Origin of the sequence: Azospirillum agricola (assembly GCF_017876095.1) — a bacterium.
Classification (GTDB): domain Bacteria; phylum Pseudomonadota; class Alphaproteobacteria; order Azospirillales; family Azospirillaceae; genus Azospirillum; species Azospirillum agricola.
Genome location: NZ_JAGINM010000002.1, coordinates 334,766 through 446,297 on the forward strand (window position 1 = coordinate 334,766; position 111,532 = coordinate 446,297).

Genomic DNA, 111,532 nt, shown 5'->3' on the forward strand with positions numbered 1-111,532 from the left:
TCCCGGCGCCCCGCGTGGAAATCGGCCGTTCGGCCAACCGTCTCCGTTCTAGCGACATCGTATAAGCCCAAATGGTGGGGCTGATGCACCGGAAGCGAACTGCCACCGGAGGGCCGGCAGGTTTAAACTTTGCAACAATTCCGAACCGAGCCCGTCGGTTGGGTGCTCCGCCGAAGGAGGACCGCCATGCTTCTGCCACTGCGAGGATCCCACCCGCTCGACCCACCCGCCAGGCCTCTGGGGGAAGACGCGCCGATGCGATTGCGCGATTGCACCGGCGCTGCCTTCCTGTTCGCCGTCGCCATGGTGACCGCGCTGCTGCTGCTCGGGCTGGACTGGGACATGATGTTGGACGGCGACCGCTCCCTGCCGGAAGCCACCCGCACGCTGATCATGGCGCCCCTGCCCCGCTGATCGTCCGGTCGCCCCCGCCACGCGCGTTCAGCGGCCCGTGACATCGCTCAACCGACGAGATCGTCGTAGATGGTCGCGTCGGGATCGCCCTCGACGGCCTGCGACGCCACCCGTTTCCATTCCCCGCACCAGTCGGTGGACAGGGTGATGGGGAAAGTGCCATCGGGGCTGCGCGGGGTCACCACCGGCGGGTAGCGCCGGCAGGTTCCCTTCGGCCCGCGCTGGCGCAGGCCCTGCCCCTCCCAGAAGCGGCAGGTGTAGCAGGTGTCCGTTCGCTTCATCGCCGACCATTCCTCTCTCGTTCATCGCGGCCGCGAAGGAAGGGAACGGATCGGAGTCCCTCACTCGTGGCGTGGCTTGCCGGGCCGCAGGGCGTCGGAACATTGGGCGTAATACGCCTTGATGTCCGCGTCCAGAACCCTGCGCCGCTCCCCCTCCTTCGACTCGTCGGGCGCGTCGCTCAGACGCTGGAATTCCTCCACGGCGCGCTCGAGGTCCTGCTCGCTGCTGATGGGCATCACATGGGTCTCCCGTATGGCTGATGCGTCTCCACGACAACACCGGCCGGCGCGGCATGTTTCACGCCGATGGCGACGGTCACGCCTTGATGCGCCGCGACTCGCACGCAATGTCATGAGGGGCGGCTCCGGGGGCGGATCCGCGTTTGCGGGAGGGCGGCAAGCATGCGGGTCGTCGTCACAGCCACCGTCATCGGAACGAATCTCATCGGAGCCCTGGCCATCGCAGCCAGGACCATCGCAGCCACCTTGGCGGCGCGCGGCGCCGGCCTCTTCCTCCTTCTCCTGGTCCTGTTCCCCTCGGCGCCCCTTCGCGCCGCCGAGGGGCTGGACGCCGACCGGCTGATGCGCGCCGTGGTCGGCGTCTCGGCGGTGGTCCCGCCGGACGCGCAAAGCTCCCAGACGCTGGGTTCGACCCGCGAGGGCAGCGGCATCGTCATCGACGGATCGGGCCTGATCCTGACCATCGGCTACACCGTCATGGAAGCCTCGGAAATCCAGGTGACCACGCTGGAGGGCAAGGGCTATCCGGCGACCCTGGTCGCCTACGATCCGGTCAGCGGCTTCGGCCTGCTGCGCGCCGGGATGGGCTTCGAGTCGCCGTGGCTGCGGCTGGGCAGCGTGGCGGCGGTGGAGGAAGGCGACGCGCTGCTGGCGCTCAGCGGCGGCCGCAACCGGTCGGCGACGGCAGTGAAGCTGGTCGGCAAGCGCGAGTTCGCCGGCTATTGGGAGTATCTGCTGGACGAGGCCCTGTTCACCTTCCCGCCGATCCGCGCCTTCAACGGGGCGGCGCTGGTCGACCGCAACGGCACGCTGGTGGGCGTCGGCTCGCTGCTGGTGGCGCAGGCGATGGAGGGGCGCGGGCTGCCGGGCAACATGTTCGTGCCGATCTCGGCCCTGGAGCCGATCCTCTCCGACCTGCTGGCCTACGGCAAGCGGCAGGAGCCGGCGCGCCCCTGGCTGGGCGTGACCCTGCGCGAGGAGCAGGGCCGGCTGCTGGTCGAGAAGGTGTCGCCGCGCGGCCCCGCCGAATCGGCCGGGGTGCGGCCGGGCGACCAGATCGTCGGGGTCGGCGGACAGCGCTTCAGCGGGCTGGCCGATTTCTACCGCAAGCTCTGGGGGCTGGGACCGGCCGGCGTGGTGGTGCCGCTGGAGGTGCTGCGCGGGGCGCGGCTGGAGCCGGTCACCGTGCCGTCGGCCGACCGCGTGCGCTTCCTGCGGCTGAATCCGACCTTGTAGCGGGGAAAGGATGCGGTAAACCCTGGAAGGACCCTTTTCATTCCGCTTCCGGGGCAGACTCGCCATGGACCATCCCGACATCGAGATCCTCGACAGGACGACGGCCTACAAGGGCTTCCTGACCATCGACGTCTACCGCCTGCGCCACAAGAAGTTCGACGGCACCTGGACCGGCGTGCTGCCGCCGCGCGAGGTCTGCGACCGCGGGCCGGCGGTCGGCGTGCTGCTCTACGATCCCGACCGCGACGCCGTGGTGATGATCGAGCAGTTCCGCGTCGGCTCCGCCGCCGTCGGCGGTCCGGCCTGGATGACCGAGATCGTCGCCGGCATGGTCGGCGAGGGTGAGACCCCCGAGGAGGTCGCCCGCCGCGAGGCCGTCGAGGAGGCCGGCTGCACCATCGGCGCGATCGAACCGATCGGCGATTACTTCGTCAGCCCCGGCGCCTTCACCGAGCAGGTCTTCGTCTTCTGCGGGCGGGTCGACAGCCGTGGACTGGCCGCGACCGGCGGGCTGGAGGAGGAGCACGAGGACATCCGCATCATGGTGATGCCGACCGACGAGGCGATCCGGCTGATGGATGAGAACCGCCTTCGCAACTCCGTCGCCATCATCGCCATCGGCTGGCTGGCCCGCCACCGCGAGGCGCTGCGCCGGCGCTGGCTCGGTGACGGCCAAGTTTCCACCTGAGAAATTTGTTCAATGCTGCATTTCACAGACCCATCTTGAATCGCGGCCGCTATCTCCCGATAGTGAAGGCCAACATTCGGCATCAGGATTCAGGAGACTCGGTCGTGGACATTCGCAACGGCTTCATCGGCGCCATCGGAAACACGCCGCTGATCCGCCTGGAAGGCCCCTCGAAGGCGACGGGGTGCGACATCCTCGGCAAGGCGGAGTTCCTGAACCCCGGCGGCTCGGTGAAGGACCGCGCGGCGCTCGCCATCGTCCAGGATGCCGAGCAGCGCGGGCTGCTGCGCCCCGGCGGCACCATCGTCGAGGGCACGGCCGGCAACACCGGCATCGGGCTGGCGCTGGTCGGCAACGCGCTGGGCTACCGCACCGTCATCGTCATGCCGGAAACCCAGAGCCAGGAAAAGAAGGACATGCTGCGGCTGGTCGGCGCCGACCTGCGGCTGGTCCCGGCGGTGCCCTACTCCAACCCCGACAATTACGTGCGCTACTCCGGCCGGCTGGCCGATGAGCTGGCGAAGACCGAGCCCAACGGCGCCATCTGGGCCAACCAGTTCGACAACGTGGCCAACCGCGAAGGCCACCGCCTGACCACCGGACCCGAGATCTGGGAGCAGACCGGGGGCCGGGTGGACGCCTTCACCTGCGCGGTCGGCAGCGGCGGCACGCTGGCCGGCATCGGTCTGGCGCTCAAGGAGCGCAACCCCAACATCCGCATCGCGCTGGCCGACCCGATGGGCGCCTCGCTTTACAATTACTACGCCTATGGCGAACTGAAGGCGGAAGGCAGCTCGATCACCGAGGGCATTGGCCAGGGCCGCATCACCGCCAATCTGGAGGGCGCGCCGATCGACCAGGCGCTCCAGATCACCGACGAGGAAGCGCTGCCGATCATCTTCGACCTGATCAGGACGCAGGGGCTGGTGCTGGGCGGCTCGTCGGGCATCAACATCGCCGCCGCGATCCGCGTCGCCCGCGACCTCGGGCCGGGCCACACCGTCGTGACCATCCTGTGCGACGGGGGGCAGCGTTACCAATCGAAGCTCTTCAATCCGGACTTCCTTCGTGAGAAGAATCTTCCCGTGCCTGATTGGCTCGCCTGATTCTTCCTCGCGGGGTTCCATGGACGCGCTGTTTCGCGACGACGCTTACGCCCAACGCTGCACCGCCACCGTCGTTTCGGTGGACGAGCGCGGCATCCGGCTCGACCGGACCGTCTTCTACCCGACCGGCGGCGGCCAGCCCGGCGACAGCGGGGTGCTGCGCTTCGACGGCGGCGAGATCCGCATCGCCGACACGGTGAAGGGGGACGGCGGCCCCGACGACGTGATCCACGTCCCGGAGGACGGCGCCGCCCCGCCCGCTCCCGGCACCGCGGTGGAGGCGGTCATCGACTGGGAGCGGCGCCACCGCCACATGCGGATGCACACGGCGCTGCATCTGCTGTGCGCCGTGGTGCCCGGCTCGGTCACCGGCGGGCAGATCGGGGCGGACAAGAGCCGCCTCGACTTCAACGTTCCGGCCGCGAGCCTGGACAAGGACGCCATCGCCGCCGCCGTCAACGCGCTGATCGCCGCCGACACGACCGTCGGCACCCGCTGGATCACCGACGAGGAGATGGCGGCCGCGCCCGAGCTGGTGCGCACCATGTCGGTGAAGCCGCCGACCGGCTCGGGCCGGGTCCGGCTGCTGGACGTCGAGGGGGTGGATCTCCAGCCCTGCGGCGGCACCCATGTCGCCCGCACCGGCGAGATCGGCGGCATCGAGGTCACCAAGATCGAGAACAAGGGCAAGCAGAACCGGCGCGTCGTCATCGCGCTGAAGGACTGAGCCCGAAGAAACGAAGGGAAGACGCCGCCATGACCGACGCCACCGCCACCGGGACCCCGGTCGAGTCCCTGCCCGGCCCAATCGTCTCCACCGACTGGCTGGCCCGCAATCTGGGCCGCCCTGGCCTGCGGGTGCTCGACTGCTCCTGGTACTTCGCCTCGCAGAACCGCGACACCCACGCCGAATTCGCCGAGCGCCGCATCCCCGGCGCCCGCTTCGCCGAGGTGGACGACATCTCGGCGCCCGACACCGGCCCCCTGCCCCACATGGTGCCGGACGCCGCGCTGTTCGCCGCCAAGGTCGGCGCGCTCGGCATCGGCGACGGCGATACGGTGGTGACCTACGACAGCGCCGGCATCGCCACGGCGGCGGCGCGGGTCTGGTGGATGTTCCGGCTGTTCGGCCACGACAAGGTGGCGGTGCTCGACGGCGGCCTGCCGCGCTGGCTGGCCGAGGAACGCCCGACCGAATCGGGCACCGCGCCGGCCCCCGCGCCAGGGAGCTTCACCGCCCGGCCGCGCCCGGAGCTGGTGCGCGGCGTCGACGACGTGCTCGCCAACATCGACCGCAAGGCCGAACAGGTGACCGACGCCCGCGCCCCGGCCCGCTTCGAGGGCAACGCCGCCGAGCCCTGGCCCGGCCGCCGCAGCGGGCGCATCCCCGGCAGCTTCAACCTGCCCCACACCGACCTGATGGATCCGGACACCAAGCTCCTGCTGCCGCCCGACGCCATCCGGGCGAAGGCCCAGGCGGCCGGGCTCGATCTCGGCCGGCCGGTGGTGGCTTCCTGCGGCAGCGGCATCACCGCCTGCGTGATCGCGCTGGGTCTGGCGACCGCCGGCAAGACGGACGTCGCCATCTATGACGGCTCCTGGGCGGAATGGGGCCTGCGTCCCGACCTGCCCATCGAGACCGGACCCCGCGCGGCATGACCGGACCGACGCTCGCCATCCGCGTCTGCGGTCCCTCCGACCGCGACGCGGTGGTGGCGCTGTGGACCGCCTGCGGGCTGGTCGTTCCCTGGAACGACCCGGCGGCGGACATCGCGCTGGCGCTCTCCCGGCCGAACTCGACCATCCTGCTCGGCACGCTGGACGGCGGCATCGTCGCCAGCGCGATGGTCGGCCATGACGGGCACCGGGGCTGGATCTATTATGTGGCCGTCGATCCCGTCCACCAGAAGCGCGGTTACGGGCACCGCATGGTCGAGGCCGCCGAACGCTGGCTGGCCGAGGCCGGGATGCCCAAGGTCCAGCTTCTGGTGCGCGAGACCAACCAGCGGGTGCTGGCCTTCTACGAGCGGTTGGGCTATGCCACCTCGCCCGTTACGATGATGCAGAAATGGCTGACGAAACCTTCTCCCTGATGCGCCCCGCCCTGCCGACCGCCGTGAAGCCGGGGAACCTCTCGGTCATCGTCACCTATCTGGAGATGACGGCGCCCCCGAGCCACGCGCCGCTGGCCCGGCCGAAGGGCGATGTGGCGCTGGTCCGCGCCAACCCGCCCAACTGGTCCTTCTACCGCTATCTCTACGACACGGTCGGCGAGCCGTGGCTGTGGCACGAGCGCCGCCGCCTGCCCCGCAAGGAGCTGGAGCGCAGCCTCAACGACCCGCGCGTCGAGGTCTGGGTTCTCTACGTGAGCGGGACTCCGGCCGGCTACGCCGAGCTCGACCGGCGGGAAGCGGCGACCGACCTCGCCTATTTCGGGATGATCCCGGACTTCATCGGGCTGAAGCTCGGTCCCTGGCTGCTCGACACCGCGATCCGGCTGGCCTGGGACGGCGGGGCGAGGAAGCTGGTGGTCAACACATGCAGCTTCGACCATCCCAAGGCGCTGCCGCTCTACCAGAGCATGGGATTCAAGCCGGTGCGGCATGTCGTGCGGGAGATCCGCGACCCCCGGATCGGTGGACCCTTGCCGAAGAGCGCGGGGCCGCACATTCCGATCATCGAGTGACGTAAAGCATCAGTCTTTATTTTTGACACAGATGAACACAGATAGACACAGATGAATGGTGATGACAGCCAGCCTGCCCGGATAGGCCCTGCCATCCATTCAAAATGAATCTGTGTTTATCTGTGTTCATCTGTGTCTGGATATTTTTATCATCGGGGCATTGGACCAAGTGGTTTTTACCCCAATATCTCCGCCAGCGCCGCAACCAGCAGCTTATTTTCCTCTTCCCGCCCGACGGTGATGCGCAGGCAGTCCGGCAGGCCGTAATCGGCAACCGGTTTCACCAGGATGCCGCGCCCCGCCAGATGGTCGATCACCGCCTGAACGCCCAGCGACGGGTCGGTCGGCACGCGGGCCAGCACGAAGTTGCAGACGCTCGGGTAGACCCGCAGCCCCACCCGCTCCAACTCGCGCGACAGCCAGGGAAGCCATTCGGCGTTGTGGGCGTAGGTCGCCTCCTCATGCTCGGCGTCGCCAAGCGCGGCCGTCGCGGCGGCCTGGGCCGGGGTCGCGACGTTGAAGGCACCGCGGATCGCGTTGACCGCCTCGACCACCGCCGCCGGGCCATAACCCCAGCCGACCCGCAGGCCGGCCAACCCGTGCATCTTCGAGAAGGTGCGGATCATCAGCACGTTGTCGGAGGTCTCGACGATCTCCGTCCCGTCGCTGTAGTCGGGCCGCCGGCAATAGTCGGCGTAGGCCGAATCGAGCACCAGCAGCGTGTGCGGCGGCAGGCCGGCGCGCAGCCTCTGGACATATTCGGCCGGGATGTAGGTGCCGGTCGGGTTGTTCGGGTTGGCGAGGAAGCAGATTCGCGTGCGCTCGTTGGCGCGGTCGATCATCGCCTGGACGTCGACCACCATGTCCCGTTCCGCCGCGACCACCGCCGTTGCGCCGGACGCGCGGATCGCCTTCAGGAAACCGCGATAGCCGCGCTCGTGGCACAGCACCTCGTCGCCCGGCCCGGCGAAGGCCTGGGTCACCAGATGGATCAGCTCCTCCGACCCGGCGGTGCAGACGACGCGCTCGACGTCGATGGCGTAGCGCCGGGCGATGGCGTGGCGCAGCGAATCCTGGCTCCAGTCGGGGTAGCGGTGGATCTGGCCGGCCGCGTTGCGGTAGGCGGCCAGCGCCGCCGGGCTCGGCCCCAGGGGATTCTGCGTCAGCGAGAGGTCGATCCAGCGCCGGCCGTCCTTGGGCGGGCGCGTCGGCCGGTAGGGCTTGATCTGTACGACGCCAGGGCGTGGGCTGAGCAGATCCATGAGGCACGGTCTCCGTTGTGCGTGGCAGCCGGCAGCGCGTAACGGAAGACGATTGAACCTGAAACCGGCGTGCGTCGCCACACTTCATTGCGCCGCACACCGGGAAAAACGGCGTTTGTTTCCGAAGGTCAGTGATTCAGGATCTGGCTGAGGAACAGCTTGGTCCGCTCCGACTTCGGGTTGGTGAAGAAGCGGTCCGGCGTGTCCTGCTCGACGATTTCGCCGCGGTCCATGAAGATGACCCGGTCGGCGACCGACTTGGCGAAGCCCATCTCATGGGTGACGCAGAGCATGGTCATGCCGTCCTCGGCCAGCCCGATCATGACGTCGAGCACCTCCTTGACCATTTCCGGGTCGAGGGCGGAGGTCGGCTCGTCGAACAGCATCACCTTCGGGCTCATGCACAGCGAGCGCGCGATGGCGACGCGCTGCTGCTGGCCGCCGGAGAGCTGGCCGGGGTACTTGTTGGCCTGCTCGGCGATGCGCACGCGCTTCAGGTAGCGCATGGCGATGTCCTCGGCCTCGGCCTTCGGCTTCTTGCGCACCCAGATGGGGGCCAGCGTGCAGTTCTCCAGCACCGTCAGGTGCGGGAACAGGTTGAAGTGCTGGAACACCATGCCGACCTCGCGGCGCACCAGCTCGATGTTCTTCAGGTTGTTGGTCAGCTCGATGCCGTCGACGACGATCGTGCCCTTCTGGTGTTCCTCCAGCCGGTTCAGGCAGCGGATCATCGTCGACTTGCCGGAACCCGAGGGGCCGCAGACGACGATGCGCTCGCCCTTCTGGACGCTGAGGTCGATGTTCTTGAGGACGTGGAACTCGCCGTACCACTTGTTGACGCCGGTGCAGCGGATGATCTCCTCGCCGCTGAGCGTGTGCTGGGCCTGTTGGGCGACCTGGGCCATGATTCTGTGTACTCCCTAGCGGCGATGGCTGCGGTTCAGGTCGCGTTCCAGCTTCTGGCTGTACTTCGACATGCTGTAGCAGAAGATCCAGTAGATGACGCCGATGAACAGGTACGCCTCGCGGTAGAAGCCGCGCCACGCCGGGTCGGACAGCGCCGCCTTGGCGGTGCCGAGCAGGTCGTAGAGGCCGATGATGATGACCAGCGAGGTGTCCTTGAAGAAGCTGATGAAGGTGTTCACCAGCGGCGGGATGGCGACGGCGAGCGCCTGCGGCAGGATGATCTTGCGCATCTTCTGCCAATAGCCGAGCCCGAGCCCGTCGGCCGCCTCGTACTGCCCCTTGGGGATCGCCTGGAGGCCGCCACGGATCGCCTCGGCCATGTAGGCGGCGGCGAACATGATGAAGGCGACCTGGGCGCGCAGCAGCTTGTCCACCGACACGCCGTTGGGCAGGAACAGCGGGAACATCACCGAGGCCATGAACAGCAGGCTGATCAGCGGCACGCCACGGATCAGCTCGATGTAGGTGACGCACAGCACCTTGACCGCCGGCATGTTGGAACGGCGGCCGAGCGCCAGCAGGATCGCCGCCGGGAAGGCCACGGCGAGCCCGATCACCGACAGGATGATGGTCAGCGGCAGGCCGCCCCACAGCGTGTTCTCGACATAGGTCAGGCCGAGCACGCCGCCCCACATCAGGATCGCCACCGCCGCCAGGCCGGCGGCCCAGACGAGGCCGAACCATGGCTTCCAGAAGCGGCGGTCGCAGCTCGCCAGCAGCAGCGCGATGAAGATCGCGATGGTCGCGAACGGACGCCACTGCTCGTCGTAGGGGAAGGTGCCGAACATGATGAAGCGCAGCTTCTCGTTGACGAAGCCCCAGCAGGCGCCGCCGCCCTGGCGGCATTCCTGCGAGGTGGCGTCGAGCCCGTGCGCCTTGATCAGCAGCCAGTCGAGGAAGGGCGGAATCGCCGAGCCCAGCAGGGCCAGCACCAGCACCGTCAGGATGGCGTTGTACCAGGTGTTGAACAGGTTGTTCCGCAGCCACGCGACGGGGCCGACGGTGTTGGCCGGCGGACGCTCGTCCGGCAGGCCGACGGGTTGTGCGTTGTCGGTCGTCGCCATTACCGCTCCACCAGCGCGATGCGCTTGTTGTACCAGTTCATGAAGATCGAGATGCTGAGGCTGATGGTCAGGTAGGTGCCCATGATCATCGTCACGCCCTCGATCGCCTGACCGGTCTGGTTGAGCGTCGTGTTGGCGATCGACACCAGATCGGGGTAGCCGATGGCCAGCGCCAGCGAGCTGTTCTTGGTCAGGTTCAGGTACTGGCTGGTCAGCGGCGGCACGATCACCCGCAGCGCCTGCGGCAGGATGACGAGGCGCAGCGTCGGGCCGCTCGGCAGGCCGAGCGCGCGGGCCGCCTCGGTCTGGCCCCAGTTGACGGCGACGATGCCGCTGCGCACCACCTCGGCGATGAAGGCGGAGGTGTAGACCGTCAGTCCGGTGAGGATGGCGAAGAACTCCGGCGACAGCGCCATGCCGCCGACGAAGTTGAAGCCGGCCAGCCGCGGCATGTCGAGCGCCGTCGGCGCCCCGCCCGCGACGTAGGCGATCAGCGGCAGCCCGATCAGCAGCCCAAGCGCCGCGCGGGCGGTGGGGAAGATCTGGCCGGTGCGCGCCTGCCGGTCCTTGGCCCAGCGGTTCAGGAAGATCGTCAGGATCACGGCCACCGCGAAGGCGATGCCCATCGTCGCCCAGACCGGGCTGGCGCTGAGCGACGGCACCCACAGGCCGCGCTGGGACAGGAAGACGCCGGGCAGCGGGTTCAGCGCGTTGCGCACCGGCGGCAGGCTGTCGGACACCAGCGCGTACCAGAAGAAGAGTTGCAGCAACGGCGGGACGTTGCGGACGATCTCGACGAAGGTCGAGGCCAGCTTGGCGATCAGCCAGTTGCTGGACAGCCGCGCCACGCCGACCAGCGTGCCGAGGATCGTCGCCAGGATGATGCCGATGATCGACACCTTCAGCGTGTTCAGCACGCCGACCAGGAAGGCCCGGCCGTAGCTGTCCTTCGGTGAATAATCAATCATCGATTCGCCGATGCCGAAGGAGGCCTCGCGCTCCAGGAAATGGTATCCGGTGGCGATGGAGCGCCGCGCCAGATTGTCGAGCGTGTTGGATATCAGGAACCAGCCGACCAGGACGACCGCGCCGACCACCAGAATCTGGTAGACGACCGCGCGGACCGTCGGGTCGCTGAGGGAAAACGATACGCCACCCGGCGCCGGCGCGCCTTGGGTGGTCCGGGTCTCGGTCGCCACGGACTACTCTCCCTCGAACCATCGCGCTCCATCCGGTGCCCACGCGGTCCCGGACGTTGTTCCGGGCTTCTTCCCACACCGTCGGATGCGACATGTCTCCCAATGCGACGTGATGCGCGGGTGCTTCACTGGCCCCCTTCGCGGTCGCTCTCTCACCCGGAAGACCGCCCGCCCCCTGTTTCCGGCGGGCGGCCCTCGTCAAACCAACCTGCCGGCCGGCTTACCGGAACGGCGCCGAATATTGCAGGCCGCCCTTGGTCCACAGCGCGTTCAGGCCGCGCTCCAGCTTCAGCGGGGTGCCCGGACCGACGTTGCGGTCGAAGATCTCGCCGTAATTGCCGACCTTCTTGATGACGTTCAGGGCGTACTTCTCGTCCAGGCCGAGCGCCTTGCCGAGGCCCGGCGAGGTGCCGAGGAAGCGCTGGATGTCCGGGTTCTTCGAGTTGACGAACTCGTCGGCGTTCTTGGAGGTGATGCCGAACTCCTCCGCCTGGATGGTCGCGTTGACCGTCCACTTGACGATGTCGAACCACTGGTCGTCGCCGTGGCGGACGGCGGGAGCCAGCGGCTCCTTGGAGATGACCTCCGGCAGGATGACGTGGTCGTCGGGAACCGGGGCGACGCCGGCGCGGGTGCCGGCGAGGCCCGACACGTCGGTGGTCAGCACGTCGCAGCGGCCGGCGAAGTAGGCGGCGTTCACCTCGTCGTTCGACTCGATGACGACCGGGTTGTAGCTCATGTTGTTGGCGCGGAAATAATCCGCGAGGTTCAGCTCGGTGGTGGTGCCGGACTGGACGCAGACGGTGGCGCCGTTCAGCTCCTTGGCGCTCTTCACGCCGAGCTTCTTGTTCACCATGAAGCCCTGGCCGTCATAGTAGGTGACGGGGGCGAAGTTCAGGCCGACCGAGGTGTCGCGGGTCAGCGTGACGGTGGTGTTGCGCGACAGCAGGTCGACCTCGCCCGACTGGATGGCGGGGAAACGCTGCTGGGCCGAGAGCGGGGTGAACTTGACCTTGTTCGGGTCGTTGAAGATCGCCACCGCGACGGCACGGCAGTAATCGACGTCCAGGCCGGTCCAGTTGCCGGCGCTGTCCGGGTTGCCGAAGCCCGGCAGGCCGGCGTTGACGCCGCACTGCACGAAGCCGCGCTGCTTGACGGTGTCCAGCGTGGCGGCGCCGGCACCGGCGGTAGCGGTAACAACCACGGCCGCAGCGGCGGCGGCCAGGATTCCGGATTTCATGATGCTTAAGCTCCACCCTGTTCTTGCGTTATCCGCGTTTGAGCGGCGTGACGACGCGTCCGGCCCCTGGCAACGCCGGACACCCGTCCGGATCGCGCGGCAGCCATGCGCGTGTGACAAGAGTGCATCAACTTTATCCGACTTGTCGAATCCTCTGTTCGGCTAGGAGGTTGGGGAAGAACCCAACGGCGTCCGGGACTTGGCGCCGAATCTGTGATGGCGGCGCGGGGAACGGGATGACAAGATGTCCGGCCAGCCCAAAACAGCTTCCACGCGAAACGGACAGCCGATGAAGAACGCCACCACGGACACCCTCCTGGTTCACGCCGGCCGCAGCCCGCGAGACAACCACGGCATCGTCAACCCGCCGGTCTATCATTGCTCGACCGTGCTGTTCCCGACGCTCGACGCGCTGGAGGCGAGCGACCGCAACCAGCTGGAAGGCGTGCATTACGGCCGCATGGGCACGCCGACCAGCTTCGCCTTCGAGGAATCGGTGGCCGCGCTGGAAGGCGGCTGGCGCGCCGTCCACACCGCGTCGGGCCTCGCCGCCATCGCCACCGCGCTCAGCGCCTTCACCAAGGCCGGCGACCATGTGCTGGTCACCGACAGCGCCTATGGCCCGACGCGGCGGTTCGCCCGCGAGACGCTGATCCCCTACGGCGTCGAGGTCGAGTTCTTCGATCCCTGCATCGGCGCCGGCATCGCGTCGCTGCTGCGCCCGAACACCAGCGTCGTCTTCCTCGAATCGCCGGGCTCGCTGACCTTCGAGATTCAGGACGTCCCGGCCATCGCCGAGGCCGCCAAGACGGTCGGCGCCACCGTGATGCTCGACAACACCTGGGCGACGCCGCTGTTCTTCCGGCCCTTCGACCATGGGGTCGACGTCTCGATCCACGCCGCGACGAAATACATGGTCGGCCACGCCGACGCGATGCTCGGCGTCATCACCTGCCGCGACGAGGCCCTGTGGACCCCGGTGAAGAAGGCGGCGACCCGCTTCGGGACCTGCGCCGGGCCGGACGACCTGTTCCTCGGCATGCGCGGCCTGCGCACCCTGTCGGTGCGCATGCGCCAGCACCAGGAGAGCGCGCTGATCCTCGCCGACTGGCTGGCATCCCGGCCGGAGGTGACGCGCGTGCTGCACCCGGCACGCCCCGACTTCCCCGGCCACGCGCTGTGGAAGCGCGATTTCACCGGCTCCAGCGGCCTGTTCTCCATCGTCATCAACCCGGTGCCGCGCGCGGCGCTGGCCGCGATGGTCGACGATCTGGAGCTGTTCGGGATGGGCTACAGCTGGGGCGGCTTCGAGAGCCTGCTGCTGCCGACCCGGCCGGCCGCCATCCGATCGGCGACGCGCTGGACCGATCCGGGTCAGGTGCTGCGCCTGCACGCCGGGCTGGAGCATCCCGACGACCTCATCCGCGACCTCGACAACGCGTTCCGGCGCCTCAACGCCGCCCTGTGAGGGCGGATTTTCCAGGAGATACGGGCATGACGGACGCAACCGCGTTCGACGAGGTGCTGGCCGCCATCCGCTTCACGGCGGACGGCCTGGTTCCGGCCATCGCGCAGGCCGAAGGCACCGGCGAGATTCTGATGATGGCCTGGATGAACCGCGACGCGGTGATCGAAACCCTGACCACCGGCCGGGTCTGCTACTGGTCGCGCTCGCGCGGCGGGCTGTGGCGCAAGGGCGAGACGTCGGGGCAGGTTCAGCGGCTGAAGGATTTCCGCGTCGACTGCGACGGCGACACCTTGCTTCTGATCGTCGAGCAGGACGGAGTCGCCTGCCACACCGGCCGGCGGAGCTGCTTCTACCGGGCATGGCGCGACGGCAAGCTGGAGATCATCCAGGCGGTCGAAACCGACCCCAGCCTGCTCTATGGCCAACCTCATCACGGACACGATCACAACCATGGATGACCGGACCGGCTTGCCGGCTCCCGGCAAGGCGGTCATTTGATCCATGTCATGTTGAGGTTTGGACGAAGGGTATAGACATCGCCTTGTCTCTAACCCTCCCTGTATACGACTGCGCCGGACATTCTCCTGGATGTCCGGCCTTTTTTTGCCCATCCGGCGGATTGAAGCGGTCCAATGGATTTTGCCTTAATTTGATGCAGATCAACGAACGGCCTAGGCGATCCGCCTAGGGTTCGTCCGTCTCTAACCCTCCCTGTATATTACTGGACCGGGGCATCCCAGGATGCCCCGGTTTTTTCTTGCGGCTTTCCGCCTGGGCGCGCAAACGACCGGCCCGTTGATGTGGATCAAGGTGCAAACCTTCCGTCGGGCCTATTGGTTGTCTTGTCTCTAACCCTCCCTGTTTAGGAGGCCCGGCAACGGCGCCTCCTATTTTTTTGCCCGCGGCCGCCCATGTCACGGCCGATGGCGCGAGCGCGACCAGCGCAGCAGGGCGCCCAGCACCGACAGGGGGACGACGATCACCGCGCCGATCAGGATGTAGGGCAAGGCCCAGCGCCCGGCGTCGAGCGCCAGTTCGGCGATGTCGCGAACCGTTTCCCAACTGTCGGTGAGGATGCTGGCCGGATCGATCCGCAACACCGAAAGGATGAAGCCGACGATGAAGCACAAGACCAGCGTTCTGACGATCCATCCCAAAACAGCACCTCGGCATCGGTCATGACGGAACCCGGCCTCCAGAATACCGGCCCCGCCGAGCCTGTGAAACGGGGAATGCCGATCCCGGTTCCGGGAACCGCCCCGCAACGCAAAAAGGCCCCCGGCGCCGAAGCGCCGGGGGCCTTTTCCCACCCGCCGGGTGGAAGCGAAACGAGGGATCAGGCGCCGCGCTCGTTCACGAACACGGCCACGGCCCCGAACAGGGCCGCCAGCAGCGAGGCGGTCGCCTGGAATTCCGGAGCGGACAGGCCGGCGGCTCCGGCCAGGCCGGACAGGCCGGCGTAGGTCGAGGGCTGGGACAGGGCACGGAGGATGACCTGGAACATGGGATTCTCCTTTCTGCGTAGTCGTTTTGCCGGGTGATCGCCGCGGCCGGCGGCCATCACCCGTTGCGGATGGCACCGATGATGCGGGCGGCGCGCCCGCCGACCTGACGGGCCCACAGGCTGTCCTCCGCCTCCAGCGCGGCGCGGGCGCAATCCCCAGTCTCCAGGGCGGCCAGCATCTTGCGGAAGCCCCGCAGGCGGTCGATGCCGAGATTGAAGCCCATGTTGGCCAAGGCGCGCCGGCGGGGCTCCGACAGCGTCCGCCACCAGGGCAGGACGCGGTCGAGATCGGCGGTGATCCGGGCGATGTCGTTGTCGAGGAAAAGCATGGCCTCCTCCCTGGCGATGCCGACATCCTCCAGGTTCCGGCCCACCCCGATGGTGAGTTTGCCGGCGGTGCAGCGGTAGGGCTTCAACCGCAGATCCTCGTCGCGGATCAAGTCCGCTTTCAGCTTGGTCATGTCGGGCATGGAAGACACCTTTGCGTTTGCGATGGGCAATCGGCGGCCGCAGATGGACGTCATTCCGGTTGCGCCGCGTCCGCCTGCGCGCCGTTGAACAGTTCCGCCTTGATCGACATCGAATACGCGCCGCTCTCCAGCTTGTGCTCGACGCTGGTCAGGCGCCATTCGGTGGGGATCCCCGGACGGAATCCGCCGAGAACGAGCCTCTGTTCCGCCTGGAACGCCGGGTCCCCCGGACAGGTGGCGGAGAACTCGGCCTTCTCGCGGTCCTTCCGGTTCTTCGTGGAGGCCGCGTCCGCCTTGGCGGCCCGTGGGCCGGAGGAGGCGAAACGGGCGTTCTGGTAAGGCGCCGAGCCCTTCGTCACCTCGACCATCCGGGCCGCGTCCTTGTCCCAATAGACCGTCCGCACCCCTCCCCCGCTGCCGGCCTTGCCGGTTCCGTCCTTGGCGGCCTCGCCGGCCTCCTTCCGGGCGGAGTAGCTGAAGTCCCAGCGGGACATCCGCTCCGGCCGCAGGGAAACGGCGGGCAGGGACCGGCCGGTGACGGATTTGGCCGTGCCCTTCGGAGCCAGCACCAGGAGTCCGTTCACCGGCTTGGCCACCCCGTCGTGCCGGGCCGCCAGACGGTTGAGGAAGGCCATCGGGCTTTCGTTGGTCTGATCCTCGTGCTCCACCGGCACGGCGTCCAACGCCGCCGCCACCTTGGCGCGGTAGCCATGGGCGTCGGCGATCTCCCGCGCGATGGCCCCCAGCGTGGTGCCGTCCCAGGACCGGGACGCCGGGGAACGGAACGGGCCCGGCATGTCGGCCGCCATGGCCCCGACCTCCAGCGTGGCGGGCGGGCCGCTGTGCTTGATGCGGTCCACGGTGAAGGAACCGATGGCGACCAGCCCGCTCTCCTCGTACCCCAGCGCCAACTCCAGCCGGGTGCCGACATCCGGCAGGGCCACATGGGCTCCGCTTCCCGGTCTGGGCCGATCGTCCAGCCGGATGGTGAGGCGATCGGATTTGGTTTCCGCCTCGTCGTGGTAGGTGATGGACAGCAGGCGGTCCCTGATGTTGGCGGTGATGTCCGCCCCGCCCGCCAACAGTCGGAAGGCTGGCCGCATCGCTCACCCCCAAATCCTGATCACCGCCCGCGCCGTCTCCGCGGGAGGATCCGGCAACGTGACGAGAAGCCCCGCCGGCAGCACGGCGCCCTGGTCTGCCAGGCCGGGGTTGGCGTCCAGCAGGGCTTCCACCGTGCCGGAACGGGCACCGTACCGCTTCCACGCGATGCCGTCGGCGGTGTCCCCGGCCTTGCTCACATACTGGAGCGTCATGGCTGATCCTCCTCTCCGCCGGCCGGGCCGGGCGTCTCGTCCGGGACGCCGCCATCCGGCGCGTCGTCCCCGTATTCCTGGAGCTTCAAGGTGAACTCCACCTTGCGGGGGCGTCCGTCGTCGGTGAGGACGGTGCCCGTTTCGCTGACCTCCGTGATGCACCAGAGACCCAGCACCGTGCCGGTGCCGGCCACCAGTTCCAGCGGCGTGCCCAGGGCCGCCATCTCCCGCATCCGCGGGATCTGCCCCAGGCCGCCACGGAAGGCGGTATGGATGACTCCGGTGAGTTCCACGGCCTGTAGGTCCGGACCGGTGAACTGGAGGGCCGGCAATCGGCCGATCCGGTCCTGTTTTCCCCACCGGAAGGCCTGGGAGCGCTTCATGGACTGGTAGGCGGCGGTCCCCACCTCGAAGCGGAAGTCTCCCAAACCCAACATGATGCGTTCGGCCATGCCGGTCTCCGTCAGTGATCATGCCCATTGGTCGAACAAGGACGCCTCGGCGTCCGCTTGCTGGCGGGATGTCCACTCGGCCAGAGCGAGTCGCACCGCGCCCTCGGTCTCCCGGCGCAAGGCATCGAGTTCCGCTATCCCGTTGACGGTGATCGACACGTTCACCGGCGCGTTCACCACGGTGCCGGACGACGGGCCGGATGACGGGCCGGATGACGGGCTTGGCGACGGAGCGATGGGTGATGGGACGATAGGGGACGGGGACGGGGACGAGGCGCCCGCTCCGCCCGGAACGGCCAAAGCGGCGCCCGGAATTTTGCCCGCATTCTCCACCGCCGGCGGAGCGGAGGACGCCGCCTTCGCCACGGTGGGGGACGCGGCCACCGGCGCGGCCGCCAGGGCCGCGGCCAGACCGGCAGCGAGCGCCGTGTTCCTGGGAGCAGCCACCCGTTCCACCGCGCTCCGGTTCTCGTTGGCCGGTGGAGCCGCCAGCGTGCCGCTGGGCGCCGTGATTCCAAGCTTGTCCTTGGCCACATCCGGTATCCAGTCGGTCAGGCTTTTTAATTTATCGGTCAGCCAGGACTCCAGTTCCGCCCATTTGGCCGTGATGCCGTCCCGCAGATCCCCAATTAGCTCCGCGCCGATGGCGCGGAAATCGATGTTGGCAATGAATTGCAGGATGTCCTCGAAGGCCTTTGCAATGGAGGCCTTCAAACCGCCGCACAGGTCGCGGACATCGCCAAAAAACCCCGCGAAAGCCGCGCCAACGCTGTCACACAAGCTCGTGAAGAAGGCGGACAGGGGCTCCCAATACTCGTAGATCATAGCCACCGCGACAGCGATGCCCATGATCGCGAGCGCGATCGGGTTGCTCGCCAAAGCGCTCGCTATGGCGGCGATGACACGAAACACCAGCGGCACCAAGACCGCGAACTGGCCGGCCAAGCCGATCAGGGACACCAGCAGGTTGGCGCTCAAGGCAGCCGCCAGCATCAGAACGGCATTCTCCCAGCCGCCGACATAGGTCACGGCACGCTGGACCCACCCCACGAAATCCGAAACGGCGGTGGTCACCGTCGTGAACGCGTTCCCCCAATCCACCCCAGTCAGTTTGGCCTCGATAAAATCGAACAGTGTCTTGAGGGTGTCGGATATCCTGTTGGCCCAGGCCTGTAGGGTGCCATCCGCCTTCCATCGGGCGATCAGTTCCAGGATGGACCGCAGCTTGCCCTTCAGCGCCTCGAAGGCCCCGGCGTCCCCGATCATGCGCAGGAAGCCGGTCAGGCTGTGCTGAAGGCTGGACCACATCCCATCCCAGGTTTGCGACAGGGCATCGAGGGTTCCGCCGAACCCCTTGGCCTTGAGGACATGCAGGATGGCCGCCTGCATGGCCTCGCTGTCCTTCTTCGCCGCTTCGATGGTCTGTTCCCGACCGTTCTTGTCGGTGTAGGTCATCGACATCATGTCGCCCTGGGTCTTCCTGAGCGTGATGCCGAGTTTCTTCAGCCCCTTCCAATCGCCGCCGACACCGTCGGCGAACGCCTCCGCCAGGTCGTTCAGCGGCTTGCCGGTGGCGGCGGCGGCGTCCCCCAGGGCCTGCAAGGTTCCATCCATCGGATCGATGCCTTTACCCTTCAACGTCATGAAGGCCTGGGTCACCCCCGCCAGTTTGAAGGGTGTCTTCCGGGTGAACTCGTCGATCCACGTCATGGAGGCCTTGGCCTTGTCCTCCCCCATGATGGTGGTCAGGACGGCCTTGTAGGTCTCGAAATCCGCCGACGCCCTGAGGGCGCTCTTCCCCGTGGAAGCCAGCGCACCCGACAAGGCCGACAGGCCCTGCCCGGTCAATCCGGCCAAACCGGACGCCTGCTCGCGGGTCGTGACGATCTGCCCTCCCACGGCCTTGAAGCGGTCCCCCATGGCGGAGAGCTTGGCGTGCTTCTCGAACCTCTCGAACCGTGCCCGTACCGCCTCGCCGCGCTGCGTCAGGTAGGTTTTCAAGGACGACAGGCCCGGTCCGACCCTAGCCGCACGCGCGCCGGCCGGACCGGGGACATACCCCCGAACCCCCGCCCGAGCCTCCAGCCCCTCCCGCGCCAGCCTCTTGATATTCCTTACCAAGTTGGAAACGCTTTGGTCCCGGTTCATGCCCGCGACGGCGTTGGACACCCATGCCGTCACGTTGCCCATCTTCTTGACGAGTTCCGAAAACTTCTTACCCGCGAGGGTGGGGTCCTGTTCAGCCATGCATCCCTCCGGTCATGGAACCGCGTTCCCGCGCCAGCCCGTGCCAGCGCAGCAGGTCCGCCGGCTCCATCTCGTCCATCGCGGACGGAGGCCAGTGGAAGACGGCGGCCACGTCCGCCATGGCCGCCCACAGAATGTCCGGGGCTACTCCCGCCCCCTCCCGGTAAAACCCGCGACCACCTCCGCGATGGCCTCCAGGTCCCCGGCGTCGATCTCGTCGACCTCCTGCGGCGACAGGCCGGCGAGTTGGCCGATCATCCACAGCGTCTTGGACAGGTCCCCGCCCTTCACGGCGTCCATGCGCCGGAGGTCGGCGACCTTGGGACGCCGCAGGGTGATGTCCGTCGTCTCCTGCCCGTCGATCGCGATGGGCACGCTCAGCGCGACGCGGCGCGGCCCGATGGTCTGCGTGTCGTTCATATCCATGCTCCCCATGTCGGGATTTGAAAACGACAGGGCCGGCGACGGCGGTGTCGCCGCGCCGGCCCTGTCCGTGGTGGCTATCGGGAAAGGAGGGTCAGAGGCCGACGGCGACGCGCTGGGCGGCCAGCAGGTCGACGCCGCCGATGGAGCGCACCATGTTGATGGCGTCGATCTCCACCAGCTCCTCCCCGTTCACGGTGAGCTTGTAGTAGTGGGCGGCGACGGCGAGGGTGAGGGTCGACTTCTCCCCCGCCTTCCAGGTTCCGACATCCATCTCCCGCCACCCGCCGCGCAGGTTGACGACCACCGACGTCACCTCCGCGTTGCCCTGCGCCTGGAAGGCGCCGCGGATGGTGACGGGAATGCCGACGAGGTCGAGAAGGCCGAAGGACGCGAACAGCGCCGGATCGAAGTCGGAAAGGACCAGCGACGCTTCCAGCTTGGCCATGCCGACGTCGACCTCGACCGGCAAATCCATGCCGCCGGCGCGGTACTCCTCGGTCTTGAGGGACAGCTTGGGCAGGACCACGCTTTCCACGCGGCCGGCATAGCCGGAGCCGTCGATGAACAGGTTCAGATTCTTCAGGACGCGGGGGAGTTGGATCGCCATCACAGGATCTCCGCAATGTAGTCGTTCACCAGATGCGACCGGAAGGTGATGTGTTCGGCCGGATAAGGCGGGGTGAAGTCGAAGTTGAAGAAGACCTTGCCCTGCGCGATGTTGGCGGCCGAGTTGAGGTCCGGATCGGGCCAGCAGCGGCCGCCGAGGATGGCGCCCTGCGCGGTGAGGCTGCGCAGGTAGGCGTTGACGCCTTCCGTGACGTCCTCCAGGTAGGTGCGGGTGATGTTGCGGTCGACCGCCCACAGATGCGCCCGCTGGAGGCTGTCGTTGATCATGTCGGCGGTGCGGCGGACCGACAGGAACGCCCATTTCGGGTCGCTGGAGCAGCTCCGGTTGCCCCACAGGCGGAAGCCGTCCTCGCGGATCACCGTCGCCACCTCGTGCTCGTTCAGGTAATTGGCCCGGCAGTTCGCATCCCCCAGCGTGAAGTCCACCGCGCGGGAGGTGCCGACGATGCCGTTGATCGCCTGGTTGGAGGGGCTCCACCAGAAGCCGCGGTCGTTGTCGGTCTTGGCGATCAGGCCGGCGACGCGGGCGGACAGCGGTTCCGCCGCCGGCTCGCCGTCCTTCATCACCAGTCCCCAGGGATCGACCGCGAACACGCGCGGCGAGCCCCAGTCGCCACGGTAGGCGACCGCCGCCTCGTCGGTGCTGCCGGGGCCGTCGGCGATGATCACGGCGCGGATGCGCTCGGCGATGCCGAGCAGTTCGGCGACCACCGCGTTGGCGACGTCGCCGAGGTTGGCGGTGGCGGCGGCCCCGGTGCCGGCCCCCGTGACGGTGACGGTGGCGCTGCTGTAGCCGCGCCCCGGCTTGGTGACGGTGATGCCGGTGACGGCGCCGTCGGTCACGGTGGCGGTGGCCTCGGCGCCGGTGCCGTCGCCGGTGATGGTCACGCTGGTGGTGCCGGCCGCGTAGCCGATGCCGCCGGCCGCCACGACGGCGCCGGTGACGCCGCCGACCGTGCGCTGGTGGGTGAAGCCCGGCGCGCACAGGATGCGCGGGGTCAGGTCCAGATCCGTGCGGGCGGCCAGCAGGGCGTGGACGCCGGTGTAGGCGCCGGTGACGCCGTCCACGCCGCCGAGGACGTTGGTGAGGGTGGCGGCGGCCTTGGCGGCATCGTCCGCCCCGGTCCCCTCCGCCACGCGGATCACCACCACCATGGCGCCGGCCTGGTCGAAGATGCCGTCGATCGCCGCCGGCAGGGTGCCGGCGGTGCCCAGCTTGGCGGCTTGGCTGCGCGAGCCGGCGACCAGGACGGGCTTGTTCAGCGGAAAGGCGATGGCGTCCGCCTCGGGAGCGGTGCCGACGAGGCCGACGATGGAGGATTTGACGGTGCGGATCGGGCGCGGGCCGTTGTCGATCTCGACAACTTCCACACCATGGAGAAACTGTTCGGGCATGGGAAACCTTTCCCTTGTGTTGGGCATGAAAAAGCCCGGCGTAGAGGCCGGGCGGACAGGAAGCAGGGCTGGAGGGCTTCGGCTCAGCCGATGTAGTCGATGACGTGGTTGGCGTTGCCAGCTTTGAGCCGCTTGAACTCCAGGGTCTGAACGCCGAGCGCACGCTTACGCTTGATGGTATAGTCCACGCCGGGCTGCATGAGCTGGTACTCGTCGAGGGCCAGCGTGATCTGGTCCAGCACCGGCGTGAATTGCTGGTTGGTGGTGGACAGGATCGCCACGACGTTGAGGCTGGCGATCGATGTCAGGTCAAGCGCCAGCAGCCCGGCCAGCAACTCGGCCCAGGTGTTGGCGACGCTGGCGAACTGCGTGGATGTGGCGCTGGTGGTCAGCGTCCCAGCGCCAGCCGACCACACCATGCTGTGAGCAGTCGCCGCCCAGGCCAAGCCTGTCCAACGCTTGAGCGGCGTCGCATAGCCGTCGGTCGAAAGCAGGAACTTCAGGCTGGTGTTGGGCGGCGTGCTGCCGGTCAGCGCCGCGCTGTCGACCGAGCTGAACGCCGACAGGTCGAGCGCCGACAGACCCGGTTTGGTCGCCACCCAGTACGGACCGGTCACGTACTGCTGCCCGTAAGCCAGGGTCGGCGGGGTGAAGTTGGACGTCCAGCGAGCGACGCTGGAAATCCGCATCTCGTCCAGCCCGCCGTCCATTGGAGCGGCACCTGTGGCGTCCGTGCCGATGAAGAGGTTGCCGGTGGTGTCTTGTCGCATTCCGAGAGTCGCCGTCACCGAGCCTTTGAGCACACCATCCACGTAAATGCTCAAGGTGGTACCGTTGCGGACAGCTGCGACATGTGACCAGTTTCCCGCCGTAATGCTGGAAGCGCCTCCAGTAATAGTTATGGTGGTTCCGCCTGTATCAACGTAATTGAACGTAACATCACCTCCAGAATTCACACGCAAAGCCCAGGTCGTGGTGCTGCCATTCCACTTATACATCATTGTGCGAGTGAAAGATGTGTAGTTATAGCCATACATCAATCCTTCAATTGTGAAGTCCACGGAGGGGCACAGACTCGCATTGTGAGGCATTATAAAGTTAGATGTACCGTTGCCGCCCTTAATGATGCAATTGGTTCCGAACTTGGGGCCGATGATGTTGTTGAGAAGGCTGAGCGTTCCGGTTCCGGGGTTGAAAGAAATATAGCGTCCGTCTTTCACCGTCCGCGCATTCGTACTCTGGATCAGCACGGTGTTCTTCGACAGTTCCTTGACCCACTTCTGTCCAACCGTGCCGTCGAACACCCACAACAGCGCGGTGTCATCGTCGGCCACAAGGTTGCCGGGTGTGAAGTTGGTGGTGTAGCGCGGTTTGCCGTGGGTGATGCGGAAGCTGTCGATGGCGCCATTGAGAAAGTTGGAAACACCAACATTGAAGGTGCCCAAATTTAACGTATAAGCCTCGTTCGGGTAGATCAGATTCAGTTGCGGAGCATATCCTCCGTAGAAAGTGCCATCTACAGCAACCCCCCAGCCGCGCGGATCACGCACAATCGCGACGTGGTGCCACCCTGTGCCTCCCCACGTTGCAGGGACGGAAAGCACGGTCCCGCCGTTGGCGCTGAGTGTAAAGCCGGCTGCGTTTGCTAGAAAACTCAAGGTGTTCCCCGACGTGGCTGTCAAGCTCACCAAAATCGGGTTTCCGGTGAACGAGGCAATGTAGAACCAACCCTCAAGGCACAGCTTGTCGCTGGCACTGAAATAGATCGGATGCCCTGCGCTCGGGGTGGCGTATGCGATGGATGCGTACTGAGTGGTGCCGTTCAGCTTAAGTGAGGTGCCGTGTCCGCCACGGGTGTAGGTGGCATCAAGCGTTGCCGACCCGGCAAAGGTCAGCGTCGGCGTGGTCGTGTCGCCGAACCCGTTGGAGCCATAGCTGCTTTCGCTGCTGTCCAGGGCCACGGTGTCACCGTTGACGCCCTCGAACTGGCACAGCAGCACCGTGGTGTCGGTGGCGGTGGGTGCCGTCGTCGGTGCCGTGAAAGATGCCGACCACAGGCCACGCCTATCGAAACGAAGAGCATCCACGTATCCGTTTGTCTTGTTCGTCCCGACGGAGTTGGAGCCAAGACGAACCTGCCCAGCACCGCGTATGGAGGCGGTGCCGATGGCGACCGTGTTGGTGAGAACGCCATCCTTGAACAAATAGAGAGAGGTTCCAACACGGCTCAAGGCGACGTGGGCCGCGACGTTCGCCGTCATCGAGCCGATGACGACCCCGCTTGCCAGATCATACGATGTGCCGTTGCTGCTGGCGTAGAGTTCGAGGTTCCCGGTCGCCCCGTTGAGGTAGATCTCCAGGCCGTAGCTGCTGGTGTCGTCGAACTTGGCCAGGATCTGGTTGGTCGCCACGCCGTCGAAGCGCGCCTGCATGTCGAGCGTGAAATCCAGCGCCCCGAGAACCAAATCACCGTGCGGCTTGGTCGGGGCGATGCGGGTCGGCGACGCGCTGGAGGACAGACGCAGGGACGTCGCCCCGAACTTCGCCCAGGCGTTCGAAAGGCTCGAGCCCACCTGGATTTCGTGACCGCTCTTGCTGTTGTCGCGGATGAACTGGCTGCCATGGCCGTCATTGAACTGTAACAGGTATACGGTATCGGGGTCGGGCGTGAACTCCGCAGTCGGCGGGGTGAAGTTGTCGGTGTAGCGCGCCACCTTGGAGACGCGGAATTGGTCCATCCAGCCAATCCACGGGTTCCACACCATGTCATTCCCAATGCCGAGGGTGAAAGCTCTGGCATCCGTGTTGAGAGACGCGGCTTGCGAAAACACCTGCACGCCGTCAAGGTAGAAGTACAGCGTACTTGCACGCCGAACAAAAGCGAAGTGGTGCCAATTCAGATCGACACCAGAGCCTGTCCAAGTGTAGGTATCGAACGCAAAATACCAATTGCCTCCGCCGACCATGACGCGGGGCGCGCGGTTGTTGCCACCATTGACCATGAAGTCAAACAGAACACCGGATACAGTGCCGCCCAGCGCCCCGCCCCAACGCCCCCAGCACTCAACCGTGTAATCCTGCGTTGTGCCGAACGCTACCTTAAAGCTGCTTGGAATTTTAAAGCCTGTTCCAGCGCTCCCATCAAAATACGCGCAATGCGTGCCGAACGGCGTGATGCCGCGCTCGTCGATGATCTCGGTCGAACCATTCACCCCGTCCGCGTGGATCAGCAGCTTCGTGTTGGCATCGACCCCCGCGCCGGCGGTGTTGTGAAGCTGGAACGCCCCGCCGACCGCGTCGGTGCCGGACACCGGATCCTGCTCGGCATAAGCGCTGCGATTGTTGAAATCGTACGCAAAGATGCTGCCAACCGTCTGCTCGTAGGCCGCCAGGACCGACTTGCCCGTCAGGTTGAAACCGGCGCCACCGGGGGCGTAGAGCGGAGCCGTCTGCTGAACCGCGGACGCCGACGCGCCGACCTGATAGCCGGTCCCGTCCGGACTCACAACCAGCGACTTCCCGGCGTCGGCGGCCGTCACATCGGGCAGCGACGAGCCGGAGGCGGCCGCCTTTGCCTTGAAGGCGGCCGCCGGGACGTTGGACAGATCGGACGCCGCCTTGCCGGCCTGCAACTCCACGACCGACGCTTCGGCGGACCCGATCCGCCCTTCCAAAGCCGTCACGTCCTGGTCGAGCCCGCCGATCGCTTCCCGAAGGCGCTGGACGTCGTCTTCCATAAGATTGTCGGGATGCGGGAGGGGATGCCCCCTCCCCGTCCGGTCGTCATGAAGAAGCATGTCGTGTCATCCTTACAGGGCGATGCCGGTCAGCTTGCGCAGGTACGGCCGGTTGGCCGGCGAGCCGTTCAGCACGATCCGCAGGCGCGTGGTCTTGTCGGTGCCGACACCGGCCAGGGAGGGAGCCTTGAACACCCGCTCCTCCCAGCCGTCGCCGACCGGCGAACCGCTGGAGAAGGGCACCGCCACCCAGTTGCCGGTCGAGGCGCTCTCCGCGTAGACCGCGACGGTGGCCGTCCCCGGCAGCAGGCATTCCAGCGCCACGGTGAGCGCGAAGCCGGTGCCGGCCGGGAAGCGCCGCGACACGTAGTCCGCCGTCACCTCCAGCTTGCCCATCGCCGTCTTGGCCGCCGGGTAGAGCACCGGGGAGACGGCGCCGCCGCCCGTCAGCCGGGCCTTGACCGTCACGTTGCCGGTGATGGCGTCCGACAGGTTCAGCGGCTGCATCTCCGTCAGCGTGTGGATGCGGCCCGAGGCGTCGACCACCACGAACTCGACGTCCGTGCTCGCCGCCGGACGCTCCACCGCGGCCAGCGCGATCATGTCCGAGACGGCGGTGACGCTGTAGGTGCCGAGCGTGATCTCCTTGGGCGTGCTCGAATACTCCGCCGCCAGCAGCCGGAAGGTCAGATCCTTCTCCTGGTGCGGAGTCCAGGTCACGGCGTTGCTGGAGGAGAGCAGCACGCCGATCTGGTAGGGCTGGCGCGTCACCCAGCCGTTGACCGGGTCGTACTTGCCAAGCTCCGCCACCGCCACCGCGTGGTCGGCGTCGTCGGTCAGGATCACCAGCGCGTAGTCCTGGCCGCCCTGGGCCACGAAGGGATCGAAGGTGACGCGGGTGTGCCCGCCGCCCATGACGATGGCCGAGGCCGCGACGCGGCCCTCGGTCAGCACGGTGCGGGTGGGGACGCCGTTCTCCGTCTCGCGGATCTGCACGATGACCGGCGACGGCCCACCCTTCGCCGTGAACCACAGATCCACGGCCTGAAGCACGCGGGTCTCGGGCAGGACGAAGGTCTGGGCCAGCGGGTCGCTGTGATCCTCGAAGATGGTGACGATGCGCCGGCGCGTCTCCGTGGTGATGACGCCGCGCCCGATGTAGCTGGTGACGCCGTAGCTGCCGTTCCGCCCGCGCAGTTCCACGCGCTTGGACCCTTCCGGGATGCCGGCCGGAATGGCGAAGGAGCCGTTCAGCACCCCCAGCGCGTTGGCGACCGGACGGACGCCCGGCGTCAGGTCGATGCCGTCGAACTTGAGGGTGTCGAGCGCCTCGGCCGGATCGAAGTTCTCCGCCGTGTACTGGACGGTCAACTGGCGCAGGAACTGCGCCGATGCGGCGCTGGTGGACACGAAGGCGTCGGACCACTCCGACCGGGTCGAGCTGACCCACGACCTGCCTGGCACGAAATGGCCACTGATGACGAAACGCTCCGTGACGTCGTCGGTGAAGACCGTGTTGGTGACGGTCCACTCGTCGACCGCCGGCGAGAGGGTGATCCTCGACGGGACCGGCTCGAACGCCTGATAGGGATTCACCCTCATCGAGCCGGTGCGCTGGATCTGCTCCAGCACCGGCACCAGCGTGTAGTCCAGCGTGGTGAAGCCCGAGGCCGAGGTGTAGATGCCGTTGACGCCGATGGGCAGGGTCAGCATCTCGCCGACGATGGCCGCCGACTGCACCACGCCCGCGTCCCGGCCGCTGCCGTCGACGAAGGGATCGACGAAGACGCCCTTCTTGGCGCCGGCCTCGCGGATGCTGGCGTCGGTGCGCAGGTTGGAGGTGGCCCACAGGCCGTACAGCTCCATGATCTGGCCGCGCATGTCCTCGATGTCGGAGACCGGGATGGCGCGCACGGCGATGTTGCCGACCACCGGCTTGTTGGCGGCCCGCCAGTCGTGGGTGACGGTCGCCAGCGCCAGCGCGTCGGACGGCGGGACCGGCGCGGCGGGCTGGCGGGTGCGGGACACGCCCTTCAGCCGCGACAGTTCGCCGTTCTGGTTCATCGTCAGCAGATCGACGCGCGGCATCTTCCAGGCGTAGTCCACGTAGACGGTGGTGCCGTTCACCACGCCCGACACCGTGAAGCCGTCGTCGTCGGCGGCGCTCCACATGGCACTGTCGATGTAGCGGTAGGTCACGGTGTAGGTGCTGCCCGGCGCCGGCTCCGCGCCGCCAGGACTCCAGTCGATCTCGTCGCCCGACACCGTGTAGCTGGTGCCCAGCGCGTAGGTGGTGCCGGCCTGGGTCACCGACACGACCTGGACCACGCTGCTGTCCGGCAGGGTGTCCACCGCGCCGGTGTAGGCGCCGTGGGTGACGGTGACGGTCTTCTCCTTCGTCACCTTCACGTCGCGCACCATCGCCAGCGGCCCACGGTTCAGCGTGATCCGCATCGACCCGCCGCCCGCGTTGGCGAAGACGTGCGGCTCCGATTCCACGCTTTGCAGATCCGGGTCCACCGGGTAGCGCAGGCGGGCGCCGTGGACGCGCTCCACCTTGTAGCCGTTGATGTTGGCGCGCCCCTCGGCCAGGGAGAACAGGTGCTCGCCGTTGCTGGTCTCCAGATAGGCGGCGCTCAGACCGGACACCACGTAGAAGCCGCCGTTGGCCTCGCGGTCGTAGCGGGCCAGCGCGCTGGCGACGGCGTCCATGGCCGGCGGGGTGACGCGGTTGTCGAGGACGCCGTTCGTCACGGTGTAGATGGCGTGGAACGCCCCGCCGCCGCCGTCGCCGGACGCGCCGCCCTCCCAGCCCCAGGCCAGGGCGAACGCACGCCGGGCCGCGCCGGGCTCCAGATAGCCGTCGGTGCCGACCGCCGGGTCGCGCAGACCGGGATCCTCCAGGGCCGTGACGACGCTTTCCGTGTAGCGGACGCCGACGGCCACGCGCCCCTCGACGGGGATGGTGAAGGCACCGGCCGGCACCGGACGGATGGCACCGCGCAGAAAGACCTCGCCCGTCTCCAGCGTCACGGCGCCGGTGTCGGGATCGACCATGATCCCGGCGCCCTTCACCGGGTCGCCCTCCTTGTAGATGGCGCCGCCCAGGCCCGCGATGCGGTTGCCCAGGATCGATTGCAGCTCGTTCAGCTCGCGGGCCTGCAGGCCGTCGCCGGCCAGGAACAGGATTTCCTCGTGACGCTTGGTCGCGTCGAACAGGTTGTAGTAACGGTCCAGGGTCATGATGGCGGGTTCCTCAGAACGTCACGACGAATTCGAACGTCTCGCGGGTGGAAGGCTGGCGGACGATGGGGACGGAGTGCTGGAGCAGCAGCAGGATGCCGGGGTCCTCCACCTCCGCCGCGCTGAAATAGCGCTGGCCGGGCGGCAGCGCCGGGTCGGTGGCAGTGCCGACGAACAGCGCCTGCTCGCGCACCGTGGCGGTGGCCGCGTCGGTGAAGTCGAAGCGGACCCGCAAGAACAGATGCTGGGTCGGCGTCGCCGAGACGGCGTAGCGGCCGGTGGGGACCACGATGCCGCCGGCGGGGTCGGGGGTGACGAACTCCACCTCCTCGACCAGCCGGCGGCCCACCTCGGCCCGCAGGGCGGTGGCGGCGGGATCCTCCGCCGGACGGTCGGCGTGGTAGCCGATGAAGACCTGCGCCCCGGCGGCGATGGCGCCGTCGGCCTTGCGGGTCACGGTGCCGGCGGCGGAATCCAGCGCGTAGTCCGTACCGGCCGCGTACAGCGTGCCGGTGGGCGGCACCACGACGGCGCCGTCGCCATCCACCTCGCCGGGGTCGTAGTCCAGGGACGTGACCGTCACGGCGGACAGGTTGCGGTGCGGCAGCGCGACGGTGTCGGCGGCGAAGGCGAAGATCGCGGAATGGGTGGTGTCCCAGTCCGCGTTCCCCTCCCCCAGCGCAAGGTGCAGGGGTTGCGCCTTGATGGCGGCAGCAAGCGCCGCGCGCCCGCTGCGCGTCAGTATGGTCATGGCGGAAACTCCGAAGGATTCAGGCGGTGGCGTGCGAGGCGCCGATGATTTCGCGAAGGCCGGACCAGCGGGAACGCGGCCAGAAGGCGCCGGCCCACCGCTGCCCGTGGTGCTCGGCGGAGAAGATCCGGCCGGTTTCGGTGCGGTCGAGATGGACGGCGGGATCGCCCGTGACGGCAGTTCCCACATGCTCCGCGTGGCGTGTCACGGCGGTTTCCAGGCCCGGATAGGCCGGAGAAGCCCCCTTGGTCGGGCGGATGAAACGTTCCAGAATCGGCAGCCGGACGAGCCTTCGCGGCGTGCCGGACAGGCGCGCGCCGCTGGACAGGATGAAGCGCGGTCCCTCCTGCACCCAGCGGAAGGGTTGGGTGCAGGCGTTGACGGTTCCGAGCCTCGGGCCGTCCGAAAGCACGATCTGTGCCTTGGTGAAACGGCGGACCGGCCGCAGGCCGGCGGGGGGCGGCACCCCGGTGGCGTTCGCCCCCGTGACGAGACGAAGATGCTGGAGGCGCGGCCACAGACGCGGCCTGGGCCCGTCCAGCGCGCTGCGGTCGAGCCGGAAGCCGGTCACATAGGCGGTCTGGGCCGCGTGGATGGGCGCCGGAACCGACTGGATGCGGATGCCGCCCAGTTCGGCCTCCCCCCGCGTGCCGCGACCGAAGGAGAGGCGCACGCCCTCCGGCCCCTCGACGCCGCTGTAGTCCGACAGCAGGCCGCCACCGTCCAGCCCGGACGAATCCAGACGGAAGCGGCGGATGTCGTAGCCGTGGAAGATGCGGGCCAACCGGGACCGGGCCGGCGAGGCCAGCCGCGCCAGCCCGATCAGATCCAGCACGGCGCGGGAATCCGGCACCAGCCCGGTGTCCACCATGAACTCGGCGAAATGGACGCCCGGCCCTTTCTCCTCGACCAGGACCCGGTCCAGGCCGCGCCAGCCGAAGGCCACCCGCAGACCGGCGGGCGTGCCGCGGATGCGCTGCCACAGCACGCCCTCGCGGATCGCCCGCTGCGGGTCCTCCAGGTAGGGCAGAACCTCGCCCAGCCCATATTCCCACAGCAGCCATGGCACCAGGGGCGACGCCGCCTCCAGCTTGGCCCGGCGGAGCGGCGCGAGGCTGGAAAGCCGGTCGTCGATGGCGGTGGCCGCCTCCACGGCCCGCTCGAAAGCGGAGGCGCTGGGCGGCAGAAGGGTGGCGGTCATCGGTTGCGGCCCTCCAGGGTGATGGAGACGGTTCCGAGCGCCACGCATTCGTCCGGCCCGCAGGCCACGTCGGCGGCCGGCCCATCCAGTTCGACCCGGTGCACGCCGCCGACATGCAGGCGGGAGATCACCCAGGAGCGGGTCAAATCCCATCCCATGCCGCGCGCCTGGGCCAGGGTCGAGGGGAAGGCCGCCACGGTTTCGGTGAACACCTGCTCCGGGGTTTCCGGGTAGAGCCACAGCCGTGCCGTGAGGTCGACCGGCTTGATGGTGGCGCCCACCACCTCCACGGTGTCGGTCAGCACCCGCACGTCGTCCCGCAGGACCACCGCCTTGACGGCGTTCAGCAGGGCCGCGTCCGGCGTGCCGTCGCCGGTGCGGGCCAGCACCGCGATGCGGACACGGCCGGCGAAGGGGCTGGACACCGCGGCGTCCTGGACATCCGGGCTGGCGGAGAGGGCCCAGTAACGGTAATGCGCGGCGCCCCCCGCGTTGGCCCAGCCCTGGACACGGTTCTGGATGCGCAGCCGCAGCGCCGCGTCGGTCTCCCCCTCCAGGCGGGCGACGCCGTAGAAGGCGGCCAGATGATCCAGGTCGGCGCCGGCGGCGAAGGCCAGCAGGTTGGCGCGCACCACCTCGTTGGCGCGCTGCCGCAGCAGCAGTTCCCGGTAGGCGCAGGCCTCCAGCAGCTTGTTGACGGGGTCGCTTTCCAGGTCCGCCGTCCAGTCGGGAAGCCGGGCCTTCAGATCCGCCTTCATGCCGGCGAGAATGGCTTCGTAGGAAAGCGCCTCCAGGATCGTCGGCGGCGGCAGATGGGACAGGTCGATGGTCGTGGTCATTGCACCACCACCCCGTCCAGGGTGATCTCCTTGCCGTCCGGCAGGTAGAGCCCCTCCAGATAGAGGACGACGCGGCCCGGCCGGGCCTCGGTGATGGCGACTCGGCGCGTGCGGAAGCGGGGCTCCCAACGCCGCAGGGCCTTGGCCGTGGCGGCGTAGAGGTCCATGGCGAGGGCCGGGTTCATCGGCCGGTCCACCAGGGCCGGAAGGTCGGATCCGTAGTCCCGGCGCATCACGCGGGTGCCGGTGCGGGTGGTCAGGATGTCGCGGATGCTTTGCCGCAGGTGGTTCAACCCGGACAAAGCGGTGCCGTTTGCAGCGTTCATGCCGCGCATGGAAAGCTCCGATGCTCAGTAAAGGAGGGGAAGAACGCGCTGGCTACGGCCGCTCCGGCCGGCAGCGGCGCGCACGCACCGCCAAAGCGGCACGGATCATCAGGAAGGACAGAAGGGTTTGCAGAACATAGGCGGCGAACACGCGCACGGTCTGGCTGATGACCACCCATTCGTCGGAACTGTGGCTGCGGCGCCAATCCGTCAAAAATCCGCAGTCACGCATCGAACAATAATAATGCATGTCCGTATGCATATCGTAAAACATTCCGTGAATCGGCAGGTTCAAGATAAGGAAGTAAGCTGCGGTCGGCGCATAAACAAAAATGAATGTTTCTATAATCGACTTCAGCAGAGGCCAACGCGCGAGAGCTTGCAATATCCACGGCAAGACCGTGAGCAGAAACGTCATGACCAGGGGGCTCGCCACCATCGTCAGTCCTGTCACCTGGACCGCCGATGACCAGGACCGGTAACGGGCGCGTTCATCCCATTTCCTTCCCCACCCGAAGAGGATGCACAAGGCGGCCGGCAGGGCAAAAGGCAGCGGCATCCCGCCGATGGCGACGCTGCCGATCCATCGGACCCACTCCAACGTCTGATTCATGGATCGCACAGCACCCTTGGAGGAGAGGACTCCGCGACGCAGCGCGCGCCGAAGAACACGAGACAATCATGCCCATGTCCGTGACGGGGACGCCAGTTGCGGAACTTCTCGTTGGTGATTGGACACGGAGCGGGCAGTTGGCTGGAGAGGAACATCTTCGAAACGTGATCCGGCGGCGCCCCGGGGCGGAGGAAGCGGCGCTGGCGCGTTGTCGCCGCACACGACGTCGGACGACCCGCCGGCAACCGTCGAACCGCAGGACACCGCATCGCCGACGCGCGCCAACCGGCGACCGTTCACATACACCGCAGCCGCTCCCGTCGCCTGGACTCCCGCATGCGTTTCGGGTTTATCCGGGCAGGTGTGTGCCGCCCAGGCGTCGCCGACGCGATGGGCGCCCCGGCCATTCACGAACACATCGCCACTCGCCTCCGCGTTCGGCCGGGGCGGCCAGCATCCGTGCCCGGTGCACGCGTCCCCCAGACGGCAGACACTCGGCATCTCCGGCCCCCCATTTTATGGATTCAGGTCGATGCGGGGTGCCTTCAGCACAATTCCCTCGTTGCTGATCCGCAACGAGGATGCGCCGCACCGCAGTTCGATGGTGCCGCCGACCGGCACGTCCAGGGCATAGGCGTGGGTTTCGCGATCGTATTCCAGCGTCGCCCCGTCCTTCCACACGGTCCGGGTGACGGTGGCCTTGTCGGCTGGCGCCCCATGCTTGGTCTGGTAGACGGAGCCCAGCACGCAGGCCTGGTTCAGGTCGCCACCGGGCGCCACCAGCAGAATCTGTTCGCCGACCTCCGGCGGATGCCACGAGCGATCCCCGCCGGCCCGGCTGGCGGCCCATGGAATCCAGGTGGTGACGTTCTCGCCGATCCGGATCCGCAAGCGCGCCTTGGCGTAGTCCGCCTCCTCGACGGTGCCGTAGTGAACCACGTTGGACAGCCGGCGCTCGGTTTCCACGGGGTCCGCCATCACACCATCTCCGGTTGACGGCCGTCCGCGATCTCGCGGTAATCGGGCAGATGCGGCGGCCCGGTGTTCGGTTCCCAGGAGCCATAGACATGGCGGGGAGGAAACGGGCCGTCCTCCGACGGCGGATGGGAATGATAGGCCGCCGAGAAGCTCATCATGGCCACCATCGTCCCTCCCTCGCCACCGGCGACCGCCGTTTCCTCCCAGTGGAATTTCTCCAGCCGGCCGCCCAGCGTCGGGTCGGCCCGCAAGGCGTCCTCGACCTCAAGGCACAGGGCGTCCAAATCGTCTTCGGCCTCCCCCCCGGCGACCGTTCCCTCCACCAGGATGGTGAGCAAGCGTCGAACCGGGCCGTCCGCGTTCACTGGATGGCTCGGATCCCGCTTGTCCCCATCCGTGCGAACGGCAAGGCAGGGAAAGGGGGTCGATGCGGGGACGCGGTTCGCAAACACCCTGCCCTGGGCGGCGGTCCGATGATTCGATGGCGGGGAGCCGGACAACGGATTCCGCAGATGGGCGACCAAGGCGTGCCGGATCGCGGTCTTGGGGTGCATCGTGACCACCTCATTCTGACGCCTCTCTCGGAAAGAGGCCCGGTTGATGCGTTTGACGCCGAATTGGGCGGACGACCGGCCCGCGCTGCGGGCCTCGGGGACGCCGGCTTCGGATCGGGAACACCTCACGATCCGAAACGGCAACGCAGGGAGGTCGCACCGCCACGGTCCAGCCGATTCATCGAAGCCCGCGTATCGGGCGGTGCTTCCAGGTTGATTGCCGCTCAGCGACACCGATTGCCACGGTAGCGAAACCGTATCGGAAAACATGCACATCGATCAATATGTTTTGCGTATTTATTCCTAATAACCTGCTGAAACAAGGGGTTGCCGATGATGCGCGGCGCTCGTGGAATCACGCCCTGCGGCCGTTCCGTCTCCGCTCGCTCAGAACGCCGGCTTGGCGTCGGGGACCGTGCCGGCGGCGGGGCTTCCGTGGCCGATGCGAAGGTGATCCGCCACTTTGTCCAGGGCGGAGCGCAGCTTGTTCAGGTTGCGGGTGCCACCGGCCCATTCCTCCAGCCCGCAGACGGAAAGCGCCACATGTCCCAAGGGGGTGACGACCAGCGGGGAGCGAGCCCCCGGAAGCGCTTCACGCACCCGCGCATCGGCCTTGGCCGCTTCGGCCCCGCCCCCTCTCACGGCCAGCCCGCTGGCCAGGAGGAAATTCCACAAGATGTTCCGCCCATCCAGCATCGGGTCCGCGCCGCCCCCGCCGCCCATCCTCTCGCCGTAGACCGCGATCATCGATGGTTGGAGCACCGCCCGCCGGAAGCAGCGGGCCAGCCACATGCCGGCCTCGTGCTGGCGCTCGTCCACCACCCCCCGCCGCCGATAGGCGTCCAGCGGCGTCGCGTCCAGCATTCGAACCCCCAGGGGCGGCTGGCGACCGCGGCCCTCCCCGTCCCGGACCTCCACCACGTGAAGGGACCGCCTCAGCCGTTCCGGTGTCGTGGTCTGCAAGGCTTCCTCCACGGCGGTCGGAATCGCCGCTCGCGGATTCGCGGCGTCCTTTCGCTGCGCAGGCTTGCCGCTCCGTTTGCCCATGACGCTGCCTCCATGTCATGCCGTTTCGCGACATGAATTTATACCTATCAAAGGAGCGCCGTCATGGAATCTTGAATTTTCCCCGAGCACCCGACGTTCAGGACGCCGGGCCACGACGGAACAACCCGCGCAGCCAGGTTCGGAGGCTCGGGCCGGCCGCGCGGAGATCAGGAAAGGCGGTGCCCACCACGGAACCGGAACACCGCCGGCCTCACTCCGTCATGCCCTTCTGCGCCAGGACCAGGAAGACCTTCTCCTCCAACTGGTCCGGCGTGAAGGGTTTGGCGATGTAGCCGCTGACCTGATGGGCAAGCGCCCGCTTCACCGCCTCCAGGGTGGCCAGCGCCGTCACCATCAGGAAGGGCAGATCGGTCCGCATCTCGCGGACATGCTTCAGCAGATCCAGCCCGTTCAGGCGCGGCATCATCCAGTCGCAGATGATCAGGTCGTACTCGGCCTTGTTGGCGGCCAGACGCTCCAGCGCCTCCTGTCCGTCGGCCGCCATGTCGACCCGGCCGATGCCGAGATCGCGCAGGACCGAGGCGACGAGCTTGCGCGGCCCCTCCTCGTCGTCCACCGCCAGCACGCGCTGGCTCCCCAGATCGATGAAGGGGACCCCGACCATCGCCAGCGACTGCCGCAGCCAGCCCACCCGCGCCAGCCGTTCCCGCGGGGTCGGCGCGTTCAGCAGGAAGCCGCGGACGAAGCGCGGGCGGTGGGTCTGGCGGTAGAGAACGCGGGCCACCGCCATCCGGCTCTTGCCGGTGCAGAAGGCCCCGTCGCCGGCCAGCCGGACGATCTCCAGCACCGCCTCGGGCGACGGGTCCTCCTTGGTCTGCACCAGGGGGGCGAGGACCCGCTGGGTGCGCAGGAAGGCGTTCTGGATGTCGTCCACCTGCCCGGCGATGCAGTCGCGATCCTCCTCGGAGAAAGCGCTGGCCAGCACCATCTTCTGCACCTCCGCCAGCCCCTTCAGCTTGTCCGCCCGTTCCTTCCAGCAGTCGAGCAGCCGGCCGGCGAAGTCGCGGCTGTCGAAGAAGCTCCGCAGATAGTCGTTGACCGCCCGCGCGGCGGTCGGCGACAGCGGCATCTTCTGCAACACGAACAGGATGCGCAGCTTCTGCACGAAGTTGCGGCCCTTGGTGATCTCCGGGACGGTGTCCTCGTTCACCAGGATCGCGGTGCGGCGCTGCAAAGCCGCCTCGGTCTTGGCGCCGCCGTGATAGGCGCCCTCGGCGTCGCGCAGGCGGCCGGACAGCTCGCTCAGCGCCATGATCTCCCGCTGCACCGCCTCGATGCCGAACATGTCGCCGGCGCTGGCGATGGTGAAGCAGGCGGGCTTGCCCATCTCGCGCCGGAAGGCCACCATCAGGCTGTCGCGCAGGGCCGGCATCGGCGTGCGCCGCATCAGCGCGTCCAGTTCGCGGAACACCGGCGGGGCGGTGTCGGGCAGGGCCCGGTCGCCCGCCACCAGGGTCACGATCAGCCCGATCAGATCGGCGAAGGGCGCGTCCTGCGCGCAGGACGCGGTGCCGGCGTCGCTGCGCAGGATCTCGCCGAGAAGCCGCTCGATCGGGACCAGCGTTTCGGGATGCTGCTCGGCGATGTCGGGGGCGGACGCCAGCGCCAGCAGCGCCTTCGCCTTGTCGGCGAAGCTGCGGCCGGTGACGATGTGCTGGGACAGCGCCGCGTCCAGCAGGAAACGCCCGAGGAACCCACCCCCCGCCAGCAATCCGGCGGCGACGCCGGCGTAGGTTTCCGGCGTCAGGTCGGGCGGCGGATTCTCCTTGGCGCGCTCGCGGGTCAGGCGGGCGATCTCGTTCACCAGCGGAGTGAGCGTCCCCTTGCGCTCCATCGTCCGTTCGGCCTGGGTCAGGATGGCGACGAAGGTCGCGGTGTTGGACAGCGCGTTCTGGTGGCGGTTGTTGTGCAGCAGTTCCGTCGCGGTCAGGGCGTTCTCGTCGAGAAAGCGGCGGCAGAAGCGGCCGACGCTGTCGCGCGCCACGGCGGTGTAAAAATCCGCCGGATCGCGGCAATCCGCGGTTTCGAGTGCCGCCTCGCTCTCCACACCTTCGGTTGCGGCATTCTCCGACGCCATGCGCGTCCACTCCCCGTGGCAATCGTTCTGGTTTGTTCTTGTTGGGCGCGGTCAGTCGGCCAGCAGGTCACGCAGCGCTTGGAGCAGACGCTCGGGCGTCACCGGCTTCATGACGATGGTGCGTCCGGTCTGCGCCGTCAGCCCCGCCGCCGTCTCCTTCGAGGCATAACCGGTCAGGAAGAGGATGCGCAAGTCAGGGTTACGCTCCTCCAGCGCGCGGCCGAGGTCCGGGCCGTTCATGCGCGGCATCGACACGTCGCTGACCACCGCGTCGAACAGGCCGCCGGCCTCGTCGTAGCGCTCCAGCGCCTCGATGCCGTCGGCGGCCTCGGTCACCACGCAGCCGGCCTCCTCCAGCGCCAGCCGCAGATAGGTGCGGACGGACTCCTCGTCGTCGACCAGCAGGATCGCCGCGCTCTCGCCCTCGGCCATGCGCAGGGATTCCAGACCGGGAACCGGCACCGGCGGAGCGGTGGCCGGCAGATAGAGGGAGAAGACGGTGCCCTGCCCCTCCTCGCTCTCCATCTCCACGACGCCGCCGGCCTGCTGCGCGGTGCCATAGACCATCCACAGGCCGAGCCCGGTGCCCTTGCCGGGCTCCTTGGTGGTGAAGAAGGGTTCCCACACCCGGTCGCGGATCGCCTCCGGCACGCCGCAGCCCTGGTCGGCGACGCGGATGACGATATAGCGCCCGACGGACAGGCCGCCGTGACGGGTGAAGAAGGCGGCGTCGGGCGTCTCCACCGTCAGCGCGATGGTCAGGGCGCCGCCGTCGGGCATGGCGTCGCGCGCGTTCAGCGCGAGGTTCAGCAGGGCCTGGTTCAGCGTGACCGGGTTGACCAGCGTGTGGGCGCCCTCGTCGCCGATCTCGATGGAGACGTCGATGCCGGCGCTGATCAGCGGCTTGAGGAACACCCTCAGGTCGCGCAGCAGTTGGGCGACGCCGACCACCTCGCGCTCCTCCGACACCCGGCGGTGCGAGAAGTCGAGAAGCTGGCCGGTCAGGGCGGCGGCGCGCTCCGACGCCTTGGCGATCTCCTGCACGCAGGTCAGCACGCGCGCCGCGTCGCCGGGATTGCGCTCGGCCAGACGGGCGAAGCCGCCGATGGCGGTCAGCATGTTGTTGAACTCGTGGGCGATGCCGCCGGCCATGCGGCCGACCGCCTCCATCTTCTGGGCGCGCTGCAACTCCCCTTCGACCCGGCGGCGGTCGGTGACGTCGTTCAGCACCAGCAGGGCCGCCGGCTCGCGCCGGTAGACGGCCGGCGAGGCACCGACCTCCAGGAAGCGGCGCTCGCCGGACGGGCGGATGGCCTCGCATTCCAGATGCTGCCCCCTGCCCTCGGCGGCCACGGCGAGACGGGCCTCCAGCGCGTGGCCGTCCTCCAGGAAGCTGGCGAGCGGCCTGCCCTCCAGCCCGCCGGCGCCGACACCGAGGATCTCGGCGGCGGCGCCGTTGGCGAAACGGATCGCCGCGCGGTCCCAGATGACGATGCCGTAGGGGGCGAGTTCGACGAGCTGGCGGTAGCGCCGCTCGCTCTCCTGGAGCGCCGAGACGGTGCGCTCCAACCGCGAGGTCTGGCCGGCCAGCTCCTCCTCGCGGGTCTTCAGCTCGGTGATGTCCATCAGGATCTTGACGACGCCGCCGGTGCCGGTCGCGTGCTCGCTGATGCGGTACCAGCGACCGTCGGACAGCAGGCCGTCCACCGGGGCGGAATGGTCGAGGTGGCGCTTCAGCCGCTGTTCCACCCAGTCGCCGACGTCGCCGTCCTCGCAGCCGCCGCGCTCGGCCGCCGCGCGCAGGATCTCGGCGAAGGTGACGCCGGGGAGCAGCAGGTCGGCGATGTTGGGATAGGCCTGACGGTAGCGCTCGTTGCAGATCAGCAGCCGGCCGTCGGCGCTGAACAGGACGAAGCCCTCGGAAACGCTGTCGACCGCGTCGTGGACCACCGTCTGCATGAAGCGGGCGTCGACCAGCGCCAGCGTCTCCGCGGTGACGTCGACGCCGCAGCCGCGATAGCCGATGAAGCTCCCGTCGGGTCCCAGCACCGGAACGGCGCTGACCCGCAGGAAGAAGCTGCGCCCGCTGGGGTCGTCGATGTTGATCTCCAGCTCGCGGAAGGCACGCCCGGCGGCGATGTCGGCCTCATACTCGGCCCAGGTGGCGGAATCCTCGACCAGCCGGGCAAGGTCGAGCAACGTTTCGCCGAACACCGCGCGGGGATCGCGGCCGAGGATCCTGGCCAACCTGTCGGAAACATAGACATAGCGATGGTCCGGCCCGGTTTCCCAGAACCAGTCGGACGAGGATTCGGCGAAGTCGCGGGCGCGGCGGCGGGAAGCGTCCAGGGCGGCGGCGGCGGCCTGTCGATCCGCGGCCGATCGCCGCAGGGTGGCGGCGCTCGTCAGGGCGCGGCGGGCGCTCCATAGGGCGAACCCGGTCATGACGGACAGCGCGCCGATGACCGGGGCATTCACCGTTCCACCCTGGACCAGCAGCGCCAGAACCGTTCCGGCGCCGGTCAGGGCGGCCAACGCCTCAGGCAGCGCGTCCCGGTGGCCCGATGTGGGGCGTGCCGGGCCGCCGACCGTACTGCGGATCGGTTCGGCGGCGTCTGCAACGTCCACGGGACCTCCGTCAAGTCAAGAGGGCAATCGGCCGGCGACGATCCACCGGGCCCCCCTTGTCTTAGAAGGAAGCCGTTAACATCAAGTTTCGCAGAAAAAATTTCTGATTTTTATGAGACGAGCGGCCGGCATCGACTTGGCGTGTGCGAAACACGACTTGTTCGCGTCATGCCGGGCCGTTGCCGGCGTCTCACTCGCCGTCGATGTCGAAGCCGTCATCCTCTTCGGGTGCACGGCCGAGCAGGAGATCGGCGGCATCGAGCGTCAGCGCCTCGACCTCCTCGTTGCGCTCCTCGTCGGGCAGGCGCAGCGCGTGCATGAGCTGGGTCGCCAGATGGATCAGCATGGCGCGGACACAGTCGTCCTCCGGATACTCCAGCGCCACCACATCCTGAAGGAAGGCGCCGAGCTGGTCCGGCGAATTCCAGGGGTGGGTGACGACGCTGTCCAGGCCGCTGGTGCCGAGAAAGACGCTGTTCAGCGCGGTGGCCTGCCGGTTGATGCCGTCGATCGCCTCGTCCTCGCCCAGCCGGCCGTGCAGCACCTCCTGGAAGGCGGCGAGGCTCTGGTCGATGAAGCCGCGCACCAGCAGGCGGACGATGGACTCGTCGGCCAGATCGTTGCGGCCCTGTTTCAGGGGGGGCAACGGCTCCAGAAGGGCTGCGATGATGGGCTTGGTGGGGATGGGGTCCATCGCGCCAACTCCTGAGAAATCACCCGGACCAACGACCGGATCCGCGTGGAATGATGGAATTTCCGAATACGCGAGATTGCGCCTTCTGTCCAGAAAACGCAAAAGGACCGCCCTTTCGGGGCGGTCCTTCTCGAAAAGTCCGGGCCGGAACCCGAATGTCTCGGATCGGCCTGAAATCAGCCGACGATCTCGGTGCCCGAGAAGAAGTAGGCGATCTCCTGGGCGGCCGTCTCCGGCGCGTCCGAACCGTGGACCGAGTTCGCCTCGATGGATTCGGCGAACTCCTTGCGGATGGTGCCCTCGGCGGCGTTGGCCGGGTTGGTGGCGCCCATGATCTCGCGGTTGCGGGCGATGGCGTTCTCGCCTTCCAGGACCTGCACGACCACCGGGCCGGAGATCATGAAGGAAACGAGGTCGTTGAAGAAGCCACGCTCGCGATGCACGCCGTAGAACTGCTCGGCCTGGGCCTTCGACAGTTGCAGACGCTTCTGGGCCACGATGCGCAGGCCGCCGTCCTCGAACTTGGCGTTGATCTTGCCGGTCAGGTTGCGGCGGGTGGCGTCGGGCTTGATGATCGAGAGGGTGCGTTCAACGGCCATGGCGGGAACTCCTGCGATGAAAGGCTTGGTGGTGAAAAGCTTGTAGGCGCCGACCGATGGTGCGGGGCGCCGATTGCGCGGCTTTATAGAGGCGCTTTCACGGCGCGGCAACCCCGTTCCGACGGCCGTCACCGCAATGTCAAGAAAGGGCCCGCGCCTTCGGCGTCTTCAAATCCGGGGGTGCCCGTGCTACATCCTCGCCGTCATGCTGCACATCAACGATCTGACCTTCCGCTTCGGCGGCCGCGTCCTGTTCGACCACGCCACCGCGGTCGTCTCCAAGGGCCATCGCGTCGCCCTCGTCGGGCGCAACGGCACCGGCAAATCCACCTTGCTGAAGGTGATCTCCGGGCAGCTCCAGACCGACGACGGGGCGGTGTCGCTGCCGGCCGGAATGCGGATGGGCATGGTCGCGCAGGAAGCCCCCAGCGGCCCGACCACGCTGATCGACGCCGTGCTCGCCGCCGACGTCGAGCGCACCGCCCTGCTGGCCGAGGCGGAGACGGCGACCGACCCGATGCGCATCGGCGAGATCCACAACCGGCTGGCCGACATCGAGGCGCATTCCGCGCCGGCCCGCGCGGCGCAGGTCCTCTCCGGCCTGGGCTTCGACGCCGAGGCGCAACAGCGCCCCTGCTCGGACTTCTCCGGCGGCTGGCGGATGCGCGTGGCGCTGGCCGGCGTGCTGTTCTCGCGCCCCGACCTGCTGCTGCTCGACGAGCCGACCAACCACCTGGATCTGGAAGCGACGATCTGGCTGGAGGGGTATCTCAAGAACTACCCGCACACCATCCTGCTGGTCAGCCACGACCGCGAGCTGCTGAACGCGGTGCCGACGACGACGATCCACATCGACAACGGCAAGCTCGTCACCTACTCCGGCAACTACGACCAGTTCCTGCGCCAGCGCCGCGCCAACGCCGAGCGGCTCCAGTCGATGGCCGCCAAGCAGGAGGCGCGCCGCAAGCACATGATGGCCTACGTCGACCGCTTCCGCTTCAAGGCCAGCAAGGCCCGTCAGGCGCAGAGCCGCCTGAAGCTGCTGGAGAAGATGGAGACGGTCACGCTGATGGAGGACGACGCCGAGGTCGTCTTCAACTTCCCCCACCCCGACGAGCTGGCGCCGCCGCTGATCGCGCTGGAGGGGGTGAGCATCGGCTACGGCGACAAGACCATCCTGCGCCGCGTCGACCTGCGCATCGACATGGAGGACCGCATCGGCCTGCTGGGCGCCAACGGCAACGGCAAGTCGACGCTGGTCAAGCTGCTGGCCGGCCGCCTGCAGCCGATGGCCGGCGAGATGCGCCGTCCATCCAAGCTGCGCATCGGCTATTTCGCCCAGCACCAGTCGGAGGAGTTGGACCTGTCGCTGACGCCGATCCAGCAGACCCAGCGCATCATGCCGCTGGCGCTGGAGGAGAAGGTGCGCGCCCACCTCGGCCGCTTCGGCTTCCCGCAGGCCAAGGCGGAGACCAAGATCGGCAGCCTGTCGGGCGGCGAGAAGGCGCGGCTGCTGCTGGCGCTGATGAGCCGGGAAGTCCCGCACATCCTGATGCTCGACGAGCCGACCAACCACCTCGACATCGACAGCCGCGAGGCTCTGATCGAGGCGATCAACGATTTCCCCGGCGCCGTCATCATCATCAGCCACGACCCCCACCTGATCGAGCTGACGGTGGACCGGCTGCTGCTGGTCGCCAACGGCACGGTGCAGGCCTACGACGGCGACCTCGACGACTACCGCCGCTTCCTGCTCGACCGCGCCAAGGCCGAGCGGGCGGTCGCCAAGGGCGCGTCCGACCGCGACGCCGGGCCGAACAAGAAGGACCAGCGCCGCGCCGCCGCCGAGGCGCGGACCGCGCTGGCGCCGCTCAAGCGCAAGGCGACCGACGCCGAGGCGCTGGTCAACAAGCTGTCCGAGGAAAAACGGAAGATCGAGGTCAAGATGGCCGATCCGTCGCTCTACACCGGCCCGGCCGAGAAGCTGACCAAGCTCCAGATCGACCTCGGCGTGATCGAGAAGAAGCTGGCGAGCGCCGAGGAGACGTGGCTGGAGGCACTGGAAGCCTACGAGAGCGCCGCGGCGGAGGCCGGCGCTTGACCGGCCGCTCGCACGCGGACGGCGTCGTGCTGGCGGATTCGCCGGTCGATTCGTCGATCGATGACCATGCCGAGGAGCGCACCTCCGACGTCATCGCCAAGTTCCGAGCCAACCTCCCGGAAGGGCGGGTCTCGCTCGGCGACCTGATCCGGGCGCTGGGCGACCGTTCGCTGGGAACGATCCTGCTGGCGCTGGCGCTGCCGACCATCGCGCCGGTGCCGCTCGGCGTGTCCTGCCTGTTCGATCTGCCGATCATGCTCTACACGGCGCAACTCGCCTTCGGGCGGCGCGGCGCCCGCCTGCCCGACTGGCTGCTCAAGCGGTCGGTCGGCCGTTTGCTAGCCGGGCGGACGCTCGACGCGGCGATGCCCCGTCTGCTGTGGATCGAGCGGATGTTGAAGCCGCGCGCCCACCGGCTGGCCCACATCGACGGGGAGCGCTGGTTCGGGCTGCTGCTGTTCATCCTGACGCTGACCTGCATCGTGCCGCTGCCGCTGACCGGCTGGCTGCCCGGCTTCGCGTTGGTGCTGATCTCGCTGGGGCTGATCGAGCGCGACGGCCGCGCCATCGGCGTCGGGCTGGGGCTGAGCGTGGCGGCGCTGGTGTTTTTCTTCCTGGTCGCCAGCAGCCTGTCGTACGCCGGCCACCAACTTCTGGCGGCAACGCCGTAAGGGACTGGCGGTTCCGGTCTTCCGCGTCGGGCGGGAGCGGACGGCGCTGGGGCTGGCCGGCGATGGTGTCGGCTTCACCCCGCTGAACCTGCCGCCGGCCTCCGTGTGGAAGTATCGGCGCGGCTGAGCCGCGCCCCTCACGCCGCGACGGGCGGCTTCACGAAATGCTGGTGGCCGTGGTCGCACTGGCCGCGCGCGTGCTTGTCGTCGCAGCTCTCCGCCGAGGTCAGGCCGATCCAGGCGTGCAGCGTGTTGGGGTCGAAGCCGGCTTCCCGCCGCTCGCCCGACTGGATCAGCGGGCGGCGGATCAGATCGCGGTCGGCCAGCAAGGCGGCCAGCGCCCCGGCCTCGTCGAGGGCGGCCGGCTTGACGGCCCCGCTCTTGATCGCCGCGGCGCGGCGGTTGAACCACTGGTCCGGCTCCTTGTCGCCGAAGAAGGCGCGCAGTTCCGCCGCGGTGAGGGGGGCGGTCGCCAGATCGCGCTCGGTCAGGCTGTGCCCGGCGGCGAGCAACTGCTGCTTCTGCTTGGCGTTCGCCGGGCAGTCGGCGAGGCCGTAGAAAATCACGTCAGCCATGGAATGCGCTCCGCGTCGTGGTGGGTCATGGTCGTCAATCAGGACCATTTCCGTCCGATCCATCGTGAGCCTGCCATCAAAAAGGGCGTGGCACAAGGCCACGTCCACATTTTTTGTAAGGTTATTTGGCGTGGCTTACTTGGCCAGCCGCTTCAGCGCGTCCTCGACATACTGGTTGGTGTAGGTCTTGGACAGGTCGATGGTCGCCGAGGCCACCGCCGGGTCGAACGCCTTCAGCACCTTCAGCGCCGCCTCGGCGCCGTCCTGGGTGAAGCGGCCGTCCGGCGAGTAGGTCGGCTTGGAATGCTCGAAGGCCTGGGCGTAGAGCGTCTTGTTGCCGAGGAAATATTCCTCCGGCAGCACCTTCAGCACCTCCTCGGTGCTGGCCTTGTTCAGCCACAGCATCGTCTTGACGAAGATGTCGGCCAGCGCCTGGGTGGTCTTCGGGTTGGCCTGGATGAAGGCCGGGGTGGTGTAGAGCACCGCCGCCGGATAGGGGCCGCCATAGACGTCCAGCGTGCCCTTCTCGGTGCGGGTGTCGGCCATGACGACGATGTCGCCGTCCGATTCCGACTGGCTGATGACGGGATCGAGGTTGACGATGGCGTCGATCTCGCCGCGCTTGACCGCCGCGACCGCGCTGGGACCGCCGCCGACGCCGATGATCGACACGTCCTCCGGCTTCATGCCCTCCTTGGCCAGCAGATAGTTGATCATGAAGTTGGTCGATGAGCCGGGGGCGGTGACGCCGACCTTCTTGCCCTTCAGGTCCTTGACCGACGTGATCGCGCCGTTCTTCTTGACATAAGCGAGCACGATGCCGGGGTAGCGGCCAAGCTGGGTGACGCCGACGATCGGCTGGCCCTTGGCCTGCATCTGCACCGTGTGGTCGTAGGCCCCGGTCACCACATCGGCCGAGCCGCCGATCAGCGCCTGGAGACTCTTGGCGCCGCCGCCGAAATCGCTGATCTCGACGCTGATCCCGGCCTCCTTGAAATAGCCGAGCCGCTCCGCCAGCGTCAGCGGCAGATAGTAGAGCAGCGGCTTGCCGCCGACGGCGATCTTGATGTCCTTCTTCTCCAGCGCCTGGGCGGCGGCCGATCCGGCGGCCCCCAGCGTCAGGGCGACGGCCGCCGCCGCGATCAGGGTCTTCAAACTCTTCATGGTGCTCTTCCTCCCGCTTCCTTCGTCAGGTCTGCCCGTCTCAGGTCTGCGTCGTCTGCGCCTCTTGCGGGCGCCAGTGCAGCAGGCGTTTCTCGATCATCGTCACCGCGGCGTCGATGGCGACGACGAAGATGGTCAGCACCAGCATGCCGGAGAAGACGCCGACCGTGTCGAACACCCCCTCCGCCTGGTGGATGCGGTAGCCGAGCCCGGCGGCCGAGCCGAGATACTCGCCGACCACCGCCCCGACCATGGCGAAGCCGACGGCGGTGTGCAGCGACGAGAAGACCCAGGACAGCGCCGAGGGCAGATAGACATGGCGGAACAGGTGGCGCGAGTTCGCCCCCAGCATGCGGGCGTTGGCGAGCACCACCGGGCTGACCTCCTTCACGCCCTGGTAGACGTTGAAGAAGACGATGAAGAAGACCAGCGTGACGCCGAGCGCCACCTTCGACCAGATGCCGAGCCCCAGCCACAGCGCGAAGATCGGCGCCAGCACGACGCGGGGCAGCGCGTTCACCGCCTTGATGTAGGGGTCGAAGACGACCGAGACCAACGGCGCGCGGGCGAACCAGAAGCCGAAGGCGATGCCGGCCACCGTGCCGATGACGAAGGCCAGCGCCGTCTCCAGCAGCGTGATGCCCAGATGGTACCAGATCACCCCGGACGCGAAGTCCTTGAAGGTGCGCTCCAGCACCGCCCCCGGCGTGCCGAAGAAGAAGGGGCTCAGCAGGTTCGTGCTGACGGTCAGGACATGCCACAGCCCGAAGAAGCCGATCAGGACGCAGATTTGCAGCAGCAGGATGACCGGGCGGCTGGGCAGGCGCTTTGCGTGGGATCTCATGGTGTCGTCACCGCAGCTTGGTCTGGGCGTAGCCCTTCAGCACCTCGTCGCGCAGCTGGCCCCAGATCTCCTGGTGCAGTTGCAGGAAGCGCGGGGTCATGCGGATCTCCGCCACGTCGCGCGGGCGGTCGAGGTCGATCCGGTACTCGCCGATCAGCCGCGCTCCCGGCCCGGCCGACAGCACCAGCACGCGGTCGGACATGGCGATGGCCTCCTCCAGGTCGTGGGTGATGAAGACCACCGACTTGCGGTCGCTCGCCCACAGGTCGAGAAGCTCGTTCTCCATCATCTGCCGGGTCTGGATGTCGAGCGCCGAGAAGGGCTCGTCCATCAGCACGATCTTCGGATCGACGATCAGCGTCTGGGCCAGCGCCACCCGCTTGCGCATCCCGCCGGAAAGCTGGTGCGGGTGGCGGTCGCCGAATCCGTCCAGCCCGACACGGGCCAGCCACGGACGGGCGCGGTCGAGCGCCTCGCGCTTGGCGACACCGCGGAACTCCAGCCCGGCGGCGACGTTCTCCAGCGCCGACTTCCAGGGCATCAGCGCCTCGGCCTGGAACATGTAGCCGGCCTTGGGATTGATCCCCGTCACCGGCGCGCCGAAGGACAGCGCGCGCCCGGCGCTGGGGCGCAGCAGCCCGGCGGCGACGTTCAGCAGCGTGGATTTGCCGCTGCCGGTCGGCCCGACGATGGAGACGAACTCGCCGTCCGCCACCGTGAAGCTGGCGTCGCGCACCGCCGTGTAGGCCTGGCCCCGGCCATCGGGGGATGGGAAGCTGCACGTCACGCCCTCCAGCGAAAGGGCGGGCAGCGAGAGGGCGGGCGCCGTCATGGCGGCATCGGGCATCGCCTGGGGCATCGGCGTGTCGTCCCTGGTCGTTGCTTGAAAGCTTGTTCTTGTCGGCATCGTGTTCGTCCGCCTGCGGCCCGCCATACTGGCCGAAGCTCCGCTGGGGAGCAATACGATCCGCTCTACGTACAATCCCCAAGGGCGGAAGGCTGGCCGGCGACAAAGAAGGGACTCCGACCGATATCGGTTGCGGGGCGGCGACCGGCTCCCTCATCAATGGCATAGGCCGAAAGCCAAACCCTTCCCTTCAGATCGCGGATCCGCCATGCCTCCGATGCCGAAACGCCTGACGGCGGTGCTCGCCGCCCTGGTCGCCCTCTTCGCCGCATGGTTCGGCTTCGCCGCCTGGAGCGATTACGCCGGGCGGCGCGACGAGCAGCCGGCGACCTACAGCGCGCTGATCGACATGGCCGGGCGCGGCGACATCGCCTCCATCACGCTGGGGGCGGGAACCGGGCTCGCGGTCGCCGCCGACGGCACGCTTTACCGCGTCGTCATGCCGGTCACCGACGACCTGCTGAAGGAGCTGCGCGAGCGCAAGGTCGCCATCACCTTCGACGACGGCCCCGGTGGGCTGGTGCCTCGGACCATGGGCGTGCTTGAGCACGCCGCCCCCTTCCTTGTGCTCGGCCTGCTGGTGGCCGGGCTGGCGCTGGGCGGCGGGCAGTTCTTCGGCATGGGCCGCGCCACCCGCATCCGCCCGCAGGACACCAAAACGGTCTTCAAGGACGTCGCCGGCGTCGACGAGGCCAAGGAGGAGCTGCGCGAGACGGTCGAATTCCTGAAGGATCCGCGCCGCTTCGCCATGGCCGGCGCGCGGGTGCCGAAGGGCATCCTGCTGGTCGGCCCCCCCGGCACCGGCAAGACCATGCTGGCCAAGGCGGCCGCCGGAGAGGCGGGGGTGCCCTTCTTCGCCGCCTCGGGCTCGGATTTCGTCGAGATGTTCGTGGGCTTGGGCGCCGCCCGCGTCCGCAACCTGTTCAAGACCGCCCGCGCCGCCGCTCCCTGCCTGCTGTTCATCGACGAGATCGACGCGCTGGCCGGCAAGCGCGGCGAGTCCAACTCGCACTCCGAACGCGAGCAGACGCTGAACCAGCTGCTGGTCGAGATGGACGGCATCGTCGGCGAGGGCGACGTGGTGGTGATCGCCGCCACCAACCGGGCCGAGATGCTGGATCCCGCCATCACCCGCCCCGGCCGTTTCGACCGCCACATCCATGTGTCGCTGCCCGACCTCGCCGGGCGCGAGGCCATCCTCGGCTCCCACACCGGCCGCCTCACCCTGGCGCCCGACGTCTGCGCCCGCACCGTGGCGCGCGGCGTTCCCGGTTTCTCCGGCGCCGAACTGGCCAACCTGACCAACGAGGCGGCGCTGTCCGCCGCCCGCCAGGGCCGCGTCACCATCACCATGGCCGATTTCGAGGCCGCCAAGGACCGCGTCCTGATGGGCACCGAGCGCCGCAGCCTCGCCCTGTCGGAGCAGGAGCGCCGCCTGACCGCCTTCCACGAGGCCGGCCACGCGCTGGTCTCGCTGCGCTGCCCCGACGCCGACCCCATCCACAAGGCGACCATCATCCCGCGCGGTCGCGCGCTCGGCATGGTCGTCCGCCTGCCCGAAGGCGACCGGGTGTCGGTGTCGCGCGCCAAGCTGCTGACCGACATCGCCGTCGCCATGGCCGGCCGCGCCGCTGAGGAGATCGTCTTCGGCGCCGACCGCGTCACCACCGGCGCCGAGGCCGATTTCCGCGCGGCGACCGACCTCGCCCGCCGCATGGTCGCCTCCTGGGGGATGAGCGACGCCATCGGCTTCGTCGCCCACGCCGGCAACGACCCGGCGGCGGTCCGCTCCGAGCGCACCGCGTGGCGCATCGACGAGGAAATCCGCCGCATCACCGACGAAGGCATGGAGCAGGCCCGCCGGATGCTGCGCGCCGACCGCGCGGCGCTCGACCGCATCGCCCAGGCGCTGCTCGAGCGCGAGACGCTGAGCGGCCCCGAACTGATGGATCTGGCGGAGCGAATCACCGAGGAGCGCGCGACCGAGGCGGCGTGACGCCCCGGCTTCCCCCTTTCCCTCCGTCCGTCGCGGACGGTCACCCATACGGCGCAGCGCTGCCCGGAATTCCTCTCCGGCATCGTTGCGCCGTTTTTTATTTCCTATATTATTAATGGGATATCTTGACAATAAACACTTGAGAATTGGAGTTTTCAGCGATGACCGCCACCACGCCACAGCCACCGCAACCGCCGGCGGACGGGGGCGAGGCGCTGTCCCGCTCGCTGGCCGTCAACCTGCGCCGCTTCCGCCTCGGCCAGGGCCTGTCGGTGGAGCGGCTGGCCGCCCTGTCGGGGGTCGGACGCGCCGAACTGGACGCCATCGAGCAGGGCGGCGGCGTGCCGACCATCGCGCTGCTGTGGAAGGTGAGCCACGCGCTGGAGATTCCCTTCTCCAGCCTGTTCAGCGCCGGGCCGGCCAGCGGCACCACCGTGCTGCGCCGCTCCGAGTCGAAAGTCCTGGCGTCCCAGGACGGCGGCTTCACCTCCCGGGCCTTGTTTCCCTTCGAAGGGGAGCGGCGCGTGGAGTTCTATGAGCTGCGCCTCGCCCCCGGCACGGTCGAGGAGGCGGAGGCGCACGCCGCCGGCACGACCGAGAACATCACCGTCGCCTCCGGATCGGTCGAGATCGTCACCGCCGACGGTGAACACAGGTTGGACACCGGCGATTCCATCCTGTTCGAGGCCGACGCTCCCCACGCCTACCGCAACCCCGGCGACCGCGAGGCGGTGCTGTATCTGGTCATGAGCTATGTCGAACCGCTGTTCGCCTGAACCATGCCCCACTCCATCCCACTCCGCACAAGTCTCTGTTTCGTTGCGACCCGCGGCAATGCCGGGCTAGAGTGAGAGGAACAAAAGACAATCCATCGCAAGAGGGGCAGCATGACGGGGTTCGTCGCCCGCCGGGTCGCGCTGTCGGCGGTGTTTTCGGCAGCGCTTCTGTCGGTGATGCCCGCCTTGATTGCCCATCCGGCCCGAGCCGCCACGCTGGTCAAGGTTGGCGCCTACGAATTTCCCCCTTACGTCACCGATTCGGGTCCCAGCCTCACGCGCGATCTGCTCGACCTGCTGAACGCCACCCAGGACGACTGGCGGTTCGAGCTGGTGCCGACCTCGCCGCAGCGCCGCTACGAGGATCTGGAGCAGGGCCGCTTCGACGCCATCGCCTTCGAAAGCCTCGCCTGGGGCTGGAAGGGACGCTCGGTCGACGCCACCCGCGTCTTCCTGCGCGACGCCGAGGTGTTCGTCGCCAAGGCCGGTCCCGGCATCGACCAGTCGATCTTCGACAGCCTGGAGGGCAAGACGATCCTCGGACGGCTCGGCTACCATTACGCCTTCGCCAACTTCGATTCCGATCCGAAGACTCTGGAGCAGCGCCATCACACGCGGGTCACCGTCACCCACGAAGGCAACGTCCGCAACGTCGTCGCCGGTCGTGCCACCTTCGCCATCGTCACCCGGTCCTTCCTGAACCAGTTCCTGAAGGGCGAGCCGGACCTCGCCAGACGCATCCTGGTGTCGGAGCGCACCGACCAGATCTACGAGCACACCATCCTGGTCCGGCGCGGCGGTCCGGTGACGGTCGAGGCGCTGAACGCCCTGCTCGACCGGCTGGAAGCCGACGGGCGTCTGGGCGCCCTGTGGTCCCGGAACGGGATCACGCCATGAGCGACAGTTTCCACAAGGCGTCCGTCTGGCGCGGCGGCTCGCTGCTCGCCCGCGTCGGGGTGGTGATCCTCGTCACCACGGTGACGGTCGGGGTCGTCGCCGTCGGCCTGTCGGAACGCATCATCGAGGGCCAGCGCCATCAGGATCTGCTGCGCCGCGCCGAACTGGTCGCCGCGACCCAGGCCGACGCGCTGAGCGGCCCGGTGTGGGAACTGGACGACCGCGCCGCCCAGGTCATGATCGACGCGCTGCTGGCCCGCGACCCGGCCATCCGCGCCATCACCGTGCACGAAATCAACCGCGAGGCGCCGCTCGCCAGGGCCGGCGCCGACCCGCGGGCCGGCTCGGACGACGGCGCCGAGCGGGTGACCGTCGACCGCCCCATCATCCTGCGCGACCGCGAGGGGCGCACCGAAACGGTCGGCCATCTGACCATCGTCTATTCGGCGGCGGAGGTGGTGCAGGCGACGATCGACGCGCTGGTTCCGGTGGTCGGGCTGCTGCTGCTGTCGCTGCTCGGCGCCGTCGCCGTGCTGGGCGTCACGCTGAACCGCATCGTCCTGGGGCCGCTCCGCCGCCTGACCCAGCTGTCCCGCGCGATGGCGCGCGGCGACTACGGCGCCCGCATGGCGACCGACCGCGCCGACGAGATCGGCCTGCTGGCCGACAGCTTCAACCGCATGGCCGAAACCGTCCAGGACCACACCCGCACGCTGGAAAGCCGCGTGGAGGAACGGACGGAGGCGCTGGCCGCCACCAACCGCGCCATCATGGACAGCATCAACTACGCGCAGCTCATCCAGTCCTCGATCCTGCCGAACGCCGACACGCTGGCCGCCGCCCTGACCGAGCATTTCGTGCTGTGGCGCCCGCGCGACGTGGTCAGCGGCGATTTCTACCTGTGCCGCGAGGTGGCGGACGGCTTCGTCGTCGCGGTCGCCGACTGCACCGGCCACGGCGTCCCCGGCGCCTTCATGACGATGACCGCCAGCGCCATGCTCGACAACGCCCTCGACCAGATGGGAGGCCGCGACCCGGCCGCCGTGCTGTCGGTGGTCGACCGCAAGGTCCGCGCCGCCCTGCACCAGGACGGCCTCGCGCGCAGCCTGGCCGAGCAGTTCGACAACGGCCTCGATCTGGCGCTCTGCCACGTCGATCCGGCGCGGCGTCGGCTGACCTTCGCCGGTGCCCGCATCCCGCTGCTGATCGTCACCGCCGAGGGCGTCGGCGAACTGCGGGGCGACCGTCACAGCCTGGGTTACCGGCGCGAGGCCGGCGCCCCCGAGGTCCGCTTCACAAATCATGGCATGGCGTTGCTTCCCAGCCAGACCTTTTGCCTGGGCACCGACGGGCTGACCGACCAGGACGGCGGCGAGCGGGGCCGCAGCTTCGGCAGAAAGCGGCTGCGCGAAGCCCTGGAGCGCATGGGAGACCAGCCGCTCGACCAGTTGCGGGCCGAACTGGAGCACAGCCTGGACCGGCATCAGGCCGGGCGGTCGCAGCGCGACGACATCACGCTGTTCGGCTTCCGTCCGCGCCTGAGCGGCGGCGCCCGCCATTCGGCGGACAGCGGGGCACGCCACGCGGCTTGATGCCGCGACCCGAAAATCTTCCCTCGGACAGCTGCGGGAATATGTTATCGATATGACACGAAATGCGACGGTTTGTAGCGGACCCTATGCCGTTCGGATTTATTTTTAATTTTATACATTCTGCGATATGTTCAACCCGGTCGGGTGACGGAAGGGGCGGGAAGCATGGCGGCACCGACGATTGTTGTTGTCGAGGACGAGAATTCCCTGCGGTCCGATATGATCGAATACCTCGCCAATTGCGGGTTCGACGCCGTCGGCGCCCGCAACGGCATCGAGTTGGACCGGATCCTGGGCGAGCGCACGGCCTCGGTCGTCATCCTCGACGTCAATCTGCCCGACGAGGACGGATTCAAGATCGCGGCGCGGCTGCGCGACACCCAGGGGGCCGGCATCATCATGGTAACGGCGCGCAGTTCCACGGTCGACCGTGTGGTCGGGCTGGAGATCGGCGCCGACGCCTATCTGGTCAAGCCGGTGGAACTGCGCGAGCTCGAGGCGCAGGTCAAGTCCCTGCTGCGGCGCCTCAGCGAACGCGCCGCCGAGACGCCCTCGCCACTGCCGCCCGCGGCCTCCGCCGAGACGCAGGGAGCGGACGGCGGTGACGAGGCGCGCTGGACGCTCGACCCGACCGAATGGTCGCTGACCAGCCCAGCCGGCGCCCGCATCAGCCTGACCAGCATGGAAATGAAGCTGACCAGCCTGCTGGCCGGTCAGGCGCGCAAGCCGGCCACGCGCGACCAGATTTCGCAGGCTCTCTACAGCCGGCGCTGGAATCCCGAGGACCGCTCCATCGACACGGTCGTCGGCCGCCTGCGCCACAAGGTCGAGGGCGCCATCGGCGGCACGGCGCCGCTGAAGTCGGTGCACGGCGTCGGCTATGTCTTTTCCGCCCCCATCCGTGTGCTGGGCGGCCCCTGATCCTAAGCGGGGATCCTAAGCGGGCGGATTCACCGGCGCTTCCGCCGGCGGGGCCGGATCGTCCGGGGTGCAGCGGGGGAACAGCAGGGTGAAGGCCGTGCCGCGATCCGGGGCGCTGTCCACCGTGATGCTTCCCTTGAGCACCCCGACCACCAGATTGTGAACGATGTGCAGACCGAGCCCGCTGCCGCCCTGCCCGCGGCGCGTGGTGAAGAAGGGCTCGAAGACGCGGTTCCGGTGCTCGTCCGTCATGCCCCGGCCATCGTCGCGGAAGATCAGGCGGACCATGTCGCCTCCGACCGGCGCGGCGTCGATCGCCATGCCCCCCGGCTGCCCCTCGGCGAAGGCGTGGGTCAGCGCGTTCATCACCAGATTCGACAGAATCTGCGACAGCGCCCCCGGATAGCTGTCCAGTTCCAGCTCCGCCGGGCAGGACACCGACACGCCGTGCCCAGCCGGACGCAGTTTCGGCTGGAGGCTGACCAAGGTCTCGTGGATGTAGGCGCCGAGGTTGATCCGGCGGCGCTCCGAACTCGCGCGGTCCACCGCGACCTGCTTGAAGCCGGCGATGAGCTGCGCCGCCCGCTCGCAGTTGGCGAGAATCAGGTCGCTGGTGTCGGCCGCCGTGGCGAGGTAGCGGGCGAAGTCGCCGCGGCTGATCCCGCCGCTCTCGCTCATCGTCTTCAGCCGGCCGGTGGCGTCGGCGAGATGGGAGGCGCAGGACACCGCGATGCCGACCGGCGTGTTGATCTCATGCGCCACCCCGGCGACCAGCGCGCCAAGCGAGGCCAGCTTTTCCGCCTGTAGCATGGCCCTCTGGGCCTCGCGCAGTTCGACCAGAGCGGTTTCGGCCTCCCGCCGACGCCGCTCCAACTCCTGGTTGGCGGTGCCGAGCTGGGCCTGCAACCGGTCGCTGACCCGCAGAAGACGGCGCTGCTCGCGGATGCTGCGCTGGAACGACTCGATCAGCGCCTCGAACCCGGCCACGCAGTCCGGCGCGACCTCCTTCAGCCTCTCCCCCAGGGCGCGGGCCTGCTCGACGGCCTGTTCCTCGGCGGCGAAGAGGTTGAAGCTCATCCGATTCCGCCGATCGGCACTTCCCGCAGGGAAAAGGCGACATGGCGCAGATCCTCGGCGAAATCCTCGCCGAGCTCGCGCATCGATTCATCGCCTTCCTCATGGGACCAGACGACGGCGACCGGCCGACCGGCCTTCGCCACCGCCTCCAGCATTTGGAAGATGTTCATCAGCGCCTTGGCGCTGGAGCTGTTGAAATACAGCAGCTCCATGTCGAAGCGGATCGGCGTGTGGCCGGGCACCGCCAGATAGTCGCGCAGCGCGGTGAAGATGGGGCCGAAGAAGGTCGCGACGTCGTCGGGATAGGATTCGCCGGTCAGTCGTAACTGTCCGGCCGGAAAGTCGAACGCCACGCCCGGTGTGCGTCCGGTGGCGGCGATGGTCAGAGTGTCCATGGAGGTTCGCCCGTATCCCGCTGCGGTCTTCAGATGCGGACCTTGAGGCAGAAGAAGCTCCGCTCGCCGTCCATGGGGTCGAAATCGTAATCGATGGGTTCGCTGGCCCGCCGCGCGATCTCGATCAGGCCGATGGTGGCGCCCCGGCTGCCGTCCTCCGGCTCCTCGCGAAGCTGCTCGCGGTAATAGCTCTTGATGCCCTCGCGGTCGAGGCCGCGCAGATGGTCCAGCCGCTCCTTCAGGCGCGGTACGTCGGCGTTCAGCACCGTGTTGCCGCAGACGATGAAGACCTTGCCCCGCTCCATGCCGATGGTGACCATCCCGGCGCTCAGCTCCACCGAACGGGAACTGGTACCCGTCACCTTCTCCGCCGAATAGCGGATGATGTTCTGCATCTGCTCGACGAAGACGGAGAAGACCCGGCGCACGGTCGGCCCGTCGGCCTCCTCCATGGTCATCTTCTCGCGCAGGGCCTCGCCCAGCGAATAGAGGATCCCTTCGGACAGGTAGCCGCTGAAGGAGAAGATGATTCCCTTGCCGTCGAGGTCGCGTTTGATGGCGGCGTATTGCTGGGCAAGCATCGGCTTTCGCTTTCCAAACCGAAGTCCACGCCGGGTCGGGCGCGCGCGACGCCACGGTCGGCCGGGCGCCGCCGGACGCCGCCGGGACGCGACCGAAACTATCTCACCTTCCCCAACAAAGGGCCATACCCCAATGACACCGCGCCGCCGCGACCGAACCGGCCCGCCGGCGTCACACCGGCAGCATGATGCGGAACGCGGTCCCCTCCCCCACCACGCTGTCCACCGTGACAGCCCCGCCATGCAGCAGGACGATCTGCTGGACGGTGTGCAGGCCGATTCCGGTGCCCGGCACGCCGCGCGCGCCCGAGCCGCGGAAGAAGCGGTCGAACAGGCGGGGAATCTCCGAGTCCGGAATGCCACGCCCGCGGTCGCTGACCTCGATTGTCAGCGTCCGGCCCTCCCCCTCGCAGCGCAGCAGGATCGGGCCGTCGGGATCGGAGTACTTCACCGCGTTGTTGAGGAGATTGGCAAGCACCAGCCCGATCAGATGGCCGTCGAGTTCCGCCCGGGGCGGGGCGTGGTCCAGATCCAGCAGGAACCGGCGCGCCGGATAGGCGACCCGGAAGGGGTCGGCGACGCCGCGGATCAGTTCCGGCAGATCGACCGGACCGCGTTCCGGCACCAGGGCGTTGCTTTGCAGGCGTTCGTCGGTCAGGTGGGAGTCGATCAGGCCGGTCAGCCGCTGGACGCTGCCGCGGATGACCGACAGGCGCTCCAGCATGTCCGGCTCCACCCGCTCAGCGCGCATCGCCAGAAGCTGGGCCGCGCTGTCGATGATCGCCAGCGGCGTGCGGAACTCATGGCTGACCATGCCGAGGAACTGGCGCTGGTTATCGCGGGCGGCCAGTTCGCGCTCCAGCGCCCGCTCCACCCGCTCCTTGGCGAGGATCAGCGCCCGCTGGTTGGTGGCCAGCTCGGTGGTCCGCTGCTCGACCCGCTGCTCCAGCGAGCGGTTCAGCGCGACCAGCTCCTCGTACAGGCACACATTGTCGAAGCCGATGGCGACGCGGTTGCAGAACAGCTCGAGCAGCCGGTGCTCGTCGGCGGTGTAGGGCTCCAGCCGTTCCAGCGTCAGCACGGTGACGCCGTGCTCGCGCGTGCGGAAGACCAGCATGCAGAAGCCATCGTCGTACAGATTGCGCTGCGACCGGAAGGCCTCCTCCACCGCCAGGGCGAGCGGCTGGGGCAGCGCCTCGGCCACCGGCAGCCCGATCCCCCGGGCGTGACGGCCGAGCCCGGCCACAACGACGGTCTGGTCCCGGCCGTCGCCGCGCTCCATCCGCCGGCAGGCCAGCACCGCCGGGTCGCTGCCGGGGTCGACGACGCGCGAGAGCTGCTCGACCAGCCGTTCGACGAAGGCGCGCATCGACCGCGTCTCGAACAGCGAGGCCGAGGCGCTGAGAATGCGCTCCAGCCCCTGCCGGTTCCGCTCGATGGTGACGATGTCGCGCCAGGCCCGCAGCGCGCTGACCAGGGTGGTGAACAGGCGCTGGGCGGTCAGCTCGCTCTTGGCCTTGTAGTCGTTGATGTCGTAGCCGACGATCACGTCGCGCTCCGGCGCCTGCCCCGGCTGGCCGGTGCGCAGGATGATGCGCATCCGCCGGTTGCCAAGCTCGTCGCGGATGTGGCGGACCAGCCGCAGACCGGCGTCCTCCGTCTCCATCACCACGTCGAGCAGCGCCACCGGGATGTCCGGCCGCTCGGCCAGCACGGCCCGCGCCTCCGCCGCCGACAGGGCGCCGACCAGTTCGAACGGGCGCCCGTCGAAATCGAAGTCCCGCAACAGAACCGCCGTCATCGCATGGACCTGCGGGTCGTCGTCCACCACCAGGATCGGCCATGGCTCCCCCATCGGACGGTCCGGCCGGCCTGTCGCCGGATCGCCATCCTCCGGGCCGAACAGCGGTTCGTCGTCCAATCCAGCCATGCTCCGCCCCTGAAGACCCGACCCCACGCCCGAACGGCGCGGGCGTCCAGCGGGATGGAAGCACCGGACGCCGCCGCTTCCAAGCCGGAACCGCAACGCGGGGTGGTTTCGTTGCAATTTGTTGCAAATCACCGGAGGTCGTTTCCCGTTGCCGGCAATCCTTGCCATCCGACCATGTCGCCATGGCAATGGCTTCCGTATAGTGTCGCAGGAATCGCCCTGTCACGAGGCCCGCAACGACTGCGACCGGGTCGCAAGGAACATCGTCTGTCTTTCCTCTTGTCTTTGGATGGTGATGCCGTGCCTGCAACCGTCGATGTGTTCGGTGCCACTGTCCTTGTGCTGGGATTGGCCGCCCTCGGGCTTTCGGTGGTCTTCGAGGCGTCGCGGCTGAGCGCTTCCGCTGCCCGCAGGACGCTGGCCGGACGCCGCATCCAGGCACGGGAACGCGAGGCGCTCGCTCTCGGCAAGCGCCTCGACGAGGCGGAGGCGGAGGCGCGCGCCCGGCAGACGACGCTCGACGGCCTGCTGGCGGAGCGGTCGCGCATCCAGGCGGCGACCACCGCGCTGACGCTGTCCAAGATCGAGATGGTGCACGAGGTCGGCGAGCCGGCACCCGGCGCCGTCCTGTTCCAGGGCGATCTGCGCGCGAACGGCGAAGGCGGCGAGTCGGGCGCCGGCCGCGACACGCCGCGCCGCATCGTCTTTGCCCGCGAGATCTGGGAGCGCAGCAACATCGTCCATGTCTGGGCCGAAACGCCGGAAGCCGCGATGGCCGCCGTGCAGCGTGCCTTCAGCGCCCGTTCCGGCATCGTTGCCGCGCGGATGCAGCGGGCCGCCGCCCCTCCCCGCCAAACCGGCGGGACGGATGAGAAAAGGGAGGACCCGGCGCGACCGGCCCTGCGCATGGCCGCCGCCGCGCCGAGGCCGCGGGCGGCATGACCGCCCTGTTCCTCTACGGCGCCGTCCTGCTGATGGCGGCGAGCGTCATCGCCAACCGGATCGGCCAGCGCCGCATGGCCGCCGCGCGCAAGGCGCTGAAAACCGACGAGGACCGGCTGCGGCAGTTGGATCAGGGCATCACCGCAAGCACCCGCGTCCTGGAGCAGGCCCGGCAGCGCACCGCCGGGCTGGACGACCAGATCCACGACGCCCGTCTGGCGGTGGAGCATCTGACGGAACGCTACGAGCGGGCACGCGCGGCCCCGGCCGAGCGCTACCACATCTTCGACCGGCTCGACGCCCGTCCCGGCACCATCTGGTCGCTGGAGATCCGTCGGGCGGACGACGCGCCGAACGATCCCCGGCTGGCCGCCGCATGGCCGGCGCCACGCACCTATCTGCTGGTCGCCTCCAACCCGCGCGAGGCGATGGAGCGCGCCGCCCAGCGTTTTCCCCGTACCCAGGGATTCGAGGTCGGCAGCGCCGCGGCCTGCCACCTGTTCCGCAAGCGGACGTCGCTGGACGACAGGGACACCGCCGCCCTCTTCACCCGCAGGGACGGGCGATCCGCCGGGCGGGACCCAGGCTGAACGGGACAGGGGCCGCCAGCGCTCAGCCCTTCGTCCCCTTGCGGCGTTTCTGCTGGACGGGCGCCGGCGCCGGCACCGGCGGATCGTCGGCTTTCGGCAGCTTCTCGGCGATGCCGAAGGCCAGTTCGCGACGGCGCAGCTCGGCCATCACCTCGTCGGGCGAAATGCCGAGGTCGGACAGCAGGACCACCAGATTGTAGAGCAGGTCGGCCGACTCCATCAGGGTGGCGTTCCGGTCGCCGCGCATGGCCTCGATCGCGACCTCGATCGCCTCTTCCCCCACCTTGCGGGCCATGCGGGCACGCCCCTGGGCAAGCAGCTTGGCCGTGCGTGAACCGTCCATCGACGGATCCCGCCGCAGCGCCTGCACCGCCTCATACAACGCGCGAAGGGGATCGGGGCCGATGTAGTGAACCATCGATCGAGAGGTCGGTCCCGCCGCCGCCCGCGTCAAGCGGAGCCTTTCGCCATAGTACGGCCAAAGCCACGCAAGCGTTTGCCCACGCACACAGCGGCGCAGCAGGCGGCGAAATCTTTTCCACACAGCGCCAATCCCACATTTCATCAGCATAACAAACAATTGCAATAACTGAACATCAGGGAAAGAAAATCTCTGCCCAGCCGTAATTTTTATGGCAGCCAGCAATGCGCAGTCTGCGTATTTGGCATCTGGTGTACCAGAGTATAGTTCTCCCATCAGCTTGATGGAGAGCGATCATGATCACGACGACCTTCCCGCACGGCAACGCCGACCAGTCCTCGTCTCAATCCCTTCACAGCGTCGCTGAATTTCCGGTCGCCTGGTTCCAGGCCACCCCAGCCTTTCTCATCCTGCGCCCGGCCGCCCGCTTCCTGTCGGACTGGGTCCACGCCACCCCGGCCGGCATCGCCCTGCGCGCGCTGTTCCACTGATCCCCCCACTTTCCTTCCCCTTCCGCCCTGGAGGCCATCATGAGCACCGTCACCTTCCCGCAAGCTGGCCACGACCATGCGTCCACGCCGTCCCACAGCCCGGCCGTCGGTTTCATCGCCGCCTGGTACGAGGCCACCCCGGCCGCCATCCTGCTGCCCCCGGTCGGCCGCTTCCTGAAGGCCTGGTTCGAGGCGACCCCGCTGTCCATCGCCCTGCGGATGATGTCCCGCTGACCGTCCGAGCCGGCCCCTCCCGGCGATCCCTCGGCAATCCATCGCCGATCGAGAGTCCACGCGTTGCCTGGGATCGCCGTCCAAGACGGGACGGCGTCCCGCGCACGCGATTTCCGCGTTTCTCCCGAAGCCGACCGGGAACCGGCATCAAGCGCCGCCGCGCACGTCCTCGACCAGATGCTCCAACCGCCGGACATCGTGGATCACCAGCGCGTCCGCCCGCCGCTCGACCAGACCGTCGCGGGCCAGATCGCTGAGCACACGGGCGACCGTCTCGCGCGTCGTGCTGACACGGGCCGCGATGTCGGAATGGATCGGGATCGGGACAACCAACGCGGCCGCCCCGTCGACGCGGCCGCGCTTGGCAAGGCGCAGCAGTTCCGCATGGACCCGGTTGTTGGCCCCCAGCGTCGACAGTTCCATGATCCGGTCCGTCGCCGCCCGCAGCTTGTCGCAGAGCCGCGTCATCATCGCCAAGGCGAGGTCGGGATGGCCGGCGACCAACTCCTGGAACGGCCGCGGCGCCAGGAAGGCGACCAGAGCCCCCTCCGCCAGCGCGACGACGGAGGCCGAGCGCGGGCGCCCGTCGAGCGCCGACATCTCGCCGACGAACTGCCCGGCGTCGATGTCGTGGAAGCTGATCTCGCGCCCGCCCGCCGAATGGCTGAGCACCCGCACCCGCCCCTCGACGATGAAGGCGACGTCGCTGGTTTCGGCCCAATGATCGATCAACTGCTCGTCCGGTTCGAAGCGGCGCCAGCGGCATTGGCGCGCCACCGCCGTCCGCTGTTCCGCCGACAAGGGGCGCAGCAGGTCGATGCGGTCGAGGCTTCCAAGCGGCGGGTCGGCTTGCTTTGACACGGGAGAGGCTGCCCCTTCGATCCGAACCGGGAGAGCATGCCGGAGACACACCCCCGGAAGCATAGCCCGCCCCGCGCAAAAGTGGGAGGGACTGTGACCAAAAGGGTGCGTCAACCGTACGTTAACCCTAACGGCCGAGAAAGAGAGGACCGCGCCGCCCCTTCCCTCCCGACCGGAGCCCGACCGCCATGCCCTCGCTGACCATCCCCAACGCCCGCCGCGTCGATTCCCAGCGGCTGCTCTCGGTCGTCGCGATCCCGCTGGCGGCGGCCATCGCCATGGCGGCGGCCGTCGCCGCCACCGGCAGCGTCACCGACCCGATCGGCGAAGCGGGCGGCGCGCTGGCCTTCGTGCTGGAGTTCGCCAAATTCTGCTATCTGGCGGTCGCCACCGCCCACCTGTCGGGCGCCATCGCCGAGCGGATCGGCGGCGGCATGGCCGCCGGCCTGTGGCTGGACGAGTTCGACGCGCCGGAGCCGCTGTCCAAGGAGGAGTTCTGGCAGGCCTTCCCCAACCATGTCGACGGCGCCGCCATCGCCGGCGCGGTCGCCCTGTTCTGCATCGCCCTGGGCTGAGGGAAAGGCATGAACGCCGCTTTCCCGCATTGCGGTGGTTGAGCCGCGTCCCCGCTTGCATCACTATGGCCGGAAACGGCTTTCGACGGGTGGGCGAGCGTGGACAGGGACGCGACGGAGAAGAACGGGCAACCTGCGGAGCCGCCGCGCCCGCGCCGCGAAGGGATCGGGTTCATCGGCCGGCTGCGCGCCTATTTCCTGGCCGGCGTGCTGGTCACCGCTCCCATCGCCATCACGATCTACATCGCGTGGTGGTTCGTGTCCTTCATCGACGGGCACATCCGGCCGCTGATCCCGGCGGCCTACAACCCGGAAAACTACCTGCCCTTCTCGATTCCGGGCATCGGCGTCCTCACCGTCATCATCGTCGTCACCCTGATCGGCACCTTCACCGCCGGTTACGTCGGCCGGCTGGTGCTGGGGCTGGGCGAGGGGCTGGTGGAACGCATGCCGGTCGTCCGCTCCGTCTATGGCGCCGTGAAGCAGATCTTCGAGACGGTGCTCGCGAAGAAATCCAACGCCTTCCGCGAAGTCGTCGTGCTCCAGTACCCACGCGTCGGCGTCTGGTCGCTGGGCTTCATCACCGGCAGCGCCCATCCCGACGTCCAGCGGGTCAGCGAGGAGGAGATGGTCAACGTCTTCATCCCCTGCGCGCCGCCGACCGCCGGCTATCTGGTGATGGTGCCGCGCCATGAGGTGACGGTGCTGAACATGCCGGTCGAGGACGGGCTGAAGCTGGTGATGTCCGGCGGCATCGTCGTCCCGCCGGACCGCCAGACCGTCACCACCCTGCCCGGCGGCACCCGTCAGCCGGAACGCAGCGTCTTGGCCGCCGCGTCGCGCTCGAACAGGTAGAGCAGCGTCCGCAGCGCCTGCCCGCGCGGAGTCGCCAGCTCCGGATCACGGTCCACCACCAGCCGGGCATCGTCGCGCGCCACCGCCAGCAGATCGCCGTGCACCGCCAGATCGGCCAACCGGAAGCCCGGCAGGCCGGACTGACGGGTGCCCAGCACCTCGCCGGCCCCGCGCAGCCGCAAATCCTCCTCGGCGATGACGAAGCCGTCCTCGGTGTCGCGCAGCGTTTTCAGCCGCGCGCGCGCCGTCTCGGTCAGGTTGCCGTCGAACAGCAGCAGGCAGCTCGACGGCTTCTCGCCACGCCCGACCCGGCCGCGCAGCTGGTGAAGCTGCGCGAGACCGAAGCGCTCGGCATGCTCGATCACCATCACCGTCGCCTCGGGCACGTTGACACCGACCTCGATCACCGTGGTGGCGACCAGCACGTCGAGGCTCCCCTCCGCGAAGGCGGCCATCACCGCGTCCTTGTCGGGGCCGCGCATCTTGCCATGGACCAGCCCGACGCGGTCGCCGAAGGTCGCGCGCAGAAAGGCGTGGCGCTCGGTCGCGGCGGCAAGGTCGCTCTGCTCCGATTCATCGACCAGCGGGCAGACCCAATAGACCCGCGCGCCCTCCGCCACCTTGCGGTGGATGCCGTGGACGACCTCCTCCAGCCGGTCGAGCGCGATGGTCACCGTCTGCACGGGCTTGCGGCCGGCCGGCTTCTCGGTCAGGCGCGAGACGTCCATGTCGCCGTAGGCGGTCAGGGTCAGGGTGCGCGGGATCGGCGTCGCCGTCATCACCAGCACATCGACCGCCCGCCCCTTGGCCGAGAGCTGCAAACGCTGGTGGACGCCGAAGCGGTGCTGCTCGTCGATCACCGCCAGCGCCAGATCCTTGAAGGCGACGTCCTCCTGGAACAGCGCGTGGGTGCCGACCAGCAGCGGCAGTTCCCCCGAGGCCAGCCGGTCGAGCACCGCCTGGCGCGCCTTGCCCTTGTCGCGGCCGGTCAGCAGGCCGATCTCGACGCCGGCCGCCCGGCACAGCGGGGCGAGGCTCTCGGCGTGCTGGCGGGCGAGGATTTCGGTCGGCGCCATCAGGGCGGCCTGGGCGCCGGTTTCCACCGCGTTCAGCATCGCCATCAGCGCGACCACCGTCTTGCCGCTGCCGACGTCGCCCTGCAACAGCCGCAGCATGCGGCGCTCCGCCGCCATGTCGGCGAAAATCTCGTCGAGCGAGCCGCTCTGCGAGCCGGTCAGCGCGAAGGGCAAGGCGGCCAGCGCCGCCGCACGCAGCCGCCCGTCGCCTTCGGTCGCCCGCCCGGCGAGCCGGCGCTGGCTGGACCGCACCAGCATCAGCGCCAGCTGGTTGGCCAGCAGCTCGTCATAGGCGAGCCGGCTGCGCACCGGCGAGGTCGGCGCGAGGTCGGCCTCGTCGTCGGGCGTGTGGGCGCGCTTCAGCGCGTCGGCCCAGGCCGGCCACTGGCGGCGCGACAGCCACGCCGGGTCCTGCCATTCGGCGAGATCGGGAATGTCGCCGAAGGCGGCGCGCACCGCCTTGCGCAGGGTCTTGGCCGGCAGGCCGGCGGTCATCGGATAGACCGGCTCGACCGCCTCGATGTCGTCCCTGGACTCCAGCGGCACCACCGCGTCGGGGTGGGTGATCTGCGGCGTGTCGTTGAACCATTCAACCTTGCCCGACACCACCATGGTGGAGCCGGCCGGAATCTGCTTGGCCAGCCAGTCGCCCTTCACATGGAAATAGATCAGCTCCAGCACGCCGGTGTCGTCGGTGCAGCGGATCCGGTAGGGATGGCGCGGATTCACCGGCGCGACGTGGGAATCGATCCGCACGGTCAGCGTGGCGATGCGGCCGTGCGGCGCCTGGGCGATCTTGGGCGAAAAGCGGCGGTCGATGACGCCGCAGGGCAGATGCCACAGCAGATCGACGACATGGGCGCCGGCCAGCTTCTCCACCAGCTTGCCCAGGCGGGGCCCGAGACCGGGAAGAGCCGTCACCGGCTTGAACAGCGGGAAGAGGATGGCTGGACGCACGGGCGGGATTCACGGGCAGTGGCGGGGACGCTCGCGCCCAGAAAGCCGGTTGGCGAGGCGCTCGTCAAGACCGCGCGACGCATCGGGCAAAGAAGAACAAAGGAGGAAGGAAGGTGGCGGAGCGCGCCGTGACCGGCGGCCATGTGGGGGGCAACGATGGCCGTGGGGAAGGCCAGGGCGTGCTCCGCCGAAGGAAGCCGTCCGGGGGGCTTGCGGGAGAAACCGGACGGCAGCGGTCGGTGGCAGGGAACCACCGGAAGAGACAACAGAAGACTGAACGCTTCAACGACGGGCCCGGCGCTTGGGGGGAGAACCGTTCCCGTCACACGACAAACACTAGCAACCGCGATGTGTCCCGCGCCTGTCCGCTCCATGAATTCATTTTCATGAACCGCCGGTCGCGCCCTCCGCCCGGCGGGCCTGCGCGGCGGTGGCGAGCCGGTACAGCGCGTCACCATCCAGGATGATGACGATCCGCCCGTCGTTCAGCAGGGAGACGCCCCCCACCCCCGGCACCTCGGCCAGCCCGGGGTGGCTTTCGCGGACGAAGAGGTCGCCGCGACGCAGCAACGCGTCGATCGCCAGGCCGATGCAGCGGTCGCCGTGGCGCAGGACCACGACCATTCCCTGCCCCTCGTCGCCCTTGGCCCCGTCCGGGGGCCAAGCGCCGCCCGTGGGAAGGTCCAGCGCGTCGGCCAACCGCACCACCGGCAGCGCCCGGTCGCGGTGACGGACGGCCCAGCCGTTGATCTCCCGATCGAAGGCGGCGCCGGCGAGGCCGCAGACCTCCTCGACGAAGCGGTCGGGGATCGCCAGAACCTGATCGCCAACCTCGACCAGCAGGGCGCGCAGGATGGCGGCGGACAGCGGCAGGTCGATGGCGAAGGCGGTCCCCTCCCCCTCGGCCGTGCGGATGGCGACGCTGCCGCCAAGCCGGGCGATGGCGGTGCGCACCACGTCCATGCCGACGCCGCGCCCCGATGTTTCGGTCACAGCCTCGGCGGTCGAGAAGCCGGGGGCGAAGATGAAATCGTGGATGGCCTCGGGCGGCAGGGCGCGGCTCTCCTCCTCGCCGACCAGACCGTTGCGGACGGCCTTGGCACGCACCGCGCCGGTCGCGATGCCGCGCCCGTCGTCGGCGATCTCCACCACCACCCGGCTGTTGCGCTGGACCGCGCGCAGGCTGAGCGTCGCCTGCGGCGGCTTGCCGGCAGCCTCGCGCTCGGCCGGGAGTTCGATGCCATGGTCGATGGCGTTGCGGACCATGTGCATCAGCGGGTCGTGCAGCGTCTCGACCATGCTCTTGTCGATGCGGACATCGCCGCCGTCCGTCGCGAAGCGCACCGACTTGCCCTGGGCGCGCGCCAGTTCGCGGACCATGCGGGGAAACGGGGTGAACAGCGTTTCCACCGGCACCACGCGCAGGTCGAGCGCCGCCTCCCGCAGCCGGTCCACCGAGCGGCTGAGCCGGGCGTCGAGATCGAGCAGATCGCGCCGGTGCCGCTCCATCGCCTCCTGCGCCGCGCGCAGGCCGGGATCGCCGGCCCCCAGACGGTCGGCGAGGGCGGCGAACGCCTGCTCCAGCCCAGTATCCCTGGCGGCGGCGTTGAGGTCGCCGGAGAGCAGAACCATCCCGTCGATGCGCGCCATGAAACGGTCCACCACTTCGCCCGGCACCCGCAGCACGCCGGCGGACACGGCCGGCTGCCGGGCCCGCTGGGCCGGCGCGACAGCGGCCGGCGGCGCGGAGGGGTCCGCCGGCCTCCGCTGCGGCGGGACCGGCGAAGGGAGAGCCGAATCCGGCTCCCGCATCGCCGCGGATGGATCGTCCGTCACGGCCCCGCCTGGAACACAGCGGCGGATCCGCAGGAGTTCCCCGCCGGGGTCGATGGCGGACAGGCCGCCGCGCAGTTCGTCCAGGCCAAGCGGCGAGGCGACCAGCAGCTTCAGCCAGGTCTTGCCGTCGATGAACTCGGGCCAGTTGGTGATGGCCTGCACCCGCGAGCCCAGCCAGGCGACGAATCCCGACGCCACCTCGGCGGAGGTTTCCAGGAAGGCGGTGACTTCGCAGAGCCCGATGGCCGGATCGGCGACCGCCGCGCGCAGGTCGGCGGCGCTGTCCGGCGACAGGAAGCGCAGCAGGCCGGCATCGAGGCCGAGATCCGTCAGCTCGGCGGCGGTGAAGGGCCGGCCGGCGTCGGCATCGCCGGACCGCGCGCCGGCGGACGCCCCGTCGACGCAGGCGCGCAGACGCCGCTCCAGTTCCGCCGCCGTGCCGTCGTCGAGATCCTCCGGCGGGTCGAGCATCGCCAGCGCGGCCAGCCGCTCCACCACCATGCGGGAATCGGCCAGCAGCCCCGGCCAGCCGGCCTGCCCGAACGGAGCCGCGTGCCGCGTCACGTCGGCCAGAACGCGGACCAGCGCCGCCGCGCGCGGCAGCGTGACGATGTCCAGCGTCGCGGCGACACGGTCGAGCGCGCCGGCCAGTTCCGCGCCCGTCGCCACGCCCACCGCCGGTTCCGCCAGGCGGGGGTCGGCCATCAACTCAAGCGCGCGGGCGGCGCTGCTTTCCAGTGCCTGGGCGTTGTGGTCGGCGAGCAGGGTGACGAGGATCGCGGCCCCGGCATCCCGCCCCGACAGGCGGCCGACGCGGGCGCTTGCCACCGCCACCGCCTGAAGCGCGCGCAGGGCCGCGTCGGCGTCACGGTGGGCCAGGGCCGCACGGAAGCCACGCAGCGTGTCGGCGAAAGGCAGGAAATCCAGCCGCTCGCAGGCGATCTCCAGCCGCTCCGCCGTGTCGTCGACCGCGCGAAGCTCCTCCCCGTCCAGCGCCGCCGGGTCGAGCCCGCGGGTCAGCGTCGCCATCCCGTCATGCAGGAGCCCGACGAACAGGCCGAGAAGCTTGTCGTTCCCATGCAGCCGGTTCGGCGGCTTCGACGGGTCGGCCGTGGCCTTGCCGGCCCCCTTCCCCCCGCCCAGCGCGTCGAGTTTCGCCAGCAGCCCGTCGGGCGCCACGCCGTCGCGGCGGTCGCGGGTCGCCTGCTCGACCAGCCCGCGCAACGCGTCCAGCGCCTCCAGCAGCGGATCGGCGGTGGCGCCCGTCAGCTCCAACGATCCGGCGCGGATCCGGCCCAGTATGGTTTCGGCGCGGTGGGCGACCGCCTCCATCGCGAACAGATCCATGGCCCGCGCCGCGCCCTTCAGCGAATGGAAGGCGCGGAACAGCGCGGCGATGCGCTGCGGCCCATCCGTCCCGCCGGGCGGTGCGGCCAACAGAGCCTCGATGGCGTCAAGATGTTCGCCGGCCTCGACGCCGAACTGCCGCCACAGGGTTTCGATCAGTTCGCTCATGCTTCGCCCATGGCGGGAGCGGCGCTAGGGCCGGGCCGGCAGGGGCAGGCCGGCGGCGCGGCGGATCGCCACCACGATGTCGTGCCCCTTCTTATGGGCCAGATCGAGGCTCATCGTGCCGGACGGCTTGGCGATGATCTCGACCGCGCCCAGCGCGCGGGCCTCGCCCGCCTCCGGCGAGCCGACCTGGGCCACCGAGGAGATGATGACGACCTTGGCGCGCGACGTCAGCGACAGATGCTCCATAACCTCCAGCCCCGACATCTCCGGCATCTCGATGTCGAGCAGCACGATGTCGGGCTTCAGCGACTTGACCATCTCCAGCGCCACCTTGCCGTTCTCCGCCGCTCCGACGAGGGACAGCTCCTCGTCGGAGCGCACGATGTCGCCGATGATGGTGCGCATCAGCACCGAATCGTCGACCAGCAGAATCGTCGGCTTCGCCATGGACCAGGATTCCTATGCTTGCGTGGGGGTGAACAGGGTGTCGAGCCTGCGGGCGATGGCGGCGACGGACAGGACCTCCGTCGCCACCCCGGCCCGGATCGCGGCGCCGGGCATGCCGCCCACCGCGCAGGAGTCCGGATCCTGCACCAGCACCGGGAAACGGCGTGCGGCGAATGCGCCGGCGCCGGCGGTGCCGTCGTCGCCCATGCCGGTCAGGATGACGGCGACCGGAAACACGGCCTCCTGCCCGGCGGAGCGGAACAGCCGGTCGGCCGAGGGGTGGTGGATCGTGTCGCCGCCCGGCGCCGCGAGCAGGACGAAGCGCCCGTCGGCCAGCCGCCGCACCACCCAGTCGGCGCCGCCGCGCAGGATGACGATCCTGCCCGGCACCAGCGCCATGCCGTCGCCGCCCTCCGCGACCGGGCGCTTCAGGGTGCGCGCCAGCGAGGCGGCGAAGCCGGCGGTGAAGCTCGCCGGCATGTGCTGCGCCACCACCAGCGGACAGGGCAGCGGGCCGAGCGCCCCCAGCAGTTCCACCAGCGTCACCGGACCGCCGGTGGAGACGCCGATCACCACCAGATCCGGACGATGGTGGAGGCCGTGCCGGGAAGCCGGGTGATCCATGGAGACGGGCGGGAGAGGGGAAGGCGGAGGGGGCGTCACGACGCCCTCCCCCGGCGCCGCCATGCGCCAGCGCCCCCAATGGCGCACCTTCTCGGTCAACTGCCGCTCGATGGAGGCCATGTCGAAGCTGATGAAGGAGCTGTTCTTGCAGACGAAATCGACCGCCCCCGCCTCCAGCGCGCGGATGGTCGCCCCGGCTCCCTCGGACGTTTCGTTGGACACCATGATGCAGGGCGGCCCCTTTTCCCGCGCGATGGCCCGGACCGCCTCGATCCCGTCCATCACCGGCATGTTCAGGTCCATGGCGACGACGTGCGGTTTCAGCCGGCGCGACAGGCGCAGCGCCTCGGCGCCGTCGCGCGCCTCGCCGACGATCTCGATGTCGGAGGCCGGCTCCAGCATCTTGCGCAGGGCGGCACGGACGAAGTTGCTGTCGTCCACCACCAGCAGCCGGATGCGCGGACCGTCCATCATCAGCGGTCCTCCGTCATGCGGGACGGTCCGGCCGAACCGGCGACCAGCCCCTCCGGGCGGAGCACCGGGACAAGCGCGCCGTCCAGCCGGATGACGGCGGCGGTCATGTGGTCCGCAACGGGATCGACCTCATCGCCGGCGACCCTGCGGATGCGCTGGATCGCATCGGCGATCAGCGCGACCATGCCGCCGCCGATCTCCAGCAGAACGGCCACGCCGGAACCCGCAGGCGGGTTTACGATCGGACGACGCGCCAGCAGAAGGCGCAGGTCGACAACCGGCAGGATGGCGCCGTCCACCTCGGTCAGCCCGTCGAAGCCGCCGGTTTCCCCGCCCCGTCCCCGGGGCAGACGCAGGCGGCCGGACGCCCCGACGACCCGGCGGACCCTCTCGAACTCCAACGCATAGACACGCTCGTCGACCAGGAGGGTCAGGAAACGGCGATGAAAGCGCCGCGGCAGGCGGTGGCCGGCCGGATCGCCGCCCTGCGGAACCAGGCGACCGATCCCGTCGAGATGCTCGCCCAGCATGCGCGAGGCGGTCCTCACCTCCAACCGCCCTCCCTCGTGATCCACGATACTGCTCGCCACGCCGGCCCCGCCTTTCTCCTCATGCCCCAGGGGAAGACGCACCATGCCGCGCACCGCATCGGCCCGCACCCCGACCGGCCCGCAGCGCGTCGCGTGAACCACCGCGTAGCCCCCGGCGCCGGGCGTCGCCCCAAGTGGATCGGTCAGCAACAGCGGCCGGTTCTGCACCGGCACCATGCCGCACACCAGCGCCGGGGCGTCTGGCAGCGGGCGCGGTTCCCCGACGTAAGAGACCAGCAGGATTTCGTCCATGGCGAGCGCGTGGGCGCATCCTCCCGCCTCGACGATCAGCAGCCGGACGGTGGCGCGCCCTCCCGCGCTCGCGGGTGGAGCGGCGGCGGCCCCGGCCGATCCCTGCCGCTCGGCCGGCCCAGCGAGGGCCACGCCCCGGCCCAGCTCCAGCCGGTCGGGATCCAGAAGCCGCAGAGAACGGTCGTCCTGGACCAGCCGCGCCGCGACCGGCAAGCCGGCATCCTCCGGCGCCGGAGCGGTTCGCGTCACCCGCTCCTCCGGCAGGTTCCCACCGACGCGCCCCACGCGCAAAGCCAGCAGCCCCCTGCCCGTCCGCAGAACGACCAGCACCCCACCCTCGCTCCCATCGCTCCGGGCCGTCCCCGTCGCCGGGCGCATCCGGCCGGTGAGGTCGATCACCGGCAGGATGCGCCCGGCGACGTTGGCCAGCCCCTCGACATGCGGCGGTGCGAACGGCAGCCGGGTGGTGCGGACCGCCTCGGCGACCTCCTCCACGCGGTCGCTTTCCACGGCGAAGGCGAGTCCGGCGATGTCGAAGCCGAGGAAGCCGCCCATCACCCCGCCCCCCCGCCATGGCGCCGGAAGGCCAGGGCACGGTCGCCGCGGTGCCGGTCGAAAGGCGCGTCGTCGGGAAGCCGGTCGGTGGTGCCCAGCACCAGCCAGCCGTCCGCCGCCACCGCGCCGGTCAATTGCCGCAGGGCCCGGGTCCGGCCGTTCTCGTCGAAATAGATCATGACGTTGCGGCAGGACACGAGATCGAAACCGCATCCGGGCGGCGCCGGGTCCATCAGGTTGTGCCGGTCGAAGCGGACGGCCGCGCGGGCGTCCGCCCGCACCCGGCGGTGGAGCGGCGCTTCGCCGCCCAGCGGCACGAACCAGCCGGCGTACTCCTCGGGCAGGTCGCGGAACGGGCTCAGCCCCTCCCCGCCGTAGCAGGCGTTGCGGGCCTGCCGCACCGCGATCCGGCTGAGGTCGGTGCCCAGCACGTCAAGGCTCCAGCCGGTGGCCACGCCGTCCCCGGAGCGCCGCGCCTCGCCGGCGTCGGCCAGGGCCTCCAGCGCGACGATCGCGAGACTGTAGGCCTCCTCCCCGGTGGCGCAGCCGGCGCTCCACAAGCGCAGCGTCCGCAACGGCCGCCGCGCGGCGATCAGGGCCGGCAGGACATGGCGGCGCAGATGCTCGTGGTGCGGCTTGTCTCGGAAGAAATAGGTTTCATGGATCGTCAGATTCTCGATCAGGCTGAGCCAGTCGGCGCTGTCCGGCGGCGCCGCCTCGATCTGTCCGACCCAACGCTCAAGGGCGGGCAGCGGCATCGCCGACAGGATGCGGGCCAGCTTGCGCTCCAATGGCCGGTCATGGCGGATGCCCGCCTTGCGCCGCACGTCGGCCAGCAGGCGTCGGGCCAGCGCTTCCAGAACGCCGGGAGAGGCTCCGCCGGCCGCCGTCTCCCCAGCCAGGGCGCCGCCGTCCGTCATGACGCCTGGACGCGTTCGCCACGCCGCACCATTGCAGCGAATTCGAGAAAAACATGCTGGCGTTCCGAAGCGGGCATGGCAACAGGGTCCTCGCAGACAACCCAGGATCACGGCATCCGTTCGTAATGACTTGCCGGAAGCACCATGGCCGACGCAAGGTGAAATCGGGGGAGGTGGCGAAGAACGGCTGGCCGACGCTTCGCCACCCCGCCGCCATGGACGCCACCGCCACGCAGGACTCCGCCGGGATGTCGATCTCGACCCGCATCGCCATGGGCTTCGCCGCCGTTCTTCTGCTGACCGTGACGGTCGCGGTCATCGGCTGGCGGGGGCTGAACGGCTACGCGGAGCATGTCGACGTCGCCAGCCGGACCGCCGCGCTCGACACCCGGCTGAACCAGGCAAGGCTGGAGGAGGCCCGTTATCTGCTGGATGTCGAGCCGGCGGCGAGCCGTCAGGTCCGCGCCCTGACCGACGCCCTGAGAGCGGACGTCGAGTCCCTGCTCGCCGACCGCACGCATCCAATGAACCACCAGATCCTGTCCGAGGCGCTCGACAAACTCGCCACCTACCGCAAATCCTTCGACGAGGTGGTGAAGCTGGAGGCCGACAAGTTCGCCGGACTCGCCAAGCTGCGCCGGCAGACTTCCGTTCTGCTGGAGGCCGCGCGGAGCGTATCGGCGGCGCAGGAGGACCGTTACCGGACGCTCCTGGCGCGGCTGCGCGAGGCTCCGGCCGATGACGGGGCGCTGGCGGCGTTGGACTCGTCGGTGCGGCTCGGCGGCATCGCCGGCCGGCTGGTCCAGGAGACGCGGGGCGCCCTGCTCGACGTCCAGCAGTTCCTGATCGAGAATGGCGGATCGGGCAGCACCGCGCTGAACGCCGGCATCGACAGGCTGCTCCACGTCGTCGGCGACATGCGCAGGAGCGCGCCCGATCCAGACGCCCTGAAGGCGGTCGACGATCTGACCGCCAGCGTCATGGGGGTGGAGACCGAGTTCCTGCTCGTCGTCGACATCATCCAGAGCCGGCTGAACGCCCGCGCGGCGATGCGCGACGCCGCCGCCGCCGTCAGCGAGCGGGTCGGTCATCTGGTCGAGATGCAGATGACCGAACGCGAAACCGGCCGCGCCCGCGCCGCCTTCCTGCTGTGGAGCGGCGCGCTCGGCGCGCTCGGCGTCGGCATCCTGCTGTCGATCGTCATCGCCCGCAGCCTGACCGGCCCGATCGCCGCGACCACGCGGGCGATCCAGCGCCTGTCGGAAGGCGACCTCTCCACCGCCGTGCCCGGCACCGGCCGCCGCGACGAGCTGGGCGCCATCGGCCGCGCCACCGTCAGCGTGATCCAGGTGCTGCACGGCCTGCACCACGAGATGCACCGGCTGTCCGGCGTGACCACCAGCGCGGCCGGAACGGCGACCGCATCGGAGTTCCACGGCGCCTACGGGGAGATGATCGCGCTGCTGAAGGACACCGGCTCGGCTTTCCAGAGGATCGGCGAACAGGCGACCCAGGTCGCCGTCGCCGCCGGGCAGGCCAGCACCGCCATCGGCCACGTCTCGGACGGCGCGTCGGAACAGACCGACGACCTCGATCAGGTCGCCACCGCCGTCGGCCAGTCGGCCCGCGCCATCGCCCATGTCACCGACAGCACCCGCGACGCCTCGGACATGGTCAAGGACGCCGCCGGCTTCGCCGACAAGGGCCGCGACGACATGGCCCGCCTGCTGCGCGTCTCGCAGACCATCGCCGAGAACAGCCGGCGCATCGGCCGCATCACCGAGGCGATCACCCAGATCGCGGTGAAGACCAACATCCTTTCCGTCAACGCCTCGATCGAGGCGGCCCGCGCCGGCGAGCAGGGCAAGGGCTTCGAGGTCGTCGCCGAGGAGGTCGGCAAGCTCGCCGACAACGCCGTCGAGAGCGCCCGTCAGATCGCCGACATCGTCGAAACCGCGGCGGCCATGGCGCAGGAAGGCATGACCGTCACCGAGCAGGCCCGCCGCATGATGGACGGCTTGGCCGAGCGGGTCGCCCGCATCGACAAGGCGTTCCAGTCCGTCGCCGTGGCGATGGAGCAGCAGCAGGCATCGGTCAGGGAGATCGAGCGGTCGGTCGAGAGCGTGCGCACCGTGGCCTCGAAGAACGCCGCCGCGTCGGAGGAGATCGCCGCGACCATGGTCCACCTCTCGCGGCTGGCCGATGAAACCCGACGGCAGGTGGCACGCTTCAAGGCGGTTTGAGACCCTGGAACTCGCCGCTGGTGCCCCACGCAGAGCGCGGGGATGACGAGATGACGATCGCTTTCAGGAAGCGAGCGAAGCGGCTGCGGCTGGCTGAAATAAAATTCATCGACGAGCGGATGGGAAAAAGTGGTAATTCCTATTCCCTTCACGGCGTTAGATGGCATTTAAGTTTGTTTTAACCGTGTTGGCGGCTTATTGGGGGCGTCGGGACGATCAATCCCGGCCATCGATCCACGGATCACCCAGAGATCAACCCAAGACAAGGGAAGCCGACATGCCCACTCCGATGATCGCCGATGAAGTCCGCACGGCCAGCCGCATCCACGCGCGCCTCCTGGATGGTTTCATCGCCCTGACGGAAGGTGAACTCGCCGGCCTTGCCCCCGGTTTTGCCCAGGAGAGTCTTCAGGAATCGCTGGAGCGTCTGCGCGCCGCCCGCAAATCCTATGGCGGTATTGCCGGCGTCGTCGTCGCGGCGTCGAGCAACGAACCGATCGCCCTGGCGGCGTCCAACGCCGCCTGAACGGCGGCGCCGGTTTCACTGTTCCGATTGCGGGAACCGGCCGGTCAGGCCGGAACCGTCTTGCGGGCGCGTGGCTTGCGCGTCTTGGGGGACTCGGCGACCAGTTCCGGTGCCGCCGTTTCGACCGCGGCGGACAGGGTCGTCACCGGTTCGGCCTTGCTCTTCCTCACCGCCTTGCGCGGCGCCGCCTTCGTCGGTGCGGCCACCCCTTCGGCCTGAGCCGCGACATCGCGTTCAGCCTGCAACCAATGATCGGCGTCGCAGCCGTCCGGACAGCCCTGCTCCAACCAGATCGCGTAGGCGCGATCGCGGATGCGCCGCTCGACATCCAGGCTCATCACACTCTCCTCGCTGGGTCGTGACAATTTCTGTTGCGACGCGAAGAGTGCCGGACGGGACAACATCCCGCAACCGGGCGAAACGATATCGGCGCATCGGCCATCAATCCGATGACGTTTCTCCGTGGCCGCCCGGCCTGCTCTGCTGGAGTTCACGCCAGCGGGCGACGTTGCGGTTGTGGTCCGGCAACGTCCTGGCGAAAACATGCCCGCCGGTGCCATCGGCGACAAAATAAAGGAAATCGTGCTTCTCCGGTTTCACAACTGCGAGAAGCGACGCCTTGCCGGGGTTGGCGATGGGCCCCGGCGGCAAGCCGTTGATCTGGTAGGTGTTGTAGGGCGACTCGAACTTCCAGTCGTTGCGGGTCAGCGTCCGGCCCAACTCGCCCGAACCATCGGTCAGGGCGTAGATCACGGTCGGATCGGATTGCAGCTTCATCCCGGCTTCCAGCCGGTTGAGAAAGACACCCGCCACCCTGGCGCGCTCGGCCGCGACGCCGGTTTCCTTTTCGACGATGGACGCCAGGGTCAGCGCCTGTTCGGCCGTCTCGATCGGCAAGCCGTCCTCGCGCCCCTTCCACGCCTCGGCCAGCGCCTGGGTCATGGCGGTCTGCATCCGCTCGACCAGCGAGGCACGGCTGTCGCCATAGGCGTAATGGTAGGTTTCGGGAAGCAGCGCGCCGTTCCTCGGCACCTTGCCCAACTCGCCGGTCAGGGCCGGCTCCTTGTCCAGCAGGGCCACCACCTGCGCCGAGGTCAGCCCCTCCGGCACGGTGAAGCGCCGCACCACGGTGCGGCCCTGGCGCATTTGCTCCAGGACGGCTTCCATGCTGATTCCGGCGGGAAACAGATACTCGCCGGCCTTGAGGTCGCGCACCGGCCCCATCAGCCCCATCAGCTTGGATCCGGCGACGAACAGCAGCGGCGAATCGATCACCCCGGCGTCGCCGAGCGTGATGGCGATGGCCTCGATCCCGCTGCCGCGCGGGATGACCACGCTTTCCGGCTGCTCGAGCGGACCGGGGGCCATGACGCGCATGACTCCCCAGACGCCGACTCCTGCGGTGGCGCCGGCAACGACCAGCGCCCCCGCGATGATCCGGAGGCCCCAGCCCATGCCGCTTACGCGAACTCCTTGAAGACCAGCGACGCGTTGGTGCCGCCGAACCCGAAGGAGTTCGACAGCGCCGCGCGGACCCGGCGCTCCTGGGCGACCTTCGCCACCAGATTGACGCCCTGGCAGCTCTCCGACGGATTCTCCAGGTTCAGGGTCGGCGGAACGATGCCGTGGTTGATCGACTTGATCGAGTAGATCGCCTCGACCGCGCCGGCGGCGCCCAGCAGGTGGCCGATGGCCGACTTGGTGGAGGACATCGCCAGCTTGTCCATGGCGGTGCCGAACAGACGCTTCACGGCGCCAAGCTCGATCTCGTCGCCGAGCGGCGTCGAGGTGCCATGAGCGTTGACGTAGTCGATGTCGGCCGGGGTCAGGCCGGCGCGCTTCAGCGCCCCGCTCATCGCCCGGAAGCCGCCGTTGCCATCCTCCGCCGGGGCGGAGATGTGGTGGGCGTCGCCCGACAGGCCGTAGCCGACGATCTCGGCGTAGATGGTGGCGCCGCGCTTCTTCGCGTGCTCCAGCTCCTCGAGGACGACGACGCCCGAGCCCTCGCCGATGACGAAGCCGTCACGGTCCTTGTCGTAGGGGCGCGAGGCCTTCTCCGGCGTGTCGTTGAAATTGGTGGACAGGGCGCGCATGGCGGCGAAGCCGGCCACGCCCAGGCGGCTGACCGCCGCCTCGGTGCCGCCGGCGACCATGACGTCGGCGTCGTCCCACATGATCAGGCGGGCGGCGTCGCCGATGGCGTGCGCGCCGGTCGAGCAGGCGGTGACCACCGAGTGGTTCGGGCCCTTGAAGCCGTGCTGGATCGAGATGTGACCGGAGGCCAGATTGATCAGGCAGGCGGGAATGAAGAAGGGCGACAGGCGGCGCGGCCCCTTCTCGTGCAGGGTCACGGCGCCGTCGGCGATGCCCGGAAGGCCGCCGATGCCGGAGCCGACCATCACGCCGGTGCGCTCGCGCTCCTCGTCGGTCTGCGGAGTCCAGCCGGAATCGCGGATGGCTTCCTGCGCCGCCGCGATCGCGTAGAGGATGAAGTCATCCATCTTGCGCTGGTCCTTCGGCGGCACGAAGGAATCGGCGTTGAAATCGCCGTCGCCCGTACCGCGCGGAACCTGACCAGCGACCTTGGAGGCGAGGTCGGACGTCTCGAAGCCCGTGATCGCGCGGATTCCCGATTGACCGGCAATCAGCCGCTCCCAGTTCACCGTGTGGCCAACGCCAAGCGGCGTGACCAGACCGAGGCCGGTGACGACGACACGTCTCATGAGCTGTTTCCTGACCTATCCTCGAAAAAACGTCGACGGCCAGGCCACCGCGTCGCGGATCGCCTGGCCACCGGTAAAGGCGTCCCTGCCCGATCAGGCCGGGGCGTTCGCCTTGATGAAGTCGATGGCGTCCTTCACCGACAGAATCTTCTCGGCGGCGTCGTCGGGGATCTCGACCCCGAACTCCTCCTCGAAGGCCATGACCAGCTCGACGGTGTCGAGGCTGTCGGCGCCCAGATCGTCGATGAAGGAGGCGTTCTCCACCACCTTCGACTCCTCGACACCCAGGTGGTCCACAACGATCTTCTTCACGCGCTCGGCGATGTCGCTCATCTTATCTGACCTTCCAATCCTTGAAATCGCTCGGGAAACCGCTCGGGATAATCCGGTCGGAGCGACACGCGGAAGGCGTGCCGTCCTGCTGCGAAAAGCCCCGTCCGATAACACATTTCCGCAGCCTTGACCAGCGCCCGCGGGGGCTGGGGGCCGCGAAGCTTCACAAGAGGCGTATCGCCTCAGATCATGGCCATGCCGCCGTTGACATGCAGCGTCTGGCCAGTGACATAGGCGGCCTCTTCGCTCGCGAGGTACACGACCCCGGCGGCGATCTCCCCCGGCTCGCCCATGCGGCCGGCCGGGATGGCGGGGAGCAGCTTCTGCTTCTGCTCGTCGTTCAGGGCGTCGGTCATCGCCGTGGTGATGAACCCCGGCGCGACGCAGTTGACCGTGATGTTGCGCGAGGCCAGCTCGGCGGCAAGGGCCTTCGACATGCCGATCAGGCCGGCCTTCGACGCGGCGTAGTTGGCCTGCCCCGGATTGCCGGTGACTCCGACCACGGAGGTTATGTTGACGATGCGGCCCCAGCGGCGCTTCATCATGCCGCGCATGGACGCGCGCGACAGGCGGAAGGCGGCCGTCAGGTTCACGTCGAGGACGGCCTGCCAGTCCTCGTCCTTCATCCGCATGGCGATCTGGTCGCGCGTCAGCCCGGCGTTGTTGACCAGGATGTCCACCTTGCCCAGCGCCGCCTCGGCATCCTTGAAGAGCTGCTCGGTGGCGGCCGCCTCGGACAGGTTGCCGGGGACGACGAAGGCGCGCTCGCCCAGTTCGGCGGCCAGCGCCTCCAGCGGGGCGGTGCGGGTGCCGGACAGCGCGACGGCGGCGCCCTGGGCGTGCAGCGCGCGGGCGATGGACGCGCCGATGCCGCCCGATGCGCCGGTGACGAGGGCCGACTTGCCGGTCAGATCGAACATGGTGGGAATCCTCACAGGGTCTTGAGGAACGACTCGACGTCCGCCGGGGTGCCGACCGACGTGGCGGAGAGTTCCTTGTCGATGCGCTTGGTCAGCCCGGCCAGCACCTTGCCCGACCCGACCTCGACCAGAGTCGACACGCCCTGCTCCTTCATGGCCAGGACGCATTCGCGCCAGCGGACCATGCCGGTGACCTGATCGACCAGCAGGCGGCGGATCGCGTTGGGGTCGGAGACGGCCGACGCGGTCACGTTGGCGACCACCGGCACGACCGGCGCCGCGATGGTGACGGACGCCAGCGCCTCGGCCATCGCGTCGGCGGCCGGCTGCATCAGCGCGCAGTGGAAGGGGGCGGAGACCGGCAGGCGGACGGAGCGCTTCAGCCCCCGCTCGGCGGCCAGCGCGATGGCGCGGTCGATGGCCTCGGCGCTGCCGGAGATCACCACCTGACCGACCGAATTGTCGTTGGCGACGGAGCACACCTCGCCGAGCGCGCTGTCGACGGAGTCGGCGGCGATGGCCTGCGCCTGCTCCAGCTCGGCGCCCAGCAGGGCCGCCATGGCGCCCTTGCCGACCGGAACGGCCTTCTGCATGGCCTGCCCGCGCAGCTTCAGCAGGCGCGCGGTGTCGGCCAGCGTGAAGGCGCCGGCGGCGCAGAGCGCCGAATACTCGCCCAGCGAATGGCCGGCGACGAAGGCGGCGTGCTTGGCGAGATCGACCCCGCCCTCGCTCTGCAACACCCGCATCACGGCGACGCTGACCGCCATCAGGGCGGGCTGGGCGTTCTCGGTCAGGGTCAGGTCGGCCTCGGGGCCTTCGACCATCAGGCGCGACAGCCGCTGGTTCAGCGCGTCGTCCACCTCTTCGAAGGTGTGGCGCGCGACTTCGAACGCTTCGGCGAGTTCGCGGCCCATGCCGACGGCTTGGCTGCCCTGCCCCGGAAAGACGAACGCCCTGGTCATGTGTCGTATGGAACCCTGGATGGAAGGCGCCCCGCCCCTCGCGGCGGCGCCATGGAATGCGCGACAGTCATACCCTCCCTTTTGGGCAAGTCAAGCGACGCGCGACGACCGGACCCGCCAAGGGTCGATAAAATGCGCCTGATCCAGGCAAAACGCCCATGAACAGCCAGCTTCGACGCGGCTGTTCATGACGAGGGGCTTTCCGAATCTTGCGCTGTTCACGCCCTTTCTATGAAGAACGGCGAATCCGCCAGGAAAGCCGGCTCAAGCCTTGCCGACCAGGGCGACGCGGGTCCAGGGCCGCAGTTGCGCCGCCGCTTCCAGCATCATCGGTCCGGCAAGCCCGGCGAGCAGCGCCACCCCGAACACCGCGGCATCGCCATAGCCGAGCTTGTGCAGCACCACCCGCGCGCCGGCGGTGAAGAAGGCGTGGTGCAGATAGATGGCGTAGGAGGACTTGCCGACGGTCCGGAACACCGCGCTGGACGGCATGGCGTGCAGCAGGGTCACCGCGCCGCCCATGCCGCACAGCAGCGCCACCGCGCTGTTCCAGCCGAAATAATGATGGATCGCCCCCAGCAGCGACGCCTGGTGCAGCGCCAACCCGAGCAGCAGGGCGCCGCCGGCCGTCCCCAGGAGCGCGCGGCGCGGCAGCCGGTCGCGGAAACGGGTCACCGCGACGCCGAGCAGAAAGTGAGGCAGCAGGACAAAGGTCTCGTTGATCGAGAAGGGATTCGATTCGGTGTGGATCGTCTGGCAGCCGATCATCGCCAGACCGAGGACCGCCGCGAAGGGAACGGGCCGGTCGATCAGCCGCGCCGCGTCGAGCAGCGCCACGAAGGCGAAGATCAGGAAGAGCGATTGCAGATACCAGAAATGGGCATAGGAATAGACGTAGATCTCCCACATCGCGTTCGGCGCGAAGCTGCCGTTGGCCCCCGGCGCGTGGGTTTGCACGAGGTAGAAGAGGGTGGAGACGACCAGGAACGGAAAGCCCAGGCGCCGCAGCTTCTTGACGAAAAAGGACGGGAGCGCCCCGCCCGCCGCCGGCCGCAGGGCATAGACCAGACCCGACAGGAAGGTGAAGAGCGGCATGCGGATCAGCTCGAAGCTGCTCGTCGCGTAGCGGTAGAGGGATCCGTCCTCAACCTGCATGCCGGTGCCGGGCACCCCGACGACGTGGTAGGCGACCAAAAGGATGCAGGCGAGCCCGCGCAACTCCACGACATGATAAGGCAGGGTGTCTCTGCGCATTGGTATCCCCGTGCGAGCCGAAGTGAGGAAAGCGGCCGTCGCTTGCCGTCCGGTGCCTTGTGGCTGGGTCGTCCGGCCCCGCGACGTTGCCGCGCGGCCCTGGGACGGTGGCGGGAACGCGGCCTCTGCGGCCCTTGTTCGCTCTTTTGGCTGAATGTGCCGGGAACTTCCCTTTATTGGCGCGGTCCGGCCGGCCGGCGTAAGCTCGACGGGGAGGCGCCGCTTTCCGGGACGCCCGGCGGGTGGTGAGGGAAACTGCGGGGCCGCCTGAATTTGCTCTGGATTTCCGCTGGACAGCGGGGCCGCCCTGTGCATACTGCGCCGCTTCATAACTCCTTGCCGACGGCTTGCCGCCGGCTAGGCCCGGGCGGCTGACCCCATCCATAGGGGGTGGCGGCGCAGCGCCGGACCATGAACAGCCATGGGGAGTGCAATGGCACTTTACGAGTGCGTGCTGATCGCACGCCAGGACATCTCGGCCGCCCAGGCCGAGCAGCTCGGTGAGACCTTCGCCCAGATCATCCGCGACAACGGCGGCACGGTCGCGAAGACCGAGTACTGGGGTCTGAAGACCCTGACCTACAAGATCAAGAAGAACCGCAAGGGTCACTACACCCTGTTCAATCTCGACGCGCCGGCCGCCGCCGTCGCCGAGATGGAGCGGAACATGAGCATCAACGAGGACGTCCTGCGCTACATGACCGTGCGCGTCGACGAACTCGATGCCAACCCGTCGGCGATGATGCAGAGCCGGAACGAGCGCAGCGAGCGCGGAGAGCGTGGCGACCGTGGTCCCCGCCGCTTCGACGACCGCGGCCCGCGTCCGCCGCGCCGTCAGGAGAATGTTGCCGCTGGTGAAGGGGAGACCGCGTAATGAGCGACAAGCAGACCACGGGCGCTCCGGCCCGCACCGGTGGCGGCGCCCGCCGCCCCTTCTTCCGCCGCCGCAAGACCTGCCCGTTCTCGGGCGCGAACGCTCCGGCGATCGACTACAAGGACGTCAAGCTGCTGTCCCGCTTCATCTCGGAGCGTGGCAAGATCGTCCCGAGCCGCATCACCGCGGTCTCGACGAAGAAGCAGCGTGAACTGGCCCGCGCCATCAAGCGCGCCCGTTTCCTGGCCCTGCTTCCGTACATCGTGAAGTAAGCCCGGACCGGATCGAGAGTTTTAGGCAAAGGTCGAAAGGGTTCCCATGGCCGCCGGTCTGGCCGCTCCGCTGGTTATCGCCGCCGGTGGCGGTCTGGTCAGCGCGTTCTTCTACCTGTCGGTCACGTTCGGCGGGTTCGGGACGCTGATCCTGGGCTATCTGGCTCCCCTGCCCCTGTTCCTCGCGGGGCTGTGGCTGGGGACGTCGGCGGTCCTCCTCGCCGGTCTGGTGGGGGCGGCCGCGGTGATGGCCGGCACGTCGGGCAGCACGCTGGTGTCGCTCGCCTATCTGGTGACCGGAGCCGCTCCGGCCATCCTGGTGGTGCGGCAGTCGCTGCTGGCGCGGACGTCCGGCGACGGAACCCTGGAATGGTATCCGCCCGGCCGGGTCCTGATGGGCCTGATCGGGATGGGCGTGGCGGCCATCCTCGCCGCCGTGATCCTGACGTTCGACCAGCCCGGCGGGCTGGAGGGCGTGGTGCGCCGGACGCTGGCCCGCGTGGCCGAGCCTCTGTTCCGCGCGCAGGGCCAGACGGCCCCGGATCCGGATGAGCTTTGGATGGCGGCCGCCCTGCCGGGGCTGGTGGCGATCTCCTGGGTGACCATGACGATCGTCAACGCGGCGCTGGCTCAGGGCGTTTTGATGCGGTTCGGCCGCAACAAGCGCCCGCCCATGCGCCTGGCCGAGCTGGAGCTGCCGCAATGGCTGGTCCCGCTCTTCCTCGCGGCGGTGCTGGGGGCGAGTCTGCTGCCGGAGGGCTTGGGCTTCCTGGCGGTCAACCTCGCGCTGATCCTGGCGGTGCCGTTCGCCTTTGCCGGGCTTTCGGTGGTTCATGTGGTGGCCCGAAGCCGGTCGGCGCGCACGCCGATCCTCGTCGGGTTCTACCTCGTGCTGTTTCTCTTCGGGTGGCCGATCCTGCTTTTGGTCGGCCTGGGCATGATCGAGCAATGGATCGGGCTGCGACGCCGGTTTACCCGCGCCGCCCCCGGTCAGGAGGACGAGTGATGGAAGTTATTCTGCTGGAGCGGGTCGAAAAGCTCGGCCAGATGGGCCAGGTCGTCAACGTCAAGCCGGGCTTCGCCCGCAACTTTCTGCTGCCGCAGAAGAAGGCCATGCGCGCCACCAAGGCGAACATGGCGGTCTTCGAGAAGCAGAAGGCCCACCTCGAGGCCGTGAACCTGGAGCGCCGCAAGGACGCCCAGCAGGTCGCGACCAAGATGGACGGCGTCACGGTCGTCGTGATCCGTCAGGCCGCCGAGACCGGCGTGCTGTACGGCTCCGTCAACAACCGCGACATCGCCGACGCGCTGGACGCGGCCGGCTACAAGACCGACCGCAAGCAGATCGTGATCGACACCCCGATCAAGACACTCGGCCTGTTCAAGGTCCGTGTCGTCCTGCATCCGGAAGTCACGATCAGCGTCACGGTCAACGTCGCCCGCTCGCAGGAAGAGTCGGAGCTTCAGGCCCAGCGCGGTGGCATGGTCACCGCCGCCGACCTGCGCGACGAGGACGAGGAAGAGACCTACGTCCAGGAAACCGCGACGGAAGACGAAGAGGCCTGATCGCCTGTTCGGCGGCTCCCCGGCGTCAAGCCGGGAAGCCGTGCGTCGCTCGTCCGAAAGCCGCCCATCCCCACCGGGATCGGGCGGTTTTTCGTGTTCGCGCCCCAACGCATGCCCCAATCCGTACTGACCCGATTGGGTGAGCACGTCTGACCCATCGGCGGATTGTCGCACCCTTCCGCGCGCGTCATCCTTGTTGAGTATCACGCGCGGGGAGTTCGGCATGCTGCTTGTCCGCCTTCTTGCCGCCGCCATCGGCGACGGAACACTCGATCTCGTCACCGCCGACGGCCGGCGCCGCCGAATCGGCACCGGGATCCCCGCCGTCACGCTGCGTCTGCACGACCGCCGGGTCGAGCGCGACCTGCTGCTGAACCCGCGTCTGCGCCTGGGCGAAGCCTACATGGACGGCCGCCTCTCGGTGGAGGGCGGGTCGATCTACGACCTGCTGGCGCTGCTGATGACCGACAGCAGCGTGCAGGGCGCGCTGGGCCGCGTGCTGGAGACATTGTCGCCCGTGCTGCGGCTTCTCCAGCAGCACAACCCGGCGCGGCGCTCCCGCCGCAACGTCGAGCATCATTACGACCTGTCGCGCCGGTTCTACGAGCTGTTCCTCGACCGCGACATGCAATACTCCTGCGCCTATTTCCCCCAGCCCGGCCTGACGCTGGACGAGGCGCAGGAGGCCAAGAAACGCCACATCGCCGCCAAGCTGCTTCTGGTGCCCGGCATGCGGGTGCTCGACATCGGCTGCGGCTGGGGCGGCATGGCCCTCTATCTGGCGCGCATGACCGGGGCCAGGGTCACCGGCATCACGCTGTCCTCCGAACAGCTCGCCGTAGCCCGCGAGCGCGCGGCGGCGGCCGGCCTGTCCGACCGTGTCACCTTCGAGCTGCGCGACTACCGCGAGTTGGCGGCGAGCGGGGCCGAGCGCTTCGACCGGATCGTCTCGGTCGGCATGTTCGAGCATGTCGGCGTGCCGCACTACCGCAGCTTCTTCGACGCGGTGCGGTCGCTGCTGACCGACGAGGGCATCGCCCTGCTCCACGCCATCGGCCGGCTCGACGGCCCCGGATCGACCAACCCGTGGATTCGCAAGTACATCTTCCCCGGCGGCTACTCCCCCGCCCTGTCGGAGGTGCTGCCGACCGTCGAATCCTCCGGCCTGTTCACCACGGACGTTGAGATCCTGCGCCTGCACTACGCGGAGACGCTGCGCCACTGGCGCGGCCGCTTCGACGCCCGCCGCGACGAGGCCCGCGCGCTCTACGACGAACGGTTCTGCCGCATGTGGGAGTTCTATCTGGCCGGTGCCGAGCTGAGTTTCCGCACGCAGGGGCACATGGTGTTCCAGATCCAGCTCGCCCGATCGCTGGGGGCGGTGCCGCTGGTGCGCGACTACATGCTCAACGCCGAGCGCGACCTGGCCCAGGCGGAAGCCCGCGCCGGGGCATCGGAGCCGGCGGCGGCCCGTGCCGCGCGGTCGGCGGAATCGGCGGCCTGAACGCGGCCGGACCGGCAAGCTCCTTGCCATGCCCGTGCGACAATGATGACCGGCTGTCCGCCGTGCCTTCCTTTCCTGACCGGGGCAGTGCTATATAACCGCGATTCAGTCCGCCCGGGGTATCGGGCGACCGCGCCTGCGGTCGCCCGGCAACAAGCGCTCGCTGGACAGCGCGCCCGGCATCCAGGAAACGACAACGCCCTTACCCGTTCGGGGAGATCTCGCACCCATGTCCAAGATCAAGGTCGCCAACCCGGTCGTCGAGCTCGACGGCGACGAGATGACGCGCATCATCTGGCAGTTCATCAAAGACAAGCTGATCCTGCCCTATCTCGACATCGACCTGAAATACTACGACCTGAGCGTCGAGAACCGCGATGCGACCGACGACAAGGTGACCGTCGAGTCGGCCAACGCGATCAAGAAGTATGGCGTCGGCGTCAAGTGCGCGACCATCACCCCGGACGAGGCGCGGGTGACGGAGTTCAACCTCAAGAAGATGTGGAAGTCGCCGAACGGCACCATCCGCAACATCCTGGGCGGCACCGTGTTCCGCGAGCCGATCGTCTGCTCCAACGTTCCGCGCTACGTGCCGGGCTGGACCAAGCCGATCATCATCGGCCGCCACGCCTTCGGCGACCAGTACAAGGCGACCGATTTCGTCGTTCCCGGCGCGGGCAAGCTGACCATCAAGTGGGAAGCGGCCGAGGGCGGCGAGAAGATCGAGCACGAGGTCTACGACTTCCCCGGCGCCGGCGTGGCGATGGGCATGTACAACCTCGACGAGTCGATCGAGGGCTTCGCCCATTCCAGCTTCATGTATGGCCTGGAACGCGGCTACTCGGTCTATCTGTCGACGAAGAACACGATCTTGAAGGCCTATGACGGCCGCTTCAAGGACATCTTCCAGAAGATCTTCGACGAGACCTACGCCGAGCAGTTCAAGGCCAAGGGCATCGTCTATGAGCACCGCCTGATCGACGACATGGTCGCCTCGGCCCTGAAGTGGGAAGGCGGCTTCGTCTGGGCCTGCAAGAACTACGACGGCGACGTGGAGTCGGACGTGGTGGCGCAGGGCTTCGGCTCGCTCGGCCTGATGACCTCGGTGCTGGTGACTCCGGACGGCAAGACCGTCGAGGCCGAGGCCGCCCACGGCACGGTGACCCGCCACTACCGCGAGCACCAGAAGGGCAAGGAGACCTCGACCAACCCGATCGCCTCGATCTACGCCTGGACCCAGGGTCTGGCCTACCGCGGCAAGTTCGACAACACCCCGGACGTCGTGAAGTTCGCCGAGACGCTGGAGCGTGTCTGCGTCGAGACCGTCGAGTCCGGCTACATGACCAAGGATCTGGCGATCCTCATCGGTCCGCAGCAGCCGTGGCTGACCACCAAGCAGTTCCTCGACAAGCTGTCGGACAATCTCGAGAAGAAGATGGCCGCCTGGAGCTGATCCCTGGAGCGGGGCTCCGGATTCGGAGCCCGATCTTGGGGTGCGACGCCGCGTCCGGGTCAAACCGGACGCCGGCTCGGCTAGGGTTCGAGCGGGAAGCTTCGGCTTCCCGCTTTTTTCTTGCCCGCCACGGCCCCCGAGGCCGGGCCAGGATTTTCCACCCCAGGAAGGAACGCGCCCCATGTCCACCGATCTGTTCCGCGTCGCTGTCATCGGCGCCGGCGAGACCGGCACCCCCCTGCTGCACAAGCTGCTGGACGCCCCGTTCGTCGAGCTTCTGGGCGTTGCCGACCTCGACCGCGAGGCGCCGGGCGTCACGCTGGCCCGCGAGCGCGGCGTTCCGACCACCACCGACTTCATGGAACTGGCCCGGCTGGGCGAGCGGTTGGATGTGCTGATCGACGTCACCGGCGTGCCGGCCGTGCGCGAGGCCCTGCGCCGCGAGATGCAGGAGAGCGGCAACCACCACACGCTGATCGTGCATGAGGTGGTCGTGCAGCTTCTGCTGTCTCTGCTGTCCGGCAAGCTGGTGCGGTTGAAGCACGGCGCGCAGGACTACTGAGCGCCGCCTCGCCGAAACGGACAGCCCCTCGCCCCCGGCGGAGAACGGCGGGTTTTCCAGCGGAAGAGCACGAGCCCCCGCCCTACTCCGCCGCCTTGCTCCGAACCGTCCGCTTGACCGGAGCCGGGGCGGGGGTCGCGTCGCCGGCCGGATCGGCCAGGGCGTGCAGCAGGCGCTCCTTGATCTTGGCCAGCTTGGTCTCGTGGGTGACCTTCAGGCCGAAGACGTCCTTCACATAGAAGACGTCGATGGCCTTCTCGCCGAAGGTCGAGATTTTCGCCGACGAGATCTGGAGCGTCAGGTTCGACAGGGCGCGGGTCAGGTCGTACAGCAATCCCGGCCGGTCGCGCCCGTTCACCTCGATGACCGTGTGGGTGGTCGAGGCGTTGTTGTCGATCAGCACGCGCGGCGGCACATGGAAAACCCGTGTGCGGCTGGAGTGCGGGGTCCGGCGCGTCGCCAAATCCTGCAACGGCTTCAACTGGCCGGACAGGACCTTCTCGATCATCACCGACAGCTTGGCCAGCTTGTCGCGGCTCTCGAAGGCGCCCCCGGCCGCCGCGTCCTGCACCGTGAAGACGTCGAGCGCCATCCCGTTGGTCATGGTGAAGATGCGCGCGTCGACGATGTCCGCGCCCGAGGCGGCAAAGGCGCCGGCCAGACGGGAGAACAGCCCGTGATGGTCGGTGGCGTAGATCGTCACCTCGGTGATCGCGCGCGCGCGGTCGATGCGGGTGTCCACCGTCAGGTCGCGGCCGTCGCGTTCGGCCTCGCGCACGATGCGGGCGTGATGGGCCAGCGTCCCGGCGTCGAAGGCCAGCCAGTAGGCGGGATAGCCCAGGGACTTGTGCTGCTCGAAGGCCGCGTCGTCGAAATCGGTCAGCTCCAGCCGCAGCCCGGCCTGGGCCGACTGGATGCGGCGCCCGCGCCCCTCCACCGTCATGCCGCCGGACATCAGCTCCTCGGAGCGGTTGTAGAGCTCGCGCAGCAGCGTGGCCTTCCAGTTGTTCCAGCGCTGCGGTCCGACCGCGCGGATGTCGGCGACCGTGAGCACCAGCAGCAGCCGCAGCCGCTCGGGCGACTGGACCAGCGCCACGAAGTCGCGGACGGTCTTGTCGTCCTCCAGGTCGCGCTTGAAGGCGGTGTAGGACATGGCGAGATGCCAGCGCACCAGCCACGCCACCGTCTCCGTTTCCTCGGCCGTCAGGCCGAGGCGCGGGCACAGCTTCTCCGCCACCCGCGCGCCCAGCACCGAATGGTCGCCGCCGCGCCCCTTGGCGATGTCGTGCAGCAGCACGGCGACGTAGAGCGCCCGCTTCGACACGACCTTGTGGATGACCTCCGACGACAGGGGCAGCTCGTCGACCAGATCGCCGGCGGCGATCTTGTGCAGGATGCCCAGGGCGAACAGCGTGTGCTCGTCCACCGTGTAGACGTGGTACATGTCGTACTGCATCTGCGCCACCACCCGGCCGAAGTCGGGGATGAAGCGGGCCATCACCCCGGCCTCGTTCATGCGGCGCAGGGTGATCTCCGGGTCCTTCGGTCCGGTCAGGATGTCGATGAACAGCCGGTTGGCCTCGGGGTCGGTGCGCAGCTTCGGCCCGATCGCGGTCAACGAGCGGGTGATGGAGCGCAGTGCCGCCGGGTGGATGTCGATGTCGTTGATCTGCGCGGTGTGGAACAGCCGGATCATGTCGATCGGCTTTTCCTTAAACTGGCGCTCGTCCCGCGCGTTCAGCCGCTCGCCGTCGACGATGAAGCCGTCGACGTCCTTGCGGCGGGCGACCGAGGCCAGCCGCAGCAGGTTGAACTTGGGCGGGCGCTTCGATTCGGCCTCCAGCGCCGCGCAGAAGATGCGCGTCAGGTCGCCGACGTCCTTGGCGACCAGGAAGTAATGCTTCATGAAGCGCTCGACGCCCTTGGTCCCGGCGTGGTCGGTGTACCCCATGGCGGCGCCGATCGAGGTCTGCACGTCGAAGGTCAGCCGGTCTTCCAGGCGGCCGGTCAGGTAATGCAGGTGGCAGCGCGCGGTCCACAGGAAGTTCTGCGCCTTGGCGAAGCGCTGCGCCTCCTCCGGCGTCAGCACCTTCTTGCCGACCAGCTCGTCCACCCCCTCGACCCGGTAGAGGTACTTGGCGATCCAGAACAAGGTCTGGAGATCGCGCAGGCCGCCCTTGCCATCCTTCAGGTTGGGTTCCAGCACATAGCGGCTGTCGCCCATCTTCAGGTGGCGGTTGTCGCGCTCGGCGAGCTTGGCCTCGACGAACTCCGGGCCGGTGCCGGCGACGACCTCCTTGTCGTAGCGCTTGCGCAGTTCGGCGAACAGCTTGCCCGGCCCCCACAGATAACGGGATTCCAGGATCGCCGTGCGGATGGTGACGTCGGCCTTGGACTGGCGGATGCAGTCGTCGACGCTGCGCACCGCGTGGCCGACCTTCAGCCCCAGATCCCACAGGATGTAGAGCATGTATTCGACGACCTGCTCGACGCGCGGCGTGCGCTTGTAGGGCAGCAGGAACAGCAGGTCGATGTCGGAGAAGGGCGCCAGCTCGCCGCGCCCGTAGCCGCCGGTCGCCGCGACGTCGAAGACCTCGCCCGAGGTCGGGTTGGCGGTGGGAAAGATGTGCAGCACGGTGAAGTCGGCCAGCGCGCCGACCAGACGGTCGGCGAGGTAGCAGTTCTCCCGCACGCATTCCTCGCCCGATCCGCCGGCCTCGAAGCGCCGGTGCACCTCCTGCCGCCCGTCGGTCAGCGCCTTGCGCAGGCAGGCGAGCAGCGCCGGCCGTAGCTTGTCGCCGGTGCCGAACTCGGCGACCAGCGCCTCGAGCTCGCCGGCCAGCCTGCGGCGCGAGATGATCGCGCGCTTGTTGGGGATCGTGTTGGGCGGGGCGGAGGGGGGAGGCGCGGCGCGGGTGGACAGCATCGTTGGGGAGCGACCTTCCAGAACGGCGGCCGGGAAGCGGTCGCCGGAAACGGCGGTGGTCCGGGCTGGACAAACCGTTCGAACTATAACGGCAAACGGCGGTCTTGGCACCTGCTGCCAACCGCAATGCCGCCTCGCGGGCGTGACCGCGCAACGTCGCCTCGCGGGTGTGACCGCCGTCACTGCGGATCCCCACCCGGCCGCGCATGATCCATCCGGAGTCCAGCGGAGGAAAACGGGCGATGATCGGAACGGGGGACATGGCGCGGCGTGAGCTGGCGGCGCTCGGCGACGCGCTGTCGCAGGCCGAACGCGGCGAGGGCCGTCATTCCCCGGCCACCCTGGCGGCCCGGCTGATGCGGGTGGCGGCCCTGCATCCCAGGGCGATGGACAACAGCCTGTTGTGGCAGGTGAACGACCTCGTCGCCAGCCGCGACGTTGGCGACCGCTTCAAGCTGGTGGTCGTCCGCATGGGCTGGGCCTCGATCGTCCAGGCGGAGTTCAAGGCGTGGGGGCTGCGCCCGGTCGATCCGGCGGAGGCCATGCGCGTCCAGGCAGCCTGAAGGCGGCAGGAACCGCCCGGCCAATTCTGCCGCCCGGCAGCCCCTGCTCCCGACAGCTCGTTTCAAGCGGTTGAAAAGAAAGCATCCTTGAGTTTGCATGAAACTTGCGTGGCCGTCTCCCGTCCCATCGGTCGAGAGAAACCGTCATGCAGATTTCCGGCTATCTGGCCAGCGTCTACGGCCAGTTCCGCTCCGGCTCCACCTCCTCCGTGAAGAACGGCGATGCCACAGGCGCGCCGGAGCCGACCAAGGTCAGCGCAGCCGACGCCTTCATCAAGGAGGCGCAGAAGACCCCGGCCCAACGCATCCGGGAAGAACTGCTCGCCCGGCACAAGGTGAGCGAGGAGGATCTGGCCGCCATGGACCCGGAGAAGCGCTCGGCGATCGAAAAGGAGATCGCCGAGGAGCTGAAGCGCCGGCTGGCCGGCAAGGACGCCCAGCGCGGCGCGGCGGTCGACCTGACCGCCTGACGTGCCGGGCCGGCTTTCCTTACGCCTCGCGGGTCGAGAGATGGACGTTGCCGCCGCCCTCGCGCTCCAGGATGGCGCTGGCGCGCAGTTCGTCCTCCGGGGCGCCGACCATCACCCACAGGATGACGCCACCGGCCTCCAGCGCGCGGGAGAACTCGTCGGGCTTGGGGTGGCTGGTCAGCTCGTCCAGGTAATCCTTGATGGCGACCCCGCCCAGCCCAGCGGCGACCAGCGCCGCGAACGCCGCCTCGATGGGGCCGCCGACGATGGCGATGAGGCCGGCGGTGGTCAACGGAAAGGCGTATTTCAGCTCGCCCACCAGCCCGGTCAGCGCCTCGTCCTTCGGCTTGGCGGCCTTGGGGTCGGCGGCGTCGAGCGAGGTGTGGCTCGCCAGCACCGACAGATCGGAGCGGTCGAATCCCGCCTCCAGCAAGGCCGCCACCGCGCGGTCGAATCCGGCGCGGTCGGTGAAGAGGGCAACGACCTCCCGCACCTCGCGGGCGGCGCTCTGTTCGGTCGTCTGCGTCATGGTGGACGTCTCCCGGTCGCTTCCGTTCGTTGACGCTCCATTGAACGGCTGCGCCACGGCGCCCGTCAATGGCGAGGGTGTCGCAATCCCTGTGGCGGGAGCGCCTCCGGGTTGTTCGACCAGGACATGGCCCGGTATGCATGCGCCGTGATAGGGTTGCCCCACCCCCGCCGCCCCGCCTTTCCCTCCGATCAAGACGGTTGAACGTTCCCGTGTCCGACACCGCCGCCCCCGCAGCAGCCACCGCAGCCGCCACCATCGTCATCCCGCCCGACGCCACGCCGATGATGGCGCAGTATCTGGAGATCAAGCGGGCGCACGCCGACTGCCTGCTGTTCTACCGGATGGGCGATTTCTACGAGATGTTCTTCGACGACGCGGTCAACGCGGCGGCGGCGCTGGACATCGCGCTGACCAAGCGCGGCCAGCATCTGGGCGAGGATATCCCGATGTGCGGCGTCCCGGTCCACAGCCACGAGAACTATCTGCTGCGCCTGATCCGCCTGGGCTTCCGCGTCGCCATCTGCGAGCAGATGGAGGACCCGTCGGAGGCGAAGAAGCGCGGCGCCAAATCGGTGGTCAAGCGCGGCGTCATCCGCATCGTCACCCCCGGCACGCTGACCGAGGACAGCCTGCTCGATTCGCGCTCCTCCAACTGGCTGGCGGCGGTGGCGGAGACGGCCGGCGGGGTCGGGCTCGCCTGGCTGGAGATGTCGACCGGCGAGCTGGTGGTGCAGCCGGTCGAGCGCGCGGGACTGGGGGCGGCGCTCGGGAGGCTCGACCCGCAGGAGGTTCTGATCTCCGAGAAGCTCGGCCAGCAGCCCGACCTGTTCGAGCTGTGGGGCGAGTGGAAGTCCCGCCTGACCGTGCAGCCCACCCCGCGATTCGACAGCGAGAACGGCCGGCAGCGCCTGCTGGCGCTCTACGGGGTCGGCACGCTCGACGCCTTCGGCAGCTTCACCCGCGCCGAGGTGGCGGCGGCCGGCGCCCTGGTCGGCTATGTCGAGCTGACGCAGAAGGGCCGGGTTCCCCGCCTGTCGCCGCCACGCCGGGTCGGGCCGGGCGCGGTGATCGAGATCGACGCCTCGACCCGCCGCAATCTGGAGCTGACCCGCACCATGAACGGCGAGCGGCGCGGCAGCCTGCTCGCCACCATCGACCGCACGGTGACGGGGGCCGGCGCCCGCCTGCTGGCCGCCCACCTGTCGGCGCCGCTGACCGACCCGGCCGCCATCGCCAAGCGGCTCGACATGGTCGAGTTCGCGCTCAACGAGGAGCGGCTGCGCGGCGAGCTGCGCGAGACGCTGAAGCGCTGCCCCGACCTGGAACGCGCGCTGTCGCGGCTGACGCTGGGGCGCGGCGGCCCGCGCGATCTGGCGGCGGTGCGCGACGGGCTGCTCCAGTCCGGCGCGGTGCGGCATCTGCTGAGCAACATCGGGCCGCTGCCGGACGGGCTGGGCGTGGTCGACAAGCGGCTGGGCGAGCACACGGAACTGGTCGGCCAGCTCGGCCAGGCGCTGGCGGCGGAGCTGCCGCTGCTGGCCCGCGACGGAGGCTTCATCGCGCCGGGCTATTCCTACGCGCTCGACGAGCTGGTGACGCTGCGCGACGAGAGCCGCCGGCTGATCGCCGGCCTCCAGGCGAAATACGCCGGGATCGCCGGGGTGCCGGCGCTGAAGATCAAGCACAACAACGTGCTGGGCTATCACATCGAGGTCACGGCCGCCCACGCCGACAAGCTGATGTCGGACAAGGGGCGCGAGGTCTTCATGCACCGCCAGACCATGGCGAACGCCGTGCGCTTCGGCACGGTGGAGCTGTCGGACCTGGAGCGCCGCATTTCCGAGGCCGCCGACAAGGCGCTGGCGGTCGAGCTGGAGCTGTTCGCCGATCTGGTCGAGGAGGTGACGAGCCGCGCCGACGCCATCGCCCAGGCAGCCCACGCGCTGGCGGCTCTCGACGTCGCCACCTCTCTGGCCGAGCTGGCGATGGAGCGGCGCTATTCCCGCCCGCTGGTCGACGGCTCGCTGGCTTTCGACATCCGCGGCGGGCGCCACCCGGTGGTCGAGGCGATGCTGGATTCCGCCAACAGCGGGCCTTTCGTCGCCAACGACTGCGATCTGGCGACCGACAACCGGCTGTGGCTGCTGACCGGCCCGAACATGGCCGGCAAATCCACCTTCCTGCGGCAGAACGCGCTGATCGCCGTGCTGGCGCAGATGGGGAGTTTCGTGCCGGCCGACCACGCCCACATCGGGTCGGTGGACCGGCTCTACAGCCGCGTCGGCGCCGCCGACGATCTGGCGCGCGGCCGTTCCACCTTCATGGTCGAGATGGTCGAGACCGCCGCCATCCTCAACCAGTCCGGCCCGCGCGCGCTGGTGATCCTCGACGAGATCGGGCGCGGCACGGCGACCTTCGACGGCCTGTCGATCGCCTGGGCCTGCGTGGAGAACCTGCACGACGTCAACCGCTGCCGCGCGCTGTTCGCCACCCACTACCACGAGCTGACCATGCTGGCGGCCAAGCTGCCGGCGCTGTCCTGCCACACCATGCGCATCAAGGAATGGCAGGGCGACGTGGTGTTCCTGCACGAGGTGACGGCGGGCTCGGCCGACCGCAGCTACGGCATCCACGTCGCCAAGCTGGCCGGCCTGCCGCCGGCGGTGGTCGGGCGGGCGGAGGCGGTGCTGAAGCTGCTGGAATCGGGCGACCAGAACGCGGCGATCCACCGCTTGGCCGAGGATCTGCCGCTGTTCAGCGCGGCGCTGAAACGCGCGCCGGCTCCGGCTGCCGAGGCGGCGCCGGCCGCCCCGGCCGGTCCTTCTCCAGTGGAGGAAGCGCTGCTCGCCATCGACCCGGACAGCCTCACCCCGCGCGCCGCGCTGGAGGAACTGTACCGGCTGCGGGGGCTCGTGCAGCGGTAAGCAGGATTGGGGGGCGAGCGTCGTGGGGGCAAGCGTCGCCGGCCCACCCGGTCCTCTTCACCCAAACAGCCGCCCGTGCAACGCCCGCCAGCTCTCCGCGTCGGGCGCCAGCAGCAAGCTGCCGTTCAACGCGGTCGGCCGGTAGGGCACGCCATCCGCAGTCCCGCCGACCAGCGCCGCGTGGCCGCCGGCCTCGGCGTGCAGCAGCACGCCCGCCGCATGGTCCCACGGCATCAGCCGGTGATAGAGCGAGTAATGCGCCCGCCCCTCCAGCAGCCGAAGATACTCCTGCGCGGCGCTGGACAGGCACACGCGCTCGCCCAGCCCGGCGCTGCGTTCCTCCAGCCGCGCGGCCATCGCCTCGCCGCAGAAGCGAGTGGACAGGGCGCCCACCATGTCGGGCAGCGGCACCGCGTCGGCCACCCGCGCCCGGCGCCCGTCGAGCCACGCCCCCTCCCCCTTCACCGCCGTCGCCATGCGGCCGTCGATGGGATCGTGGATCCAGCCGGCGATGGTCTCGCCCTTCTGCGCCAGCGCGACGATCACCGCGAAGAGCGGGCGTCCCTCGGCGAAGTTCAGCGTCCCGTCCACCGGATCGATGATCCACACCGGGTCGTCTCCCTGGAGTCGATCGAGGACGCGCGGATTCTCCGACGCCGCCTCCTCGCCGATCACGCGGCTGCCGGGCAGCAGGTCGGCGAGCGCCGGGGTCAGCGCCCGTTCCGCGGCCTCGTCGGCCAGCGTCACCAGATCCATCGGACCGGTCTTCTGGCGGATGCCGTCGGCGGCGAGATTGCGGAACCAGGGCAAAATCTCCGCCTTGGCGACGGAACGGATCAGGTCGGACACCCGGTCGATGTCGGGTTGGGCGAAGCGTGTCACGGCTTGGCTCTCGTCGGAATTGGTTTGGACGTCGGCGTCGAATCGCGTTGCAGGGTCGGGCCGGCGGCCGAGGGGTTGGTCAGCAGCACCTTGCCGTCCAGGCCGCTGTCCTTCAACGCCTTGGCCAGCGCGTCGAAGGTCGCCTTGTCGGCAGCCGCCGCGGCGGCGGCCTTCGCCGGATCGTGCGGCGGCGGCAAGGGCGGTGGTGGCGGTGCGCCCGCACCCGGCGGAGGCGGTGCGCCGGGACCGGACAACGGCGGCGGAACGGGAAACGCCAGCACCGGTTCCGGTTCGGGCGGGGGCGGCTGCCACATACGGAAGCAATCGGTGAAGGCGGCTTCCTTGCAGGCCTTCAGCAGATCGACCGCGTCGGGCGCCACGACGACCGGCTCCGGCGGGACGATGGGAAACTCCATCGGCGGCGGCGGCAGCGGATCCTCGGGCGGCTCCTCCGGTTCCTCGACATAGCCCGGCGGCAGCGGCGGAGGCCGTCCGCCCGGTGGCTGCTGGGCCGCGACGGGACCACCCGCCAGCGCGAGCATCAGCGGCAGAAAGGCGAAGCGAGCACGCACGAAGGAACCGGGCTGGTGGAGAACGCGCCACATTATGGCGCGCGGTCCCCCCGCCCGTCACGCGGCAAGTCAGGCGGCGGCCCGGTGATGCCGTCCGTTGTCATAGCCGCCATGGCCATCGTCGCGCCCGTCATAGCCGCGCGCCGCCAGCTCGTCGCGGATCGCGTCGATCTTGGCGGCCTCGTGGGGATGGGTTTCCAGGGCGGCTGCCTCCACGACGAGGAGCAGCAGCCGCTTCCGGCCTTCCGGCGTGCGCGACCACTCCTGGAGACGAAGCAGAGCCGCTCCCGGCGGAAGCCTCTCCTTTCGCGCCACCAAGCTCACCTGATCGGCGAGGAAAGCCGTGATCGAAAAGCACGACGGGTCGGTTTGCAACCGCATTGGCAGTCCTCCTCCTGGGAGCGAGCACGCTCCGTTGCTATAATTGTTGGCAACGGAAGAAATCACCACGCCGCATTCGTCTTAAGACCGGAGTGGGATGCAACGGGTCATACCCCCCGTCGCACCCCTTCTCTTTCGGTCAGCACCAGGAGTTGAAAAGGTCACTGCTGAGACGGCTGGAACCTCTTTTCGAACCGCGCCAGATCGGCGGGATCGAGCGAGACGTGGAGATGCGCCTGCTCCTCGTCGTCGCGGCGGTCCAGCACCTCGCCCTTGGCGTAGAGCCAGGCGAGCGCCGCCCCGTCGCCGAGCGCCACCGTCAGGTCGACGACCTGCCGGTGAGCGTTCATCCGTTCGTCCAGCAGCCGGTCGAGCGCGTCGAACCCCTCGCCGGTGATGGCCGACACCGCCACCGCGCGCGGGTTGCGGGCCGTCTGGGCCAGCACCGCCGCCCGGCTGTCGGCGTCGAGCGCGTCGATCTTGTTGAACACCTCGATCACGCGGTCGTCGCTGTCCGGGTCGATCTCCATGTCGGCCAGCACCGCGTGCACGTCCGCCCGCTGCGCGTCGCTGTCGATGTGGGCGATGTCGCGGACATGCAGGATGATGTCGGCGGCGTCGACCTCCTCCAGCGTGGCGCGGAAGGCGGCGACAAGGCCGTGCGGCAGGTCGGAGATGAAGCCCACCGTGTCCGACAGGATCACCTTGCGCCCCGACGGCAGCGTCACCTGCCGCATGGTCGGATCCAGCGTGGCGAACAGCAGATCCTTGGCGAAGACGTCGGCGTTGGCCAGCCGGTTGAACAGGGTGGACTTGCCGGCGTTGGTGTAGCCGACCAGCGCCACCACCGGGTAGGGCACCTTGGCGCGCGCCTTGCGGTGCAGGCCGCGGGTGCGCCGCACCTCCTCCAGCTCCTTCTTGATCTTGATGATGCGGTCGCCGATCAGGCGGCGATCCATCTCGAGCTGCGATTCGCCGGGACCGCCAAGGAAGCCGAAGCCGCCGCGCTGGCGTTCCAGGTGGGTCCAGGAGCGGACCAGCCGGGATTTCTGGTAGGTCAGCGAAGCCAGCTCGACCTGGAGCATGCCTTCCCGCGTGCGGGCGCGGGCGCCGAAGATCTCCAGAATCAAGCCGGTCCGGTCGATGACCTTGGCCTTCAGCGCCTTTTCCAGGTTGCGCTGCTGCACCGGGGACAGGGCGTGGTCGAGGATGACGAGGCTCGCCTCGTGCTCCTCCACCAGCTCCGCCAGGTGCTCCACGGTGCCGGAGCCGAGCAGGGTCGAGGGTTGCGGGCGGTTGACCTTGGCGCATTCGGCGTGGACGACGTCCAGCTCGATCGCCAGGGCAAGACCGACCGCTTCCTCCAGACGGGATTCGGGAGGACGGATGGCCCCGTCCGCCTCTTGGCGGAGGACGGGGTGGACCACGATGGCCCGGCTGGCACCCAGCGGTGCCGAGCCTTCGCCATTGGTCAAGGGATCAGACGCTTTCACCTTCCTTGGGCGGCTCGAACAGTTGAATGGGATGCGCCGGCATGACCGTCGAAATTGCGTGCTTGTAGACCAGCTGCGAATGCGCGTCGCGCCGCAGCAGAACCGAGAAGTTGTCGAACCAAGTGATGATGCCCTGAAGTTTCACGCCATTCACGAGAAAGACGGTAACGGGAGTCTTGTTCTTGCGGACGTGGTTGAGAAACACGTCCTGGACGTTCTGGCTTTTTTCAGACATTTATATGCCCCCTTCTTCAATGTTCTTGGGACCCCTTGCGACAGGCGGTCCGCTCCCCGTTCAAGCCGTCGGTTTGGTGTGTCTCGACACCGTCTCAAACACCCGACTGGACGGATATGGTATCACCACCGCCGCCAACCAAGCCACACAAGGCTTCGCAATCGGCGTGACGGTGGGCGGGCGGAAACCGTTCGAAACCGCTTCCCTCGCCAAGCCCTATTAGCACCGGAACCAGCCCCGCGCCATGGGCGCATTCCATGTCGATGTCGGCGTCGCCCAAAAACCAGACGTCCGGGCCGGGCGGCAGTCCCGCCGGCTCCAGCGCCATCAGCACCGGCGCGCCGTGCGGCTTGTCGAAGGCGGCGTCCTGGGCACCGACCAGCCGGCCGAAATAGCCGCTCCAGCCCAGCGCCTCCGCCTCGGCGCGCAGGAACTTCCCGTTCTTGTTCGACACCACCGCCTGGTAGACGCCGCGCTCGGCGAAGCTCCGCAGCAGCGATTCGGCGCCGGGCAGCGGGCGGAGATGGTCGAGGTGATGCGCGGCGAAATAGGCGTAGAACAGGTCGCGGGCCTCGGTCCAGCGCTCGCCGAAGATGCGGGGGAAGCTGTCGCGCAGCGACTGCTTGATGCGGATTCGCGCCTCCTCCTCGCTCCACGGGGCCAGATCGAAGGAAACCAGCGCGTGATTCAGGGCCGAGCGCACGGTGCCCCAATTGTCCACCAGCGTGTTGTCCCAGTCGTAGAGGACGGCGCGCGGCAGGGGCAAACGGTCAGGCGTCGAACGGTCAGGCGTCGAACGGTCAGGCAAGGCATCCCCCAAAATCTGTCTGCACGGAAGGAAAAGCCGGAATTCCCCGTTTCCGCAAACGCCGTTTCCACACATGGGCCTTGCGGCAGCAGCCGTGGAGCCCTTCCGGGCGCCGAAGGCGGGATCTTCACCCGGCAACGCGACAAATTCGGCACTTTCCGGCCGCTTCGCCGTGGCTCCGTTGCGTGGAGCGGCGCTTTGACCTTAGGGTATTGGCACTGCCCCATTTTTCTCCGCGATGAAGACGTGCCGATGTCCCAGCCTCCGCAGTCCCGCTCGAACGATTTCGCCCAGACCTTCAACGCGGCCCACGGCGAAGGCGGGCTGACGCGGGTGTCGGTCGCGCACATCCTCCAGCGCATCCAGTCCGACCCCGCCTATCTGTTCGGCCAGGAATTGAAACAGGGGGCCGGACAATGCCCCTTCCACAAGGGGGAGGACGGCGGCGCCCCCGCCCTGCCGCAGGACGACGCCGACAAGATCCTCGTCAACACGCTGCTGGCCTTCCTGTTCAACCGCCTACGCGACCATATCGCGCTGAAGATGCCGCTGAACGAGTCCGGGCAGCTGATGCTGCCGATCCCGCCGCGCTCGCCCCACGGGCTCGATCCGGCCGACCGCGACGCCATGGCGGCGGCGGCGCCCGACGTCTTCTGCTCGGTTCTGCGCGACGCCACCTGCCACCTGCTCGACGGTCTGATCAGCGGCTGGGTCGTCGAGCTGCTGAAGGAGGAGGAGCATTACCGCTCCCTCGGCTCGGGCGAGATCTCCCTCGACGCGGCGGCGACCTTCGTGCTGCGCACGGCGCTGGAGGAGTCCCCCCTCTACCAGCGCGCCGGCTACGACATGCTGTCGATCACCAAGACCGGCAGCCACACCGCGATCCACATCTGCTGGGCGCTGGTCGAGGCCGCGCCGTTGCTGGTGCCGGGACGCGACGCCGCCTTCTACGACGACCTCGTCCGCCGCAGCCTGAAGCAGATCCTGCCGCTCTCCATGGCCAGCCTCGGCATGCTGGTCCATTACATGGAGGAAAGCGGGATCGAGCCGCATGACGGGCTCGCCGTCCACCGGCTGCCCGCGAACCAGACCGCCTTCGTGCTGGACGATGCCGGGCTGATCCGCCTGAACGGCGCCCCCATCGTGACCTTCGCCAAGCCCGGCGAGCGCTACTACACCGGCTGTCCGGCCTTCTACACGACCGGGCTGATCAAGCTGTACCTCGACATCGCCGCCGGGCTGGCGCTCGACTACCACGCCTACGACCGTTTGCAGGAGGCTTGAGCCCATGGCCCGCGCCAACAATTTCGCCCTCGCCTACCTCGCCGCGCACGAGGAGGCGGGGATGACGCGGATCAACCTCGCCCCCCTGCTCCACCGCATCGCCGAGGACCCGAACTGTCTGTTCGGCGAGGAGTTGCAGGCGCTCGGCGGCCATTGCCCGGTCCACGCCGACACCCGCAAGGAGGATTACGAGAAGGTCGTCATCAACACGCTGCTGGCGATGCTGTACGGCGACCTGCGCGACCACATCGTCGCCCGCATGCCGCTGGACGACGATGGCCATGTGATCCTGCCCAACCCGCCGGATTCGCCGCATGGGCTGGACGTCACCGACCCGGCCGCGCTGGACGCGGCCGATCCCGACCGTCTGGTCGGCTTCCTGCGCGATTCCATCTGCCATCTGCTCGACGCCATCATCAAGGAGTGGGCGATCAAGGTGATGGTCGAGGAGGACCGCTGCCGTGCCGAGGGCACCATCAGCGAGATGGCCGCCGCCTCCTACCTGCTGGCGCAGGCGCTGGAAAGCTCCGTGCTGCACTCGCCGTCCGGCTACGACATGGTGTCGATCACCAAGACCGGCAGCCACACCGCCCTGCACGTCTGCTGGAACCTGCTGGAATCGGCGCCACTGCTGCGCCCGGGCCTCAGCGCCGCCGACTACGAGGATCTGGCGCGCCGCAGCCTGAAGCAGATCCTGCCGCTGGCGATGGGCAGCCTCGGCATGCTGTGCCAGTTCATGGCCGCCGGGCGGATCGAGGCCGACGACCATCAGGCCATCCATCCGCTGGATCCCGACCAGAGCGCCTTCGTCTACGACGAGGACCAGAACGTCATCCTGCTGAACCCCGACCTGATCGAGCCGACCGCCATGGCGGGAGAGCGCCATTACACAGGCTGTCCGGCCTTCTACGCCAACGGCCTGATCAACCTGTACATGGAGATCGTGCTCGCGCTGGGCGCCCGCTACGGCATCTACCGGCGTTTGCAGGGCCGCTTCACCGGCGAGGCCGCTTGACGCCGCCCGCCGCGCGCCTATGTTGGCGCCCGTAGCATCCGGAAGGGTTCCCGTTGGCCAAAAAATGGTTTCTGCGCCGCATCACCACGGCGCTCGCGGACGGCATCAAGCGTGGGCGGGGCCGCATGGCCTCCCCCTGGCAGCGGGGGCTCGGCCATTTCGAAAGCGTGTTCATCGACCATGCCTGCTTCCGGCTGATCTATTCGAACACCTACCGCATCTCGCCCAACATGTACCGGGCGAGCCAGCCCTCGCCCTCGCACATCGCCGCGGCGGCGCGCAACGGTGTGCGCACCATCCTGAACCTGCGCGGCGGGCGCGACTGCGCCTCCTACATCCTGGAGGCGGAAGCCTGCAAACTGCACGGGCTTGAACTGGTCGACTTTCCGGTGAACTCCCGCGACATGCCGAAGAAGGAAACCCTTCTGAAGGCCCGCGAGCTGTTCCGCACCATGCAGTATCCGGCGCTGATGCATTGCAAGTCGGGCGCCGACCGCGCCGGATTCATGTCCACCCTGTTCATGTTCGTCCACGAACAGCAGCCGCTGCCCGAGGCGATGAAGCAGCTTTCCTGGAAATACGGCCACTTCAAGCAGGCGAAGACCGGGATCCTGGACTATTTCTTCGACCTCTACGCCGCCTACAACGAGAAGCGGCCGATCGCCTTCTGGGACTGGGTGGAGCGGGTCTACGACCCGGTCGAGGCCAAGGCCAGCTTCCGCTCCCGCGAATGGGCCGACGCGGTGGTGGACCGGGTGCTCGGGCGGGAGTGACCCGCCCCTTTCCGGGGCACGCCTAGCGCGCGACGTACCAGTCGGCGCGGTGGTTGAACGACACGAAGGCGTTCAGCACCGCCGCCCCGAGGGCCGAGGCCGCCAGCGCCTGGAGATCCACCACGAAGGCGGCGGCCGAGAAGATCACCACATCGAACAGGGCTTGCAGCCACCCGGCGCGGAAGCCCGTCTTCTCCTGCACATAATAGGCAAGGATGCCGACCCCGCCGCCGCTGGCCCCATGGCGGAACAGGCCGATCACGCCGATCCCGACGCAGAAGCCGGCCAGCACCGCGGCGGCGTAGGGATCGATGCTGCTGAAACTCATGACGCTGGGCAGGAAGCTCGACAGCAGCGAGATGCCGGTGACGGCGATCAGGGAGCTGACGGTGAAGCGCACCCCGATCCGCGCCAGGGCAAGAAAATAGAAGGGCAAATTCACCAGGAAGAACAGAATTCCAAAATTTATGCCTGTCGCGTAGGAAATCACAAAAGCCAGCCCGGCCGCCTGCCCGGTGATCAGGCCGGCGGCGTGCAGGATGGCGATACCGAAGGACGTCATGACGACGCCGAACAGTTGCCCTTGCAGGTTATCAAAGAAACTGTGTGCCGCCTTCGGACGTTCGTAAATTACCGACGCAGGGGATGACGAAATGGTGTGGGGGAAATCATCCGCCATATCAATCACCTCTCGGCGCCTTCGGGGATTTTTTACATGATCTTCCCAATATAGATCATCCGCATCATAGCTTCCATGCTTTGCTGCGGCGCAATGAAGAGTTAGGAAATTCGCCGCAACGACGTCCCGGCAGCGACGTTCCGGCTGGCCCTTTGGTGCCGGATTCCGGAATCACGCGTCCGCCGCGATGTGCCAAAGCACACCCGCCGGATCCCAGAGATAGACCACACGCATCCCCCACTCCTCCGTCTTGGGCGGCCGCGGAGGAATGACGCCGAACCGCTCGCCGAGCGCCAGGGATTCGATGTGACGCCACCAGCGGTCGATGTCCTCGACCAGCAGATGCATCATCAGGTTTTCCGCGAACTCCTTGACGTAGAAATCCTGGAGCAGGAAGGAGAAGGTCCCCTGCCCCAACCGCAGCTCGGCCAGCCCGTCTCCGAGCGGACGCGCCTGGAATCCGAGGGCCGCGTAGAAGCGCTGGCTTTCACCGAAGTCCCTGGCGGGCACGAAGGGGCGCATCGCCCGGACCGTGGACGCCAACCCCTCTGTTCCCGTCATGCTCCCGCCCTCCGGCTGTTCGGCACCATCCGCCGATCCTACGCCGCCGCCAGGGTGCGGGCCAGCGTGTCGCCGTCAACGTTGCGGCCGGACAGCACCGCCACCGTGCGCCCGGTCCGGTCGAGCCGGCCGCACAGGCAGGCGGCCACCGCCGCCGCTCCCGCCCCTTCGGCCACCACGCCGAAGGAGTCGTGGAGGGCGCGCATCGCCGCCGCGATCTCAGCTTCCTCGACCTCGACCAGATCGTCGACCAGCGTGGCGACGATTTCCCGCGGCAGCTTGCCCAGCGCGTGGACGTTGATGCCGTCGGCCAGGGTCGGGCCGCCACGCCGCGCCAGCCGCACCCCGACCACCCGCAGCGACGGCTTGAGCGCCTTGGCCGCGGCCGCGATCCCCGCAAGCAGACCGCCGCCGCCGACCGGCACCACCAGCGTCTGAGCGTCCGGAAGGTCGGCCAGCACCTCCAGCCCCACCGTCCCCTGCCCGGCGATCACGTCCGGATCGTCGTAGGGGTGCAGGAAGGTCAGGCGCCGTTCGCCCGCCAGTTCCAGGGCCCTGCCCTTGGCGTCGCCCACCGTGGTGCCGTGCAGCAGCACCTCGGCGCCAAGCGCCGCCGTCCGCTCCACCTTGCAGCGCGGCGCCGTCTCCGGCATCACGATGGTCGCCTTGACGCCGAGGCGCCGCGCGTGCAGCGCCACGCCCTGCGCGTGGTTGCCGGCCGACATGGCGATCACCCCCCCGGCCCTCTCGGGAGCGGTCAGGCGCAGCAGGCGGTTCAGGGCGCCGCGCTCCTTGAAGGCGCCGGTGGCCTGAAAGGTCTCGGCCTTCAGCCACAGGTCGCGGCCGAGCGCCGGGGCGTGGAGCAGCGGCGTGCGGACGATGTGGCCGGCCAGACGCTCCGCCGCGTCGGTGACGGCGCTCAGCGGCAGCCAAGCGGGCAGACGGTCTTCGGATGAGGCGCAGACGGAAAGCGTGCGCGCGGCATCGGCATGCGCGGTGTGCATCGGGCGGTTCCTTGGGAACGAACGGTCGGGAAATGTCGGGCGTGACCCGGACCGCCTCAGCGGACCGGGGAGATAATTCGCGCCGAGTCCCGCATTCGCTCGCCAAGCACGATTCCACGGCGCGGAATCGTGAACCCACGGATCGAAGCGTCAGAAGGAAAAAGAACCGGATTGAGGGCTCCGGAGGCCACACGGTGCAGCGACACGCCACACACTCCACACAATCAACGAACGCGAGCGGCAGACAACCGGCGCTTCAGAGCGCCGGGCCGATAATTCGCATTCGCATGGTGTGGAGGTAAGTCATGGATCCTGAATAGCCGTTGCCGTGGCGGCGGTCAAGCCGCATCGGTGTTGTTGGCGGTCAAGCCGCCATCGGCGCTTTTCCGAACCGGATACCGGCTCAGCGGTCCCCGCGCTTGGCCAGGAAGGCCAGCCGCTCCAGCATGTGGACGTCCTGCTCGTTCTTCAGCAGGGCGCCGCACAGCGGCGGGATCAGCTTGCGGGCGTCCTTGGCCCGCAGGGTTTCCGGGTCGATGTCCTCGACCATCAGCAGCTTGATCCAGTCGAGCAGCTCCGAGGTCGAGGGCTTCTTCTTCAGCCCCGGCACCTCGCGCAGATCGTAGAACAGGTTCAGCGCCTCGCGCAGCAACGCCGCCTTAAGGCCGGGGTAATGAACCTCGACGATCCGTTCCATCGTCGCGCGGTCGGGGAAGCGGATGTAGTGGAAGAAGCAGCGGCGCAGGAAGGCGTCTGGCAGCTCCTTCTCGTTGTTCGAGGTGATGATGACGATCGGGCGCTTGGCCGCCTTGATGGTCTGGCGCGTCTCGTAGACGTGGAACTCCATGCGGTCGAGTTCCAGCAGCAGGTCGTTGGGGAACTCGATGTCGGCCTTGTCGATCTCGTCGATCAGCAGGACCGGCGGCACCGGCGCCTCGAAGGCTTCCCACAGCTTGCCGCGCACGATGTAGTTGGCGATGTCGTGGACCTTGGCCTCGCCGAGCTGGCTGTCGCGCAGGCGGCTGACCGCGTCGTACTCGTAGAGTCCCTGCTGCGCCTTGGTCGTCGACTTGACATGCCAGGACAGCAGCGGCCGGTTCAGCGCGCGGGCGATCTCCACCGCCAGCACGGTCTTTCCGGTGCCGGGTTCGCCCTTGACCAGCAGCGGGCGCTCCAGCGCGACGGCGGCATTGACCGCCACCATCAGATCCTCGGTGGCGACGTAGCTGTCGGTTCCGGTGAAGCGCATGGGACGGTGTTCCTCGGGATCCAGGGATCAGGGCGCGGCGGATCAAGACGCGGCGACCACCGCAAGGAAAACGGCCCCCGGCGTCGGTGCGGGGGCCGTGGTTCGATCAGGACGCCTTCTTGGCGGCGATGGCCACCTCGATGGCCGCGATCGCCGCCGGGGCCAGCGACACGTCGGGGCCACCGGCCTGCGCCATGTCGGGACGGCCGCCGCCACCCTTGCCGCCCAGCGCCTCGGCGCCGGCGCGGACCAGATCGACGGCGCTGAGCGTGCCGGTCAGATCCTCGGTGACGCCGATGACGATGGAGGCCTTGCCCTCGTTGCCGGCGATCAGCACGACGACGCCGGAGCCGACCTGCTTCTTCAGCTCATCGGCCATCGGCTTCAGATCCTTGGCGGGCAGCCCCTCGACCACGCGGGCGAGCAGCTTGACGCCGGCCACGTCCTTGGCCTCGCCACCACCCTCGGCCTTCGCACCGCCACTCATCGCCACTTGGCGGCGCAGTTCGGCCAGTTCGCGCTCCATCTTGCGGCGCTCCTCGACCAGGGCGGCGACGCGCGCCGGAACCTCGTCGGGCTTGACCTTGAGGGCGGAGGCCGCTTCGGCCAGAAGCTGGTCGCGCCCGGTCAGCCACGCCTTGGCGCCGGTGCCGGTCAGCGCCTCGATGCGGCGGACGCCGGCGGCGACGGCGCCTTCCGAGACGATCTTGAACAGGCCGATGTCGCCGGTGCGACGCACATGCGTGCCGCCGCACAGCTCGATCGAATAGTCGCGGTCGAGCTCACCGTGCGGGCCGCCCATCGAAACGACGCGGACCTCGTCGCCGTACTTCTCGCCGAACAGCGCCATGGCGCCCTGGGCGCGGGCCTCGTCGGGGGACATCAGGCGGGTGATCACCTCGCTGTTGGCGAGGATGCGGCGGTTCACCTCGTCCTCGACCACCGCGATGTCGGCGGCGGTCAGGCCGGCGGGCTGGCTGATGTCGAAGCGCAGGCGCTCCGGCGCCACCAGCGAGCCCTTCTGGGTGACGTGGTCGCCCAGCCGGTTGCGCAGCGCCTCGTGCAGCAGGTGGGTGGCCGAATGGTTGGCGCGGATCGCCGAGCGGCGCTCCGAATTCACCCGCAGCTCCACCACGTCACCGACCTTGAGCGTGCCCTTGGTGACGGTGCCGGCGTGGGCCCACACGGCGCCCAGCTTCTTCTGGGTGTCGGAGACGGCGAACTCGGTGCCCTCGGCGGAGAAGATCACGCCGGTGTCGCCGGCCTGACCGCCCGATTCGCCGTAGAAGGGCGTCTGGTTGACGACGACGAGAATCTCGTCGCCGGCAGCCGCGCTGTCGACGCGGGCGTCGCCCTTGACGATGGCGGTCACCTTGCCCTCGGCGACCTCGGTGTCGTAGCCGAAGAACTCGGTGGCGCCCAACTCGTCCTTGATCTCGTACCACAGCTTCTCGGTGCCGACCTCGCCCGAGCCGGCCCAGGATTCGCGGGCCTTGCGGCGCTGCTCGTCCATCGACGCCTTGAAGCCGGCCTCGTCGACCGCCCGCCCCTGCCCGCGCAGCACGTCCTGCGTCAGATCGAGCGGGAAGCCGTAGGTGTCGTACAGCTTGAAAGCGACCTCGCCGGCCAGCGGCTGGCCCTCGCCCAGGTGGCCGACCTCGTCCTCCAGCAGGCGCAGCCCGCGCTCCAGCGTCTGCTTGAAGCGGGTCTCCTCCAGCTTGAGGGTCTCGACGATCAGGGCGCGGGCGCGGTTCAGCTCGGGATAGGCGTCGCCCATCTGCTGGGTCAGCGCCGGGACCAGACGGTGCATCAGCGGCTCGCGCGCGCCGATCATGTGGGCGTGACGCATGGCGCGGCGCATGATGCGACGCAGCACATAGCCGCGGCCCTCGTTGGACGGCAGCACGCCGTCGGCGATCAGGAAGGAGGAGGAGCGCAGATGGTCGGCGATCACCCGGTGCGACACGGCGTGGGCGCCGTCGGCGTCAGTCTTGGTCGCCTCGGCCGACGCGACGATCAGGGCGCGCATCAGGTCGATGTCGTAATTGTCGTGCTTGCCTTGCAGGACGGCGGCCAGACGCTCCAGCCCCATGCCGGTGTCGATCGACGGCTTGGGCAGCGGGACCAGATTGTCCGGCCCGAGCTGCTCGTACTGCATGAAGACGAGATTCCAGATCTCGATGAAGCGGTCGCCGTCCTGGTCCGGGCTGCCCGGCGGGCCGCCGGCGATCGACGGGCCGTGGTCGAAGAAGATTTCCGAGCAGGGGCCGCAGGGGCCGGTGTCGCCCATCCGCCAGAAATTGTCGTCGGTCGGGATGCGGATGATGCGGTCGTCCGACAGGCCGGCGACCTTCCGCCAGATGGCGGCGGCGTCCTCGTCGCTGCTGTGGACCGTCACCAGCAGCTTGTCGGCGGGAAGGCCATACTCCTTGGTGACCAGGTTCCAGGCGAACGCGATGGCGTCGTCCTTGAAATAGTCGCCGAAGGAGAAGTTCCCCAGCATCTCGAAGAAGGTGTGGTGGCGCGCCGTGTAGCCGACATTGTCGAGGTCGTTGTGCTTGCCGCCCGCGCGCACGCATTTCTGCGAGGTGGTCGCCCGCTTGTACGGCCGCTGCTCCGCCCCGGTGAAGACGTTCTTGAACTGCACCATGCCGGCGTTGGTGAACATCAGCGTCGGGTCGTTGCGCGGCACCAGCGGCGACGAGTCCACGATCTGGTGGCCCTGCTTGGCGAAGAAGTCCAGGAACGTGCGGCGAATGTCGTTGGCGGTCTGCATAGGACGGTCAGGGCTCCGGAAACGGCGGCGCGGCTTCTTCGAGCCGAACCGTGCTTTTAGCGCGAGTTTGGAAGGCTGTCCACAATGGGACGGAATCTTGCCCGGAACGGCCGAGGAATACGGGGCTGGAAGGAAACATCGTGCCGGAGAACGGTCCGGTCAACCGCGCGGTTCACGTAGGAAGGACATCGACGCCCATCGGTGCGGCGCAAGCTCTCTTTCGACTCAAGGATTTCCCACGACCTGCTCTGCTATCGTCCTCGGTGTTCCAGACAAAAACGCGAGGGGAAACGCCATGTCGCACATCGGACGCTGCTTTTGCGGCGCGGTCGAGTTGGAGGTCTCCGGAGAGCCGGAAGCCATGGGCTATTGCCATTGCCGCTCCTGCCGGTCGTGGTCCGGCGGCCCGGTGAACGCCTTCAGCCTGTGGAAGCCGGAGGCCGTGACGGTCACGGCGGGAGCCGAGCACATCGCGACCTTCCAGAAGACACCGCTCAGCCAGCGTCAGTACTGCGCGAAGTGCGGCGGCCATCTGATGACCAACCATCCGCCGCTCGGTCTGGTCGACGTGTTCTCCGCGACGATCCCGACGCTCGCCTTCAGCCCGGCCGTCCACGTCAACTACGCCGAGACCGTGCTGCCGATCCGCGACGGCCTGCCCAAGTTCAAGGACTTCCCGTCCGCCTTCGGCGGGTCCGGCGAACAGGTCGCCGAATAAGGGCTGCATCCGCAAAAGAAATGGCCGGGCTCAACGCCCGGCCATGCGAAGCATCCTCTTGTCCAGCCCGGTTACTCGGCGGCCTCGTCGGCGGCCTTCTTCCTTTCCATGCGGCGGCCGATGAGGATCGAGATCTCGTAGAGCGCCAGCAACGGGATCGCCAGGCTGACCTGGCTGATGACGTCCGGCGGGGTCAGCACGGCGGCGACCACGAAGGCGAAGACGATGGCGTAGCGGCGCTTGGAGGCCAGCATCTCCGTCGTCACCAGCCCGGCGCGGATCAGCAGGGTCAGCAGCACCGGAAGCTGGAAGGCGATGCCGAAGGCGAAGATCAGCGACATCACCAGATGCAGGTATTCGCCGACGCGCGCCTCGAACTCGATGGGCAGCGCCGCCGCGTCGCCGCCGGGATGGAACTCGAAACCCAGGAAGAAGCGCCACGCCATCGGGAAGATGAAGTAATAGACCATCGCCGCGCCGGTCAGGAACAGCACCGGGGTGGCGGCCAGGAAGGGCAGAAAGGCGCGCCGCTCGTGCTTGTAGAGGCCGGGAGCGACGAACATCCAGATCTGGCTGGCGACGATCGGGAAGGAGATGAAGCAGCCGGCCCAGAAGGCGACCTTCACATAGGTGAAGAAGGCTTCGGTCAGGCCGGTGTAGATCATCCGGCGCCCCTGCCCGGCCAGGATGTCGGCCAGCGGCTGGACCAGGAAATTGTAGATCTTGTCGGAGACGGCGTAGCACAGCAGGAACGCGATCAGGATCGCGCCGATGGCCCACATCAACCGGTTGCGCAGTTCGATCAGGTGATCGATCAGCGGCATCTTGCTGTCTTCGAGGTCGTCCTGCGTGTCGCCGGTCATGGGATCGTCTTTACGCCTGCTTGTCCGTCGGGTGGGAAGCCGCCGGAACGGGAACCGGCGCGGACGCCGGCTTGTCGGATGGTTCGAGCGTCGGCTGGGCGCCCGTCTCGATTGCCGGGGCCGGGGCCGGCGGCGCGGCGGCCGGTTCGGCCGGGGACACCGGATCGGCGGCGGGCACCGCGCCGACGTCCGGCTTGGCCTCCGCTTCCGGCGGGCTGCCGGGGTGGCCGGCCAAGCCGACGTCGAAGGCCTTGGACACCTCGCCCTTGGGGTCGATGGTGTCCTCCATCATCTTCTTGATGTTCATGTCGCGGGTCTTCAGAGCTTCGCGACGAAGCTCGTCCAACTCGGTCTCGCGCATCATGTCGTCGATGTGGGTCTGGAACTCGCGCGCCACACCACGCGCCTTCCGCACCCATTTGCCGAAGGTGTAGATCGCCTTCGGCAAATCCTTCGGCCCGATGAAGATGAGAGCCACGACCGCGATCAGCAGCAGTTCGGACCAGGCAATATCGAACATGGTATTCCGGCTTCACCGAGACGATAGGGGCCGGGAGGTGCCGGGCGGCACCCCCGCTCAGCCGCGAACCGCCTCGTCCTTCTTGGCCGCGTGGTCGACCGTGTTGGCCGGCTGGTTCGGGATGACCTTGGCGGTCGCGGCGGGATCGGACGCCTCGTCCTCCTCCTTCAGGCCGGCCTTGAACGACTTCACGCCCTTGGCGAGGTCGCCCATCACCTTGGGAAGCTTCCCCGCGCCGAACAGGAGCAGCACGATGAGAAGAACGATGACCCAATGCCAGATGCTGAAACTGCCCATGACGCGGTATCCCGATTGGTCGAACATGCGACGGGCCGGCACTATGGCAGAAAGGACATTCCGTCGCAACGCCTGCCGGCCGGCGGAACCTTTTGATTACGAAGGCTTCACCGGAGCGGACGCGCGTCAATCCTCGTCGTCCGGCGCGGGCGCGGCCGGAGCGTCGTCGGCCAACCCGCCCAGACCCAGCAGCACCGGCCGCGAATCGAGCAGGCCGGCGGCGCGCAGATCCTCGACGCTCGGCAGGTCGCGCAGCGTCTCCAGTCCGAAATGGTCGAGGAAATGGTCGGTCGTCACCCAGGTCAGCGGGCGGCCCGGCGTCTCGCGGCGGCGGCCGGGGCGGATCCAGCCATGCTCCATCAGGATGTCGAGCGTGCCCTTGCTGGTCGTGACGCCGCGGATCGCCTCGATCTCGGCGCGGGTCACCGGCTGGTGGTAGGCGACGATGGCCAGCGTCTCGATGGCGGCGCGGGACAGCTTCTTCGAGACCTCCTCCTCCTGGCGCAGCAGGGGCGCCAGATCGGCGGCGGTGCGGAAGGACCAGCCGGCCCCCGTGCGCGCGAGGTTGACGCCGCGCG

The 111,532-nt window shown here is 68.6% G+C and carries 112 protein-coding genes (1 of these 112 only partly in view); 39 read left to right on the top strand and 73 right to left on the bottom strand.

The features are described 5' to 3' along the window. The first annotated feature begins 255 nt into the window (after positions 1-255). The gene (locus tag J2847_RS03970) at positions 256-414 is read left to right on the top strand and encodes a hypothetical protein (RefSeq protein ID WP_209777131.1); all 159 of its coding nucleotides are present in this window, start codon (positions 256-258) and stop codon (positions 412-414) included. A gap of 47 nt (positions 415-461) precedes the next feature. Here J2847_RS03970 and J2847_RS03975 read toward each other — a convergent pair whose 3' ends face one another. After that, a complete protein-coding gene (locus J2847_RS03975) occupies positions 462-695 on the bottom strand; it encodes a hypothetical protein (RefSeq protein WP_209777132.1) in 234 nt (77 codons plus the stop codon). A gap of 60 nt (positions 696-755) precedes the next feature. Continuing rightward, entirely contained in the window at positions 756-932 is a 177-nt protein-coding gene (locus J2847_RS03980; RefSeq protein ID WP_179166224.1) for a hypothetical protein, read from the bottom strand. Between the two features lie 165 nt (positions 933-1,097). On the opposite strand from J2847_RS03980, the gene J2847_RS03985 reads away from it, so the two are divergent. The 7 genes from J2847_RS03985 (at position 1,098) to J2847_RS04015 (ending at position 6,651) form a co-directional block, all read left to right on the top strand. Further along, positions 1,098-2,171 carry a S1C family serine protease gene (locus tag J2847_RS03985; RefSeq protein ID WP_233474258.1) on the top strand — a complete coding sequence of 358 codons (1,074 nt, stop codon included), beginning with the start codon at positions 1,098-1,100 and terminating at the stop codon, positions 2,169-2,171. Positions 2,172-2,235: 64 nt separating this feature from the next. Continuing rightward, positions 2,236-2,859 (top strand): NUDIX domain-containing protein, encoded by a 624-nt coding sequence (locus tag J2847_RS03990; RefSeq protein ID WP_209777134.1) that lies wholly within the window; start codon positions 2,236-2,238, stop codon positions 2,857-2,859. 104 nt (positions 2,860-2,963) lie between these two features. After that, the gene (locus tag J2847_RS03995; RefSeq protein ID WP_209777136.1) at positions 2,964-3,965 is read left to right on the top strand and encodes a cysteine synthase A; all 1,002 of its coding nucleotides are present in this window, start codon (positions 2,964-2,966) and stop codon (positions 3,963-3,965) included. A 19-nt stretch (positions 3,966-3,984) separates the two neighbouring features. After that, entirely contained in the window at positions 3,985-4,692 is a 708-nt protein-coding gene (locus J2847_RS04000) for an alanyl-tRNA editing protein (protein ID WP_209777137.1), read from the top strand. Between the two features lie 29 nt (positions 4,693-4,721). Then, positions 4,722-5,624, top strand: coding sequence for a sulfurtransferase (locus J2847_RS04005; protein WP_209777139.1), 903 nt, complete (start codon positions 4,722-4,724; stop codon positions 5,622-5,624). Then, positions 5,621-6,058 (top strand): GNAT family acetyltransferase, encoded by a 438-nt coding sequence (locus J2847_RS04010; RefSeq protein WP_209777140.1) that lies wholly within the window; start codon positions 5,621-5,623, stop codon positions 6,056-6,058. The genes J2847_RS04005 and J2847_RS04010 overlap by 4 nt, the downstream gene beginning before the upstream one ends. Next, entirely contained in the window at positions 6,034-6,651 is a 618-nt protein-coding gene (locus J2847_RS04015) for a GNAT family N-acetyltransferase (RefSeq protein WP_209777142.1), read from the top strand. The genes J2847_RS04010 and J2847_RS04015 overlap by 25 nt, the downstream gene beginning before the upstream one ends. 176 nt (positions 6,652-6,827) lie before the next feature. Here J2847_RS04015 and J2847_RS04020 read toward each other — a convergent pair whose 3' ends face one another. From J2847_RS04020 to J2847_RS04040, 5 genes are all read right to left on the bottom strand, one after another. Continuing rightward, positions 6,828-7,913 carry a pyridoxal phosphate-dependent aminotransferase gene (locus J2847_RS04020; protein ID WP_209777144.1) on the bottom strand — a complete coding sequence of 362 codons (1,086 nt, stop codon included), beginning with the start codon at positions 7,911-7,913 and terminating at the stop codon, positions 6,828-6,830. Positions 7,914-8,041: 128 nt separating this feature from the next. Further along, the gene (locus J2847_RS04025; protein WP_211114596.1) at positions 8,042-8,818 is read right to left on the bottom strand and encodes an amino acid ABC transporter ATP-binding protein; all 777 of its coding nucleotides are present in this window, start codon (positions 8,816-8,818) and stop codon (positions 8,042-8,044) included. A gap of 15 nt (positions 8,819-8,833) precedes the next feature. After that, positions 8,834-9,943 (bottom strand): amino acid ABC transporter permease, encoded by a 1,110-nt coding sequence (locus J2847_RS04030; protein ID WP_209777145.1) that lies wholly within the window; start codon positions 9,941-9,943, stop codon positions 8,834-8,836. Further along, on the bottom strand, positions 9,943-11,142 hold the full coding sequence (locus J2847_RS04035; RefSeq protein ID WP_209777147.1) for an amino acid ABC transporter permease: 1,200 nt from the start codon (positions 11,140-11,142) through the stop codon (positions 9,943-9,945). Before J2847_RS04035 ends, J2847_RS04030 begins: the two co-directional genes overlap by 1 nt. Positions 11,143-11,362: 220 nt before the next feature. Continuing rightward, a complete protein-coding gene (locus J2847_RS04040; RefSeq protein WP_209777149.1) occupies positions 11,363-12,382 on the bottom strand; it encodes a transporter substrate-binding domain-containing protein in 1,020 nt (339 codons plus the stop codon). Between the two features lie 289 nt (positions 12,383-12,671). Between J2847_RS04040 and metC the strand changes: the two genes are divergently transcribed. After that, positions 12,672-13,850, top strand: a complete 1,179-nt coding sequence (gene metC / locus J2847_RS04045; RefSeq protein WP_209777150.1) for a cystathionine beta-lyase — start codon at positions 12,672-12,674, stop codon at positions 13,848-13,850. A 26-nt stretch (positions 13,851-13,876) separates the two neighbouring features. Next, positions 13,877-14,308 (top strand): phosphoribosyl-AMP cyclohydrolase, encoded by a 432-nt coding sequence (gene hisI / locus J2847_RS04050; protein ID WP_209777152.1) that lies wholly within the window; start codon positions 13,877-13,879, stop codon positions 14,306-14,308. Positions 14,309-14,764: 456 nt separating this feature from the next. Here the strand turns inward: hisI and J2847_RS04055 are convergent, their stop codons facing one another. The 26 genes from J2847_RS04055 to ndk form a co-directional block, all read right to left on the bottom strand. Further along, on the bottom strand, positions 14,765-14,980 hold the full coding sequence (locus J2847_RS04055) for a hypothetical protein (protein WP_233474259.1): 216 nt from the start codon (positions 14,978-14,980) through the stop codon (positions 14,765-14,767). A 206-nt stretch (positions 14,981-15,186) separates the two neighbouring features. Next, on the bottom strand, positions 15,187-15,354 hold the full coding sequence (locus J2847_RS04060; protein ID WP_179166223.1) for a hypothetical protein: 168 nt from the start codon (positions 15,352-15,354) through the stop codon (positions 15,187-15,189). A gap of 56 nt (positions 15,355-15,410) precedes the next feature. Then, a complete protein-coding gene (locus J2847_RS04065) occupies positions 15,411-15,824 on the bottom strand; it encodes a glycoside hydrolase family protein (RefSeq protein ID WP_209777153.1) in 414 nt (137 codons plus the stop codon). Between the two features lie 50 nt (positions 15,825-15,874). After that, positions 15,875-16,927, bottom strand: coding sequence for a phage late control D family protein (locus J2847_RS04070; RefSeq protein WP_209777155.1), 1,053 nt, complete (start codon positions 16,925-16,927; stop codon positions 15,875-15,877). A 3-nt stretch (positions 16,928-16,930) separates the two neighbouring features. Continuing rightward, positions 16,931-17,140: a tail protein X gene (locus J2847_RS04075; protein WP_209777157.1), complete on the bottom strand. Its 210-nt coding sequence runs from the start codon at positions 17,138-17,140 to the stop codon at positions 16,931-16,933. Continuing rightward, positions 17,137-17,592: a phage tail protein gene (locus J2847_RS04080; protein WP_209777158.1), complete on the bottom strand. Its 456-nt coding sequence runs from the start codon at positions 17,590-17,592 to the stop codon at positions 17,137-17,139. The genes J2847_RS04075 and J2847_RS04080 overlap by 4 nt, the downstream gene beginning before the upstream one ends. 18 nt (positions 17,593-17,610) lie before the next feature. After that, positions 17,611-19,839, bottom strand: coding sequence for a hypothetical protein (locus J2847_RS04085; RefSeq protein ID WP_209777160.1), 2,229 nt, complete (start codon positions 19,837-19,839; stop codon positions 17,611-17,613). Next, positions 19,832-19,960, bottom strand: coding sequence for a GpE family phage tail protein (locus J2847_RS04090; protein ID WP_085556563.1), 129 nt, complete (start codon positions 19,958-19,960; stop codon positions 19,832-19,834). The genes J2847_RS04085 and J2847_RS04090 overlap by 8 nt, the downstream gene beginning before the upstream one ends. Positions 19,961-19,983: 23 nt before the next feature. Beyond that, the gene (locus tag J2847_RS04095; protein ID WP_209777162.1) at positions 19,984-20,259 is read right to left on the bottom strand and encodes a phage tail assembly protein; all 276 of its coding nucleotides are present in this window, start codon (positions 20,257-20,259) and stop codon (positions 19,984-19,986) included. A 97-nt stretch (positions 20,260-20,356) separates the two neighbouring features. Then, a complete protein-coding gene (locus tag J2847_RS04100; protein WP_209777163.1) occupies positions 20,357-20,872 on the bottom strand; it encodes a phage major tail tube protein in 516 nt (171 codons plus the stop codon). Then, positions 20,872-22,287, bottom strand: a complete 1,416-nt coding sequence (locus tag J2847_RS04105; protein WP_209777165.1) for a phage tail sheath C-terminal domain-containing protein — start codon at positions 22,285-22,287, stop codon at positions 20,872-20,874. The genes J2847_RS04100 and J2847_RS04105 overlap by 1 nt, the downstream gene beginning before the upstream one ends. 83 nt (positions 22,288-22,370) lie before the next feature. After that, the gene (locus J2847_RS04110) at positions 22,371-26,084 is read right to left on the bottom strand and encodes a LamG domain-containing protein (RefSeq protein ID WP_209777166.1); all 3,714 of its coding nucleotides are present in this window, start codon (positions 26,082-26,084) and stop codon (positions 22,371-22,373) included. Positions 26,085-26,096: 12 nt separating this feature from the next. Continuing rightward, positions 26,097-29,267 carry a DUF4815 domain-containing protein gene (locus J2847_RS04115; protein ID WP_209777168.1) on the bottom strand — a complete coding sequence of 1,057 codons (3,171 nt, stop codon included), beginning with the start codon at positions 29,265-29,267 and terminating at the stop codon, positions 26,097-26,099. 13 nt (positions 29,268-29,280) lie between these two features. Further along, a complete protein-coding gene (locus tag J2847_RS04120) occupies positions 29,281-30,018 on the bottom strand; it encodes a hypothetical protein (protein ID WP_209777169.1) in 738 nt (245 codons plus the stop codon). A gap of 19 nt (positions 30,019-30,037) precedes the next feature. Further along, complete coding sequence (locus tag J2847_RS04125; RefSeq protein ID WP_209777171.1) at positions 30,038-31,219, bottom strand: phage tail protein; 1,182 nt, start codon at positions 31,217-31,219, stop codon at positions 30,038-30,040. Beyond that, the gene (locus tag J2847_RS04130; RefSeq protein ID WP_209777173.1) at positions 31,216-32,058 is read right to left on the bottom strand and encodes a baseplate assembly protein; all 843 of its coding nucleotides are present in this window, start codon (positions 32,056-32,058) and stop codon (positions 31,216-31,218) included. The genes J2847_RS04125 and J2847_RS04130 overlap by 4 nt, the downstream gene beginning before the upstream one ends. Further along, positions 32,055-32,393 carry a GPW/gp25 family protein gene (locus tag J2847_RS04135; protein ID WP_209777175.1) on the bottom strand — a complete coding sequence of 113 codons (339 nt, stop codon included), beginning with the start codon at positions 32,391-32,393 and terminating at the stop codon, positions 32,055-32,057. Before J2847_RS04135 ends, J2847_RS04130 begins: the two co-directional genes overlap by 4 nt. Before the next feature lie 43 nt (positions 32,394-32,436). Further along, on the bottom strand, positions 32,437-32,997 hold the full coding sequence (locus J2847_RS04140) for a hypothetical protein (RefSeq protein WP_209777176.1): 561 nt from the start codon (positions 32,995-32,997) through the stop codon (positions 32,437-32,439). Positions 32,998-33,063: 66 nt separating this feature from the next. Continuing rightward, complete coding sequence (locus J2847_RS34895; RefSeq protein ID WP_209777178.1) at positions 33,064-33,498, bottom strand: PAAR domain-containing protein; 435 nt, start codon at positions 33,496-33,498, stop codon at positions 33,064-33,066. Positions 33,499-33,513: 15 nt separating this feature from the next. After that, positions 33,514-33,975, bottom strand: a complete 462-nt coding sequence (locus J2847_RS04150) for a phage baseplate assembly protein V (RefSeq protein WP_209777179.1) — start codon at positions 33,973-33,975, stop codon at positions 33,514-33,516. Next, on the bottom strand, positions 33,975-34,313 hold the full coding sequence (locus J2847_RS04155; RefSeq protein ID WP_209777181.1) for a hypothetical protein: 339 nt from the start codon (positions 34,311-34,313) through the stop codon (positions 33,975-33,977). Before J2847_RS04155 ends, J2847_RS04150 begins: the two co-directional genes overlap by 1 nt. Positions 34,314-34,916: 603 nt before the next feature. After that, positions 34,917-35,576, bottom strand: a complete 660-nt coding sequence (locus J2847_RS04160) for a hypothetical protein (RefSeq protein ID WP_209777183.1) — start codon at positions 35,574-35,576, stop codon at positions 34,917-34,919. Positions 35,577-35,787: 211 nt separating this feature from the next. Beyond that, positions 35,788-37,674 (bottom strand): response regulator, encoded by a 1,887-nt coding sequence (locus tag J2847_RS04165; protein WP_209777185.1) that lies wholly within the window; start codon positions 37,672-37,674, stop codon positions 35,788-35,790. A 51-nt stretch (positions 37,675-37,725) separates the two neighbouring features. After that, positions 37,726-40,302, bottom strand: a complete 2,577-nt coding sequence (locus J2847_RS04170) for a PAS domain-containing hybrid sensor histidine kinase/response regulator (RefSeq protein WP_209777186.1) — start codon at positions 40,300-40,302, stop codon at positions 37,726-37,728. Positions 40,303-40,492: 190 nt separating this feature from the next. Beyond that, entirely contained in the window at positions 40,493-40,996 is a 504-nt protein-coding gene (locus J2847_RS04175; RefSeq protein WP_085556544.1) for a hypothetical protein, read from the bottom strand. Between the two features lie 176 nt (positions 40,997-41,172). Continuing rightward, positions 41,173-41,595, bottom strand: coding sequence for a nucleoside-diphosphate kinase (gene ndk, locus J2847_RS04180; protein ID WP_085556543.1), 423 nt, complete (start codon positions 41,593-41,595; stop codon positions 41,173-41,175). Between the two features lie 205 nt (positions 41,596-41,800). Here ndk and J2847_RS04185 point away from each other — a divergent pair, with 205 nt between their 5' ends. Next, positions 41,801-43,696, top strand: coding sequence for an ABC-F family ATP-binding cassette domain-containing protein (locus tag J2847_RS04185; RefSeq protein WP_209777188.1), 1,896 nt, complete (start codon positions 41,801-41,803; stop codon positions 43,694-43,696). Then, positions 43,693-44,367, top strand: a complete 675-nt coding sequence (locus J2847_RS04190; RefSeq protein WP_211114597.1) for an exopolysaccharide biosynthesis protein — start codon at positions 43,693-43,695, stop codon at positions 44,365-44,367. Before J2847_RS04185 ends, J2847_RS04190 begins: the two co-directional genes overlap by 4 nt. Positions 44,368-44,504: 137 nt before the next feature. Here J2847_RS04190 and J2847_RS04195 read toward each other — a convergent pair whose 3' ends face one another. The 4 genes from J2847_RS04195 to J2847_RS04210 form a co-directional block, all read right to left on the bottom strand. Continuing rightward, positions 44,505-44,942 (bottom strand): ArsC/Spx/MgsR family protein, encoded by a 438-nt coding sequence (locus tag J2847_RS04195; RefSeq protein ID WP_085556541.1) that lies wholly within the window; start codon positions 44,940-44,942, stop codon positions 44,505-44,507. Positions 44,943-45,077: 135 nt separating this feature from the next. Next, positions 45,078-46,106: an ABC transporter substrate-binding protein gene (locus J2847_RS04200; RefSeq protein ID WP_209777189.1), complete on the bottom strand. Its 1,029-nt coding sequence runs from the start codon at positions 46,104-46,106 to the stop codon at positions 45,078-45,080. A gap of 40 nt (positions 46,107-46,146) precedes the next feature. Then, on the bottom strand, positions 46,147-46,950 hold the full coding sequence (locus tag J2847_RS04205; protein WP_209777191.1) for an ABC transporter permease: 804 nt from the start codon (positions 46,948-46,950) through the stop codon (positions 46,147-46,149). A 7-nt stretch (positions 46,951-46,957) separates the two neighbouring features. Beyond that, positions 46,958-47,809 carry an ABC transporter ATP-binding protein gene (locus J2847_RS04210; protein ID WP_233474260.1) on the bottom strand — a complete coding sequence of 284 codons (852 nt, stop codon included), beginning with the start codon at positions 47,807-47,809 and terminating at the stop codon, positions 46,958-46,960. Between the two features lie 256 nt (positions 47,810-48,065). On the opposite strand from J2847_RS04210, the gene ftsH reads away from it, so the two are divergent. From ftsH to J2847_RS04235, 5 genes are all read left to right on the top strand, one after another. Beyond that, positions 48,066-49,853: an ATP-dependent zinc metalloprotease FtsH gene (gene ftsH, locus J2847_RS04215; RefSeq protein ID WP_209777193.1), complete on the top strand. Its 1,788-nt coding sequence runs from the start codon at positions 48,066-48,068 to the stop codon at positions 49,851-49,853. Positions 49,854-50,014: 161 nt separating this feature from the next. Continuing rightward, the gene (locus J2847_RS04220) at positions 50,015-50,629 is read left to right on the top strand and encodes a helix-turn-helix domain-containing protein (protein ID WP_209777194.1); all 615 of its coding nucleotides are present in this window, start codon (positions 50,015-50,017) and stop codon (positions 50,627-50,629) included. Between the two features lie 111 nt (positions 50,630-50,740). Next, positions 50,741-51,526 carry a substrate-binding periplasmic protein gene (locus J2847_RS04225; RefSeq protein WP_209777196.1) on the top strand — a complete coding sequence of 262 codons (786 nt, stop codon included), beginning with the start codon at positions 50,741-50,743 and terminating at the stop codon, positions 51,524-51,526. Next, positions 51,523-53,118, top strand: coding sequence for a SpoIIE family protein phosphatase (locus J2847_RS04230; RefSeq protein WP_209777197.1), 1,596 nt, complete (start codon positions 51,523-51,525; stop codon positions 53,116-53,118). The genes J2847_RS04225 and J2847_RS04230 overlap by 4 nt, the downstream gene beginning before the upstream one ends. A gap of 165 nt (positions 53,119-53,283) precedes the next feature. After that, positions 53,284-54,039 carry a response regulator transcription factor gene (locus J2847_RS04235; RefSeq protein ID WP_209777199.1) on the top strand — a complete coding sequence of 252 codons (756 nt, stop codon included), beginning with the start codon at positions 53,284-53,286 and terminating at the stop codon, positions 54,037-54,039. A 15-nt stretch (positions 54,040-54,054) separates the two neighbouring features. On the opposite strand, the gene J2847_RS04240 is transcribed toward J2847_RS04235, so the two are convergent. The 4 genes from J2847_RS04240 to J2847_RS04255 all read right to left on the bottom strand — a co-directional run bounded on the left by J2847_RS04240 (position 54,055) and on the right by J2847_RS04255 (position 58,022). Further along, the gene (locus tag J2847_RS04240; protein WP_209777201.1) at positions 54,055-55,116 is read right to left on the bottom strand and encodes a sensor histidine kinase; all 1,062 of its coding nucleotides are present in this window, start codon (positions 55,114-55,116) and stop codon (positions 54,055-54,057) included. Continuing rightward, entirely contained in the window at positions 55,113-55,511 is a 399-nt protein-coding gene (locus J2847_RS04245) for a DUF1987 domain-containing protein (protein ID WP_209777202.1), read from the bottom strand. The genes J2847_RS04240 and J2847_RS04245 overlap by 4 nt, the downstream gene beginning before the upstream one ends. 29 nt (positions 55,512-55,540) lie before the next feature. Continuing rightward, complete coding sequence (locus J2847_RS04250; RefSeq protein ID WP_209777204.1) at positions 55,541-56,092, bottom strand: SiaB family protein kinase; 552 nt, start codon at positions 56,090-56,092, stop codon at positions 55,541-55,543. A gap of 172 nt (positions 56,093-56,264) precedes the next feature. Continuing rightward, positions 56,265-58,022, bottom strand: a complete 1,758-nt coding sequence (locus J2847_RS04255) for an ATP-binding response regulator (RefSeq protein WP_209777205.1) — start codon at positions 58,020-58,022, stop codon at positions 56,265-56,267. 300 nt (positions 58,023-58,322) lie between these two features. Between J2847_RS04255 and J2847_RS04260 the strand changes: the two genes are divergently transcribed. Both J2847_RS04260 and J2847_RS04265 read left to right on the top strand, forming a co-directional pair. Continuing rightward, on the top strand, positions 58,323-58,964 hold the full coding sequence (locus J2847_RS04260) for a hypothetical protein (protein ID WP_209777207.1): 642 nt from the start codon (positions 58,323-58,325) through the stop codon (positions 58,962-58,964). Next, positions 58,961-59,554, top strand: a complete 594-nt coding sequence (locus J2847_RS04265) for a hypothetical protein (protein ID WP_209777209.1) — start codon at positions 58,961-58,963, stop codon at positions 59,552-59,554. Before J2847_RS04260 ends, J2847_RS04265 begins: the two co-directional genes overlap by 4 nt. Before the next feature lie 22 nt (positions 59,555-59,576). Here the strand turns inward: J2847_RS04265 and hisE are convergent, their stop codons facing one another. After that, positions 59,577-59,972: a phosphoribosyl-ATP diphosphatase gene (gene hisE, locus J2847_RS04270; protein ID WP_209777210.1), complete on the bottom strand. Its 396-nt coding sequence runs from the start codon at positions 59,970-59,972 to the stop codon at positions 59,577-59,579. 299 nt (positions 59,973-60,271) lie between these two features. On the opposite strand from hisE, the gene J2847_RS04275 reads away from it, so the two are divergent. Both J2847_RS04275 and J2847_RS04280 read left to right on the top strand, forming a co-directional pair. Next, the gene (locus J2847_RS04275; RefSeq protein WP_209777211.1) at positions 60,272-60,466 is read left to right on the top strand and encodes a hypothetical protein; all 195 of its coding nucleotides are present in this window, start codon (positions 60,272-60,274) and stop codon (positions 60,464-60,466) included. A 39-nt stretch (positions 60,467-60,505) separates the two neighbouring features. After that, positions 60,506-60,700, top strand: a complete 195-nt coding sequence (locus tag J2847_RS04280; RefSeq protein WP_209777213.1) for a hypothetical protein — start codon at positions 60,506-60,508, stop codon at positions 60,698-60,700. Positions 60,701-60,847: 147 nt separating this feature from the next. Here J2847_RS04280 and J2847_RS04285 read toward each other — a convergent pair whose 3' ends face one another. Beyond that, positions 60,848-61,561: a Crp/Fnr family transcriptional regulator gene (locus J2847_RS04285; RefSeq protein WP_325169326.1), complete on the bottom strand. Its 714-nt coding sequence runs from the start codon at positions 61,559-61,561 to the stop codon at positions 60,848-60,850. A gap of 188 nt (positions 61,562-61,749) precedes the next feature. On the opposite strand from J2847_RS04285, the gene J2847_RS04290 reads away from it, so the two are divergent. Continuing rightward, complete coding sequence (locus J2847_RS04290; RefSeq protein WP_209777216.1) at positions 61,750-62,136, top strand: hypothetical protein; 387 nt, start codon at positions 61,750-61,752, stop codon at positions 62,134-62,136. A 99-nt stretch (positions 62,137-62,235) separates the two neighbouring features. Then, a complete protein-coding gene (locus J2847_RS04295) occupies positions 62,236-62,991 on the top strand; it encodes a DUF502 domain-containing protein (protein WP_209777218.1) in 756 nt (251 codons plus the stop codon). Here the strand turns inward: J2847_RS04295 and recG are convergent. The 6 genes from recG to J2847_RS04325 all read right to left on the bottom strand — a co-directional run bounded on the left by recG (position 62,943) and on the right by J2847_RS04325 (position 72,237). Continuing rightward, positions 62,943-65,024 carry an ATP-dependent DNA helicase RecG gene (gene recG / locus J2847_RS04300; protein WP_209777219.1) on the bottom strand — a complete coding sequence of 694 codons (2,082 nt, stop codon included), beginning with the start codon at positions 65,022-65,024 and terminating at the stop codon, positions 62,943-62,945. The two genes, J2847_RS04295 and recG, sit on opposite strands and share 49 nt — an antisense overlap. Positions 65,025-65,408: 384 nt before the next feature. Further along, complete coding sequence (locus tag J2847_RS04305; RefSeq protein ID WP_209777221.1) at positions 65,409-68,375, bottom strand: ATP-binding protein; 2,967 nt, start codon at positions 68,373-68,375, stop codon at positions 65,409-65,411. Positions 68,376-68,399: 24 nt separating this feature from the next. Continuing rightward, positions 68,400-68,822, bottom strand: coding sequence for a response regulator (locus tag J2847_RS04310; RefSeq protein ID WP_085556520.1), 423 nt, complete (start codon positions 68,820-68,822; stop codon positions 68,400-68,402). A 12-nt stretch (positions 68,823-68,834) separates the two neighbouring features. Then, the gene (gene cheB / locus J2847_RS04315) at positions 68,835-69,920 is read right to left on the bottom strand and encodes a chemotaxis-specific protein-glutamate methyltransferase CheB (RefSeq protein WP_233474262.1); all 1,086 of its coding nucleotides are present in this window, start codon (positions 69,918-69,920) and stop codon (positions 68,835-68,837) included. Further along, a complete protein-coding gene (locus tag J2847_RS04320) occupies positions 69,920-71,317 on the bottom strand; it encodes a chemotaxis protein CheW (RefSeq protein ID WP_209777222.1) in 1,398 nt (465 codons plus the stop codon). Before J2847_RS04320 ends, cheB begins: the two co-directional genes overlap by 1 nt. Then, complete coding sequence (locus J2847_RS04325; RefSeq protein ID WP_209777224.1) at positions 71,317-72,237, bottom strand: CheR family methyltransferase; 921 nt, start codon at positions 72,235-72,237, stop codon at positions 71,317-71,319. Before J2847_RS04325 ends, J2847_RS04320 begins: the two co-directional genes overlap by 1 nt. Positions 72,238-72,410: 173 nt before the next feature. Between J2847_RS04325 and J2847_RS04330 the strand changes: the two genes are divergently transcribed. Together J2847_RS04330 and J2847_RS04335 are read left to right on the top strand one after the other, a co-directional pair. Continuing rightward, positions 72,411-74,480 (top strand): HAMP domain-containing methyl-accepting chemotaxis protein, encoded by a 2,070-nt coding sequence (locus J2847_RS04330; RefSeq protein ID WP_325169327.1) that lies wholly within the window; start codon positions 72,411-72,413, stop codon positions 74,478-74,480. A gap of 277 nt (positions 74,481-74,757) precedes the next feature. Further along, positions 74,758-75,006 carry a hypothetical protein gene (locus J2847_RS04335; protein ID WP_209777226.1) on the top strand — a complete coding sequence of 83 codons (249 nt, stop codon included), beginning with the start codon at positions 74,758-74,760 and terminating at the stop codon, positions 75,004-75,006. 44 nt (positions 75,007-75,050) lie between these two features. Here J2847_RS04335 and J2847_RS04340 read toward each other — a convergent pair whose 3' ends face one another. The 7 genes from J2847_RS04340 to J2847_RS04370 all read right to left on the bottom strand — a co-directional run bounded on the left by J2847_RS04340 (position 75,051) and on the right by J2847_RS04370 (position 81,198). After that, positions 75,051-75,344 (bottom strand): DUF2934 domain-containing protein, encoded by a 294-nt coding sequence (locus tag J2847_RS04340; RefSeq protein ID WP_233474263.1) that lies wholly within the window; start codon positions 75,342-75,344, stop codon positions 75,051-75,053. Between the two features lie 103 nt (positions 75,345-75,447). Next, positions 75,448-76,461: an endolytic transglycosylase MltG gene (mltG, locus tag J2847_RS04345; protein ID WP_209777229.1), complete on the bottom strand. Its 1,014-nt coding sequence runs from the start codon at positions 76,459-76,461 to the stop codon at positions 75,448-75,450. Between the two features lie 5 nt (positions 76,462-76,466). Continuing rightward, positions 76,467-77,729 carry a beta-ketoacyl-ACP synthase II gene (gene fabF, locus J2847_RS04350; protein ID WP_209777231.1) on the bottom strand — a complete coding sequence of 421 codons (1,263 nt, stop codon included), beginning with the start codon at positions 77,727-77,729 and terminating at the stop codon, positions 76,467-76,469. Positions 77,730-77,822: 93 nt separating this feature from the next. Beyond that, positions 77,823-78,062 (bottom strand): acyl carrier protein, encoded by a 240-nt coding sequence (locus tag J2847_RS04355; protein WP_085556513.1) that lies wholly within the window; start codon positions 78,060-78,062, stop codon positions 77,823-77,825. A gap of 182 nt (positions 78,063-78,244) precedes the next feature. After that, positions 78,245-78,982: a 3-oxoacyl-[acyl-carrier-protein] reductase gene (gene fabG, locus J2847_RS04360; protein ID WP_085556512.1), complete on the bottom strand. Its 738-nt coding sequence runs from the start codon at positions 78,980-78,982 to the stop codon at positions 78,245-78,247. Between the two features lie 11 nt (positions 78,983-78,993). Continuing rightward, positions 78,994-79,944, bottom strand: coding sequence for an ACP S-malonyltransferase (gene fabD / locus J2847_RS04365; RefSeq protein WP_209777233.1), 951 nt, complete (start codon positions 79,942-79,944; stop codon positions 78,994-78,996). Positions 79,945-80,208: 264 nt separating this feature from the next. Continuing rightward, positions 80,209-81,198, bottom strand: a complete 990-nt coding sequence (locus tag J2847_RS04370; protein WP_209777235.1) for an acyltransferase family protein — start codon at positions 81,196-81,198, stop codon at positions 80,209-80,211. Positions 81,199-81,631: 433 nt separating this feature from the next. Here J2847_RS04370 and rpsF point away from each other — a divergent pair, with 433 nt between their 5' ends. From rpsF to J2847_RS04405, 7 genes are all read left to right on the top strand, one after another. Beyond that, a complete protein-coding gene (gene rpsF, locus J2847_RS04375) occupies positions 81,632-82,072 on the top strand; it encodes a 30S ribosomal protein S6 (RefSeq protein WP_209777236.1) in 441 nt (146 codons plus the stop codon). Next, the gene (rpsR, locus tag J2847_RS04380; RefSeq protein ID WP_085556508.1) at positions 82,072-82,344 is read left to right on the top strand and encodes a 30S ribosomal protein S18; all 273 of its coding nucleotides are present in this window, start codon (positions 82,072-82,074) and stop codon (positions 82,342-82,344) included. Before rpsF ends, rpsR begins: the two co-directional genes overlap by 1 nt. A gap of 46 nt (positions 82,345-82,390) precedes the next feature. Next, positions 82,391-83,350: a DUF2232 domain-containing protein gene (locus J2847_RS04385; protein WP_209777238.1), complete on the top strand. Its 960-nt coding sequence runs from the start codon at positions 82,391-82,393 to the stop codon at positions 83,348-83,350. Further along, positions 83,350-83,910, top strand: coding sequence for a 50S ribosomal protein L9 (gene rplI, locus J2847_RS04390; protein ID WP_209777239.1), 561 nt, complete (start codon positions 83,350-83,352; stop codon positions 83,908-83,910). Before J2847_RS04385 ends, rplI begins: the two co-directional genes overlap by 1 nt. A gap of 223 nt (positions 83,911-84,133) precedes the next feature. Then, positions 84,134-85,414, top strand: coding sequence for an SAM-dependent methyltransferase (locus J2847_RS04395; RefSeq protein ID WP_209777241.1), 1,281 nt, complete (start codon positions 84,134-84,136; stop codon positions 85,412-85,414). 229 nt (positions 85,415-85,643) lie between these two features. After that, on the top strand, positions 85,644-86,867 hold the full coding sequence (locus tag J2847_RS04400) for an NADP-dependent isocitrate dehydrogenase (protein WP_209777243.1): 1,224 nt from the start codon (positions 85,644-85,646) through the stop codon (positions 86,865-86,867). Positions 86,868-87,048: 181 nt separating this feature from the next. Further along, positions 87,049-87,429 (top strand): oxidoreductase, encoded by a 381-nt coding sequence (locus J2847_RS04405; RefSeq protein WP_085556503.1) that lies wholly within the window; start codon positions 87,049-87,051, stop codon positions 87,427-87,429. 82 nt (positions 87,430-87,511) lie between these two features. On the opposite strand, the gene J2847_RS04410 is transcribed toward J2847_RS04405, so the two are convergent. Further along, positions 87,512-90,355, bottom strand: coding sequence for a [protein-PII] uridylyltransferase (locus J2847_RS04410; RefSeq protein ID WP_085556502.1), 2,844 nt, complete (start codon positions 90,353-90,355; stop codon positions 87,512-87,514). Between the two features lie 242 nt (positions 90,356-90,597). On the opposite strand from J2847_RS04410, the gene J2847_RS04415 reads away from it, so the two are divergent. Further along, entirely contained in the window at positions 90,598-90,918 is a 321-nt protein-coding gene (locus J2847_RS04415; protein ID WP_209777245.1) for a hypothetical protein, read from the top strand. A gap of 146 nt (positions 90,919-91,064) precedes the next feature. Further along, a complete protein-coding gene (locus J2847_RS04420) occupies positions 91,065-91,388 on the top strand; it encodes a hypothetical protein (protein ID WP_209777246.1) in 324 nt (107 codons plus the stop codon). 19 nt (positions 91,389-91,407) lie between these two features. Here J2847_RS04420 and J2847_RS04425 read toward each other — a convergent pair whose 3' ends face one another. Continuing rightward, complete coding sequence (locus J2847_RS04425) at positions 91,408-91,917, bottom strand: hypothetical protein (RefSeq protein ID WP_209777248.1); 510 nt, start codon at positions 91,915-91,917, stop codon at positions 91,408-91,410. A 284-nt stretch (positions 91,918-92,201) separates the two neighbouring features. Here J2847_RS04425 and mutS point away from each other — a divergent pair, with 284 nt between their 5' ends. Then, on the top strand, positions 92,202-94,844 hold the full coding sequence (gene mutS, locus J2847_RS04430; protein WP_209777338.1) for a DNA mismatch repair protein MutS: 2,643 nt from the start codon (positions 92,202-92,204) through the stop codon (positions 94,842-94,844). A gap of 57 nt (positions 94,845-94,901) precedes the next feature. On the opposite strand, the gene J2847_RS04435 is transcribed toward mutS, so the two are convergent. The 6 genes from J2847_RS04435 to J2847_RS04460 all read right to left on the bottom strand — a co-directional run bounded on the left by J2847_RS04435 (position 94,902) and on the right by J2847_RS04460 (position 99,215). Then, entirely contained in the window at positions 94,902-95,726 is an 825-nt protein-coding gene (locus J2847_RS04435) for an inositol monophosphatase family protein (RefSeq protein ID WP_209777249.1), read from the bottom strand. Beyond that, positions 95,723-96,331 (bottom strand): hypothetical protein, encoded by a 609-nt coding sequence (locus tag J2847_RS04440; protein ID WP_209777251.1) that lies wholly within the window; start codon positions 96,329-96,331, stop codon positions 95,723-95,725. The genes J2847_RS04435 and J2847_RS04440 overlap by 4 nt, the downstream gene beginning before the upstream one ends. Positions 96,332-96,367: 36 nt before the next feature. Beyond that, a complete protein-coding gene (locus tag J2847_RS04445; RefSeq protein ID WP_209777252.1) occupies positions 96,368-96,679 on the bottom strand; it encodes a hypothetical protein in 312 nt (103 codons plus the stop codon). Between the two features lie 161 nt (positions 96,680-96,840). Beyond that, positions 96,841-98,106, bottom strand: coding sequence for a GTPase HflX (gene hflX, locus J2847_RS04450; protein ID WP_209777340.1), 1,266 nt, complete (start codon positions 98,104-98,106; stop codon positions 96,841-96,843). Positions 98,107-98,158: 52 nt separating this feature from the next. Further along, positions 98,159-98,407, bottom strand: a complete 249-nt coding sequence (gene hfq, locus J2847_RS04455) for an RNA chaperone Hfq (protein ID WP_012974114.1) — start codon at positions 98,405-98,407, stop codon at positions 98,159-98,161. A 94-nt stretch (positions 98,408-98,501) separates the two neighbouring features. Next, positions 98,502-99,215, bottom strand: coding sequence for an HAD family hydrolase (locus J2847_RS04460; RefSeq protein ID WP_233474265.1), 714 nt, complete (start codon positions 99,213-99,215; stop codon positions 98,502-98,504). A gap of 252 nt (positions 99,216-99,467) precedes the next feature. Between J2847_RS04460 and J2847_RS04465 the strand changes: the two genes are divergently transcribed. From J2847_RS04465 to J2847_RS04475, 3 genes are read left to right on the top strand one after another with little or no spacing between them, the layout of a single operon-like run. Then, the gene (locus J2847_RS04465; RefSeq protein WP_209777256.1) at positions 99,468-100,499 is read left to right on the top strand and encodes a hypothetical protein; all 1,032 of its coding nucleotides are present in this window, start codon (positions 99,468-99,470) and stop codon (positions 100,497-100,499) included. 4 nt (positions 100,500-100,503) lie between these two features. Further along, positions 100,504-101,514: a hypothetical protein gene (locus J2847_RS04470; RefSeq protein ID WP_209777257.1), complete on the top strand. Its 1,011-nt coding sequence runs from the start codon at positions 100,504-100,506 to the stop codon at positions 101,512-101,514. A 53-nt stretch (positions 101,515-101,567) separates the two neighbouring features. Continuing rightward, complete coding sequence (locus J2847_RS04475) at positions 101,568-102,287, top strand: fused DSP-PTPase phosphatase/NAD kinase-like protein (protein ID WP_233474266.1); 720 nt, start codon at positions 101,568-101,570, stop codon at positions 102,285-102,287. Between the two features lie 22 nt (positions 102,288-102,309). Here the strand turns inward: J2847_RS04475 and J2847_RS04480 are convergent, their stop codons facing one another. The 5 genes from J2847_RS04480 to alaS all read right to left on the bottom strand — a co-directional run bounded on the left by J2847_RS04480 (position 102,310) and on the right by alaS (position 108,556). Then, positions 102,310-102,966 (bottom strand): YitT family protein, encoded by a 657-nt coding sequence (locus J2847_RS04480; protein WP_211114599.1) that lies wholly within the window; start codon positions 102,964-102,966, stop codon positions 102,310-102,312. A 171-nt stretch (positions 102,967-103,137) separates the two neighbouring features. After that, positions 103,138-103,527, bottom strand: a complete 390-nt coding sequence (locus tag J2847_RS04485) for a VOC family protein (RefSeq protein WP_209777260.1) — start codon at positions 103,525-103,527, stop codon at positions 103,138-103,140. A 38-nt stretch (positions 103,528-103,565) separates the two neighbouring features. Then, positions 103,566-104,531: a pyridoxal-phosphate dependent enzyme gene (locus J2847_RS04490; RefSeq protein ID WP_209777262.1), complete on the bottom strand. Its 966-nt coding sequence runs from the start codon at positions 104,529-104,531 to the stop codon at positions 103,566-103,568. A gap of 403 nt (positions 104,532-104,934) precedes the next feature. Further along, the gene (locus J2847_RS04495; protein ID WP_209777263.1) at positions 104,935-105,780 is read right to left on the bottom strand and encodes an AAA family ATPase; all 846 of its coding nucleotides are present in this window, start codon (positions 105,778-105,780) and stop codon (positions 104,935-104,937) included. A 106-nt stretch (positions 105,781-105,886) separates the two neighbouring features. Beyond that, positions 105,887-108,556 carry an alanine--tRNA ligase gene (gene alaS, locus J2847_RS04500; RefSeq protein ID WP_209777265.1) on the bottom strand — a complete coding sequence of 890 codons (2,670 nt, stop codon included), beginning with the start codon at positions 108,554-108,556 and terminating at the stop codon, positions 105,887-105,889. Between the two features lie 295 nt (positions 108,557-108,851). Here alaS and J2847_RS04505 point away from each other — a divergent pair, with 295 nt between their 5' ends. Then, a complete protein-coding gene (locus J2847_RS04505; RefSeq protein ID WP_209777266.1) occupies positions 108,852-109,274 on the top strand; it encodes a GFA family protein in 423 nt (140 codons plus the stop codon). Between the two features lie 71 nt (positions 109,275-109,345). On the opposite strand, the gene tatC is transcribed toward J2847_RS04505, so the two are convergent. The 4 genes from tatC to scpB all read right to left on the bottom strand — a co-directional run. Continuing rightward, on the bottom strand, positions 109,346-110,137 hold the full coding sequence (gene tatC, locus J2847_RS04510; protein ID WP_209777268.1) for a twin-arginine translocase subunit TatC: 792 nt from the start codon (positions 110,135-110,137) through the stop codon (positions 109,346-109,348). 10 nt (positions 110,138-110,147) lie between these two features. Then, a complete protein-coding gene (gene tatB, locus J2847_RS04515; RefSeq protein WP_209777270.1) occupies positions 110,148-110,657 on the bottom strand; it encodes a Sec-independent protein translocase protein TatB in 510 nt (169 codons plus the stop codon). Positions 110,658-110,714: 57 nt separating this feature from the next. Then, positions 110,715-110,954 carry a twin-arginine translocase TatA/TatE family subunit gene (locus tag J2847_RS04520; protein WP_085557341.1) on the bottom strand — a complete coding sequence of 80 codons (240 nt, stop codon included), beginning with the start codon at positions 110,952-110,954 and terminating at the stop codon, positions 110,715-110,717. 126 nt (positions 110,955-111,080) lie between these two features. Next, positions 111,081-111,532, bottom strand: partial view of an SMC-Scp complex subunit ScpB gene (scpB, locus tag J2847_RS04525; RefSeq protein WP_209777271.1) — the 3' portion only. The gene runs 172 nt beyond the window's last position; the window shows 452 of its 624 coding nt (coding positions 173-624); its start codon lies off the right edge, out of view; its stop codon occupies positions 111,081-111,083.

Coding starts and splice junctions, on each gene's coding strand:
- J2847_RS03980 (WP_179166224.1), bottom strand. CDS start 932: ATGCCCATCAGCAGCGAGCAGGACCTCGAGCGCGCCGTGGAGGAATTC.
- J2847_RS03985 (WP_233474258.1), top strand. CDS start 1,098: ATGCGGGTCGTCGTCACAGCCACCGTCATCGGAACGAATCTCATCGGA.
- alaS (WP_209777265.1), bottom strand. CDS start 108,556: ATGCAGACCGCCAACGACATTCGCCGCACGTTCCTGGACTTCTTCGCC.
- J2847_RS04255 (WP_209777205.1), bottom strand. CDS start 58,022: ATGGCTGGATTGGACGACGAACCGCTGTTCGGCCCGGAGGATGGCGAT.
- J2847_RS04410 (WP_085556502.1), bottom strand. CDS start 90,355: ATGCTGTCCACCCGCGCCGCGCCTCCCCCCTCCGCCCCGCCCAACACG.
- J2847_RS04280 (WP_209777213.1), top strand. CDS start 60,506: ATGAGCACCGTCACCTTCCCGCAAGCTGGCCACGACCATGCGTCCACG.
- rpsR (WP_085556508.1), top strand. CDS start 82,072: ATGAGCGACAAGCAGACCACGGGCGCTCCGGCCCGCACCGGTGGCGGC.
- J2847_RS04420 (WP_209777246.1), top strand. CDS start 91,065: ATGCAGATTTCCGGCTATCTGGCCAGCGTCTACGGCCAGTTCCGCTCC.
- J2847_RS04310 (WP_085556520.1), bottom strand. CDS start 68,822: ATGGCGAAGCCGACGATTCTGCTGGTCGACGATTCGGTGCTGATGCGC.
- tatC (WP_209777268.1), bottom strand. CDS start 110,137: ATGACCGGCGACACGCAGGACGACCTCGAAGACAGCAAGATGCCGCTG.
- J2847_RS04090 (WP_085556563.1), bottom strand. CDS start 19,960: ATGGCGGACGTGGCCGCCGTCTTCCACTGGCCTCCGTCCGCGATGGAC.
- J2847_RS04470 (WP_209777257.1), top strand. CDS start 100,504: ATGGCCCGCGCCAACAATTTCGCCCTCGCCTACCTCGCCGCGCACGAG.
- J2847_RS04290 (WP_209777216.1), top strand. CDS start 61,750: ATGCCCTCGCTGACCATCCCCAACGCCCGCCGCGTCGATTCCCAGCGG.
- J2847_RS03970 (WP_209777131.1), top strand. CDS start 256: ATGCGATTGCGCGATTGCACCGGCGCTGCCTTCCTGTTCGCCGTCGCC.
- J2847_RS04100 (WP_209777163.1), bottom strand. CDS start 20,872: ATGGCGATCCAACTCCCCCGCGTCCTGAAGAATCTGAACCTGTTCATC.
- rplI (WP_209777239.1), top strand. CDS start 83,350: ATGGAAGTTATTCTGCTGGAGCGGGTCGAAAAGCTCGGCCAGATGGGC.
- J2847_RS04005 (WP_209777139.1), top strand. CDS start 4,722: ATGACCGACGCCACCGCCACCGGGACCCCGGTCGAGTCCCTGCCCGGC.
- J2847_RS04065 (WP_209777153.1), bottom strand. CDS start 15,824: ATGCCCGACATGACCAAGCTGAAAGCGGACTTGATCCGCGACGAGGAT.
- J2847_RS04210 (WP_233474260.1), bottom strand. CDS start 47,809: ATGCCCCAGGCGATGCCCGATGCCGCCATGACGGCGCCCGCCCTCTCG.
- J2847_RS04130 (WP_209777173.1), bottom strand. CDS start 32,058: ATGACCACGACCATCGACCTGTCCCATCTGCCGCCGCCGACGATCCTG.
- J2847_RS04125 (WP_209777171.1), bottom strand. CDS start 31,219: ATGACCGCCACCCTTCTGCCGCCCAGCGCCTCCGCTTTCGAGCGGGCC.
- ndk (WP_085556543.1), bottom strand. CDS start 41,595: ATGGCCGTTGAACGCACCCTCTCGATCATCAAGCCCGACGCCACCCGC.
- J2847_RS04000 (WP_209777137.1), top strand. CDS start 3,985: ATGGACGCGCTGTTTCGCGACGACGCTTACGCCCAACGCTGCACCGCC.
- J2847_RS04195 (WP_085556541.1), bottom strand. CDS start 44,942: ATGGCTGACGTGATTTTCTACGGCCTCGCCGACTGCCCGGCGAACGCC.
- J2847_RS04080 (WP_209777158.1), bottom strand. CDS start 17,592: ATGGCCGAACGCATCATGTTGGGTTTGGGAGACTTCCGCTTCGAGGTG.
- tatB (WP_209777270.1), bottom strand. CDS start 110,657: ATGTTCGATATTGCCTGGTCCGAACTGCTGCTGATCGCGGTCGTGGCT.
- J2847_RS04110 (WP_209777166.1), bottom strand. CDS start 26,084: ATGCTTCTTCATGACGACCGGACGGGGAGGGGGCATCCCCTCCCGCAT.
- J2847_RS04070 (WP_209777155.1), bottom strand. CDS start 16,927: ATGCGGCCAGCCTTCCGACTGTTGGCGGGCGGGGCGGACATCACCGCC.
- J2847_RS04030 (WP_209777145.1), bottom strand. CDS start 9,943: ATGGCGACGACCGACAACGCACAACCCGTCGGCCTGCCGGACGAGCGT.
- J2847_RS04405 (WP_085556503.1), top strand. CDS start 87,049: ATGTCCACCGATCTGTTCCGCGTCGCTGTCATCGGCGCCGGCGAGACC.
- J2847_RS04490 (WP_209777262.1), bottom strand. CDS start 104,531: ATGCACACCGCGCATGCCGATGCCGCGCGCACGCTTTCCGTCTGCGCC.
- J2847_RS03990 (WP_209777134.1), top strand. CDS start 2,236: ATGGACCATCCCGACATCGAGATCCTCGACAGGACGACGGCCTACAAG.
- metC (WP_209777150.1), top strand. CDS start 12,672: ATGAAGAACGCCACCACGGACACCCTCCTGGTTCACGCCGGCCGCAGC.
- J2847_RS04025 (WP_211114596.1), bottom strand. CDS start 8,818: ATGGCCCAGGTCGCCCAACAGGCCCAGCACACGCTCAGCGGCGAGGAG.
- J2847_RS04265 (WP_209777209.1), top strand. CDS start 58,961: ATGACCGCCCTGTTCCTCTACGGCGCCGTCCTGCTGATGGCGGCGAGC.
- cheB (WP_233474262.1), bottom strand. CDS start 69,920: ATGATGGACGGTCCGCGCATCCGGCTGCTGGTGGTGGACGACAGCAAC.
- J2847_RS04115 (WP_209777168.1), bottom strand. CDS start 29,267: ATGACCCTGGACCGTTACTACAACCTGTTCGACGCGACCAAGCGTCAC.
- J2847_RS04395 (WP_209777241.1), top strand. CDS start 84,134: ATGCTGCTTGTCCGCCTTCTTGCCGCCGCCATCGGCGACGGAACACTC.
- J2847_RS04445 (WP_209777252.1), bottom strand. CDS start 96,679: ATGCGGTTGCAAACCGACCCGTCGTGCTTTTCGATCACGGCTTTCCTC.
- J2847_RS04165 (WP_209777185.1), bottom strand. CDS start 37,674: ATGGCGTCGGAGAATGCCGCAACCGAAGGTGTGGAGAGCGAGGCGGCA.
- J2847_RS04095 (WP_209777162.1), bottom strand. CDS start 20,259: ATGAACGACACGCAGACCATCGGGCCGCGCCGCGTCGCGCTGAGCGTG.
- fabG (WP_085556512.1), bottom strand. CDS start 78,982: ATGTTCGATCTGACCGGCAAGTCGGCCCTCGTCACCGGCGCATCGGGC.
- J2847_RS04240 (WP_209777201.1), bottom strand. CDS start 55,116: ATGAGCTTCAACCTCTTCGCCGCCGAGGAACAGGCCGTCGAGCAGGCC.
- hisE (WP_209777210.1), bottom strand. CDS start 59,972: ATGGTTCACTACATCGGCCCCGATCCCCTTCGCGCGTTGTATGAGGCG.
- fabF (WP_209777231.1), bottom strand. CDS start 77,729: ATGAGACGTGTCGTCGTCACCGGCCTCGGTCTGGTCACGCCGCTTGGC.
- J2847_RS04220 (WP_209777194.1), top strand. CDS start 50,015: ATGACCGCCACCACGCCACAGCCACCGCAACCGCCGGCGGACGGGGGC.
- fabD (WP_209777233.1), bottom strand. CDS start 79,944: ATGACCAGGGCGTTCGTCTTTCCGGGGCAGGGCAGCCAAGCCGTCGGC.
- mutS (WP_209777338.1), top strand. CDS start 92,202: ATGATGGCGCAGTATCTGGAGATCAAGCGGGCGCACGCCGACTGCCTG.
- J2847_RS04305 (WP_209777221.1), bottom strand. CDS start 68,375: ATGAGCGAACTGATCGAAACCCTGTGGCGGCAGTTCGGCGTCGAGGCC.
- J2847_RS04505 (WP_209777266.1), top strand. CDS start 108,852: ATGTCGCACATCGGACGCTGCTTTTGCGGCGCGGTCGAGTTGGAGGTC.
- J2847_RS04085 (WP_209777160.1), bottom strand. CDS start 19,839: ATGGCTGAACAGGACCCCACCCTCGCGGGTAAGAAGTTTTCGGAACTC.
- J2847_RS04020 (WP_209777144.1), bottom strand. CDS start 7,913: ATGGATCTGCTCAGCCCACGCCCTGGCGTCGTACAGATCAAGCCCTAC.
- J2847_RS04140 (WP_209777176.1), bottom strand. CDS start 32,997: ATGAATCAGACGTTGGAGTGGGTCCGATGGATCGGCAGCGTCGCCATC.
- J2847_RS04075 (WP_209777157.1), bottom strand. CDS start 17,140: ATGACGCTCCAGTATGTGAGCAAGGCCGGGGACACCGCCGACGGCATC.
- J2847_RS04370 (WP_209777235.1), bottom strand. CDS start 81,198: ATGCGCAGAGACACCCTGCCTTATCATGTCGTGGAGTTGCGCGGGCTC.
- J2847_RS04185 (WP_209777188.1), top strand. CDS start 41,801: ATGCTGCACATCAACGATCTGACCTTCCGCTTCGGCGGCCGCGTCCTG.
- J2847_RS04205 (WP_209777191.1), bottom strand. CDS start 46,950: ATGAGATCCCACGCAAAGCGCCTGCCCAGCCGCCCGGTCATCCTGCTG.
- J2847_RS04400 (WP_209777243.1), top strand. CDS start 85,644: ATGTCCAAGATCAAGGTCGCCAACCCGGTCGTCGAGCTCGACGGCGAC.
- J2847_RS04250 (WP_209777204.1), bottom strand. CDS start 56,092: ATGCTTGCCCAGCAATACGCCGCCATCAAACGCGACCTCGACGGCAAG.
- J2847_RS04105 (WP_209777165.1), bottom strand. CDS start 22,287: ATGCCCGAACAGTTTCTCCATGGTGTGGAAGTTGTCGAGATCGACAAC.
- J2847_RS04120 (WP_209777169.1), bottom strand. CDS start 30,018: ATGACCATACTGACGCGCAGCGGGCGCGCGGCGCTTGCTGCCGCCATC.
- J2847_RS04225 (WP_209777196.1), top strand. CDS start 50,741: ATGACGGGGTTCGTCGCCCGCCGGGTCGCGCTGTCGGCGGTGTTTTCG.
- J2847_RS04160 (WP_209777183.1), bottom strand. CDS start 35,576: ATGGGCAAACGGAGCGGCAAGCCTGCGCAGCGAAAGGACGCCGCGAAT.
- J2847_RS04060 (WP_179166223.1), bottom strand. CDS start 15,354: ATGTTCCAGGTCATCCTCCGTGCCCTGTCCCAGCCCTCGACCTACGCC.
- hfq (WP_012974114.1), bottom strand. CDS start 98,407: ATGTCTGAAAAAAGCCAGAACGTCCAGGACGTGTTTCTCAACCACGTC.
- J2847_RS04465 (WP_209777256.1), top strand. CDS start 99,468: ATGTCCCAGCCTCCGCAGTCCCGCTCGAACGATTTCGCCCAGACCTTC.
- J2847_RS03975 (WP_209777132.1), bottom strand. CDS start 695: ATGAAGCGAACGGACACCTGCTACACCTGCCGCTTCTGGGAGGGGCAG.
- J2847_RS04340 (WP_233474263.1), bottom strand. CDS start 75,344: ATGAGCCTGGATGTCGAGCGGCGCATCCGCGATCGCGCCTACGCGATC.
- J2847_RS04010 (WP_209777140.1), top strand. CDS start 5,621: ATGACCGGACCGACGCTCGCCATCCGCGTCTGCGGTCCCTCCGACCGC.
- J2847_RS04485 (WP_209777260.1), bottom strand. CDS start 103,527: ATGACGGGAACAGAGGGGTTGGCGTCCACGGTCCGGGCGATGCGCCCC.
- mltG (WP_209777229.1), bottom strand. CDS start 76,461: ATGGGCTGGGGCCTCCGGATCATCGCGGGGGCGCTGGTCGTTGCCGGC.
- J2847_RS04425 (WP_209777248.1), bottom strand. CDS start 91,917: ATGACGCAGACGACCGAACAGAGCGCCGCCCGCGAGGTGCGGGAGGTC.
- J2847_RS04440 (WP_209777251.1), bottom strand. CDS start 96,331: ATGTGGCGCGTTCTCCACCAGCCCGGTTCCTTCGTGCGTGCTCGCTTC.
- J2847_RS04230 (WP_209777197.1), top strand. CDS start 51,523: ATGAGCGACAGTTTCCACAAGGCGTCCGTCTGGCGCGGCGGCTCGCTG.
- J2847_RS04495 (WP_209777263.1), bottom strand. CDS start 105,780: ATGCGCTTCACCGGAACCGACAGCTACGTCGCCACCGAGGATCTGATG.
- J2847_RS04325 (WP_209777224.1), bottom strand. CDS start 72,237: ATGACGGACGGCGGCGCCCTGGCTGGGGAGACGGCGGCCGGCGGAGCC.
- J2847_RS04385 (WP_209777238.1), top strand. CDS start 82,391: ATGGCCGCCGGTCTGGCCGCTCCGCTGGTTATCGCCGCCGGTGGCGGT.
- J2847_RS34895 (WP_209777178.1), bottom strand. CDS start 33,498: ATGCCGAGTGTCTGCCGTCTGGGGGACGCGTGCACCGGGCACGGATGC.
- J2847_RS04040 (WP_209777149.1), bottom strand. CDS start 12,382: ATGAAATCCGGAATCCTGGCCGCCGCCGCTGCGGCCGTGGTTGTTACC.
- J2847_RS04015 (WP_209777142.1), top strand. CDS start 6,034: ATGGCTGACGAAACCTTCTCCCTGATGCGCCCCGCCCTGCCGACCGCC.
- J2847_RS04135 (WP_209777175.1), bottom strand. CDS start 32,393: ATGCGCGGCATGAACGCTGCAAACGGCACCGCTTTGTCCGGGTTGAAC.
- J2847_RS04235 (WP_209777199.1), top strand. CDS start 53,284: ATGGCGGCACCGACGATTGTTGTTGTCGAGGACGAGAATTCCCTGCGG.
- rpsF (WP_209777236.1), top strand. CDS start 81,632: ATGGCACTTTACGAGTGCGTGCTGATCGCACGCCAGGACATCTCGGCC.
- J2847_RS04275 (WP_209777211.1), top strand. CDS start 60,272: ATGATCACGACGACCTTCCCGCACGGCAACGCCGACCAGTCCTCGTCT.
- J2847_RS04520 (WP_085557341.1), bottom strand. CDS start 110,954: ATGGGCAGTTTCAGCATCTGGCATTGGGTCATCGTTCTTCTCATCGTG.
- J2847_RS04245 (WP_209777202.1), bottom strand. CDS start 55,511: ATGGACACTCTGACCATCGCCGCCACCGGACGCACACCGGGCGTGGCG.
- J2847_RS04175 (WP_085556544.1), bottom strand. CDS start 40,996: ATGGACCCCATCCCCACCAAGCCCATCATCGCAGCCCTTCTGGAGCCG.
- J2847_RS04200 (WP_209777189.1), bottom strand. CDS start 46,106: ATGAAGAGTTTGAAGACCCTGATCGCGGCGGCGGCCGTCGCCCTGACG.
- J2847_RS04320 (WP_209777222.1), bottom strand. CDS start 71,317: ATGGGCGGCTTCCTCGGCTTCGACATCGCCGGACTCGCCTTCGCCGTG.
- J2847_RS04150 (WP_209777179.1), bottom strand. CDS start 33,975: ATGGCGGACCCCGTGGAAACCGAGCGCCGGCTGTCCAACGTGGTTCAC.
- J2847_RS04335 (WP_209777226.1), top strand. CDS start 74,758: ATGCCCACTCCGATGATCGCCGATGAAGTCCGCACGGCCAGCCGCATC.
- J2847_RS04415 (WP_209777245.1), top strand. CDS start 90,598: ATGATCGGAACGGGGGACATGGCGCGGCGTGAGCTGGCGGCGCTCGGC.
- ftsH (WP_209777193.1), top strand. CDS start 48,066: ATGCCTCCGATGCCGAAACGCCTGACGGCGGTGCTCGCCGCCCTGGTC.
- hisI (WP_209777152.1), top strand. CDS start 13,877: ATGACGGACGCAACCGCGTTCGACGAGGTGCTGGCCGCCATCCGCTTC.
- J2847_RS04480 (WP_211114599.1), bottom strand. CDS start 102,966: ATGGCGGATGATTTCCCCCACACCATTTCGTCATCCCCTGCGTCGGTA.
- J2847_RS04355 (WP_085556513.1), bottom strand. CDS start 78,062: ATGAGCGACATCGCCGAGCGCGTGAAGAAGATCGTTGTGGACCACCTG.